The sequence below is a fragment of the Montanilutibacter psychrotolerans genome, assembly GCF_003719825.1.
GTDB classification, from domain to species: Bacteria; Pseudomonadota; Gammaproteobacteria; order Xanthomonadales; family Xanthomonadaceae; genus Montanilutibacter; species Montanilutibacter psychrotolerans.
Genome location: NZ_RIBS01000003.1, coordinates 112,297 through 227,639, shown reverse-complemented (window position 1 = coordinate 227,639; position 115,343 = coordinate 112,297). Strand labels below are relative to the sequence as shown.

Annotated in this window: 91 protein-coding genes, 1 tRNA gene and 1 pseudogene (2 of these 93 only partly in view); 52 read left to right on the top strand and 41 right to left on the bottom strand. The window is 68.3% G+C overall.

Annotated features, from left to right (window positions below; translation table 11 throughout):
* Positions 1-16, bottom strand: the 5' end (the start) of a protein-coding gene (locus EER27_RS07780; protein WP_223807224.1) for a DciA family protein. Its footprint begins 449 nt before the window's first position; only the first 16 of its 465 coding nucleotides appear in the window; its start codon is at positions 14-16; its stop codon lies off the left edge, out of view.
* On the opposite strand from EER27_RS07780, the gene EER27_RS07775 reads away from it, so the two are divergent.
* From EER27_RS07775 to EER27_RS07765, 3 genes are all read left to right on the top strand, one after another.
* Positions 6-953 carry a peptidoglycan DD-metalloendopeptidase family protein gene (locus tag EER27_RS07775; protein WP_425480822.1) on the top strand — a complete coding sequence of 316 codons (948 nt, stop codon included), beginning with the start codon at positions 6-8 and terminating at the stop codon, positions 951-953. The genes EER27_RS07780 and EER27_RS07775 overlap by 11 nt on opposite strands.
* A gap of 420 nt (positions 954-1,373) precedes the next feature.
* Positions 1,374-4,106 carry a preprotein translocase subunit SecA gene (gene secA, locus EER27_RS07770; RefSeq protein ID WP_123087464.1) on the top strand — a complete coding sequence of 911 codons (2,733 nt, stop codon included), beginning with the start codon at positions 1,374-1,376 and terminating at the stop codon, positions 4,104-4,106.
* A gap of 159 nt (positions 4,107-4,265) precedes the next feature.
* Positions 4,266-5,273: a Nudix family hydrolase gene (locus tag EER27_RS07765; protein ID WP_123087463.1), complete on the top strand. Its 1,008-nt coding sequence runs from the start codon at positions 4,266-4,268 to the stop codon at positions 5,271-5,273.
* 201 nt (positions 5,274-5,474) lie between these two features.
* Here the strand turns inward: EER27_RS07765 and coaE are convergent, their stop codons facing one another.
* From coaE to pilB, 4 genes are all read right to left on the bottom strand, one after another.
* Positions 5,475-6,086 (bottom strand): dephospho-CoA kinase, encoded by a 612-nt coding sequence (gene coaE / locus EER27_RS07760; RefSeq protein WP_123087462.1) that lies wholly within the window; start codon positions 6,084-6,086, stop codon positions 5,475-5,477.
* 3 nt (positions 6,087-6,089) lie between these two features.
* Positions 6,090-6,962 carry a prepilin peptidase gene (locus tag EER27_RS07755; protein ID WP_123087461.1) on the bottom strand — a complete coding sequence of 291 codons (873 nt, stop codon included), beginning with the start codon at positions 6,960-6,962 and terminating at the stop codon, positions 6,090-6,092.
* An 18-nt stretch (positions 6,963-6,980) separates the two neighbouring features.
* Complete coding sequence (locus EER27_RS07750) at positions 6,981-8,234, bottom strand: type II secretion system F family protein (RefSeq protein WP_123087460.1); 1,254 nt, start codon at positions 8,232-8,234, stop codon at positions 6,981-6,983.
* Between the two features lie 97 nt (positions 8,235-8,331).
* Positions 8,332-10,056 (bottom strand): type IV-A pilus assembly ATPase PilB, encoded by a 1,725-nt coding sequence (gene pilB, locus EER27_RS07745; RefSeq protein ID WP_123087459.1) that lies wholly within the window; start codon positions 10,054-10,056, stop codon positions 8,332-8,334.
* Between the two features lie 162 nt (positions 10,057-10,218).
* On the opposite strand from pilB, the gene EER27_RS07740 reads away from it, so the two are divergent.
* The 3 genes from EER27_RS07740 (at position 10,219) to EER27_RS07730 (ending at position 13,065) form a co-directional block, all read left to right on the top strand.
* Positions 10,219-11,079, top strand: a complete 861-nt coding sequence (locus EER27_RS07740; protein ID WP_123087458.1) for a glycosyltransferase family 2 protein — start codon at positions 10,219-10,221, stop codon at positions 11,077-11,079.
* Complete coding sequence (locus tag EER27_RS07735; protein ID WP_123087457.1) at positions 11,076-11,774, top strand: class I SAM-dependent methyltransferase; 699 nt, start codon at positions 11,076-11,078, stop codon at positions 11,772-11,774. Before EER27_RS07740 ends, EER27_RS07735 begins: the two co-directional genes overlap by 4 nt.
* A gap of 154 nt (positions 11,775-11,928) precedes the next feature.
* Positions 11,929-13,065, top strand: a complete 1,137-nt coding sequence (locus EER27_RS07730) for a glycosyltransferase (protein WP_343205461.1) — start codon at positions 11,929-11,931, stop codon at positions 13,063-13,065.
* Between the two features lie 60 nt (positions 13,066-13,125).
* Here the strand turns inward: EER27_RS07730 and EER27_RS07725 are convergent, their stop codons facing one another.
* Complete coding sequence (locus EER27_RS07725) at positions 13,126-14,199, bottom strand: glycosyltransferase (RefSeq protein ID WP_190285699.1); 1,074 nt, start codon at positions 14,197-14,199, stop codon at positions 13,126-13,128.
* A 110-nt stretch (positions 14,200-14,309) separates the two neighbouring features.
* On the opposite strand from EER27_RS07725, the gene EER27_RS07720 reads away from it, so the two are divergent.
* Positions 14,310-15,350, top strand: a complete 1,041-nt coding sequence (locus EER27_RS07720; protein ID WP_123087455.1) for a glycosyltransferase family 2 protein — start codon at positions 14,310-14,312, stop codon at positions 15,348-15,350.
* Between the two features lie 92 nt (positions 15,351-15,442).
* On the opposite strand, the gene EER27_RS07715 is transcribed toward EER27_RS07720, so the two are convergent.
* The 14 genes from EER27_RS07715 to EER27_RS07650 all read right to left on the bottom strand — a co-directional run bounded on the left by EER27_RS07715 (position 15,443) and on the right by EER27_RS07650 (position 29,537).
* Positions 15,443-16,951, bottom strand: a complete 1,509-nt coding sequence (locus EER27_RS07715; protein ID WP_123087454.1) for a lipopolysaccharide biosynthesis protein — start codon at positions 16,949-16,951, stop codon at positions 15,443-15,445.
* A gap of 19 nt (positions 16,952-16,970) precedes the next feature.
* Positions 16,971-17,738, bottom strand: a complete 768-nt coding sequence (locus EER27_RS07710; protein WP_123087453.1) for a class I SAM-dependent methyltransferase — start codon at positions 17,736-17,738, stop codon at positions 16,971-16,973.
* Positions 17,739-17,766: 28 nt separating this feature from the next.
* Positions 17,767-18,585: a TylF/MycF family methyltransferase gene (locus EER27_RS07705; protein ID WP_223807222.1), complete on the bottom strand. Its 819-nt coding sequence runs from the start codon at positions 18,583-18,585 to the stop codon at positions 17,767-17,769.
* A gap of 12 nt (positions 18,586-18,597) precedes the next feature.
* Positions 18,598-19,470 (bottom strand): hypothetical protein, encoded by an 873-nt coding sequence (locus tag EER27_RS07700; RefSeq protein WP_123087452.1) that lies wholly within the window; start codon positions 19,468-19,470, stop codon positions 18,598-18,600.
* A gap of 63 nt (positions 19,471-19,533) precedes the next feature.
* Positions 19,534-20,337 carry a cephalosporin hydroxylase family protein gene (locus tag EER27_RS07695; RefSeq protein ID WP_123087451.1) on the bottom strand — a complete coding sequence of 268 codons (804 nt, stop codon included), beginning with the start codon at positions 20,335-20,337 and terminating at the stop codon, positions 19,534-19,536.
* Positions 20,334-21,404: a class I SAM-dependent methyltransferase gene (locus EER27_RS07690; RefSeq protein WP_123087450.1), complete on the bottom strand. Its 1,071-nt coding sequence runs from the start codon at positions 21,402-21,404 to the stop codon at positions 20,334-20,336. The genes EER27_RS07695 and EER27_RS07690 overlap by 4 nt, the downstream gene beginning before the upstream one ends.
* A complete protein-coding gene (locus EER27_RS07685) occupies positions 21,401-22,237 on the bottom strand; it encodes an NAD-dependent epimerase/dehydratase family protein (RefSeq protein ID WP_123087449.1) in 837 nt (278 codons plus the stop codon). The genes EER27_RS07690 and EER27_RS07685 overlap by 4 nt, the downstream gene beginning before the upstream one ends.
* Positions 22,238-22,239: 2 nt before the next feature.
* Positions 22,240-23,493, bottom strand: a complete 1,254-nt coding sequence (locus EER27_RS07680; RefSeq protein ID WP_123087448.1) for a class I SAM-dependent methyltransferase — start codon at positions 23,491-23,493, stop codon at positions 22,240-22,242.
* Entirely contained in the window at positions 23,490-24,041 is a 552-nt protein-coding gene (gene rfbC / locus EER27_RS07675) for a dTDP-4-dehydrorhamnose 3,5-epimerase (RefSeq protein WP_123087788.1), read from the bottom strand. Before rfbC ends, EER27_RS07680 begins: the two co-directional genes overlap by 4 nt.
* A gap of 5 nt (positions 24,042-24,046) precedes the next feature.
* Positions 24,047-25,144, bottom strand: coding sequence for a CDP-glucose 4,6-dehydratase (gene rfbG / locus EER27_RS07670; RefSeq protein WP_190285698.1), 1,098 nt, complete (start codon positions 25,142-25,144; stop codon positions 24,047-24,049).
* On the bottom strand, positions 25,135-25,905 hold the full coding sequence (gene rfbF / locus EER27_RS07665; protein WP_123087446.1) for a glucose-1-phosphate cytidylyltransferase: 771 nt from the start codon (positions 25,903-25,905) through the stop codon (positions 25,135-25,137). Before rfbF ends, rfbG begins: the two co-directional genes overlap by 10 nt.
* 341 nt (positions 25,906-26,246) lie before the next feature.
* Positions 26,247-28,133 (bottom strand): hypothetical protein, encoded by a 1,887-nt coding sequence (locus EER27_RS07660; RefSeq protein WP_123087445.1) that lies wholly within the window; start codon positions 28,131-28,133, stop codon positions 26,247-26,249.
* A gap of 76 nt (positions 28,134-28,209) precedes the next feature.
* Positions 28,210-28,617, bottom strand: a complete 408-nt coding sequence (locus EER27_RS07655; protein ID WP_123087444.1) for a pilin — start codon at positions 28,615-28,617, stop codon at positions 28,210-28,212.
* A gap of 494 nt (positions 28,618-29,111) precedes the next feature.
* The gene (locus EER27_RS07650; RefSeq protein WP_123087443.1) at positions 29,112-29,537 is read right to left on the bottom strand and encodes a pilin; all 426 of its coding nucleotides are present in this window, start codon (positions 29,535-29,537) and stop codon (positions 29,112-29,114) included.
* Between the two features lie 433 nt (positions 29,538-29,970).
* Here EER27_RS07650 and EER27_RS07645 point away from each other — a divergent pair, with 433 nt between their 5' ends.
* Positions 29,971-33,000, top strand: coding sequence for a fused MFS/spermidine synthase (locus EER27_RS07645; RefSeq protein WP_190285697.1), 3,030 nt, complete (start codon positions 29,971-29,973; stop codon positions 32,998-33,000).
* Between the two features lie 101 nt (positions 33,001-33,101).
* On the opposite strand, the gene EER27_RS07640 is transcribed toward EER27_RS07645, so the two are convergent.
* On the bottom strand, positions 33,102-34,520 hold the full coding sequence (locus tag EER27_RS07640) for a sigma-54-dependent transcriptional regulator (RefSeq protein WP_123087441.1): 1,419 nt from the start codon (positions 34,518-34,520) through the stop codon (positions 33,102-33,104).
* Between the two features lie 55 nt (positions 34,521-34,575).
* A complete protein-coding gene (locus EER27_RS07635; RefSeq protein WP_223807220.1) occupies positions 34,576-36,216 on the bottom strand; it encodes a sensor histidine kinase in 1,641 nt (546 codons plus the stop codon).
* 223 nt (positions 36,217-36,439) lie between these two features.
* Here EER27_RS07635 and sucC point away from each other — a divergent pair, with 223 nt between their 5' ends.
* From sucC to EER27_RS07615, 4 genes are all read left to right on the top strand, one after another.
* Positions 36,440-37,606 carry an ADP-forming succinate--CoA ligase subunit beta gene (gene sucC, locus EER27_RS07630; RefSeq protein ID WP_123087440.1) on the top strand — a complete coding sequence of 389 codons (1,167 nt, stop codon included), beginning with the start codon at positions 36,440-36,442 and terminating at the stop codon, positions 37,604-37,606.
* 14 nt (positions 37,607-37,620) lie between these two features.
* Complete coding sequence (gene sucD, locus EER27_RS07625) at positions 37,621-38,496, top strand: succinate--CoA ligase subunit alpha (protein WP_123087439.1); 876 nt, start codon at positions 37,621-37,623, stop codon at positions 38,494-38,496.
* Positions 38,497-38,613: 117 nt separating this feature from the next.
* Positions 38,614-40,605, top strand: a complete 1,992-nt coding sequence (locus tag EER27_RS07620) for an acyltransferase family protein (RefSeq protein WP_123087438.1) — start codon at positions 38,614-38,616, stop codon at positions 40,603-40,605.
* A gap of 158 nt (positions 40,606-40,763) precedes the next feature.
* On the top strand, positions 40,764-42,413 hold the full coding sequence (locus tag EER27_RS07615; RefSeq protein WP_123087437.1) for an NAD+ synthase: 1,650 nt from the start codon (positions 40,764-40,766) through the stop codon (positions 42,411-42,413).
* A 522-nt stretch (positions 42,414-42,935) separates the two neighbouring features.
* Here EER27_RS07615 and EER27_RS07610 read toward each other — a convergent pair.
* The gene (locus tag EER27_RS07610) at positions 42,936-43,793 is read right to left on the bottom strand and encodes an outer membrane protein assembly factor BamD (protein WP_123087436.1); all 858 of its coding nucleotides are present in this window, start codon (positions 43,791-43,793) and stop codon (positions 42,936-42,938) included.
* An 81-nt stretch (positions 43,794-43,874) separates the two neighbouring features.
* Here EER27_RS07610 and rluD point away from each other — a divergent pair, with 81 nt between their 5' ends.
* The 5 genes from rluD to EER27_RS07585 all read left to right on the top strand — a co-directional run bounded on the left by rluD (position 43,875) and on the right by EER27_RS07585 (position 47,557).
* A complete protein-coding gene (gene rluD / locus EER27_RS07605; RefSeq protein ID WP_123087435.1) occupies positions 43,875-44,849 on the top strand; it encodes a 23S rRNA pseudouridine(1911/1915/1917) synthase RluD in 975 nt (324 codons plus the stop codon).
* A gap of 4 nt (positions 44,850-44,853) precedes the next feature.
* Entirely contained in the window at positions 44,854-45,636 is a 783-nt protein-coding gene (pgeF, locus tag EER27_RS07600; protein ID WP_123087434.1) for a peptidoglycan editing factor PgeF, read from the top strand.
* Between the two features lie 71 nt (positions 45,637-45,707).
* The gene (locus EER27_RS17065) at positions 45,708-46,544 is read left to right on the top strand and encodes a PA3715 family protein (RefSeq protein WP_190285696.1); all 837 of its coding nucleotides are present in this window, start codon (positions 45,708-45,710) and stop codon (positions 46,542-46,544) included.
* Positions 46,528-47,100: a DUF4166 domain-containing protein gene (locus EER27_RS07590; RefSeq protein WP_190285695.1), complete on the top strand. Its 573-nt coding sequence runs from the start codon at positions 46,528-46,530 to the stop codon at positions 47,098-47,100. The genes EER27_RS17065 and EER27_RS07590 overlap by 17 nt, the downstream gene beginning before the upstream one ends.
* The gene (locus EER27_RS07585; RefSeq protein ID WP_190285694.1) at positions 47,090-47,557 is read left to right on the top strand and encodes a thiol-disulfide oxidoreductase DCC family protein; all 468 of its coding nucleotides are present in this window, start codon (positions 47,090-47,092) and stop codon (positions 47,555-47,557) included. The genes EER27_RS07590 and EER27_RS07585 overlap by 11 nt, the downstream gene beginning before the upstream one ends.
* A 29-nt stretch (positions 47,558-47,586) precedes the next feature.
* On the opposite strand, the gene EER27_RS07580 is transcribed toward EER27_RS07585, so the two are convergent.
* Complete coding sequence (locus EER27_RS07580; RefSeq protein WP_123087430.1) at positions 47,587-48,717, bottom strand: saccharopine dehydrogenase family protein; 1,131 nt, start codon at positions 48,715-48,717, stop codon at positions 47,587-47,589.
* 301 nt (positions 48,718-49,018) lie between these two features.
* Between EER27_RS07580 and EER27_RS07575 the strand changes: the two genes are divergently transcribed.
* A complete protein-coding gene (locus tag EER27_RS07575) occupies positions 49,019-50,626 on the top strand; it encodes a SulP family inorganic anion transporter (protein WP_123087429.1) in 1,608 nt (535 codons plus the stop codon).
* A gap of 3 nt (positions 50,627-50,629) precedes the next feature.
* Here EER27_RS07575 and otsA read toward each other — a convergent pair whose 3' ends face one another.
* From otsA to otsB, 3 genes are read right to left on the bottom strand one after another with little or no spacing between them, the layout of a single operon-like run.
* Entirely contained in the window at positions 50,630-51,997 is a 1,368-nt protein-coding gene (otsA, locus tag EER27_RS07570) for an alpha,alpha-trehalose-phosphate synthase (UDP-forming) (RefSeq protein ID WP_123087428.1), read from the bottom strand.
* A 19-nt stretch (positions 51,998-52,016) separates the two neighbouring features.
* Positions 52,017-53,795 carry a glycoside hydrolase family 15 protein gene (locus EER27_RS07565; protein ID WP_123087427.1) on the bottom strand — a complete coding sequence of 593 codons (1,779 nt, stop codon included), beginning with the start codon at positions 53,793-53,795 and terminating at the stop codon, positions 52,017-52,019.
* Positions 53,792-54,592, bottom strand: a complete 801-nt coding sequence (gene otsB / locus EER27_RS07560; RefSeq protein WP_223807219.1) for a trehalose-phosphatase — start codon at positions 54,590-54,592, stop codon at positions 53,792-53,794. Before otsB ends, EER27_RS07565 begins: the two co-directional genes overlap by 4 nt.
* Before the next feature lie 148 nt (positions 54,593-54,740).
* Between otsB and clpB the strand changes: the two genes are divergently transcribed.
* Positions 54,741-57,326, top strand: coding sequence for an ATP-dependent chaperone ClpB (gene clpB, locus EER27_RS07555; protein ID WP_123087426.1), 2,586 nt, complete (start codon positions 54,741-54,743; stop codon positions 57,324-57,326).
* A 131-nt stretch (positions 57,327-57,457) separates the two neighbouring features.
* On the opposite strand, the gene EER27_RS07550 is transcribed toward clpB, so the two are convergent.
* The 6 genes from EER27_RS07550 to ybaL form a co-directional block, all read right to left on the bottom strand.
* Positions 57,458-59,275, bottom strand: a complete 1,818-nt coding sequence (locus EER27_RS07550) for a transthyretin-like family protein (protein ID WP_123087425.1) — start codon at positions 59,273-59,275, stop codon at positions 57,458-57,460.
* Positions 59,276-59,906: 631 nt separating this feature from the next.
* Positions 59,907-62,324 (bottom strand): TonB-dependent receptor plug domain-containing protein, encoded by a 2,418-nt coding sequence (locus tag EER27_RS07545; protein WP_123087424.1) that lies wholly within the window; start codon positions 62,322-62,324, stop codon positions 59,907-59,909.
* Between the two features lie 155 nt (positions 62,325-62,479).
* A complete protein-coding gene (locus tag EER27_RS07540; RefSeq protein ID WP_148040979.1) occupies positions 62,480-63,073 on the bottom strand; it encodes a hypothetical protein in 594 nt (197 codons plus the stop codon).
* Positions 62,985-64,778, bottom strand: coding sequence for a PASTA domain-containing protein (locus EER27_RS07535; RefSeq protein ID WP_190285693.1), 1,794 nt, complete (start codon positions 64,776-64,778; stop codon positions 62,985-62,987). The genes EER27_RS07540 and EER27_RS07535 overlap by 89 nt, the downstream gene beginning before the upstream one ends.
* Positions 64,779-65,075: 297 nt before the next feature.
* Positions 65,076-65,714: a YceH family protein gene (locus EER27_RS07530; RefSeq protein ID WP_123087421.1), complete on the bottom strand. Its 639-nt coding sequence runs from the start codon at positions 65,712-65,714 to the stop codon at positions 65,076-65,078.
* Between the two features lie 31 nt (positions 65,715-65,745).
* Entirely contained in the window at positions 65,746-67,443 is a 1,698-nt protein-coding gene (ybaL, locus tag EER27_RS07525; RefSeq protein WP_123087782.1) for a YbaL family putative K(+) efflux transporter, read from the bottom strand.
* A 464-nt stretch (positions 67,444-67,907) separates the two neighbouring features.
* Between ybaL and EER27_RS07520 the strand changes: the two genes are divergently transcribed.
* From EER27_RS07520 to EER27_RS07510, 3 genes are all read left to right on the top strand, one after another.
* Entirely contained in the window at positions 67,908-69,809 is a 1,902-nt protein-coding gene (locus tag EER27_RS07520) for an ABC-F family ATP-binding cassette domain-containing protein (protein ID WP_123087780.1), read from the top strand.
* Between the two features lie 199 nt (positions 69,810-70,008).
* A complete protein-coding gene (locus EER27_RS07515) occupies positions 70,009-70,365 on the top strand; it encodes a type II toxin-antitoxin system prevent-host-death family antitoxin (RefSeq protein ID WP_123087420.1) in 357 nt (118 codons plus the stop codon).
* Positions 70,362-70,991, top strand: a complete 630-nt coding sequence (locus EER27_RS07510) for an ATPase (RefSeq protein ID WP_123087419.1) — start codon at positions 70,362-70,364, stop codon at positions 70,989-70,991. The genes EER27_RS07515 and EER27_RS07510 overlap by 4 nt, the downstream gene beginning before the upstream one ends.
* 36 nt (positions 70,992-71,027) lie before the next feature.
* On the opposite strand, the gene EER27_RS07505 is transcribed toward EER27_RS07510, so the two are convergent.
* Entirely contained in the window at positions 71,028-71,933 is a 906-nt protein-coding gene (locus EER27_RS07505) for a PhzF family phenazine biosynthesis isomerase (protein ID WP_123087418.1), read from the bottom strand.
* A 232-nt stretch (positions 71,934-72,165) separates the two neighbouring features.
* On the opposite strand from EER27_RS07505, the gene EER27_RS07500 reads away from it, so the two are divergent.
* Positions 72,166-72,486 (top strand): FmdB family zinc ribbon protein, encoded by a 321-nt coding sequence (locus EER27_RS07500; protein ID WP_123087417.1) that lies wholly within the window; start codon positions 72,166-72,168, stop codon positions 72,484-72,486.
* A gap of 292 nt (positions 72,487-72,778) precedes the next feature.
* Here the strand turns inward: EER27_RS07500 and EER27_RS07495 are convergent, their stop codons facing one another.
* Positions 72,779-74,206: a DUF3011 domain-containing protein gene (locus tag EER27_RS07495; protein WP_123087416.1), complete on the bottom strand. Its 1,428-nt coding sequence runs from the start codon at positions 74,204-74,206 to the stop codon at positions 72,779-72,781.
* 245 nt (positions 74,207-74,451) lie between these two features.
* Between EER27_RS07495 and aspS the strand changes: the two genes are divergently transcribed.
* From aspS to EER27_RS16915, 20 genes are all read left to right on the top strand, one after another.
* A complete protein-coding gene (aspS, locus tag EER27_RS07490; protein WP_123087415.1) occupies positions 74,452-76,245 on the top strand; it encodes an aspartate--tRNA ligase in 1,794 nt (597 codons plus the stop codon).
* Between the two features lie 3 nt (positions 76,246-76,248).
* Positions 76,249-76,782 carry a GNAT family N-acetyltransferase gene (locus EER27_RS07485; RefSeq protein ID WP_123087414.1) on the top strand — a complete coding sequence of 178 codons (534 nt, stop codon included), beginning with the start codon at positions 76,249-76,251 and terminating at the stop codon, positions 76,780-76,782.
* Between the two features lie 38 nt (positions 76,783-76,820).
* Entirely contained in the window at positions 76,821-77,405 is a 585-nt protein-coding gene (locus EER27_RS07480; RefSeq protein ID WP_190285721.1) for a lipase family protein, read from the top strand.
* A gap of 138 nt (positions 77,406-77,543) precedes the next feature.
* Positions 77,544-78,275, top strand: a complete 732-nt coding sequence (locus EER27_RS07475; RefSeq protein WP_123087413.1) for a YebC/PmpR family DNA-binding transcriptional regulator — start codon at positions 77,544-77,546, stop codon at positions 78,273-78,275.
* A 21-nt stretch (positions 78,276-78,296) separates the two neighbouring features.
* Complete coding sequence (gene ruvC, locus EER27_RS07470) at positions 78,297-78,824, top strand: crossover junction endodeoxyribonuclease RuvC (RefSeq protein WP_123087412.1); 528 nt, start codon at positions 78,297-78,299, stop codon at positions 78,822-78,824.
* A gap of 139 nt (positions 78,825-78,963) precedes the next feature.
* The gene (ruvA, locus tag EER27_RS07465) at positions 78,964-79,554 is read left to right on the top strand and encodes a Holliday junction branch migration protein RuvA (RefSeq protein WP_123087411.1); all 591 of its coding nucleotides are present in this window, start codon (positions 78,964-78,966) and stop codon (positions 79,552-79,554) included.
* A 37-nt stretch (positions 79,555-79,591) separates the two neighbouring features.
* Complete coding sequence (locus tag EER27_RS07460; protein WP_123087410.1) at positions 79,592-81,523, top strand: potassium transporter Kup; 1,932 nt, start codon at positions 79,592-79,594, stop codon at positions 81,521-81,523.
* Positions 81,524-81,739: 216 nt separating this feature from the next.
* Positions 81,740-82,798: a Holliday junction branch migration DNA helicase RuvB gene (ruvB, locus tag EER27_RS07455; protein ID WP_123087409.1), complete on the top strand. Its 1,059-nt coding sequence runs from the start codon at positions 81,740-81,742 to the stop codon at positions 82,796-82,798.
* 159 nt (positions 82,799-82,957) lie between these two features.
* On the top strand, positions 82,958-83,368 hold the full coding sequence (gene ybgC, locus EER27_RS07450; protein ID WP_123087408.1) for a tol-pal system-associated acyl-CoA thioesterase: 411 nt from the start codon (positions 82,958-82,960) through the stop codon (positions 83,366-83,368).
* Positions 83,369-83,452: 84 nt separating this feature from the next.
* Entirely contained in the window at positions 83,453-84,247 is a 795-nt protein-coding gene (gene tolQ, locus EER27_RS07445) for a protein TolQ (RefSeq protein WP_123087407.1), read from the top strand.
* 110 nt (positions 84,248-84,357) lie between these two features.
* On the top strand, positions 84,358-84,798 hold the full coding sequence (gene tolR, locus EER27_RS07440; RefSeq protein ID WP_123087406.1) for a protein TolR: 441 nt from the start codon (positions 84,358-84,360) through the stop codon (positions 84,796-84,798).
* The gene (locus EER27_RS07435) at positions 84,798-85,760 is read left to right on the top strand and encodes a cell envelope integrity protein TolA (protein WP_123087405.1); all 963 of its coding nucleotides are present in this window, start codon (positions 84,798-84,800) and stop codon (positions 85,758-85,760) included. The genes tolR and EER27_RS07435 overlap by 1 nt, the downstream gene beginning before the upstream one ends.
* Before the next feature lie 374 nt (positions 85,761-86,134).
* Entirely contained in the window at positions 86,135-87,454 is a 1,320-nt protein-coding gene (tolB, locus tag EER27_RS07430) for a Tol-Pal system beta propeller repeat protein TolB (protein ID WP_123087404.1), read from the top strand.
* Positions 87,455-87,714: 260 nt separating this feature from the next.
* Entirely contained in the window at positions 87,715-88,230 is a 516-nt protein-coding gene (gene pal, locus EER27_RS07425; RefSeq protein WP_123087403.1) for a peptidoglycan-associated lipoprotein Pal, read from the top strand.
* 27 nt (positions 88,231-88,257) lie between these two features.
* Positions 88,258-89,073 carry a tol-pal system protein YbgF gene (ybgF, locus tag EER27_RS07420; protein WP_123087402.1) on the top strand — a complete coding sequence of 272 codons (816 nt, stop codon included), beginning with the start codon at positions 88,258-88,260 and terminating at the stop codon, positions 89,071-89,073.
* A gap of 8 nt (positions 89,074-89,081) precedes the next feature.
* Positions 89,082-89,759: a 7-carboxy-7-deazaguanine synthase QueE gene (queE, locus tag EER27_RS07415; protein WP_123087401.1), complete on the top strand. Its 678-nt coding sequence runs from the start codon at positions 89,082-89,084 to the stop codon at positions 89,757-89,759.
* A 119-nt stretch (positions 89,760-89,878) separates the two neighbouring features.
* Positions 89,879-90,598: a 7-cyano-7-deazaguanine synthase QueC gene (gene queC / locus EER27_RS07410; RefSeq protein WP_123087400.1), complete on the top strand. Its 720-nt coding sequence runs from the start codon at positions 89,879-89,881 to the stop codon at positions 90,596-90,598.
* 55 nt (positions 90,599-90,653) lie between these two features.
* A tRNA-Lys gene (locus tag EER27_RS07405) sits at positions 90,654-90,729 on the top strand.
* A 617-nt stretch (positions 90,730-91,346) separates the two neighbouring features.
* The gene (locus tag EER27_RS07400) at positions 91,347-91,709 is read left to right on the top strand and encodes a hypothetical protein (protein WP_123087399.1); all 363 of its coding nucleotides are present in this window, start codon (positions 91,347-91,349) and stop codon (positions 91,707-91,709) included.
* A 60-nt stretch (positions 91,710-91,769) separates the two neighbouring features.
* Positions 91,770-92,327, top strand: a complete 558-nt coding sequence (locus EER27_RS16915; protein ID WP_148040978.1) for a hypothetical protein — start codon at positions 91,770-91,772, stop codon at positions 92,325-92,327.
* A gap of 171 nt (positions 92,328-92,498) precedes the next feature.
* Here EER27_RS16915 and recQ read toward each other — a convergent pair whose 3' ends face one another.
* Both recQ and EER27_RS07385 read right to left on the bottom strand, forming a co-directional pair.
* Positions 92,499-94,307, bottom strand: coding sequence for a DNA helicase RecQ (gene recQ, locus EER27_RS07390; RefSeq protein WP_123087397.1), 1,809 nt, complete (start codon positions 94,305-94,307; stop codon positions 92,499-92,501).
* Positions 94,308-94,538: 231 nt separating this feature from the next.
* Complete coding sequence (locus EER27_RS07385; protein ID WP_123087396.1) at positions 94,539-95,108, bottom strand: Dps family protein; 570 nt, start codon at positions 95,106-95,108, stop codon at positions 94,539-94,541.
* Between the two features lie 168 nt (positions 95,109-95,276).
* Here EER27_RS07385 and hrpA point away from each other — a divergent pair, with 168 nt between their 5' ends.
* Entirely contained in the window at positions 95,277-99,536 is a 4,260-nt protein-coding gene (gene hrpA / locus EER27_RS07380) for an ATP-dependent RNA helicase HrpA (protein ID WP_123087395.1), read from the top strand.
* A gap of 107 nt (positions 99,537-99,643) precedes the next feature.
* On the opposite strand, the gene EER27_RS07375 is transcribed toward hrpA, so the two are convergent.
* Positions 99,644-100,177, bottom strand: coding sequence for a hypothetical protein (locus EER27_RS07375; RefSeq protein ID WP_123087394.1), 534 nt, complete (start codon positions 100,175-100,177; stop codon positions 99,644-99,646).
* 82 nt (positions 100,178-100,259) lie between these two features.
* On the opposite strand from EER27_RS07375, the gene EER27_RS07370 reads away from it, so the two are divergent.
* Together EER27_RS07370 and EER27_RS07360 are read left to right on the top strand one after the other, a co-directional pair.
* Positions 100,260-102,425 (top strand): RelA/SpoT family protein, encoded by a 2,166-nt coding sequence (locus EER27_RS07370; protein WP_123087393.1) that lies wholly within the window; start codon positions 100,260-100,262, stop codon positions 102,423-102,425.
* Between the two features lie 47 nt (positions 102,426-102,472).
* A complete protein-coding gene (locus EER27_RS07360) occupies positions 102,473-104,047 on the top strand; it encodes a hypothetical protein (RefSeq protein ID WP_223807217.1) in 1,575 nt (524 codons plus the stop codon).
* Positions 104,048-104,367: 320 nt separating this feature from the next.
* On the opposite strand, the gene EER27_RS07355 is transcribed toward EER27_RS07360, so the two are convergent.
* Positions 104,368-106,482, bottom strand: a complete 2,115-nt coding sequence (locus tag EER27_RS07355) for a glycosyltransferase (protein ID WP_123087392.1) — start codon at positions 106,480-106,482, stop codon at positions 104,368-104,370.
* 172 nt (positions 106,483-106,654) lie between these two features.
* Here EER27_RS07355 and mrcB point away from each other — a divergent pair, with 172 nt between their 5' ends.
* The 5 genes and pseudogenes from mrcB to tsaB all read left to right on the top strand — a co-directional run bounded on the left by mrcB (position 106,655) and on the right by tsaB (position 113,132).
* A complete protein-coding gene (mrcB, locus tag EER27_RS07350; protein WP_123087391.1) occupies positions 106,655-109,105 on the top strand; it encodes a penicillin-binding protein 1B in 2,451 nt (816 codons plus the stop codon).
* On the top strand, positions 109,105-109,683 hold the full coding sequence (locus EER27_RS07345; RefSeq protein ID WP_123087390.1) for a hypothetical protein: 579 nt from the start codon (positions 109,105-109,107) through the stop codon (positions 109,681-109,683). Before mrcB ends, EER27_RS07345 begins: the two co-directional genes overlap by 1 nt.
* Position 109,684: 1 nt before the next feature.
* Positions 109,685-111,811, top strand: a pseudogene (yoaA, locus tag EER27_RS17650) (DNA repair helicase YoaA); the annotation flags it as partial.
* 56 nt (positions 111,812-111,867) lie between these two features.
* Entirely contained in the window at positions 111,868-112,293 is a 426-nt protein-coding gene (locus EER27_RS07335) for a VOC family protein (RefSeq protein WP_123087389.1), read from the top strand.
* Positions 112,294-112,388: 95 nt separating this feature from the next.
* Positions 112,389-113,132: a tRNA (adenosine(37)-N6)-threonylcarbamoyltransferase complex dimerization subunit type 1 TsaB gene (gene tsaB / locus EER27_RS07330; protein WP_123087388.1), complete on the top strand. Its 744-nt coding sequence runs from the start codon at positions 112,389-112,391 to the stop codon at positions 113,130-113,132.
* Between the two features lie 56 nt (positions 113,133-113,188).
* Here the strand turns inward: tsaB and EER27_RS07325 are convergent, their stop codons facing one another.
* Positions 113,189-114,058, bottom strand: a complete 870-nt coding sequence (locus EER27_RS07325; protein WP_123087387.1) for an energy transducer TonB — start codon at positions 114,056-114,058, stop codon at positions 113,189-113,191.
* Positions 114,055-115,011 carry a glutathione synthase gene (gene gshB / locus EER27_RS07320; protein ID WP_123087386.1) on the bottom strand — a complete coding sequence of 319 codons (957 nt, stop codon included), beginning with the start codon at positions 115,009-115,011 and terminating at the stop codon, positions 114,055-114,057. Before gshB ends, EER27_RS07325 begins: the two co-directional genes overlap by 4 nt.
* Positions 115,012-115,200: 189 nt before the next feature.
* On the opposite strand from gshB, the gene pilG reads away from it, so the two are divergent.
* Positions 115,201-115,343 carry the start of a twitching motility response regulator PilG gene (pilG, locus tag EER27_RS07315; protein ID WP_123087772.1) on the top strand. Its footprint extends 259 nt past the window's final position, so the window shows 143 of its 402 coding nt (coding positions 1-143); the start codon lies at positions 115,201-115,203; the stop codon falls past the right edge of the window.

The following is a 115,343-nucleotide window of genomic DNA, read 5'->3' as shown; positions in this document are numbered from 1 at the left end:
GAAAAATGACCTTCAAGATCAATACGAACAATCCGCGCGTGGCCCGATTGCGTATCGGCACCCCGCAGTCACGGACTGACATCATGCGCCAGATGGTGGCGCAGTTTGGGGCCAACCGCCCCGGCCTCGCCGTCGCCCTGCTGCTGGGTGTGGGCATGGTGGTCGGCGTTGGCGGCGGCCTGGCGATGACCGCCGGCCTGCGTGCCCAGGTTTCCAACCAGCAGGCGCAGATGGAATCCACGCGCCGCGATGCGCAGCGCGAGATCAACGCGCTTGCCGCGCGCCTGGGCGAGCTGCAGGCCGAGGCCAACCGTCTCAACGCGCTGGGCGTGCGGCTGACCCGCATCGGCCAGCTGCAGGATGGCGAGTTCAATTTCGACAAGCCGGTCGGCGTCGGTGGTGCTGGCCCGGTGCAGGACATGCCCAAGGCCGAGCTTGATGCCGGTCTGAGCAAGCTGAAGCGTCAGTTCGCCGCGTCCGGCGAGCAGTTGTCCGTGCTCGAGTCGCTGTTGTTCAACCGCCAGCTCGACATGAATTCCGTGCCGTCGCGCGAGCCGATCGCCAACAGCTACATCACGTCCGGCTTCGGCGGTCGCGCCGACCCGTTCAACGGCGGCCGTGCCAACCACAAGGGCATCGACTTCGAGGCAGACGTCGGCGATCCGGTGCTGGCGGTGGCGGACGGCGTCGTCAGCTACTCGGGCGTGCGCTCGGGCTACGGCAATGTGGTCGAGGTTGATCACGGCAATGGCTACGTCACCCGCTATGCGCACAACTCGCGCCTGACCCGTACGGTCGGCCAGCTGGTGCGTGCCGGCCAGGAGATCGCCAAGGCCGGATCGACGGGCCGCTCGACGGGTGCCCACGTGCATTTCGAAGTGTGGGAGAACGGCCGCGTGGTCGACCCGCGCAATTTCCTCGCGCAGGAATCGCCGCTCAAGCTGAAGGGCTGAGTCGCGGTGCGCGGCCGGGTCCCCCGGTCGTTCCAGCAGTAGCCAGGACGGGTCGCCACGGAAGTGGCGGCCCGTTTCCATATCCGGCGGGCGTCCATCACGAACACCGCCTCCGCTTGCGCCGCAAACCCGGCGCAATCGCGGTCGGCACGCGTCCGTAGCGGCCGCGGGCGCGTGATCGCATGCCCGAAACTGCGCCACCAACGGCGCCGGGCCCTTGATACGCGCTGGAGGGCTCCCCAAGCTAGAATGGCCCGGCCACTGAACAGACCCGACCCCGATCGGGGCGCAAGGCGCCCTGGTCCCGTGTCGGCTGTTTGCTTTCGACGGACTTCCCGTGGTTTGCGGGAACTTGTCGGCGGTAACGCGTTCCCATTGCGTCCTGCCTTGGCGCCCCCTTGTCCCGCTTCGGACCCGTACATGCTCAACAGCCTGCTCACCCGCGTTTTCGGCAGCCGCAACGATCGACTGCTGCGCCAACTGCAACGCTCCGTCACCAAGATCAATGCGTTCGAGCCGGAGCTGGAGAAGCTCAGCGACGCCGAGCTGCAGGCCAAGACTCCCGAGTTCCAGAAGCGGATCGCTGCGGGCGAAACGCTGGACAAGCTGCTGCCCGAGGCATTTGCCGTCTGTCGCGAAGCCAGTCGCCGCGTGCTTGGCATGCGTCACTACGACGTCCAGATGATCGGCGGCATGGTGCTGCACCTGGGCAAGATCGCCGAGATGCGCACGGGCGAGGGCAAGACCCTGGTCGGTACGTTGCCGGTGTACCTCAACGCGCTCGAGGGCAAGGGCGTGCACGTGGTCACCGTCAACGACTACCTGGCGCGGCGCGACTCGGCGTGGATGGGCAAGCTCTACAACTGGCTGGGCCTGAGCGTCGGCGTCGTCTACCCGGGCATGCCGCATTCGGACAAGGCCGCCGCCTATGCCGCCGACATCACCTACGGCACCAACAACGAGTTCGGCTTCGACTACCTGCGCGACAACATGGCGCTGTCGAAGGACGACCGCTTCCAGCGTGCGCTCAATTACGCGATCGTCGACGAGGTCGACTCGATCCTGATCGACGAGGCACGCACGCCGCTGATCATCTCCGGCCCGGCTGACGAATCGCCGGAGCTTTACATCAAGGTCAACCGCCTCGTTCCCTCCCTGACCCGTCAGGAAAAGGAAGACGCCGACGGCGATTATTTCGTCGACGAGAAGGGCAAGCAGGTTCACCTGTCCGAGGAAGGCCAGGAACACGCCGAGGCATTGCTGCGCCAGGCCGGCATCCTGCAGGGCGACGACGACACGTTGTACGCCGGACACAACCTCAGCGTCGTGCACCATCTCAATGCCGCCCTGCGCGCGCACGCGATCTACCAGCGCGATGTCGACTACATCGTTCGCGATGGCGAGGTGGTGATCGTCGACGAGTTCACCGGCCGCACGCTGGCCGGGCGCCGCTGGTCCGATGGCCTGCACCAGGCCGTCGAAGCCAAGGAAGGCGTGCCGGTGCAGCGCGAGAACCAGACGCTGGCCAGCATCACGTTCCAGAACCTGTTCCGCATGTACGGCAAGCTTGCCGGCATGACCGGTACGGCCGACACCGAGGCCTACGAGTTCCAGAGCATCTACGCGCTGGAAGTGATCGTGATCCCGACCCACATGCCGGTGCTGCGCCGCGACCATCCGGATGCGGTGTTCCTCAACCGCGCCGGCAAGTACCGCGCCGTGATCAACGAGATCAAGGACGCCAACGCCCGCCAGCAGCCGGTGCTGGTCGGCACGACCTCGATCGAGGTCTCGGAGATGCTCAGCAAGCAGCTGCGCGAGGCCGGAATCCACCACGAGGTGCTCAACGCCAAGCAGCACGAGCGCGAAGCGACCATCGTCGCCCAGGCCGGTCGTCCGGGCGCGATCACGATCGCCACCAACATGGCCGGTCGCGGTACCGACATCGTGCTGGGCGGCTCGCTCGAGGCCGAAGTGGCCGAGTTCGAGTCGCTCAACGGCGCCCCCCTCGAGGCGGCGACGCGTGCGGACATGAAGGCCGAGTGGCAGCAGCGCCATGACGTGGTCAAGGCCGCTGGCGGCCTGCACATCGTCGGTACCGAACGCCACGAGTCGCGCCGCATCGACAACCAGCTGCGCGGCCGTGCCGGCCGCCAGGGCGATCCGGGCTCGTCGCGCTTCTACCTGTCGCTCGAAGACAACCTGATGCGCATCTTCGCCGCCGACTGGGTGCAGAAGGTCATGGCGCGCATGGGCCTGAAGGAAGACGACATCATCGAAAGCCCGCTGGTGACCAAGCAGATCGCCAACGCGCAGCGCAAGGTCGAGGCCCACAACTTCGACATCCGCAAGAACCTGCTGGACTTCGACGACGTCAACAACGACCAGCGCAAGGTCATCTACTCCCAGCGCAACGAACTGCTCGACGCAGAGGATGTGCGCGAGAACATCGAAGGCATCCGCGAGGACGTCGTGGCCGAGCTGGTGGCGCGTCACGTACCGCTGAACTCGGTCGACGAGCAGTGGGACATCCCGGGCCTCGAGGGCACGCTGCTGCAGGAGCTGGGCGTGAACGTCGCGGTCGCCGATTTCGTCGCAGGCAGCGAGGAGGTCGATGCCGAGGGCATCGCCCGGCATGTGGTCGAGGCGGTCCAGCGTCATTTCTCCGATCGCGAGACGCAGCTGGGCAGCGAGACGATGCGCATGCTCGAGAAGCACATCATGCTCAACGTGCTCGACCAGAACTGGAAGGAGCACCTGGCCCGCATGGATTACCTGCGTCAGGGCATCCACCTGCGTGGCTATGCCCAGAAGCAGCCGAAGCAGGAGTACAAGAAGGAAGCCTTCGAGCTGTTCTCGAGCATGCTCGACAAGGTGAAGTTGGAGCTGGTGACGATGCTGTCGCGCGTGCGCATCCGCAGCGAGGAAGAAATCGCACAGATGGAAGCCGCCGAGCGGGCGCACGCCCAGGAACAGGCACAGCAGATGCAGTTCCAGCATCCGGACATGGGTGGCCTGGGGGCAGACGAGGAGGCCGCGCAGGCCGCGCTTGCCACCGGTGGCGACGACGCGTTTGCCAACGTCGGTCGCAACGACGTCTGCCCTTGCGGCAGCGGCAAGAAGTTCAAGCACTGCCATGGGCAGCTGGGCTGATCTGACAGCACGGCTCCCGCGTTTCCCGGCATCGGGAAGGCGGGAGCCTCCGGTGGCGGCGGTCACCGTTGGACGCCGTGCCCGCCGCGCGGGGGTCCGGAGTCTGGGCGACACCCTTGCCACGTCACGCGCGGAGTCCCGCCGGGAGCGCGTCGCGTGATGACCAGGCCGGTTGAGCCCGTCGCCACGCCCGACCGATCACCGGCCGCGATCGGCCAGGCGGCAACGCGCGTTGTGGACGTCGTGGCCGGGGTACTGCGCGATGCGCGCGGACGCATCCTGCTGGCGCGACGTACCGAAGGCCGCGACCTGGCCGGCCTGTGGGAATTCCCCGGCGGCAAACGGGAGCCCGGCGAAACCCCCGAGGCCGCACTCGTGCGCGAGCTGCACGAGGAACTGGGCATCGAGGTGGACGTTGGCGGGCGCCTGATCGAGGTGCCACAGGCCTACCCCGACAAGCGCCTGAGGCTGGACGTGCGCGAGATCACGCGTTGGCGCGGCACGCTGCGCGGCCTCGAAGGACAGGCGCTGGTCTGGGTGCCGCCACACAAGCTCGAGAGTTATGCGATGCCGCCGGCGGACCGGCCGGTGGTCGCGGCGCTGCGCCAGGCCGATCGCTACCTGGTCACACCCGAGCCCGACGCGGGTGCGGATGCGTGGCTGGCAGGGCTGCAGCGGGCGCTGGACACGGGAATCCAGCGCGTGCTGCTGCGCGCGCCGGGTTTCGACCCGGAACGCTGGCCTGGGTTGGCCGGCCAGGCGGCCGGACTGTGCCGCGCGGCCGGTGCCGAAGTGTTGGTGCACGCCGACGCGGGACTGGCTCGGGAGCTGGGCGTCGGGTTGCAGCTCACCGCGGCCCAGTTGCGCGCGACGTCCGTGCGTCCCCTCGACGACGATGGGGTCCTGGCGGCGTCTTGCCACGATGTCGAGGAGTTGCGCATGGCGCAGGCGCTGGGTTGCCAGTTCGCGGTGCTGGGCACCGTGGCTGCCACGCCCAGCCACCCCGGACGCGTTGGCATCGGTTGGGCCGGTTTTGCCGTCCTGCGTGAAGCGGTTTCGCTGCCGCTGTATGCGATCGGCGGCCTGGGTCCGGACGACATCGCCACCGCGCGCCGCCACGGCGCCCAGGGAATCGCGGCAATCCGCGCGCTGTGGCCCTCGGGCTAGGGCCTGTTAACCCGATGGGCGGATGTCGCGTGGCTTGTCAGCGGTCCGCAGGTGGTGCTGTGCTGCGCCGCAGCCTTGCTGCCTGCAAGGTCAAGCAGCGCGACGCCGGCTTGGGGCCGCTGAGATGCCACCCGGAGGGTCGGGCCTAAGGCCGCGCTATGCGGCGTCATCCTGGTGCGTCCCAGCGCCTGGCTCCGGCGCTCAGGCGGCCGACAAGGCGCGGTAGTGCCGGTCCAGCGCGGCGACGAGCGCGTCGAGCTGGTGGAGCGGGCCGTCATTGACGATCACGTCGTCGGCAATCGCCAGGCGCTGCTCGCGACTGGCCTGGCTGGCGATCATGCGGTCGGCCAGGCCCCCGTCGATGCCATCGCGCCGCATCACCCGATCGCGCTGTAGTTCTGCCGGCACATCGACCACCAGGATGCGCTGGAGCCACGGGTACCGATCGCGCCCACCGCCCTCGGCCAGCAGCGGAACGGCGGCGATCGCATAGGGGCCATCCGCCGCGGCACATTGCGCCTGCAGCTGGGCACGAACGCGGGGGTGGACGATGGATTCCAGCTGGCGGCGCGCGTCCGGAGCCGAGAACACGCGTTTGCGCATTGCCGAGCGGTCGAGCGTGCCGTCGGCGGCGAGTACCTCGACCCCAAACGCGGCAACGACCTCGGCCAACCCCGCTGATCCGGGGGCAACCACCTCGCGAGCTGCCAGATCGGCATCGGCGACGCGGATCCCCAGGGCTTCGAAGCGGCGGGTGACCTCACTCTTGCCGGAACCGACGCCGCCGGTGACGCCGACGCAGTACGCGGCCATCGGTCAGCCCTGCAGGCCCGACAGGCGAAGGTAGCTGCCGATGAGCTGATCGCCCCAGAAGAACGAGACCCAGCCGGCGATCGCGAGGTAAGGGCCGAACGGGATCGGGGTGGCGTGGTCGCGGCCCTTGGTGGCCAGCCAGATCGAGCCGATGATCGCGCCGACCAGCGACGACAGCAGGATGGTCGGCAGGATGCCCTTGAGGCCAACCCACGCGCCGATCGCGGCCAGCAGCTTGAAGTCGCCGCCGCCCATGCCGTGCCGGCCCTTGACCTGCTTGTACACCCACGACACCGACCACAGGCTCAGGTAACCGGCGACCACGCCCAGCAAAGCCGGCTTCGCCGGCATGTACAGATTGTCGCTGCTGGCGATCAGGCCCAGCCACATCAGTGGCAAGGTCATGTTGTCGGGCAGGTACTGCGTGCGCAGGTCGATGCCGGCCAGCGGGATCAGGAAACAGGTGAACACCATCGCGCCAAAGCCCTGCCAGCCGAAGCCGAAGCGCCACGCGCAGAGCACCAGCAGCACCATGGTCAACAGTTCGACGGCCGGGTACTGGATGGAAATGGGGTTGTGGCAACTACGGCAGCGGCCACGCAGCGCAAGCCAGCTGAACACCGGGATGTTCTCGTACCAGCTCAGCTGCCGCTTGCACTGCGGGCAGTGCGAGCGCTCGATCACGATGCCCGGCGGCGGCGGGTCGTAGACCTCCGCCTCGGGCAGTTCCAGCACTTCTCGGCTGTCGCGCTTCCACTCCCACTCCAGCCGCTTGGGCAGTCGCAGGATCACCACGTTGAGGAAACTGCCGACGAGCAGCCCGAGTCCGGCAATCAGCGGATAGCCGATGCCGGGGTTCTGATCTAGGAAAGCCATCTGTCTCGGAGCCGTTCCTTAACCGACCACGGCCGCGAGTTTGAAGATCGGCAGGTACATGGCAATCACCATGCCGCCGACAACCACACCCAGGAACACCATGATCAGCGGTTCGAGCAAGCTGGCCAGTGCGTCGACGGCGTTGTTGACTTCCTGCTCGTAGAACTCGGCCACCTTGAACAGCATGGTGTCGAGCGCACCGGCTTCTTCACCGATCGCGGTCATCTGCACGACCATGTGCGGGAACAGATTGACCTGCTTCATCGCCATGTTGACCGAGTAGCCCACCGCGACGTCGTCGCGAATCTTGAGCACGGCATTCTCGTACACGGTGTTGCCGGTGGCGCCGGCGACGGTTTCGAGGGCCTCGACCAGCGGCACGCCGGCCTTGAACGTCACCGCCAGGGTGCGCGCGAAGCGGGCAATCGCCGAGTTGTGCATGATCTGACCGATCACGGGAAGCTTGAGGATCACCCTGTCGAGGAAGTGCGAGAACGCGAGCGATCGGTTTTTCAACATCACGAACGCGACGATCACGCCGACGATGATGAGCAACACCGCCCACCACCAGCTGACCATGAACCGGCTGAGTTTGACGATCAGCTGGGTGAAGGCCGGCAGGTCGGCACCGAAGCCCTTGAACACGTCTTCGAACTGCGGCACCACGAACACCAGCAGGATCGAGCTCACGATCAGCGCAACCGCGACAACCATCGCAGGGTAGAACATCGCCTTCTTGATCTTGCCCTTCAGCGCTTCAAGGTTTTCCTTGTAGGTCGCGACCGTGTCGAGCACGGTCTCGAGCACGCCCGCGCCTTCGCCGGCTTTGACCAGGTTGCGGTAGAGCTCGTCGAACTGGACCGGATGCTTGCTGAGCGCCTCGTGCATCGACGAGCCGCTTTCGATCTCGGCGCGGACGTCGTTGACCAGCTTCGACATACGCGGATTCTTGTTGCCGTTGGCGATGATTTCCATCGCGCCCACGATCGGCACGCCGGACTTCATCATCGTCGCGATCTGCCGGCTGAAGACGGCAATGTCGAGCGGCGTGACGCGCTTGCCGGCCGCGCCGAACAGCGGCTTGGCCTTGGGCTTCACGATCCTGGGTGTGATGCCCTGGCGGCGGAGTTCAGCGCGCAGCAGGTTGGCGCTCTTGGCCTGCTGTTCGCCCTTCATGACCTTGCCGCGCTTGTCCGTGCCTTCCCATACGAAGGTGCCCATCGGATCGGCGCGGCGAATGGCGGTTTTTGCGGCAGTGCGGGTCGCGGACATGAGTCAGCCCTGTTTAAGCGTTGATCGGGGAAGACGCGCGGTGACGCGCGGTCGCGGCGAGGCGGGTGGGGTAGGTTGACCGGGAACGGGGCATGGCTCAGTCCTTGGTTACCCGGTTGATCTCGGCCAAGCTGGTGACGCCGTTGCGGGCCTTGAGCAGTGCGGATTGGCGCAGGTCACGCACGCCGGACCGTTGCGCCGCATCGGCGATCTGCATGGCGTTGCCGCCGGCCAGCACGATTGCCTGGATCTCGTCGGTCATCGGCATTACCTGATAGATACCGGTACGGCCCTTGTAGCCTTCGGTGCAGTCCGGACAGCCTACGGCTTCAAAGAGTTTGAAGCTGGGTGAGGCGATTTCCTCGGCGCTGTATCCCTCGGCCAGCAATGCGTGCTCGGGCAGGTGAACCTCGCGCTTGCAGTCGTGCAGCCGGCGCGCGAGGCGCTGGGCGATCACCAGGGTGACCGATGAGGTGATGTTGAACGGTGCGACGCCCATGTTCATCAGGCGCGCGATGGTCTGCGGTGCGTCGTTGGTGTGCAGGGTCGACAGCACCATGTGACCGGTCTGCGCGGCCTTGATCGCGATCTCGGCCGTTTCCAGGTCGCGGATTTCGCCGACCATGATCACGTCCGGATCCTGTCGCAGGAAGCTGCGCAGCGCGGCGGCAAAGGTCATGCCGCGCTTGACGTTCATCTGCACCTGGTTGATGCCCGGCACGCGGATTTCGACCGGGTCTTCGACCGTGGAGATGTTGCGCTGCTCGTCGTTGAGAATGTTGAGACCGGTGTACAGCGACACCGTCTTGCCCGAACCGGTCGGGCCGGTGACCAGCACCATGCCGTAGGGGTTGGCGAGCGCCTTCTCGTACAGTGCGCGCTGGTCGTCCTCGTAGCCGAGCTTGTCGATACCGAGCTTGGCCGCACTGCCGTCCAGGATACGCAGCACCACCTTTTCGCCGAACAGCGTCGGCAGGGTGCTGACGCGGAAGTCGATCTGCTTGGACTTGGAGATGTTGAGCTTGATGCGGCCGTCCTGCGGGACGCGCTTTTCGGCGATGTCCAGCTGCGCCATGACCTTGAGTCGCGCCGCGATGCGCGCCTGCAGGTTGGGCGGGACCTTGGTGATCTGCTTGAGCAGGCCGTCGATGCGGGTGCGGACCCGGTATTCGGTCTCGTAAGGCTCGAAGTGGATGTCCGATGCGCCGCGACGGATCGCATCGACCAGCACCTTGTTGACGAACTTCACGACCGGGGTGTCGTCGGTCTTGACCTCGACGCCGGTGTCGGTGTTCAGTTCCTGATCGCCGGCGACATCGAGGTTGTCCATGCCTTCGTCGCTGCCGACGGCGCTGGAAAGCGCGTCGCTGGCCTCGAGCCACAGGTCGATCGTGCGCAGCAGGCGGTCTTCGTCGACCAGGATCGCCTCGACCGTGAGATTCGTCTGGAACTTGATCTCGTCGAGCGCTGCAGTGTCGGTCGGGTCGGCCAGGCCGATGAAGAGGCGGTTGCCCCGCTTGAACAGCGGCAGCACCTGGTGCTTGCGGATCAACGACTCGCTGACCAGCTTGATTGCCGTCTGTGCCGGGTCCATCGCGCCGATGTCGATCAGCGGGACGCCGAACTCCATCGAGTTGGCGGCGGCGAGCTGGGCCGTGCTGACCAGGCGCTTGTCGGACAGGTAGGTGGCGAGCGGCTGTTTCTGGTTGGTCGCGCCGCTCATCGCCTCGCGCGCGGACTGTTCGTCCAGGGCGCCGTCCAGCACCAAGCGCCGGGCAATGCCGGTAATCCCCACCAGGTTGGCAGTGGCAACGGTTGCCATTGAAACCCCCTCGTTTTTCCCCACCCGACTGTACCCCAATCCCGCGCCCCCGCGTGCGGAACGAGCGCACCTTTCCGGAAATCCGCAAAGGCGATTCTGTGCAGGCTGCACCTATCCGGGAAATGGCGCGATCGCCTACCCTGTGGGCCTAGAGGGGGCCCGATGAATATTTCCGTGATTCTGCCTGCGAAAAACGAAGCCGACGGGCTGGCACGGACATTGCCAGCCCTGCGCAGCCAGTGGCCGCAGGCGGAACTCATCGTGGTCGACGACGGGTCCACCGACGACACCGCGCAGGTGGCAAGCGCCTTCGGTGCGCGGGTGCTGTCGTCGCCATACTCGATGGGCAATGGCGCGGCGATCAAGCGCGGCGCCCGCGCGGCCAGCAACGACATCCTCGTGTTCATGGACGCGGACGGCCAGCACGACCCGGCCCATATCGGCCAGCTGCTGGCCAAGCTGGAAGCGGGCTACGACATGGCGGTGGGAGCGCGCGACGCCAACGGCCAGGCCAACCTCCACCGGGGCCTCGCAAACGCCTTCTACAACCGCCTGGCCAGCTGGATGACCGGGCACCGCGTCCTTGATCTTACGTCCGGCTTCCGCGCCGTACGTGCCGACAAGTTCCGCGAATTCCTACATTTGCTGCCAAACGGCTTCAGCTATCCGACGACCAGCACGATGGCGTTCTTCCGCAGCGCCTATCCGGTGGCCTACGTGCCGATCCCGGTCGCCCGGCGGGTGGGAACCTCCAGCCATATCCGTCCGCTGCGTGATGGCCTTCGCTTCCTGCTGATCATCTTCAAGATCGCCACCCTGTACTCCCCATTGAAGCTGTTTGCGCCGATCGGCGCGACGTTCTTCACGCTGGGTTTCGGCTACTACGCGTTTACCTTCCTCACCTTGCACCGGTTCACCAACATGAGCGCGCTGTTGTTGAGCGCGGGAGTGATCGTGTTCCTGATCGGGCTGGTTTCCGAGCAGATCACGTCCCTGACCTACACGCGGCCGCCGGATCGATGAGTCGCCTGCGCGCATTTGCGGCGCTGCTGAAGCGAACGCCCTTGCACCCGCAGTGGCTGTTGGGTCCTCGCCGGCCTCCTGCCGGGTTGGCGCAGTCCAGCGGGCGGGTGCTGGATATCGGTGCGGCGGATCGATGGGTCCAGCCGCACCTTCCGGCAACGGTGGAGTACGTTGCGCTCGACTACCCATCCACCGGGCGCGACTTGTATGCCGCGCGTCCCGACGTGTTCGCCGATGCCGCCGCCCTGCCTTTCGCGGATGCAAGTTTCGATGGGGTCATCTGCCTGGAGGTGCTGGAGCATGTGGCCGCGCCTGCAACGGTTGCCGCGGAGATCGCGCGCGTGCTCAAACCCGGTGGGACGGCGTGGATCTCCATGCCGTTCCTCTATCCGCTGCACGACGCGCCCTACGACTACCAGCGCTACACCGAGTTCGGTCTGAGGCGCGACCTGTCCGGTGCGGGCATGGACGTGGTGGCGCTCGACAAGCCATTGCACGCCATCCGGGCCGCAGGTGCGCTGGCATGCCTGGCGATTGCCGGCTCGCTGCTCGGGCGCTCCGATCGGGTCTGGCTGCTGCCGTTCGCGATGCCCATGGTGTTGCTGATCAATATCGCCGCCTGGTCGCTGAGCTGGTTGTGGCCGGACTGGCACCATTTCGCGCTCGGACACAACGTGCAAGCGCGCAGGCGATGAGCGCACCGGGTTCGACGTTCGCGCTGGCCCGCATGTCGCAGCTCGCGGTGGATGCGGGAGATCGATCGTGACCGGGAGGCAATCCGTGCGACCGCGCCTGCTGGTCCTGACGTCCACCTATCCGCGATGGACCGGTGATCACGAGCCCGGCTTCGTGCACGAGCTGGCACGACGCCTGACCGACCGTTTCGATGTCACGGTGCTCGGCCCGCATGCAATGGGGGCTCGCCCAACGGAAGTGCTCGATGGCGTTCAGGTGCATCGCTATCGCTACGCGCCGGCGTCCATGGAGCGGTTGGTCAATGACGGCGGCATCGTCACCAACCTGCGGCGCAGTCCCTGGCGATGGCTGTTGGTGCCGCCGTTCCTCATCGCCCAGGCCTGGGCCACCTTGCGGTTCATCCGCAAGCTCCGTCCGGACGTGGTGCATGCGCATTGGCTACTCCCGCAGGGGCTGGTGGCGGCGTGTGTGCCGGGAAGGCCGCCGGTACTGGTGACGTCGCATGGCGCGGACCTGTTTGCCATCCGTGGACGGCTGTACCGCGGTTTGCGCAGCTTCGTGCTCGCGCGTGTGGCCGCCGTGAGCGTGGTCAGCCGGGCCATGCGTTCGCGCCTGCGCGACGAGCATCCTGGCGCGGACGCGCACGTCATGCCGATGGGCGTGGATTTCGGCCTGTTCACGCCGTCGCCAGGATCCGAGCCGGCCCCGGCGCGTTCCACCGCGACGATCCTGTTCGTGGGGCGGCTGGTCGCCAAGAAGGGCGTCATCCACCTGATTGATGCCATGCCGCAGGTCCTGCAGAAAGTCCCCGAGGCGCGGCTCGATGTCATCGGCTTTGGCCCGGAACAGGCGGCGCTCGCCGCCCGGGTCGAACACCTTGGGCTGGCGGATCGGGTGACGTTCCTGGGCGCCGTTCCTCAGGCCGCGCTGCCGGCCCACTACCGGGCCGCGGCGGTGTTTGCGGCACCGTTCGTCGAGGCCGCGGACGGCGACCAGGAGGGACTGGGCCTGGTGGTTGCCGAGGCAATCGCCTGCCATTGCCCGGTGGTTGTGGGGGACGTTCCGGCCGTGCGCGACGTCGTCGACGACGACCTGTCCTGGATTGTTCCGCAGAACGACCCCGCTGCCCTGGCCGACGCGCTGGTGGACGTGTTGCGCGACGCCGATGCGAGTGCCGCCAAGGCGACGCTGGCGCGCAACCGGTTGCTGGAGCGCCTGTCCTGGCAACAGGTGGCGGCCGGGTACGCGGATCTGCTTTCGCGGCTCGCGCAAGATCGTTCGGGAAGCTGAGCGGGTTCAGCGCGGTCGACCGAAGTGTCCCGCAATCGTTGCGTCAGCCGCGCGTCGTGGTCAGCCGAAGGCGGCCGCCGCCTGATGGGCGATCCGCTGCCACGCCATCTCCTCGGGGACGGGGGCGATGCTGGGCGTGTCCAGCTGCAGCGACAGCACCCGGGCGAGGTCGTCCGCGTCACCGGGTGAGGCAAGCCGGTCCGCGAGCGCTTGGGCCTGGTGCGGAAAATTGCAGAGGAAGTTGGGCGTTCGCGTCGCGGCAAGCGGTCGACGGCAGAAGAGGTACTCGGCGATCTTGCACGACGCCCCCATGTCCATCAGCGGACTGAGCAGGTACGGCAGGGCGACGACATCGCACGCGTTGAGCAGCCCGGGGATGCTGCGGTGGTCCACCTGGCCGACATAGTGGATCCAGGCCGCGTCGAGCTGCATGTCGTCGCGTTTGCGACCGGCCAGCAGCAGCCGCACGCGCGGATCGTTGCAGTGCAGCTTGCGGACCGCCTCGATCAACACGTCGACGCCGCGATCGCGCTCCATGCTTCCGAAGTAGCCAACCAGGCGCACTTGCTCCGGGGGCGGCAGGGCATTGTCCGATCGCGACCGCGCGAGGTCGGCGGGGGCGAACTGTGCCGGGTCGACACCGTTGGGAACAATCACGGACGCGGCCGATCCGCTGTGCTCGTCGGCAAGACGCTGGCTGGCATACATGACAACGTCGGCGCGATTCACCAGCCACCCATAGGCATCCCAACCGAGGAACAGCCGTGAATTGCCGAACCGGCGATAGTCGTCGTAGGCATCGAACACGAATCGCGCGCCTTGGCGGCGGGCAATCCACCGGCCAAGCAAGCCAATGGCGCTGTCGCCGCTGCCGATCACGACGTCGGGATTGAAGCGCGCCTGCGCGCGCACGATCCGACGCAACGCCAAAGGCGACGCAGCGGGTTCGGCGTACACGTCGAATCCATCGCGTGCGGTGTGATCGCGTCGAAGCGAGTGGTAGTCGAGCAGGTGCAGTTGCACCTGGTGACCGTCGCGATGCCATTGCAGCGGAAGTTGGTAGACACGTCCGAAGCTCTCGGCGAATGCATCCTTCTTGGTGTAGTGACGCTTCGCAACGACGGTGATGCGCATGCCGGGAGTCAGGTGGGACAGTGCGGCAAGCCTATCGACGCGCCACCCCATCCGGCAAGCAACCGCAATGCCGCTGGCCGGCAACGCACAGGCTCAGTAGCATCGCCGCCATGCCCACGTCGCCACTGCTGACCACCGTCATTCCCACCTATCGCCGGCCGCAGTTGCTCCGGCGGGCGATCCTGAGCGCGATCGAGCAGGACGGTGTCGAGGTGTGCGTGCGGGTTTGCGACAACGCGTCCGGCGATGGCACCCGCGAGGTGGTAGCAGGGTTGGCGGCAGAGCACCCGCAGGTCGCGTATCACTGTCACCCGCAGAATGTCGGCGCCGTCGCCAATTTTGCGTTTGGCGTGCGCGACATCCAGACACCCTTCTTCTCGTTGCTGTCCGACGACGACTACCTGCTTCCCCAGTTCTACCAGCGTGCTCTGGCGGGGCTGGCTGCCAACCCTCGGGCGATGTTCTGGGTGGGCACCACGCTCAACGTCGACGCCGATGGCCGCATCTGGGATGCACGCATGGACCGCTGGCCGCGCGACGGCATGTACCTGCAGCCCGAGGGGGCGATGGCGATGACCGCCGGGATGGCCCCGACGTGGATCGGCATCGTGTTCCGGCGCGAAGTGCTCGAACAGCTCGATTTCCTGGATCCGGAAACCCTGGGCCCCTCGGACCTGGACTACACGCTTCGACTTGCCGCTCGTTTCCCGTTCGTCGTCGAGCGTGTTCCTGTGGCGGTGTTCACCCTCAATGCGTCTTCGATCAGCGCCACCCAACCGATGGCGGCGTTCTGGCCTGGCTGGCTGCGGATGTTCCAGAAGGTGCCCCGCTACGAAGGCCTGACCGACGCGGATCGCGACCGCCTGCTGGCCGCGCTGAAGGCCGATGCCCGCAGGATGCTGTTTCGACGCGGCGTGCATGCGCTGGCAGCGGGACGCCGCGATTTTGCGCGCGAGGCGGCCACCGCGTTGGCGCGGGATTGCTCCAGGCGCCTGCCGGCCATGGCGTTGAGGGCATTGGCGGGTGCATGCGAACACATCCCGGGAGTCCAGTCAGCGCTGTCGTGGGGTTATCGCAAGGCCGAGATGCGGATCGTGGCTTCACGCGGCGGATTGCAGCAGCGCTACGGCCACCTGTTACGGGATCCATAGCGCTGACTGACCCAGCGCCGGCCACGCGCCGGACGGCTTGCAACGGCCGGCTTGGCTCAGGCGGACCCAACACCGAACCCGATCCAGCCCCTTCAGCGTCGCGTGATTCGTTGCCAGACGTGTCGGTGCAGGAGCGCCCGTGGACCGGGGGTGGCGATTGCCGCGGCCAGCAGCGACAGCATGGCGACGGCGGCCAACCAGCTGGCACCTGCCCAGTTCCGTTCGACGGCTGGCCATAGCAGCCGGGCCAGCAGCGATACCGCCATGGCCGCCAACAGGGGGGGCATCACGCTACGCAGGTACCAGCCGGTCAGTTCGCCGCGCAGCAGGCGTCGATGCATCAGGGGCAGGCCGAGCGCCAGCCAGGCGAAGTTGATTGCCAGCGAAACACCAGCCGCGCCGACCATCCCGAAGCGGTTGATCGCCACGACGTACAGCGGCGCCCCCACCACGACCGCGATGAGGTTGCCCGTGGCTGCCAACCCGGTCCAGCCATGCGCCAGCTGCAGCGCGAACGGAATGTTCAGCAGGCCGTTCATCGCCGCGCCCGCGAACAGCAGGCTCAACGGCAGTGCGGCCACGGCTGCAAGCGCCGCATCGCCAGTCCACAGCAGCAGGACCGACTGGGCATGCACGCAGATGATGGCGGCAATGGCGGCCACCACCACGGCGACGATCTGACTGGCCAGGTGGTAGAGATCCGAGATCCCTGCCTGATCCCCCTCGGCCGCGAAGCGGCTCAGGCGCGGATAGATCGCATTGAACATCGGCTGCACGAGCCTGCCCAGTCCGGCGCTGATGGTGATGGCGACGGCGTACTGGCCAAACTCGGCGAGCGGGCGCAGGGCGGAAAGCGTGAACCGGTCCATCTGCCCAAGCAGCAATCCCAATGCAGTGACACCAAACACACCAAACGCGAAACGCCTTGCGTCCAGCAGCTCGTGCCAGTTCATGCGCACAGGACCTGCCGCTGGCGGCAGCAGGCGCCACAGCAATGCCGCGCTGCACAGGGTTTGTGCGGCCGCGACGATGGCGTGCCACCACAGGAATCCCGCCAGGCCCGTATCGGTCCAGTACAACACCGGCAGCACGCCAGCGAAGCGCAATGTGGCGAACACCGCGACCAGCACGTTGAGCCGCGGCTGTTGCTCAAGGCCGGACAGGGACGCCGCATAGAAACTGGTTGGCCACAGCAGCGCCACCACCAGCCCCATGAGCTGGATCGCGGATGTCGTCTGGGCAGGACCGAGTTGCGTGGGTTCGAGCCAGTCGCTGGCGATCGCCGTGCTGCCGGCATACAACGCCACGAAGATCGTCAGCGCCATTGGCCACATCAGCCACTCGAAGCTGCGGACCAGTTGCCGGATGCTGCCTCGGCGTTGCGGATCATGGTTGCGTTGCGCCAGTTCGCGTCCGAGGAACACGCCAGCGCCCATGTCCAGCAGCAGCGAGATCGCCTGCAGGCTGAGCATGAAGGCCACCAGCCCGAACCGTTCGGCGCCGAGTTCGCGCAGGTAGGCCGGCACGAACACGATGCCCATCAGCCCGACCCAGGCCTGCCCCGCGTAGTTCGCCAGGACACTGTTGCGCAGGCGCGCCATTGGCGGAGGCGCCGTGCCGCTAGTCGCCGGACGCCGCGCCGCGCCGGGCGACGAGCACCACCGAGTCGAACTCGCCGTTGCTGAACTTGTCGGTGATCAGCAATGCCTCGCCAAAGCCGAGCCGGTTCAACGTGCGCAGAATGGTCGGCAGGTCGTAGACGTGCAACTGCATCGGCGGCTCACCTGCCGGTCGTCCGCGCAGGATGTTTCGCACCGCATTCAGTAGCGGGAACCGGTAACGCAGTTTGACCAGCGCGCGAATCCACCGTGGGGCGGTGCAGGCATAGAGCACCTGCACGGCGATGTATCCGTGCGGGCGCACCTTGGACGCCATCGCCTCGATCAGCCGGTGGCCACGCCGAGGGTCGATGTGCGCGAACACGATGTGCGAGTGCACAAGGTCGTACTCGCCCCGCGCCTGGCTGAGCCCATCGTCGGACCCGATCAGCTCGACGTTGTCGATGCCCATCAGTTCGCAGTTGCGTCGCGCTTCGGCAAGCATCGCCGGCGAGATATCCACGCCGGTGGCGCGATCGCTCTGTCGTGCCAAGGGAATCAGCAGACGCCCGACGCCGCATCCGAAGTCCAGCGACGCTTCCGGCCGGAAGCCCGGCTGGAAGCGTTCGCCGATGGTGGCCAGCAGTCGCTCGACGTGCTCGTCGCCCATCCGGAAAAAGGCGGCCCGCGCCTGGTCGGTCATCCGCTCGGCGCGGAAGGACTCGTCGCTGATCACGCCGAAGTAAGGATCGTTGCGGCCCCAGTTCTCCCAGTCGCGGTCGGTTCCCATGCGTCTTCTCTTGTGTCCGTGGTTTCGATCAATCGCCAATGACGGCGTAGGAAATACGTGGTTCGAAATCAAACCGGCGCACGCGGAGCTTGTTGAGGTCGAGCATCTCCATCACGGCAATGGTCTCGCCGGGGAACGCTTCCTCGTTGAGTTCGTCGAACACCAGCACCGAACCCTTCGGCATGCGCGGCAGGAACTGCTCGAGTGCGATTCGGGTGGGTTGGTAGATGTCGAAGTCGAGGTAGAGGCAGCTTACGACCAGGTGCGGGTAGTCCTGCAGGTACTTCGGAGCCGTCTGGGCGAAATCTCCCGGCACGACTTCGACCTTGGGGAAGTGGTTGAGGAACCTGCTGATGTCGAACAGCTCGACCGCGCGCAGCAGGTCCTCGTAGGCGCCGTCGGCCGCGAAACCGTGCTGCTTGAGGTGCGCGGACTTTCGCTCAGGCTTGCCCTTCAGGTCGGCCGCATCGATGTCGGGGAAGCCGGTGAACGTGTCGAAGCCGATCACCCGGCGCTGGAAGTTGTACGGCTCCAGGATCGCGCTGAGCTTGGCGAAACTCATCAGGCCGCCGCCGAACAGCACGCCGCACTCGACGATCGAGCCCTGCACGTCCTTGATCAGCTTGAAGATCTCGTACCTGGCCAGGAAGCGCGCGAGGTTCTGCCGCGGCACGTACTTGGCGAAGTTCTCGAGCTTCTCGGTGGCCGATCCCGGGCTGTTGGTGAAGTACTCCTCGAGTGCCTCACGCGAGGTGAGGTCGAAGCGGGCCTGCGTCCGCGGGTCGTGCATGGTGGGCGATATGTCGCCGTTTCCGGGGGTGGTGCTGTTTTCGGTCGTGTCGGTCACGGGAGGCCTCGGTTACGGCTGCTGCCAGGCGGAAGGGATCTGGATCGGCGCGAAGTCGCGCGCACGGATGAAGTCGCCAATGGTGCTGCCGCTGGGTCGGCTGTCCACGTTGGGCGCGCCGCGGCCCTGTTCGATGTCGGAACGGTTGAGCGTGCGGAAATCGATGCTGAAGCGCGTGCGACCCGAACGGTTTGCCGCCGTGGCGTGCAGGTGCGCGGCGGAGAACATGATCACGTCGCCCTTGGTGCTGGCGATGCGCAGTTCGCTCTCGGTACTGATCGGATCGGCCGGCAGCGGGTGCTTGCGGGTGTCCTTGTCCACCTGGCTGGTGGCGAGTTGGCGGCCAACACGGCACCACTCGTCGTAGTCGAACTCGGACGAACTGTTGGGCACGGCTTTGGACCAGTACTCGGGGAAGAACGACATCGCCCGTTCGGTGGTCACCGCGAATGCCGGCAGCCACCAGTTCACCTGCGCGGTGGGACTTGCGTACCAGATGTCGCGGTGCGCCTTGTACGCATAGCTGACGCCGGAGCTTAGGTAGTCGCCGTGCGGCACCAGGCGCAGGCGCGGTACGTCGAAGTAGGTTTCGTCGAGGTCGCAGCCGAAGGCAACGAGCACGTCGCGCACCAGTTCCTTGGTGCGCAGGTCGTTGGTGAAGCGTGACTTCAGCGGCCCGGCGCGTTCGATGAACGCGGCCACCGACAGCTCTTCCTGTGCGAACTGCGGGTCCATCGGGGCGAACGCCTCGCTGGCCAGGGAGATGGCGTGGTCGGCGAGCGCGGCAGTCGCCGCGTTGCGGCTGTACAGCAGCAGGTCGCCGTTGAAAACGAGGCGCCGGCGCTCGCTGCAGTCGAGCTCGTGGTTCAGATGGATGCCGATCATGGAGCGTGCCCTTGGGTGCTTTGCGTGTCGCGTTGGGTTGGCCGGTGATGCGCGATGGCGCGGTTACGCGCGCCTGAGGTAGCCGCCGGGGGCCACGGTGACCAGGAGCTTGCTTTCGAGATCGGTGTCGACCTCGAGGTCGAGCGCGGCGCCATCGGCGGCCGTGCGCCCTTCGTCGCCCAGTCGCCGGAGGTACTCGCGAACCGCCGTCCTGGGGTTGTCGCCCGGGCCCCAGTTGCGGTCCGGGTACTGGGATGCCGGCAGGTCCTCGACGACCGTGTCGAACACCACGCAGTAACAACCGCGCGTCACCAGTGGAGCGTAGGCCTCCAGCTCGGCGAGCACGTGTTCGTGGCTGTGGTTGGAGTCGAGACAGACCATCACGCGCTCATGGCGCTGCGCTGCCTGCGCGACCTGGGCGACGATGTCCGGAGCCACCGAAGACCCCTGCAGCATGTCGATGCGACCAGCCATCGGATGGGCAAGGATCGCCTCGCGGTTGTGCGCACGGATGTCGATATCGACGCCCAGTACGCGTCGCCGTGGCGCGCGCGGGTCGAGCGTTTCGCCGCTGGCCAGCGCATCGGTGTAATCGAGCATCGCCAGCAGCGAGGCGCTCAGCACCAGCGATCCACCGTGGGCGATGCCGGTTTCGATGATCAGGTCCGGGCGCGTTGCCCAGACGAGTTCCTGCATCGCCACGATGTCCTGCGGGTACTGGATGATCGGCCGGCCCTGCCAGGTGAAGTTGTACGAGTACTTCGCCTCCACCGACGACTCGGTGAACGCCCGCGCGTCCGCGAGCAGGCGCTGGTTGCCACGCACGTCGCGCAGTCGTTGCCGGGTTTCTTCCTGGAAGTCGCTCATGTCTGGTCCACGGCAATGTAGTTGGGACCCGGGCCGCCCATCGCCCGGATCTCGGAAAGGTAGTTGGAGTTCATCACGAACACGTCGGGTGCGTCACCGAGCAACTTCAGCGCCTCGTGCGGTGCCAGGACGGGCAGGCCGCTGCCGGCGAGGTGGCGGCCCTGCTTGGCCGGATTGATGTCGATCGCCAGCGCCGGGGCCAGGCCGCGTGCCTGCATGTGATGGGTGAACATCACACCCTTGGCGGCGGCGCCCCAGACCGCGCTGCGCGCACCGGGGCGCGTGGCCTGAGCGCACCGATCCAGACTGGCGAAGAACCCCGCGGGCAACGTCACCGGCGGCGGTGCGCCCAGCCCGGGAGCGGCCGGGTCGCGCAGGGAGTCCAGCTCGGCCACCACATAGATGTATTGGCCTCCGAACAGGCTGCCCGACTCGAGCACGCTGCCGAACATGCGCGCGAAATCGGCGCGACGGAAATAGTTCACGTGCTCATAGAACACGTCGAACCAGGCACGCCGCTGCAGGATCCACTCAAGGCACGGCACTTCGATGTAGATGCGTCCGGAACCGCCGTTGGCGTCCCGCACCGATTCCAGGAACCGCATCGGCGCCGGAATGTGCTCGAGCACATGGCGCATCACGATTGCATCGCCCCGCACGCCGATCCCGGGTTCGAAGTGACGGCGGATGATGTGTTCCGAGTCGCCTTCGTACGCCGGGTCGATGCCGCGGGCGTCATGCCCGGCAGCCCGCAACAGGTCGAGGAAGGCGCCTTTGCCGCAACCGATCTCGAGGATGTCCATGGCACCGAAATGGCGGCCGATGGTGGCCAGCACTTCCGAGACATGCGCCTGGAACGCCGGCGAGTGCCCTTGCTCGTTCTGGTAGCTGCCGTCGTAGCTCAGCCGGTCCGGGTCGAACGCGGCGTTGTGCACCCGGCCACTGGCAAGGTCCTGGACCAGGGCGACGTCACCACGTGGGCAGGCCATGGCGGCGGCAGCCGATTCGAACATCTTGTTCTGGTATGCCGGCAAGCCTTGCAGCCGCAGCAGTTCGCGTTCGCTCATGTCGTTTCCAGCAGAGAGTGCAGCCGGCGCGTGCTGCCCCAGAACGCGAAGGGTTCATAGTCAGGATAGGCGTAAACGCCGCGGTTCAGCGCGATGTCGGCGTCCCACTCGCGCAGCCAGCCGCGAACGGTGTCGGTGACCGTCGCCGGGTGGCCGCTGCAGATGTTGACCGTGCCTGCATCGGCATGCCCCAGTGCGATCGCCGCGATATGCGCGGCAGCCGTTTCGATGGGCAGGAAGTCGCGCACCTGGTCGCCGTTCGACATGTCGAACGTGCGGGCGTTCGATGCGACGGCGGCGCGCAGTTGCGCGTAAAGCGAACTCGCTGCCTGGCCCGGCCCGTACAGATAGAACAGCCGCAGCCAGGCAAGTCCGAACCCGCGGTCCTGGCCGCGTTCGACCAGGTGCTGGTGCAACGCGGCCTTGGCCTGGCCGTAGGCGGTAACGGGCGAGGCGCTCATGGCCTCGTCAAGTTCGCCAGATTGCAGCCCGTATTCCAGGCACGTGCCGGCCACGACCAGCCGCTGCAGGCCGGCGTCGAGGCAGGCATCGAGGAAGGCGGCGTGGGCGGGGAACTCGGTGTCGAGATGGTGCGCGGAGTGGTAGTTCGGCAAGCCTCCCCAGGCCAGATGCAGGAGCACGTCCGGGCGCCCCAGGCGTTCGAAAGGGGCCTGGCCCGGCGCGGCGATGTCCATCGCCAGCGGTGTCACGGCGTCGCTGACCGGCGGGTCCGGGCGGCGCGACACCGCGACCACGGCGGCACCGCGCGCCACGAGTTCGCGCACCACCTGCCGGCCGATGAAGCCGCTGGCACCGGTCACCGCGACGCGCACGGTCAATCGATCTCCATCGCAGGCACCGCGGTCGCGAAACGTCCACCCCATTCGCGGATGTACGCCAGTTGCGCGGTGATCTCCTCACGAAGGTTCCACGGCAGGATGAGCACCACGTCGGGGCGATCGTCCCGCAGGTGCTGCTCGGCAACGACCGGAATGCGCGAGCCGGGCAGGAAACGTCCCTGCTTGTGCGGCGACGCGTCGACGACGTACGGCAGCAGGTCACGTCGCACGCCGGCGTAGTTGAGCAGGGTGTTGCCCTTCGCCGCTGCGCCGTAGCCGGCGACCTTGCGGCCGGCACGGCGTTGCTGCAGCAGGAATTCCAGCAGGCCGTCCTTGACCTCGTCTGCCCGGGCCTGGAAGCCCTGGTAGTAGTCGGCCTCGAGCATGCCCGCGGCCGCTTCGCCCGCCAGTACCCGTGCCACGGCATCGGTCTGGCGGTGTGCGCTGGCCTCGGGCGAGGCCCAGACACGCAGTGAGCCACCGTGAGTGGGCAGGACTTCGACATCCCACACGCGCAGCCCGTGCGCGGCGAACACCTTGCACACGGTGTGCAGCGAGAAGTACGAAAAGTGCTCGTGGTAGACGGTGTCGAACTGGTGCTGCGCGACCAGCTGCTGCAGGTGCGGAAACTCGACGGTGAGCACGCCCTGTGGCGTCAGCGCCACGGCGATGCCGGCGACGAAGTCGTTGAGGTCGGGCACGTGGGCGAGCACATTGTTGGCCACCACCAGGTCGGCGCGGCCGCGCTGGGAAACGAAACGCCCCGCGAACTCGCGGCCGAAAAATTCGACGATCGTGTCGATGCCGCGCGCGCGTGCCGCTTCGGCCGTTCCCGCCGTGGGTTCGATGCCAACGCAGGGAATGCCGCGTGCGGCCACGTACTGCAGCAGGTAGCCGTCGTTGGAGGCGATCTCGACCACGAGGCTGTCGGCACCCAGGCCCAGTCGCTCGGTCGCGCGCTCCACGTAGCGTTCGGCATGTTCAAGCCACGAGCGCGAGTAGGACGAGAAGTACACGTAGTCCGGCGAGAACAGCTGTGCGTGCGACTGCACTTCGTCGACTTGCACCAGCAGGCAGTTCGGGCAGGTGTACAACCGCAGCGGGAACCAGGATTCCGGGGCGGTCAGTGCCTCGGGGGCAAGGAACGCGTTGGAAGGTGGCGCAGTGCCCAGGTCGAGGAAAACGTGGCGACGATCGTCCGCACCGGCGATGTCTCCGCCGAGCGTGGTCGCACAGAAGCGGCACTTCATGGATGGATTCCTGGGAAGTCCTGGTCGAGCGGCGCCGCGATTCGATCGCGTTCGGAAACCTGGCTCACCGTCAGCGGCCAGTCGATCGCCAGTCGTGGGTCGTCGTAACGCAGGCCACCCTCGTGTGCGCGACTCCATGACGCCGTGTGCAGGTACAGCAGTTGCGCGTCATCGGTCAGCGCCTGGAAGCCGTGCGCAAAGCCTTCGGGAATGAAGAATTGCAGTGGCGCTTCCTCGGCCAGCTCGACACCGAACCATTGCAGGAAGGTCGACGAGCCGGCACGCAGGTCGACAGCCACGTCGAACACGCGGCCACGTACGCAACGGATCAGCTTGGCCTCCGCCGCTGGCGGGTGCTGGAAATGCATGCCGCGCACGCTGCCGCGTTGGTACGTGGTGGACAGGTTGATCTGCGGGAAGTGCAGGCCAGGGCGCAACGCCTCCAGTTCGGATTCGCAGAACACGCGGACGAAGCGTCCGCGTTCGTCCGAAATCGGCGAGGTTTCGATCAGCGTCAGCCCTGCGAGCGGTGTGGGATGCAGCACCATCGCGCTCATGGGGACGTGGCCCAGTCCAACTTGGCCGCGCGCGCATCGGCGACATAGGCCGACAGATCCGAGTGGCTCAGCACCGTATTGCCTTCATGGAAGGCGCGGTACCAGCCGATGGTGCGTTCCACGGTTTGCGTGGCGTTCCATACCGGGTGCCAGCCGAGCTCGCGCGCGGCCTTGCCACAATCCAGCCGCAGCGTCGCTGCCTCGTGCGGATGCGAATCGTTGCAGGGTTCGTCCCTCACGCCGGGCCAGAGTTCGCGCATCCGCGCCACCAGTCCGGCGACCGGCATCGTGGCATCGGTGGCAGGTCCGAAATTCCAGGGGCCCTCGGCGCGTTCACCGGCCAACAGCGCCTGGCCCAGACGCAGGTACCCCGACAACGGTTCGAGCACGTGCTGCCACGGCCTTACCGCGTGGGGATTGCGCACGCGCAAGGGCGCGCCGGCCATCGCCGATCGCACAAGATCGGGCACCAGCCGGTCTTCGGACCAGTCACCGCCGCCGATGACGTTGCCCGCGCGCGCGGTCGCGACCCTCGGCTGTGATTGTCCGACGCCGCTGAAGAAGCTCTTGCGATAGCACTCCGACACCAGCTCGGCGCAGGCCTTGGACGTGCTGTAGGGATCGTGGCCGCCAAGCGGGTGTTGCTCGTGGTAGCCGTCTTCGGTGGTCTGGTCCAGGTAGACCTTGTCGGTTGTCGCATTGACCAGGGCGCGCACCGAAGCGCAGCCGCGCACCGCCTCGAACAGGTTGACCAGTCCTGTCACGTTGGTGGCGAACGTTCCGACAGGGTCGCGATAACTGCGCCTGACCAAAGGCTGCGCCGCGAGGTGGAACACCATGTGCGGTTGCTCTGCATCGATTGCGGCGCGCAATGCGGCGCTGTCGCGCAGGTCGACTTCGAGGTTGCGCACGCCATCGAGCTGCAGCAGTCCCCAGTGCGAGGGCGTGGTGTCGGCCGGCAGTGCGAGGCCGGTGATCTGGGCGCCCATCTGCTGCAGCCACAGGCAAAGCCACGACCCCTTGAAGCCGGTGTGGCCCGTGACCAGTACGCGCAGGTCGGTGTAGCTGCCGCCAAACAGCGGTCTCAGGTCCATGTTTTCCACGGCGCCGAACCCGTTTGCCAGAGCTCTTCGAGCTTGAGCTTGTCGCGCAGCGTGTCCATCGGCTGCCAGAAGCCGTGGTGGGTGTAGGCCGCCAGTTGGCCTTGGCGTGCCAGCGCCTCCAGAGGGCCGCGCTCCCAGACGCAATCGTCGCCGTCGATGTGGTCGAGCGCGGCGCGTTCCAGCACGAAGAAGCCGCCGTTGATCCAGCTGCCGTCACCCGATGGCTTCTCCTCGAAGCGGGTGATTCGGCCCTCGTTGATATCCAGCGCGCCGAAGCGTCCCGGCGGCTGCACGGCGCAGACCGTGGCCAGGGCACCCTTCTCGCGATGGAAGGCGATCGTCGCGCCGATGTCGACATCGGACACACCATCGCCGTAGGTGAAGCAGAACGGACCGTCGTCGAGGTAGCCCGCGACACGCCGCAGGCGCCCGCCGGTCTGGGTGTCGTCGCCGGTATCCACCAAGGTGATCCGCCATGGCTCGGCGTGCTTGTGGTGCACGTCCAGGCGGTTGTTGCGCAGGTCGATGGTGACATCCGACATGTGCAGGAAGTAGTTGGCGAAGTACTCCTTGATCATGTAGCCCTTGTAGCCAAGGCAGATCACGAAGTCGTTGATGCCGTGGTGGGAGTAGATCTTGAGGATGTGCCAAAGGATGGGCTTGCCGCCGATGTCGATCATCGGTTTGGGCCTGACCGTGGTTTCTTCGCTGATGCGGGTGCCCAGGCCACCCGCAAGGATCACTGCTTTCATGGGGCTATTAGGCCGGAGTCGCTGCACGAGTACCAGACCTCAATGTGCTGGTGATCACGCGCCACGAAGCACGCCCGGAGGTCTCGGTGGTTGCTTTGGCGCACGCGGACTCCCCGCCGCAGTCGTTTGCAGCACGTCCGGCGTCAGGCCGTCCCTCGACGGGGTAGCGTGGGTGCCGGACCGGAGCCTTCCGGCATCGATTCTGGCGAAGTAGTGCCGGGCGAATCGGGGCCAGGGTCGAATTGCCACGGTCGCACAGGGGACGTCGCGGCACGCAAGGGCAGCCACACAGAGCCTTGGGGGGCAGGCGGCAATCCGCCGCGTGCCCCGCCCGCGCCCGACTACGGTGCGTCGGTGCGATTGAGCGCTGCCTTGAAGCGCGGGTCCTGCGTCAGCCCCAATTCGCTGGCGCGTTGCATCACCGCCTTCGCCTGCGCACCGTAGCCACTGCGGATGAGGTCGGCGGCAAGGCCGCCCGCCAGGCTCGGATCGGGCGAGCCGCGGTCCAGCGACCTGACGAACAGACGCGTGGCGAGTGCGTCGTCATGCAGGTAAGTCTGAGCGTAGACGCCGTAATCGACATAGCCCTGCCTGGGCATGAGGGAGCGCCGGAACAGGGTGGACAGCGCCAGCGACAACTGCTTGTCGTCCAGTTCCATTCCCTTGAAGCGATGATTCAGCAGGCCATGGACCGCGCCTTGTTCCTGCGGCCCGATCGGCCGTGTGCGTATCTTCTCGTTGAGCCGGTCCCACCACGCCGCTTCCGGTACCTGCCCACTGCTCGCCGCCATCAGGATCAGGCCCTGCTCCGGCAAAGGTGAGGCGCCGGGGAGGCGCGAGCCGCGTTCGAACTCGCGCACCGCCATCGGATAGAAGCGCGATGTCGTGTCCATGCCCGAGAGGTTCATGAGCTGCTCGGCGTAATCGTTGCTGGCCCGGGCCGATGCGGGGTTGCGCTCCGCCAGTTCGTTGGCGAGCAGAATCTGGTTGCCCCAGGTGGCGCTGCGAACGGCAGTCATCCCGCCGAATGCGACCAGCAGTGCACCCAGCGCCACGTACTTGAGCCCCGGGCCGTCGTGCATCGGGATCCGACGTGCCAGATCGGCCAACGCCATCAGCACGCCCAGCAGTGCGAAGTAATTGCGATGCTCGAATCGCAGTTCCAGGTTGAACACGTTGCTGGTCAGCAGGTGCGCGGCGAAGAACCACAGGATGCCGAGGGATGCCAGCGGCATGCGGCGCCGCGCCAGCCATGCGAATGCGAGCAACCCCAGCAGGAACAGGCCGCCGGCAAGCGTGGTCGCAGGCGACAGCAGTCCGGTCGATATCGGGTAGTTGTCGTAATAGAACGTCAGGCTGCTGGGCAGCGGCAGGAGCATCTGCCCGATATAGGCAGGCAGGATGCGCAGCTGGCTCAGCAGCCGTTCGGCCAGTGTGAAGTCGCGACCGCCCATGTTTCCTGGCGTTGCGTACTGCGGCAGGACCCAGGCCACGAACAGCACGATCGCCGCCAGCAGGCCCGCCGCGTAGGCGATCTTGAGAAACCTGCGGGTCCGCTCGGCTTTCGCGTCGAAGTCGAGCACCGTCAGCTCCAGGCACAGTGCATACACCGGGAACAGCACCGCGCTTTCCTTGCTTGCCATGCCCAGGCAGGCAAGCACCGCCGATGTTGCCAGCCACGGCCAGCCGAGATCGCCATTGCGCTGCGCCGTCCGGCCGCGCATGTAGGCGATCAGCGCAAGCAGCACGAAGGTCAGCGACAACGTCTCCATCCGCTGGACGACGTAAAGCACCGTCGAGACCTGCATCGGGTGAATGGCCCATAGCAGGGCGATCGCGAATGCCGCGACGAGGGGCCATGGTCGCTCCGCGCTGTCACGCGGCAGCGCCAGCACGCGACGCAGCAGCCAGAACACCAGCAGCGCATTGATCAGGTGAACGATCAGGCTGGTCAGCTTGAACGGATAGGCCGACGTGTCGCTGATCAGGTAGTCCAGCGCAAAGCTGATCGTCGCCAGTGGCCGGCCGTAGCCGCCGCCCTGATAGCCCTGCGATGCCGTGACGATCGCTTCCCAGCTCAGCGTCTGCGCATGGATGCGCGTGTTGCTGACGATATTGGGGTAGTCGTCGAAGATGAAACCGCCGCTGAGACCGGGCCAGTAAACCAGTGCGGCCAGTACGGACAATGCAAGCGAGTACAGCAGGGTGGATCTACGCGACAGCGTCATCAGTTCACATTCCAGCGGCCATGGACCGCAGTGTAGTTGCGCGATCCATGGGCCGTATGTGGCGGACGTTCCGGTGTCAGGCGCAACCAGCCGGCTTGTGCTTGTCGGCGATTCCGGCGCTGGTGATGCAGCTCCAGCTGCCGTTGCTGGCGCGGGTGATCTCGATCAGCTCGCCGTTGACCTTCGGATTGCCCGCCAGTTCACAGCGGATGTGGCCGGTAAGGCCGGGGGCCATCGTGAGGTTGGTGCAGCGGGGGGTCGTACTTTGCAGGCCAATGTCCTGAATGTTGAACGTCGTCAGGCTTTCGGTGATCACGAGCGATTCGAAGCTGGACTTGCCGCTGGTGATGTCCGACAGCCCCGCCGTGACCTGGCTGCGGGCCACGTAGTCTTGATAGGCGGGCAGTGCGATCGCCGCGAGGATGGCGATGATCGCAACGACGATCATCAGCTCGATCAAGGTAAAGCCCTGCTGCCGTTTCATGGTGGATCCCCTGTGTTGATAACCATAGGTCAAAGCAGAGAGCGTGCCAGACCGGCCACATGGGCCCGGATGGCCGACAAGTGGTCGGGTATGGGCGGTGAGTGGCTTGATCTGGCGTCAAATTCGCCTTCAATCTGCCCGGACGGACGTGGGCGCGTCGTGAGGCGCGGGGCGGAACCTGACGCGTCGGGTCGTGGTTGGCCCCTGCAATTGCGGGCTCAGGGGCAACTCTTTCCCCGGTGCGCGCGCGTCGGGGCTTCTGTTGTGTTGGCGAGGGGGCTCGTCACGTAGTGACCGGCACTACGGAACCCCATGCCCGAGGCGCGATGTTGCCGTAGCGGCGCGGCATGCCTGCCCGAGTGCGGCGCGCGGCCCGGCATCTTGTCCCGGTATCCAGCGCAGCGCGGCTTTATTGCCCGAACCACTGGGTGAAGAAACCAAAAAAAAGCCCCGACACAAGGCCGGGGCTTTCCCTCAAGCGAGACTACTGCAGATTAGGTGCAGTTGCCCGGCTTGTACTTGTCGGCCAGGCCGTTGCCGGTCGAGCAAGCCCACACGCCGTTGGTGGTGCGGGTCAGGATGATCGTCTTGGCGAGGACCTTCGGGTTGCCGGCCAGCACGCAGGTGATGGTCTTGTTCTGGTCCTGGCTGAACGCAGCACCTTCGGTCTTGATCGACGAGCAACGCGGGGTCGCGTTCTGCAGACCGATGGCGGCGGCGCTGGAGGCGAGCGTCGAACCACGGTTGATCAGCTCTTCGAACGCGGTCTCACCGCCGCGGATGTCGGCCAGGCCAGCCGTCGCCTGCGAACGGGCAACGTAGTCCTGGTAAGCCGGCAGCGCGATGGCGGCAAGGATCGCGATGATCGCGACAACGATCATCAGTTCGATGAGGGTGAAGCCTTGCTGATTCTTCTTCATGGTGTTTCCCCTAGGAGTGGTTGACATCATCACGTACGTCCGGCCCGGCGTTATCGGTCCTTCGGCAGCCGTGCGTCGAAGCACGTGCAGAGATGAATACGCACAAGCCATGCCAAGACCGGCCAGCGGCCTTGTAACGGGAAACTGGGAGGGGGGTCACGTTAAGAATGTGGCACAGGAATTGGCGAGGTGACAAATATGGTCACCCTGTCGGAAAAGGTGACAAATTGGGTCACATCTGGCGCAGCCCCCGGGTTCGAGGGCGCTTCGGAGCCAAGCCGCGCGCTGCGATTGTCGGCACGCGTAGCGATGGGCGCAGATGCCAGTTGCCCGATGCAATGCCGTGCCGTTGCTTCCGGCTACAACTGCCAACTCGGTTGCTCGGCATCGCCACTGGCTCAAGTATCCTGCCGTCCAAATGGGGAGGGGTGAGATGTCGAATCGCAGGATCGGCCTGGAGCGTACGCTGCTGGCCTTGTTTGTCGCTTCCGGCTTTGCCGGACTGGTGTATCAGTCGATCTGGTCGCATTACCTGGGACTCAGCCTTGGCCACGCTGCCTATGCGCAGTCGCTGGTGCTCGCGATCTTCATGGGCGGAATGGCGTTGGGGGCATGGGCCGTCAGCCGCTTCGGCAGTGGCTGGGGGCGCTTGATCCTGGCCTATGCCTGGGTGGAGATCGTGATTGGCCTGGCCGGACTGGCGTTCCATCCCCTGTTCGAGATGTACACCACCTTCTCCCAGGACACCGTCTACCCGGCGATGAGCTCGGAAGCGGCGGTGCGCGCCTGGCAGTGGGGCAGTGCGGCGATGATGATCCTGCCGCAGAGCATTCTGCTGGGCATGACGTTTCCGCTGATGAGCGGCGGCTACCTGCGGGTGGCGCCCAGGGCGGATGGCGAAATCCTTGGCGGCCTGTACTTCACCAACAGCATTGGTGCAGCCATCGGCGCGCTCGCCGCAACCTTCGTCCTGCTGCCGGCCGTTGGCATGCCCGGCTCGGTGATGGTTGCCGGCCTGGTCAATCTCGCCGTTGGCGGGTTGGCTTGGGTGGTGGCCAGGCACGCGGACCAGGCTGCCCCGGTGCCGGTCGCACCTGTCAGTTCGTCCACGGCCGATTCTTCCAAGGCCGATTCTTCCAAGGCCGATCCTGCTGGTGGCGCGGCCCGGCTGGCGCCTGTGCTGATGCTGGCGGCGGCAATCACCGGCGCGACCTCGTTCGTCTATGAGATCGGCTGGGTGCGGATGCTCAACCAGGCGTTGGGCACCACCGTGCACTCGTTCGAGTTGATGCTGGCAGCATTCATCCTCGGCCTCGCGTTCGGTGGCTGGTGGATCCGCAATCGCAGCCAGCGTCTTGGCGACGCGATCGCCTATGCCGGCTATGCCCAGATCTGGATGGGTGCGGCGGCGCTGGTTTCGCTGCCGGTGTTCGGTCAGAGCTTCCGCTGGGTTGCCGGCCTGATGGCCGCCCTGCCGCGTGATCCATCCGGCTACGCGATGTTCAGCCTCGGCAGCGGGGGAATCGCGCTGCTGGTGATGTTCCCCGCGGCGTTTTTTGCCGGCATGACCTTGCCGCTGTACACGATGGCACTTCTGCGCCGCGGCGGCGGCGAGGCAAGCATCGGTCGCATCTATGCGGCCAATACGCTGGGTGCGATCGTCGGCGTTGTGGTCGCGGTGCACGTGCTGATTCCGATGCTTGGCCTGCGCCTGGCGGTCACGATCGCGGCGCTGATCGATATCGTGTTGGGCGTGGTGCTGCTGCGCTTCTATGCCGAGCAGGTGCGCAAGCCGCGTTACCTGGCGGCGGTCGCGGTTGCCGTGGTCGCGTTCGCAGGCAGCATGCTGCTTGGTCGCGTCGAGCCGCGCGCGCTGGTTTCGGGTGTGTTCCGTCACGGGTTGGCTAGCCTGGGAGGCGACGCCACCGTGCATTACCTGCGTGACGGCAAGACCGCGACGGTCGGCTTCTTCAGTGTCGGCTCGGTGGGCACCATCGCCACCAATGGCAAGCCCGATGCGTCCATCGAGATCGGGACGGACCAGGTGCCGACCGATGACGAGATCACGATGGCGATGGCCGCGGCGCTGCCGCTGGCGACCCATCCGGATCCTCGCAAGGTCGCCATCATCGGTTGGGGCTCCGGCTTGAGCACCCACACGATGCTGGGTAGTCCGCTGCCGGAGGTCGTCGACTCGATCGAGATCGAGCGGGCGATGTACGACGGCGCCCGCATGTACGGTCGCCGTGTGGCCCGGGCGTACAACGACCCCCGTTCCAGGATCCATATCGACGACGCCCGGACGTACTTCTCCACCGGGCAGCGGCGTTACGACGTGATCATCTCCGAACCGTCCAACCCCTGGGTCAGCGGTGTCGCCAGCCTGTTCACGTCCGAGTTCTACGAGTTCATGCACCGCCACCTCGAAGACGACGGTATCGCCGTGCAGTGGCTGCAGTCGTACGAGCTCAGCGACCCGCTGGTGGCGACCATGGTGTCGGCCCTGGTGAACGAATTTGACTATGTCGATGCCTACCTCACCAATACCTCGGACATGCTGTTCGTGGCCAGTGGCAAGCCGATTCCCGCCATGGATGCCAAGCGGCTTTCGGGCGAACCCCTGAAGTCCGAGCTCGCTCGGATTGGCATCCGCAGCGGCGCCGACCTGCAGGTGCGTCAGATCGCCTCGCGTTCGACGCTACAGGCCTACGTCGCGATGGAGCAGGCGGTGCCGCATTCGGACTTCTATCCCACCGTATCGCTGCAGGCGCCGAGAACCAGATTCATGCATGAGCGTGTGGTGCTCCTGGAGGCGTTGACGGGCGTCGGGATGCCGCTGCTGGAAATGACGGGCGGACGTTCCCCGTTGTCGATTGCCGACGATGTGACCGAGAACAAGAGCAGTTTCGGCGCCACCGACCACACCAATGCCCGCAGCCTGCGCGACGCGATGAACGGCGGCACCGGCGAAGGTCTGCGGGCACGGCGCAAGGATCTGCTCGAAGCGGTCAAGGTGTTGCGTGGCCTGTCCGCGAGTCCGGTGGCGTCGAAGGACATGGAGCTGTGGATGCGCGCTGTTGCCGGTGTGGCCGACTCGTCGATCGGCTATCTGCCGGCTGATGACCACGTGGGCATCTGGCTGCAGCCGGAATGGATCGACCTGAAGGCGCAACCGCCGATGGTGGTTGCGGTGATGGACGCCTACGCGGCGGCTGCCCGGAGAAACGGTCCGGCGATGCGCGAGACTGGATTGCAGGCGCTGCAGCTGGTCGGGAATTCGGCCCCCAGCGTCCTGCGCGAGCAGATGCTGGTGATCTCCATCCTGGGTGCTATTGCGCAAGGCGATCGCAAGGGGGCCGTCGAGATCGAGAGCAAGCACGGCGCCAACGTGGCGTCCGAACGACGCTATGCGCTGGCGCGTAGCTTCCTGTTGGCCTGGAACGACGTGGCTCCCAGTCCCTGATCGGCCCAACGAAATGCGGCGCCTGGTGAACCAGGCGCCGCAACGGCAGTGATCAGCGAAGTCAGTGGCGCGATGTGGCGCCAGGCAAATGCCGCGCGGCTTCAGTCGATGCCGAGCTTCTTGAGCTTGTAGCGCAGCGCGCGGAACGTGATGCCCAGTGCCGCCGCGGTGCGGGTCTTGTTGTAGCGGTTTTCCTGCAGCGCGTGCTGGATGGCGGCGCGTTCGATCTCTTCGATGTAGGACGGCAGCGCACTGGTGGCGGTGTCGCGGGGATCGAGCGTGCGCGGGTCAACTGCCGCCGCGGGTGCCGACGGCTGCGGCGCGGCGACCGCTGCGGGCGGGGATGCCATGGGGGCGGTGCTGGCCACCACCGGCAGGTGCAGGTCGCCGGCATCGAGGTAGTCGCCCTCGGCCAGCGCCAGGGCGCGTTCGAGGATGTTTTCGAGTTCGCGCACATTGCCCGGGAACGGGTAGCGGCGCAGGGCCTCGACGGCGTCGTCGCCCAGTCGTGACACCGACCGGCCCTGGTGCCCGGCAAGGCGCTCGAGGATCTTCGCCGACAGCCCGGGCAGGTCTTCGAGGCGCTCGCGCAGCGGCGGCACGCGCAGCTCGATCACGTTGATGCGGTAGTAAAGGTCCTGGCGGAATCGGCCATCGGCGACCATCGGACCCAGGTCCTTGTGGGTCGCCGACAGGATGCGCACATCCACCGTAACTTCGGCGTTGGCGCCCACCGGACGGATCGACTTTTCCTGGATCGCGCGCAGCAGCTTGACCTGCATCGCCAGTGGCAGCTCGGCGACCTCGTCGAGGAACAGCGTGCCGCCGTCGGCAGCCTGGAACAGGCCGGGCTTGTCGACGTGCGCACCGGTGAAGCTGCCCTTCTTGTGGCCGAAGAACTCGCTCTCCATGAGCTCGGCGGGAATCGCGCCGCAGTTGACCGGCACGAACGGGCCGGTGGACCGGCCGCCTTCGGCGTGGATCGTACGGGCGACAAGCTCCTTGCCCACGCCCGATTCGCCGGCGATGTAAACCGGTGCCTGGCTGCGTGCAACCTTTGCGATGGTCTGGCGAAGCTGCGCCATGGCCTGCGACTGGCCATACAGGCGGGACGCCACCGCGTCGGCTGCCGCGGCCGGCGGCGGCGATTCGCCGAGATCAAGCGCGTGGCGGACCAGATCGCGCAGTACCGACAACTCGACCGGCTTGGCGACAAAATCAAAGGCGCCGGCCTTGAGCGCCTCGACCGCGGCTTCGACGTTGCCGAAGGCGGTGATCATGGCGACCGGGGTGTTCGGGTGGTTCTGGCTGATCTCGCTGATGAGATCGATGCCCGAGCCGTCGGGCAGGCGCATGTCGGTCAGGCAGAGGTCGTACCGGTTGCGCTGCAGGTGGTTGCGCGCCTCGGTGACGCTCGATGCGGTGTCGCAGCGCAGGCCCATGCGGCCCAGTGTCATGACCAGCAGCTCGCGGATATCGCGCTCGTCGTCAACTATCAGTGCGCTGCGGGTTTCGGCCATGTCGCTCACGATAGCGGAAGGGCGCGTTACGGCCAAGCGGTGCAACGTGCCGCGGTCACACGGTGCGGCCGCGGCGTTCCTGCGTGGGGGGCGGCTTGGTCGGCTGGGTGGGCGCGGAGAACCGGATCCGGAAGCAGCCGCCACCGCCGGGCAGGGGTACGAAATCGAGCATCGCCTGATTGGCGCGGCACAGTTCGCGTGCGATGTAGAGGCCCAGGCCCGTGCCGTGGCTGGAGGTGGTGAAGAACGGCCGGAACAACTGCTGGGCAATGCGGTCGGGAATGCCCGGACCCCGGTCGAGCACCTCGACCATCGGCATCAGCTGCTTGTCGATCTGCACGTTGACGGTGATTCGCGCCGGCTCACCGGGAATACGGCCATACAGCAGTGCGTTGTGCACCAGCACGGTCAGCACCTGGTGCAGCTGGCGTGGATCGACCAGCACCGCGATGTTCGGCTGCCCGGCGGTCACCCGCAGGCTGTCGAGCTCGATCGGGTGGCCCGCCTGGTAGTCGTCGATGAAGTGGCGCGTGAAGCTGACCAGTTCGACGTGCTCGGGCTTGGCCGGCTCGCGGCGGGCCAGGCCGAGCACGTTCTCGACGATGCCGTTCATGCGCGTGCCCTGCTGGCGGATGATCTCCAGCAGGCGGCGGTCGGCCGGGCGGATGTCGTGGGACTCCTCGAGCAGTTGCACCGAGTAGCTGATCGCCGCGAGCGGGTTTCGGATCTCGTGGGCGAGGCTGGCCGAAAAGCGGCCGAGCGTGGCCAGGGTCAGCGATTCGGCCTTGCGCGAGGCCAGCGAGGTGTCGTCCAGAAACACCAGGGTCTGGTCGCTGCCGGCAAGCAGGCGGGTGAAGCGCGGCACCACTTCGGGCTGGTCCGGGGCGATCTGCAGCGGATTCTCATCGCTGCGACCATCGCTGCGCCATTGCGCGAGGCGGCGCGACAGCTCCGGCAGCGCGATGGCCAGATCGCGACGCCCATCGCCGGCATCGCCGAGCAGCAGGGTGGCGGCTTCGTTGGCCAGACGCACGTGGTTGTCGCCATCAACCAGCAGCACGCCGGTGCGCAGGCGGCGGATGATCAGTTCGTTGACCTCGACCAGGTGCGCGGTCTCGGCGCCGCGGCGCTCGGCGAGGTTGTAGCTTTCGCGCATCTCGCGACCGAGCACGCTGGTCAGGGTGGCGATGGCCAGGTAACCGATCGCAAACATCACCGGCTCCACCAGCGAGCGCGTGTCGGGCTCGCCCGCCATGACACTCCAGCTGAACTCGCCGACGAGCCCCGCCACCGCAATGAGCACGATCCCCAGGCCGTAGCGCGTGCGCAGCAGCAAGGCCGCCGCGCCGATGTTGAACATCAGCATGAGCGAGATGCCGGTACCCGCGACTGGCAGGGCGTGGATCGCCAGGATGCCGAACAGCAGGTCGATGCTGACCCCCACCAGGGCCTGGGTGCGCAGCTCGCCGCGCCGGCCGAACACGAACAGCAACAGCGCGGCCAACAGATAGCCCGACGCCAGCACCGCGGCCAGGCCGGGATGGCGGGGGACGCTGAGGTAGTCGACCACCGGGCCGAACACCACGAACACCAGCATCGTCGCTTCGAGCAGCCGGTACAGCGTGTAGAAGTACAGTTCGCGCCGCAGTACGCGGTCGGCGTCGGCTACCTCGGGGCTGGCGAGACGTAACGGCAAGCTGGCGTCCTTGGCGGTGTTTGCCCGGGAGTATAGGCAGGTTGCGCGCGCTGGCTACCTCGCGGGCCGCTGCGTGCGGCCCCCAGAGGCCCCGCCGGCGCGGCCGCCGGACCCCGGTTTTGCCCGTACCCCCCCCGATCGGTGACAATGCCCGGCCCCCCGCACCCGCAACCGCCCGCCGGATGCCGCTGCGTGGGATGTCTTCAACTCCCCTCGGTGACGCATGAACTTTCACGAATACCAGGCAAAGCAGCTCTTTGCCGACTACGGCATCGCAGTGCCGGTCGGTGTGGTTGCCCGCACCCCCGACGAAGCCGTCGCAGCCGCCAAGACCATCCCGGGTGACCTGTGGGTCGTCAAGGCGCAGATCCACGCCGGCGGCCGCGGCAAGGCCGGCGGCGTCAAGCTGGCCCGCTCGTACGACGAAGTGAAGCAGTACGCCGCCGCGATGCTGGGCACCAGGATGGCGACCTACCAGACTGCCGGCGTCGAGCTGCCGATCGATTCGGTGCTGGTGTGCGAAGGCACCGACATCGCCAAGGAACTGTACCTGTCGGTGCTGGTGGACCGTTCGACCAAGTCGATCACCTTCATCGCCTCGGCCGAGGGCGGCATGGACATCGAGCAGGTCGCCGCCGAGAAGCCGGAAGCGATCCACTCGCTCAACGTCAACTACGTGCAGGGCCTGCAGGCGTTTGAATGCCGCAACCTGGGCTTCGCGCTGGGCCTGGACGCCAAGCAGGTCGGCCAGCTGACCAAGATCATGCTGGGCCTGTACAAGCTGTTCAACGAGAAGGACCTGGCGCTGGTCGAGCTGAACCCGCTGGCCATCCTCACCAACGGCAACCTGGCCGTGCTCGACGGCAAGATCGATTCCGACGACAACGCCTCGTTCCGCCATCCGGAACTGGTGGCGATGCGCGACATCCGCCAGGAAGACGAGACCGAGGTGCTGGCCAGCCAGCACGACCTCAACTACGTCACCATGGACGGCAACATCGGTTGCATGGTCAACGGCGCAGGCCTGGCCATGGCCACGATGGACGTCATCTCGCTCAACGGCGGTTCGCCGGCGAACTTCCTGGACGTGGGCGGCGGCGCGACCAAGGCGCGCGTGACCGAGGCGTTCAAGCTGATCCTGTCGTCGGACAAGGTCAAGGCGATCTTCGTCAACATCTTCGGCGGCATCGTCCGCTGCGACATGATCGCCGAAGGCATCATCGGCGCGGTCAAGGAAGTCGACGTCAAGGTGCCGGTGATCGTGCGTCTGGAAGGCACCAACGTGGATGCCGGCAAGGAGCTGCTGAAGAACTCCGGCCTGGCCATCATCCCGGCCGATGACATCAACGACGGCGCGAAGAAGGCCGTTGCGGCCGTCGCCGGCAAGTAATACAGGACGAACACATGAGCGTTTTGATCAACAAGAACACCAAGGTGATCGTCCAGGGCTTCACCGGCTCGCAGGGCACCTTCCACGCCGAACAGATGCTGGAATACGGCACCCAGGTCGTCGGTGGCGTGACCCCGGGCAAGGGCGGCACGCAGCACCTCGGCCTGCCGGTCTTCAACACCGTGGCCGATGCGGTCAACGAGACCGGCGCCGACGCCTCGGTCATCTACGTGCCGCCGCCGTTCGCGGCCGATGCGATCCTCGAAGCGGCCGATGCCGGCATCAAGGTCATCGTCTGCATCACCGAAGGCATCCCGGTGCTGGACATGCTGCGCGTCAAGAACGTGCTGAACGGTTTCGACGACGTGGTGCTGGTCGGCCCGAACTGCCCGGGCGTGATCACGCCGGGCGAGTGCAAGATCGGCATCATGCCGGGCCACATCCACATGCCGGGCAAGATCGGCATCGTGTCGCGCTCGGGCACGCTGACCTATGAAGCCGTCAAGCAGACCACCGACGTCGGCCTCGGCCAGTCGACCTGCATCGGCATCGGCGGCGACCCGATCAACGGCACCAACTTCATCGACGCGCTGAAGTGGTTCCAGGACGACCCGCAGACCGAAGGCATCATCATGGTCGGCGAGATCGGCGGTTCGGCCGAGGAAGAAGCGGCCGAGTTCATCCGCCAGTACGTCACCAAGCCGGTGGTCGGCTTCATCGCCGGCGCCTCGGCTCCGAAGGGCAAGCGCATGGGCCACGCCGGTGCGATCGCCTCGGGCGGCTCGGGCACCGCGGAAGGCAAGTTCGCCGCGATGGAAGCAGCCGGCGTCACCACGGTGAAGTCGCCGGGCGACCTGGGTGCAGCGATCGCCAAGCGCCTCAACGGCTGACAGCCAGTGCGCCCTGACGGCCTCCGTTGGCGGAACTGACGTTCCGTTGGCGGGGGCCGTTTTCGTTGGTAAATAGGGTGTGCTGGCTGCCACCGGGCAGCCATCGGGCAGATCGGCATGAGTGAACTGAAATACCGCCCCGAGATAGACGGCCTGCGCGCGATCGCCGTGCTGGCGGTCGTGGTGTACCACGCCAGCGCGGCCTGGTTGCCCGGCGGTTTCGTTGGCGTGGACGTGTTCTTCGTGATCTCGGGCTACCTGATCACGTCGCTGTTGCTGCGCGAATGGAAGCGCCACGGACGCATCGACCTGATGGCGTTCTATGCGCGACGCGCTCGTCGCCTGTTGCCGGCGGTGTGGGTGGTGATCGCAACGAGCGTCGCCGCCGGATCGGTGCTGTTTGCACCGGGGCGCGCACTCGACGGGGTGGCGGACTCGGCGATCGCCTCGTTGCTGTTCGTGGCCAACCTGCATTTCGTGCGCATCACCGGCGGCTATTTCGATGGCCCGTCCGGGGAGATGCCGCTGCTTCACCTGTGGTCGCTTTCGGTCGAGGAGCAGTTCTACCTCGTGCTGCCGTTGCTGCTGATCGCGGTGCTGCGCTGGCGCGGCCCGCGCGCGGTGCCGGGCACGCTGGTGCTGGCCAGCCTGGCGTCGTTGCTGCTGGCCGAGAACTGGCTGCAGATCCGCGCATCGATCGCGTTCTACCAGATGCCCGCGCGCTTTTGGGAACTGGCGGCCGGCGGCCTGGTTGCGACGCTTGGCGTGCGCGGCCTCAAGGCCTGGGCGCCGCCGACTCTGCTGGCGACCGGGTTGTTGCTGGTGTTGCTGGCGGTGGCCTGGGGGCCTGGCGAGCACTTTCCCGGTGTGGGCGCGCTGCCGGCGGTGGCAGGCACGTGGCTGGTGCTGTGGGCAATCCATGACGAAGGGGCGCTTGGCTTGCCCGGTGTCGTGCTGCGTTCGCGGGTGATGGTGTTCTTCGGGCTGATCTCGTACTCACTCTACCTGTGGCATTGGCCATTGCTGGCGTTCGAGCGGATGCTCACGATCGGTCCCGCCAATCCGTGGGTTCGACTGGGCTTGTGCGCGTTGGCCGTGGTGCTGGCCTGGCTGAGCTATCGCTTTGTCGAAACGCCGTTCCGGCGGTCCATGCCCACGCTGCCGAAGCCGCGCGTGGTGGCGATGGGCGCTGCCGGCTCGCTCGCCCTGCTGGCCTCGGTTCTGGCGCTGGGGAAACTGATGATCGGGCCGCCGCCCGATGCACTGGTGTCGGCGGCCGAGAACGACCGTCCGGCCAACATGCGGCGATGCCACTACGGGCTCGATGACAGCATCGCCGGGTTGAAGCCGGCCTCCTGCCGCTCCTTGCCCGCGCGCGAGCCGGCACTGGTGATCTGGGGAGATTCCCATGCCCTTGCCTGGCAACCGTTCGGCTGGGAAGTGGCCAGCGCCGCAAACCAATCGGCGATCGGATTCACGCTCGACTCGTGCGCGCCGATCAGCAACTTTGCGACCCGGCGACCGGACTTTCCTGGGCATCGGGAGAAATGCCAGCGGCACAACGCACTGGTTCGGGACTATCTGCGCCAGCATCGCGTCGATACCCTCGTCATTGCGGCGCACTGGCTGGCGTACTTCCAGGATCGGCCGACCCACGCCGGCGAGGTGTTCCAGTCACCGGCATCGATCGCAACTGGCCTGGAGCAGGCGGTCGCGGAGGTGGCGCCCCGGGTCCGCCGGGTCATCCTGATCGAGCCCTCGCCGGCTCTGCTGGAGCGCGCGCCAAAGTGCATTGCCGCCGGTTTGCTCGACCGGTGCGCGATGCCGCGCGACATGTTCGACCACCAGGCGGCGCCGGCACGGCGGGTCCTGGCGAACATCGCGGCCAGGCACGACAACGTCGAAGTGCTCGACCCGCGCGACTTCTTCTGCAACGAGGTCGAGTGTCCGGTGCTGAAGGACGGCTACGCGCTGTTCTGGGACGACAACCACGTGTCATCGACTGCCGCGCGGGCGTTCGCACGCGCCTACCTGCGGGAACCCGCGCGCTGGTCGTTGTCCGGTGGCGGCACCCCGGGCGCCAACGCGCGCACCCTGCCGGTCCAATGAACTCGGCACGATCGTGCCGACGGCGGCGCCGGCGCCAGCGCCGGTGCTTTCTGAAACAATGCCGGCCTGCATGACACGCCCGCTGCCACCGCGACGACATTCGCGGCGGCCCTCCGGCCCGGTGCACCAGGTGCCGGGCGCAAAATCAGGTTCGCAACATGTCGACACAACTCCGCATCGCGCTTGCCCAGTTCGATTTTCCCGTGGGCGATGTCGCTGGTAATGCCACCCGGATCGCGGAATTCATCGCGCACGCGCGCGACGAGTTCGGCGCCGACATCGTGTTGTTCCCGGAACTGGCGTTGTGCGGCTATCCACCCGAGGACCTGCTGATACGCCCGCGCTTCCTGGCCGATTGCGAACAGGCTTTGCGCGGAATCGCGTCCGGCGTGCGCGGCATCACCGCCGTGGTGGGCTGGCCGCAGAGCGCCGGCAGCGTGGTCTACAACGCCGCCAGCGTGCTGCGTGACGGCACCCTCGCGCACACCTACCGCAAGCGCGAACTTCCCAACTACGCCGTGTTCGACGAACGCCGCTACTTCGATGTCGATCCCGATCGCGAAGACTGCGTGTTCGAGGTCAAGGGCGTGCCGGTGGGCCTGGTGATCTGCGAGGACCTGTGGTTCGCCGAACCGCTGGCCAGCACGGCCCGTGCCGGCGCGGAACTGGTGCTGGTGCCCAACGCGTCGCCGTTCGAGCGCGACAAGCACGCCCAACGAGACGGTTTGCTGGCGCAGCGCGTGGCCGAGACCGGCGTGGCGCTGGCGTACCTCAATACCGTGGGCGGGCAGGATGCGCTGGTATTCGACGGCGCGTCGGTGGTTGCCGATGGCGACGGCACCGTGCACCCGGCCGCTGCGGCATTCACCGATCAGTGGCTGGTGGTCGACTACGACGCGGCGACCCGCCGATTCACCGCGCTGCAGTGGCAGGAAGAGGGTGACGAGAGCCGCGATGCGCTGGCCTGGCGCGCAATCGTGCGCGGCACCGGCGACTACTGCCGGAAGAACGGGTTCACCAAGGCATGGCTGGGGCTGTCGGGCGGCATCGACTCGTCGCTGGTGATGGCCGTCGCGGTGGATGCGCTGGGCGCGGAAAACGTCACTGCGGTGCGCATGCCATCGCGCTACACCGCCGACCTCAGCAACGACCTTGCCGCGCAGCAGTGCGCCGCGCAGGGCGTGCGCATGATCACCGTGCCGATCGAGGCGCCGTTCCAGGGGTTCCTGGACACGCTGGCGAGCCAGTTCGAAGGCCAGGCGGTCGACGTGACCGAGGAGAACCTGCAGTCGCGCACGCGCGGCGCGCTGATGATGGCGCTCAGCAACAAGTTCGGCGGCCTGCTGCTGACCACCGGTAACAAGAGCGAGTACGCGGTCGGCTACGCGACGATCTACGGCGACATGTGCGGCGGCTACGCGCCGATCAAGGATCTGTACAAGACCGAGGTGTTCGCGCTCGCGCGCTGGCGCAACACCGTGGGCGGTACCGCGACCCACGGCGGCCTGGTGATCCCGCAGGCGGTGATCGACCGCCCGCCATCGGCCGAATTGCGCGAGAACCAGAAAGATCAGGACTCGCTGCCGCCGTACGACGTGCTGGACGCGATCCTGCTGCGCCACGTCGATCAGGAGCAGTCGCGCGACGAGATCGTCGACGCCGGTTTCGACGCGGCCACCGTCGATCGTGTCCTGCGACTGGTCCGGATCAGCGAATGGAAGCGCCACCAGGCCGCGCCCGGTCCGAAGGTTTCACGCCGCGCGTTCGGCCGCGAACGGCGCTACCCGATCAGCAACGGCTACCACTAGCCGCCGGCAGGCGGGATGCCGCCGCCCGCCCGTGCGACTGCGCCTGAAACGACAACGCCGCCCCGAGGGCGGCGTTGTCGTTTGGCGCCGGGATGGACCGGCAGGGCGGCCTGCACTGCAGGCGGTCCCGGTTCAGTCGTTGTCGAGCGCCGACTTCTCGCCCGCGAACGGGTTCAGCTTGCGCCAGTTGCTCGGGTAGCCGCGTAGGATGGGTTGAGCGTAGCGATACCCATCGCACGCCATGGCAGCCGATGCGCCAGCTGCAATCCCGAGGGCGCCGTGGGTCGGCCTGACAGATTCCGCAGTCGCCAGGAGTGCTGCCTTCGCTCCCGCCTGGATCCCGGTTGATGGGTATCGCTGCGCTCAACCCATCCTACTTCGCTAGTCGGCATACCGGCAGGCGGGATGCCGCCGCCCGCCCGTGCGTCTGCGCCTGATACGACAACGCCGCCCCGAGGGCGGCGTTGTCGTTTGGCGCCGGGATGGACCGGCAGGGCGGCCTGCGCTGCAGGCGGTCCCGGTTCAGTCGTTGTCGAGCGCCGACTTCTCGCCCGCGAACGGGTTCAGCTTGCGCCAGTTGCTCGGGTAATCCGGCCAGTTGCCGCCGAAGTACGGGTGGTTCGGCGAGGTCTGCTGCAGCAGGGTCTTGGCGTCGCCGGCCAGGGTCTGGTTGCCCAGCTTGTCGTAGGCCAGCGCCATCGTGGCGATCGCATCGTCCTGGTAGGCGGACTGCGGGTAGGTGTCGAGCAGGTACTTGGCGCGGTTGGCGGCGGCCACCCACGCGGTGCGGCGCAGGTAGTACAGCGCGGTCTCGAGCTCGTGGCGGGCGAAGGTGTCGCGCAGCGCGGCCATGCGGTTGCGTGCTTCGGCGGCGTAGCGGCTGTTGGGGTAGCGCTCCACGACGATCGAGAAGTCGTTGTAGGCCTGGGTCGGGGTGGCCAGGTCGCGACGGCTCGGGTCCAGGCGCCAGACCTTCTGCAGGAACACCGTGTCGCGGTTGGAGTTGGCCAGGCCGCGCAGGTAGTACAGATAGGCGATGTTGCGGTGGGTCGGGTAGGTGCGGATGAAGCGGTCGATGCTGCTGACCGCGTCCTCGTGCTTGCCCGCCTTGTACTGGGCGTAGGCGGTTTCGATCAGCGCCTGCTCGGTGTGCGGGCCGTACGGGTACTGGGCGACAAGGCGCTTGTAGGTGGCCTCCGCGCCGGACCAGTTGCCGTTGGTCATCGAACGATGGCCCTTGGCGTACAGCTCCTCGACCGGGGCGCCTTCGTCCGCGTCCTTGTCCTTGAACATCTTGCCGAAGCGGGCGCAGCCGGAACCGGCAACGGTGACGATCAGCAGCAGGGTCAGCAAGCGCAGCGGGACGGAACGGAAGGTCATGGCAGGTTTCAACGGGCGCCGAGGGCACGAAGCGCCGATAATAGCAGCCCCGCGACGCGCCTCCTTGAATACCGCCTGCCCATGAACCAGTCCGACCTCCCCCTGCAGGCCATCGTCCCCGACAGCTCCGCCGGGCGCCGCTTCGACGCGGTGCTTGCCGAACTGTTCCCGGACTACTCGCGTTCGCGCCTGTCGGCGTGGATCAAGTCCGGGGACGCCCTCCTGGACGGCCACGAAGCCCGCCCGCGCGACCCGGTCCGCGGCGGCGAAACGGTGACCCTGGCCGTGGTGCTGGACATCCAGACCCACTCCGAGCCCGAGGACATCTCCCTGGAGGTGCTGTACGAGGACGAGCACGTGATCGTCATCGACAAGCCCGCCGGGCTGGTGGTGCATCCGGGCGCGGGCAACCCGACCGGCACCCTGGTCAACGCGCTGCTGCACCGCGACCCGTCGCTGAACGCGCTGCCGCGCGCCGGCATCGTCCATCGCCTGGACAAGGACACCTCCGGCGTCATGGTGGTCGCGCGCACCTTGCCCGCGCACACCGCCCTGGTCGAGCAACTGTCCTCGCGCGAGGTCCATCGCCAGTACCTGGCGGTCGTGGTCGGCGCGCTGGTGTCGGGCGGTACCGCCCGGTTCGCGATCGATCGCCACCCCCGCGACCGCATCCGCATGGCGGTGCGCGAGGACGGCCGCGACGCGGTCACCCACTACCGCCTGCGCGAGCGCTTCCGCGCCCACACCCTGCTGGAGTGCCGCCTGGAAACCGGTCGCACCCATCAGATCCGCGTGCACATGCAGCACCTCAAGCACCCGATCGTCGGCGACCCGCTGTACGGCGGCCCGCTCAAGCTGCCCAAGGGCGCGACCGATGCGCTGATCGAGTCGCTGCGCGGCTTCAAGCGCCAGGCGCTGCATGCCGAGACCCTGGAGTTCGCCCATCCCATCACCGGTGAGCCGGTGCGCTGCAGTGCGCCGATGCCGGCCGACATGCAGGCGCTGGTTCGGACCTTGCACGACGACACCGCCGCCGCGGCCGAAAAGGCGCGCTGAGCCCATGGCCGCGTGGCTGGACGCCGACTGGCCCGCGCCGCGCGGCGTGCGCGGGCTGACCACGCTGCGCTACGGGGCCGGTGTGTCGCAAGCGCCCTTTGACAGTTTCAACTTCGGTAACCGCAGCACGGCCGATGGCGACGATCCGGCCGCGGTCGATCGCAACCGCGCGTTGCTGTGCGAACTGGCCGGGCTGCCTGCCGCGCCGCGCTGGCTGCGTCAGGTGCACGGCACCACGGTGCGTCGCTTCGACGGACCCGACGCCGACGGCGTGGACGCCTGCGATGAACCCGAGGGCGACGCGGCGGTGACATCGACCCCGGGCGTAGTGCTTGCGATCCTCACCGCCGACTGTCTGCCGGTGCTGTTCTGCGCCGACGACGGCAGCGAGGTTGCGGCCGCGCACGCGGGTTGGCGCGGACTGGCCGACGGCGTGCTGGAGGCCACGGTGGCGGCGATGCGCACGCCCGCCGATCGCGTGATGGCCTGGCTCGGTCCGGCCGCGGGGCCGCAGGAATACGAAGTCGGCGTGGATGTGTACGACGCTTTCGTTTCGCGCGACTGGTCCGCCGGCGCGGCGTTCGTCAGCACCCGGCCGCATCACTGGAAGGTCGACCTCTACGCGCTGGCGCGTCGGCGACTGACCGCCGCCGGACTGGAGCCGGCGCGCGTCCACGGCGGCGGGCTGTCCACGATCGCCGAGCCGACGCGATTCTTCTCGCATCGCCGCGACCGCCGCAGCGGGCGGTTGGCGTCGCTGGCGTGGATCGATCCCACGCGCGGTTGATGCCGCCTTCACGACCCGCTGGCGGCCGACGGGCTTCGCCGACAGATTTCCCCCATCTCCGGAAGGATCCGATGACGCATTCCCTGCTGACGAGTCTGTTGCTCGCCACTGCCATGCTGCTGTGCCCACGCGTCGCGCTGGCCTGCGACGACGCCACGCTGGCCAGCGTCCTGGGCGCGGCCTACCCGCGTTCGAGCGTGCACGACGACGGCCTGCAACTGCGCCTGCACGACGGCTCGCGCGTGATCGACCTCGCCCAGGTGCAATGCAAGGCGTGGCCGGCGCAACCGGAACTGACGCTGCTCGCGGTGACGCTGCTCGAACCCTCGGCCGCGGTCGAGGAGGCCGAACAGGGCCAGCCCATCGGCGTGGCAGACCTGGAGGTGCTGGTGGTCGACAGCGCCACGTTGGCGGTGCGCCATCGCCATCGCGAGAACGGCGTGTTGACCTCCGATGCGATCGGCGTCACCGGTCTGAACCTCGACACGGCGTTGTACCGGCTCGGCCCGAAGGTGCTCGCCTTCGGCGTGCGCATCGCGCGCACCGGCGCATCGCGTGCCAATCCCTTCAGCATCGAGAGCCTGCGCCTGTACGTCGTGCGCGATGGCGCGCTGCAACCGGTGTTGCGCAACCTTGCGGTGGGCCGGGCCAGCGGCGAATGGGACACGCGCTGCGTTGGCCGGTGGCGCGACATCACCCGCACCGTCGCAATCGGCGAGCCGGGGCCGTCGGGCTGGGCCGACCTGCTGGTCTCCGGACAGGTGGTCGATTCCGTTACCGCCGAAAAGGGCGGAGAGTGCGACGAGTCCGAGCACCACGAATCGCAGCAGCAGGTGCGTCTGCGGCACGATGGCGCCAGCTACCCGGTACCCGAGGACTGGAGGGGGTTCGATGACCACTATCTCTGAGTTTCCGTCGGCGCATCCGGCGTCGACGCTGTACCAGCGGGTGCTGGGCAATCGCTACGACGAGCTGGCGCCGGGATTGCGCTGCCTGCACGAACGCGACGGACGCCACGTCTACCGCGGCAAGGTGGACATCGTGCGCGGCGACGGTCTGCTCTCCCGCCTGTGCGCCTGGGTGACGCGATTGCCACCGCGCGGACGGGGGCCCATCAAGGTGGAGATCATCGCCGGCGACGGGCGCGAGCAATGGACGCGCCGCGTCGGCACGCATTCGATGCGCTCGCGGCTATGGGAACACGATGGGCTGTTGTGCGAGCGGCTCGGGCTGGTCACGTTCGGATTCCGCATGGCGGTTGCCAACGATCCCGAGCACGGTCAGTTCATCGACTGGCGCGTGGCCCGCGTGCGCGCACTCGGCATCCCGTTGCCGCTGTCCTGGTTTTCCGGCGTTCATGCGCGCGAGTACCTGCGCGATGGCCGCTACCGGTTCGATGTCGGCGCGTCGCTGCCCATCGCCGGGCGGCTGGTGCACTACAAGGGCTGGCTCGATGTCGAGTGAGGCGCCCGATGGCGCCGCGGCACGTGCATCCGCCGCGCGCACGGGCGGCGCGACCATCGTGTTCGATGGCGTCTGCGTGCTGTGCAACGGCTGGGTGCGATTCCTGCTGCGTCACGACCGCCACGGCAGGTACCGGTTTGCGTCGATGCAGTCGGTCAGTGGCCGCGCCCTGCTCACCGCGCACGGGCTGGATCCGGACGATCCATCGTCGTTGCTGCTGATCGAGCACGGCCAGCCGGGTGTCCTCGCGCGCGCCAGCACCGATACCGACGCAGTGCGCCGGGTGCTGGCGGGCCTGGGCGGCGCGTGGCGCGTGGCGCACGCGATGGCGCTGATGCCGCGTTTCGCGCGCGACGCGCTGTACGTGCGCGTCGCACGCAACCGGTACCGCTGGTTTGGCCGCCGCGATGTCTGCGCTCTGCCCACGCCGGAGCAGGCCGTGCGATTCCTCGACTGAGGCGCAGCCGGGGCTACAGACAGGCACGGCTACAGCGCAGGCAAGACCCGCAGGCTGGTCTCGACCGAGAGGCCGTCGAGGGCCTGCAGGAACTCATCGAGCGTGAACAGGTCCACGCAGGCTCGCGCGCCGCCGCCCGGCAACGCGCCGCGGGCGAGCTTGCGGGCCAGAATCACCGCCGCGGTGGCCGGCACCTGGGGGCCGTCGCCATCGTGCGCCAGCAACGTCCACTGCAATCGCAACGGCCGGCCCGCCAGGTCGAGTCCGCGCAGTTCGATCGCCATCACCCCGGTGTCGCTGCCGGCATTGATCCACCGCTGGCTGATTGCGAGCAGGCGCTCGGCGAACGGCGCCAGGCTGCGCAGCAATCGCGCGCGCACCGCCCAGCTCGCCAGCCACAGGCCCCAGTGCATTCGGCGCAGCTCCAGGCCGGCGCGGAAGTCGCAATCGCGCAATTGCGGGTAGCGCGCGGAAAGTACGTCCAGGTCGGGCACTTCGCAACGCGCCAGCCAACGCGTGCCCGCGCCGCGCACGCGCAGACGACGCAGCGATTGCCAGCCGTGCACGCTGGTCCAGCGCCCGTCGCGCAGCAGCCGGTACGGCTGGCCGACGTAGCCGAGGATCGCGCGCGTGGTGGCCAGCCCGCGATCGGTGCGATTGCCCGGGCTGATCGCCGCCTCAATCGAATCCAGCCGCGAGAACTGCGGCAGCAGGTGCTCCACCACTGCCGTACTGAGTCCCGGCACGCTGCTGGCGCCGGCGATCACCCAACGCCAGGCGGCTTGCGCGGCGGCATCGAGTGCGTCGATGCCCCGCACGAATTCACGGCCGTCGGCGAGGTCGACGTAGTGCGCGCCGCAGGCCAGGCACGCGCGGGCGACGCGGTAGTCGCTGCCCTGGAACGGCCCGGCCGTATGGATCACCAGGTGCGGCGCCAGCGCCGCCAGCCGATCGGCGAAGTCGGGTGCGCCGAGGTCGATCGCGACGGCTTGCAGGCCGGCCAAGGCACCGTCGGCGAGCCGGTCGACCAGTCGCTGCGCGGCATCGACGTGCCGCCCGGAAACCAGCAACAGCAGGTCCGCATCGCGCGCGAGCGCGGCGACGATGCGTTGGCCGAACTGGCCGTAGCCGCCCAGGACGAGGATGCGGAATATGGGCATGCGTCGATGGTACGCAAGCGGTCACGTGGCGACGGCGAAGCACGCGCGGTGCGCCCCACGGTATCGAGGGCAATGGCGAGTGCAATGCCAAGCGTCCGACCGGAGGAGGCAGTCGCGCCCAGACGATCGCGCCGAGGAAATCGCGCCGCGACAATCGCGCCGTTGGCACCCGCCGCGGCAAAGCCGGACGGGGCACCGCCTCCGTACACTCCGCCAAGGCGCCCCGGCGCCCGCAAACGACCCTGCATCCCGCCCGCGCGCCGTATCGTGCGTGGAACCACCACCCGCCCCGGAACCTCCGATGCCCCCTTCCTCCTCGCCGCGCTGGTTTGTCGCCGGCGACATCAACGGATTCTTCGGCCTGGTGGTCGACAACCTGTCGATCCTCGGCTTCATCGCCGCGGCCCTGGTGGGCATCTTCGGCTTCCCGGCCGAGGTGGTGTTCGCGCGGATGTTTCCGGGCACGGCGCTTGGCGTGCTGGTCGGCAATCTGATCTACACGGTGATGGCGCGACGGCTCGCGCAACGCACGGGTCGCGACGACGTCACCGCCATGCCGCTTGGCCTGGATGCACCGACCAGCATCGGCATGGCGCTGCTGGTGCTGGGACCGGCGTTTGTCGCGTTCAAACAGCAGGGCATGGACGTGGCCGCCGCCGCGATCGCCACCTGGCAGCTGGGCATGGCGTCGCTGGTGGTGATGGGCCTGCTGAAGTTCGTGCTGTCGTTTGCCGGCGAGGCGGTGACGCGGCTGGTGCCGCGCGCCGGCCTGCTCGGGTCGATCGCCGGTATCGCGCTGGTGCTGATGGGATTCCTCCCGCTGGTGGAAGCGTTGCGCTCGCCGGTGGTCGGCTTCGTGACGCTGGGCCTGCTGCTGTACGTGCTGGTGGCGAAGGGGCGCCTGCCGGTGAAGTTGCCCGGTGTTCTCGTCGCGTTCGTGTTCGGCACCGCGCTGTACTACGCGCTCGGGGCGATGGGGTTCGGCGCAGCGGGCTTCGCGTGGCCGCAGGCGACGTCGCTCCAGGTGGTGCTGCCGTGGCCGTCGCTGGGCTTCATCGACGGTCTGCGGTACACCGTGCCCTACCTCCCGCTGCTGCTGCCGTTCGGCCTGTTGATGGTGGTCGGCGGCATCAACGTCAGCGAGAGCGCGCGAGCCGCCGGCGACGATTACCGCACGCGCGACATCCTGCTTGCCGAAGCCTTCTCGACGCTGGTTGCGGGCGTCTGCGGCGGCGTGGCGCAGACCACACCCTACATCGGCCAGCCCGCCTACAAGCACATGGGCGCACGCAGCGGCTACACGCTGCTGACCGGCCTGTTCATCGGCATCGGCGGCATGCTCGGTGTGGTGTCCGGGCTCGTGCAGTGGCTGCCCCTGGCCGTGCTGGCGCCGATCATCGTCTACGTCGCGCTGGACATCACCACGCAGGCGTTCCGCGCAACGCCGCCCCGGCACACGATGGCCATGGTGCTCGGCTTCCTGCCATCGGTGGCGTACATGCTGTCGATCAAGGTCGGCAATCCGGCCTGGATCGCGTCAGATCGGCTGGCGGCGCTGATGTCGGCCAGCGACGGCCACGGCTTGCCGGAAATGGCGGTGATCGTGGCGTTGGGCAACGGCTTCATCATCACCGCGATGATCTGGATCTCGGCCGTGGCGGCGATGATCGACGGCAGGCTGCGACGCGCGTCGATGTTCCTGATCGTCGGCGCGGTACTGGCCTTGTTCGGTGTGATCCACTCGGTGCACCCGCAGGGCGGCATCTACCTGCCGTGGATGCTGGAGGGCTTGCCGAGGCAGGTGTCGTGGCAGTTCGTGGGGGCGTACGCGGCGCTGGCGGCGCTGCTCGGGTTGCTGTCGCTGCAGGCCCGCCCGATCCTTGCCGACGACGTCGCCATCGCCGACTGACGATCATCCCTCGCGCAGTGCCCGCAGGTAGTCGCGTCGCCATGCGACGATGTCGTGCTCCTGTAGCTGCGCCATCATCGCCTGCCATCTCTCGCGTCGTTCGGCCAGCGGCATGGTGACGGCCATCTCGATCGCATCGGCGACGCCGTCGATGTCGTAGGGGTTCACTATCAGTGCCTCGTGCAACTCGCGCGCGGCGCCGGCGAACGACGACAGCACCAGCACGCCGGGGTCTTCCGGGTCCTGCGCGGCGACGAACTCCTTCGCGACCAGGTTCATGCCGTCGCGCAGAGGCGTCACCAGGCCGACCCGCGCCAGCCGATAGAAGCCGGTCAGCGAGGCATGCGGGTAGTTTCGGTTGACGTAGCGCATCGGCGTCCAGTCGGCGTCGGCGTGGCCACCGTTGATGTGACCGGCCAGTTGTTCGAGTTCGCCGCGCAGCGCGCGGTACTCGGCCACGCCGCTGCGCGAGACGGGGGCGATCTGCAGGTAGGTGAGCTTGCCGCGCTGGCCGGGATGGCGCTCGAGGTAGCGAGCGAACGCGCGGAAGCGTTCGGGCAGGCCCTTGGAGTAGTCGAGCCGGTCGACACCGATCGCCAGTGCGCGCCGCGACAGGCTGGCAGCGAGTCGCCGGACACTTGCCTTGCTGATCGCAGCCGCCGCCTGCGAAGCGATCATCGGCGTGTCGATGCTGATCGGAAACGCCCCCGCGCGAAGGCGATGGCCGCCATAGGTTTCCAGCACGCCGCTCCTGATCACACGTCCTCGCCCGAACAGGCGCACGTAATCCTGGAAGCGTTCCAGGTCGCGTGTGGTCTGGAACCCGATCAGGTCGTACGAGGACAGGTCCTCGAACAGTCTTGCGTGATCGGGCAGGGCGGCGAGCAGGTCCGATGACGGCATGGGCACGTGGAGGAAGAAGCCGAGCCGGCAGCGCACGCCGTGCACGCGGAGCTGCTGGGCCATCGGAATCAGGTGGTAGTCGTGCACCCAGATGGTGTCGTCGGTGTGCAGCAACGGCACGAGCTTCTGCGCGAACAGCGCGTTGACGCGTCGGTAGCCGGCGTGGGTTTCGCGGCTGTAGTCGACAAGGTCCATGCGGAAGTGCAGCAATGGCCACAGCGTGCGATTGGCGAAGCCGTCGTAGTAGTCGGCATGGTCGCGGTGCGACAGGTCCATCGTCGCGTAGTGGATGTTGCCGTCGTGCCGCTCGCGCAGCTGTCCCGAGGTTTCCGGGTCGATGCGTCCGCTCCATCCGAACCACAGCCCGCCGCTCTCCCGCAGGGCGCCGTGCACGGCAACGGCAAGCCCGCCGGCGCGGTTTTCGTCGGGCAACGTGACACGATTGGAAACTACGACCAGTCGACCCATGCGCGTGCTCCGTGCGTGCTCATGCGGCGTCCTGCCACGGTCTGCTCAATCGCATCGCGGCGATGATCAGCCCGACATGCGAATAGGTTTGCGGGAAGTTGCCCCAGGCTTCGCCGCCATCGAACTCGAGGTCTTCCGACATCAGCCCCAGTGGGTTGCGCCGGGCCAGGATGCGTTCGAACATCGCGCGCGCCTCGTCGATGCGGCCGATCGCAGCCAGCGCATCGATGTACCAGAACGTGCAGATCGTGAAGCTGGTCTCCGGCTCGCCGAAGTCGTCCGGGGCGATGTAGCGGAACAGCGCATCGCCACGCCGCAGCGCACGGCCGACCGCCTCGACCGTCGCCACGAACCGCGGATCGTCGGCAGCGACGAAGCCCAGGTCGGCCAGCAACAGCAGCGAAGCATCCAGGCGACTGCCGTCGAGCGACTCGACGAAGTGGCCCAGCCGCGCGTCGTAGGCATGCTCGAGGATCTTGGCCTGCATGGTGTCGGCCCGGTGGCGCCAGTGCGCGCTGCGGTCGGCCAGGCCGAGCTGTGCGGCGATCCGCGCGAGCCGGTCGCACCCGGCCCAGCACATCACGCTGGAGTAGGTATGCACCTCGGCGCGGCCGCGGAACTCCCACAGTCCGGCATCGGGCTGGTCGTACAACGCGTGCGCGCGCTCGCCGTGCGCTTCCAGTTGCTCGAACGTGGCGACGTCGCCGGGCCGGTTCAGGCGCTGGTCGAAGAACAGTTGGGTGGATGCGAGCACCACGCTGCCGTAGACATCGTGCTGGCTTTGCAGCCATGCCAGGTTGCCGCGCCGGACGGGCCCCATGCCGCGGTAGCCAGACAGGGAAGGGACGACGTCCTCGGACAACTCGCGCTCGAAGCCGATGCCGTACAGCGGCTGCATCTTGCCGTCGGCACTGGCGATGTTGAACACGTAGCCGATGTAGCCCTCCATCGTGCGCGTGGCGCCGAGCCGGTTCAGCGCACGCACCACGAATGCCGCATCGCGCAGCCAGCAGTAGCGGTAGTCCCAGTTGCGCACGGTGTGGGCCGCCTCGGGAATCGAGGTGGTCATCGCCGCGACAATCGCGCCGGTCTCCTCGTACTGGCACAGCTTGAGCGTGATCGCGCTGCGGATCACCGCGTCCTGCCATTCCAGCGGAATCGACAGGAAGCGAACCCATTCGCGCCAGTAGGCGATGGTGCGCTCCTCGGCGTGGCGGACGAATGCCGCCACCGGTCGGGTCAGCGATTCGTCCGGCCCGAGCACGAGGTGCAGCTCGCGGTCGAGCACGAACGGCGAGGCATCGCGCACCAGCCGCACCGGCACGTCGCTGGTCAGGCGTAGCGTGAAGCCGGGCACCAGGTAGCGGATGTGGTTGCTGCCCCAGGTGATTTCCGGCTGCGTCGCGCCGTAGTCGGCCAACGGCCGCAGGCGCACGCGCACGCGCGGACTTCCCGCCAACGGACGCACGCGTCGCAGCAGCATCACCGGTCGGTAGAAGCGCTCGTACTGGTGCCAACGCGGCGCGAAATCGGTGATTTCCACGGCGCCACCGTGGCGGTCACGCAACACCGTTCGCAGCACCGCGGTGTTGGCCAGGTAATGCTGCTCGGCAGTGACGAAATCTTCCAGTTCGATCGCGTAGTCGCCGCCCGGGTGCTCGTTGGGCGACAGCAGTGCGCAGAACACCGGGTCCCCGTCGAACGCGGGCACGCAGCCCCAGACGACGCGCGCGTGCTCATCGACAAGCGCGGCGATGCTGCCATTGCCGATGATTCCCAGGTCGAGGTTGGCCGTCATCCGTTCACCGGGCCTGAGGGCGCCAACCGCAACGCCACGTCGCGCAGCCAGGTGCGGGTCGCGTCCGGATCGTGGAGTGCGTGGTGCGCCGCGGTCGGCGTGCGCTGGCCGACCAGCACCGAGTGGCCACCGTGCGCGTTGATGGCGACAAAGCCCTGTTCGTCAGTGAGGTCGTCGCCGACGAACACCGGACGCCGGTCCAGGAACTGCGGATGCGACATCAGCGCGAGGATCGCGTGGCCTTTGTCCGCGCCGTCGGGGCGCAGTTCGAAAACGTACTTGCCCGCTTGCAGGTGGTAACCGGGAAGGCCGATCAGCGCCGAGGTCGCGAATTCGTGCAGCGGCTCTTCGGCGGCAGGCGAGCCGCGCCAGTGCAGGGCCAGCGTGGTGCCTTTGTCCTCAAGCAGTGCCCCGTCGAACTTGTCGACCAACGCCTGCGCCGCGTCGCGGACCAGGGCCAGTCCCGGTGGTGGCTGACCGGTGCTGGCCCACTCGCCGCCTTCGCGCAGTTCCAGGCCATGCAGGCCGGCCGCGGGCAGTTGCAGCGGTGCGAACAGGGCGTCCAGTTGGGCCAGCGGACGCCCGCTGACCAGCGCCACCGCACCGTCGAGCGCGATGTGAAGTCGCGAGAGGGTGTCCAGCAGTTCCGCCGGAACGCGCACTGCCTCGGGGCGATCGGCGAAATCGAGCAGGGTGCCGTCCACGTCGAGCAGCAGCGCCCAGTCGTGCAGGGCGGGCGGCGGAGGCGGTAAACGTGGCAGGTCGGCGGCCATGCACGGAATCTTGAACGAGCGCATGTAAGCATCCGGTGCAGACGCCGCGGCCGGTCCCGCGGCCTGGCGGCCAAGCGGGCCGTGCGCCGGGTCCGCTTGAATCGGCTGCCCCGGGTCCGCATTTCAGGAGGCATCGCGGCCTCGGGCCGCACCACATTCCGAGGGATTCCCGATGCGGATGGACAAGCTCACTTCGCGCTTCCAGCAGGCGCTCGCCGATGCGCAGTCGCTTGCGTTGGGGCGCGACCACAGTCTGATCGAACCGGCCCATCTGCTGGCCGCATTGCTGGAGCAATCCGGCGGCAGCACGCGGCCGTTGCTGTCGCAGGCCGGGGTCAATGTCCCGTTGCTGCGCGAGCGCGTGGGCGAAGCGCTGGAGAAACTGCCCAAGGTCTCCGGCCAGGCCGGCAACGTCAGTCTCGGCAACGACCTGGTCCGCCTGCTCAACGTCAGCGACACGCTGGCGCAGAAGCGTGGCGATGCGTTCATCGCCAGCGAGTGGTTCGTGCTGGCCGCGCTCGACGACGGTGGCGACGTGGGTCGCGCGCTCAAGGCGGCCGGTGCGAACAAGGCCAGGCTGGAAGCCGCGATCGAGAAGCTGCGTGGCGGCGAGACCGTGCAATCGGAAAACGCCGAGGAGCAGCGCCAGGCGCTGGACAAGTACACGATCGACCTGACCGAACGCGCCGAGAGCGGCAAGCTCGATCCGGTGGTTGGGCGTGACGAGGAGATCCGCCGCACCATCCAGGTCCTGCAACGGCGCACCAAGAACAACCCGGTGCTGATCGGCGAACCCGGCGTCGGCAAGACCGCGATCGTCGAAGGCCTCGCCCAGCGCATCATCAACAACGAAGTGCCCGAAGGCCTGCGCGGCAAGCGCGTGCTGTCGCTCGACATGGGCGCGTTGATTGCTGGCGCGAAATTCCGCGGCGAGTTCGAGGAGCGGCTCAAGGCCGTGCTCAACGATCTGGCCAAGAACGAAGGCCAGGTCATCCTGTTCATCGACGAGTTGCACACGATGGTGGGGGCCGGCAAGGCCGAAGGCTCGATGGATGCGGGCAACATGCTCAAGCCCGCCCTCGCGCGCGGCGAACTGCATTGCATCGGCGCTACCACGCTCGACGAGTACCGCAAGTACGTCGAGAAGGACGCCGCGCTGGAACGACGCTTCCAGAAGGTCTTCGTCGGCGAGCCGACGGTGGAGGACACCATCGCGATCCTGCGCGGGCTGAAGGAACGCTACGCGGTCCACCACGGTGTCGAGATCACCGATCCGGCCATCGTCGCGGCGGCCACGTTGAGCCATCGCTACATCGCCGATCGGCAATTGCCCGACAAGGCGATCGACCTGATGGACGAGGCGGCGTCGCGCATCCGCATGGAGATCGACTCCAAGCCCGAGGAGCTCGATCGCAAGGAGCGTCGCCTGATCCAGCTCAAGATCCAGCGCGAGGCGCTGAAGAAGGAGAAGGACGCCGAATCGAAGCAGCGCCTGGCCGATCTGGAATCCGAGATCGCCACGCTCGAGCGCGGTTTCAACGACCTGGTGGAAGTGTGGAAGGCCGAGAAGGCCGTTCTGCAAGGCGCGACCCGGATCAAGGAGCAGATCGAGCATGCGCGCCTGGAGCTTGAGGCGGCACAGCGCAAGCAGGACTTCGCGCGCATGAGCGAGTTGCAGTACGGCACGTTGCCCGAGCTGGAAAAGCAGCTGAAGGCCGCGCAGGAGGTGGAGACAAAGGGCTTCACGCTGCTGCAGGACAAGGTGACTGCCGAGGAAATTGCCGAGGTGGTCTCGCGCTGGACCGGTATTCCGGTCAACAAGATGCTCGAGGGCGAACGCGAGAAGCTGCTGAAGATGGAGGACGTGCTGCACGGCCGCGTGGTGGGCCAGCAGGAGGCGATCAAGGTGGTGTCCGATGCGGTGCGGCGCTCGCGAGCGGGCCTGTCCGACCCGAACCGCCCGAGTGGTTCGTTCCTCTTCCTGGGCCCGACCGGCGTGGGCAAGACGGAGCTGAGCAAGGCGTTGGCGGAGTTCCTGTTTGACAGCGGCGACGCGATGGTGCGCATCGACATGAGCGAGTTCATGGAGAAGCACGCGGTCAGTCGCCTGGTCGGCGCGCCTCCGGGCTACGTCGGCTACGAAGAGGGCGGCTACCTCACCGAGGCGGTCCGGCGGCGTCCGTACAGCGTGATCCTGCTCGATGAGGTGGAGAAGGCACACCCGGACGTGTTCAACATCCTGCTGCAGGTTCTCGACGATGGCCGCCTCACCGATGGCCAGGGGCGCACGGTCGACTTCCGCAACACGGTGATCATCATGACCAGCAACCTGGGCAGCCAGATGATCCAGGACATGGCCGGCGACGATTCACCCGAGTCCTACACGCAGATGAAGGCCTCGGTGATGGGTGTGGTGCAGTCGCACTTTCGTCCCGAATTCATCAACCGGCTCGACGACATCGTGGTGTTCCATGCCCTCGACCGCGAGCAGATCCGCGGAATCGCGCGCATCCAGCTCAAGGGCCTGGAGCGGCGGCTTGCCGATCGCGGCCTGAAGCTCGTGCTGTCGGACGACGCGTTGGGCCTGCTGGCCAACGTCGGCTTCGATCCGGTGTACGGCGCACGGCCACTCAAGCGCGCGATCCAGCAGCAGCTCGAGAACCCGCTCGCGCAGCGCATCCTCGCCGGCGAGTTTGTCAGCGGCGACACCGTGCAGGTGGACGCGGCGGGCGGGCAGCTGGTGTTCGGCAAGGCGTAAGCGACCTTCCAAAACATCCGCAATGCGCAACGGCCCGGTTTCCCGGGCCGTTGCCATGCGCGTCGCCTGGCGGCTGCGATGAGCGCCGAGCCGATCGATGCCGCGGGCGACGCTCACGGGTCCGCAGCGACCTACTTGCAGAACACCTTCTGCGTGCTGTGGCCGGAGTCGTCGTTCTCGCCATCGGTCAGCCGGCGGCGTACGCCGAGCGACACGACGTACGCACAGCTGGGCCAGGTGGAGACGTTGATTGCCTGCGAGCCGAATGCACCGCGCGGCGCAGTGCCCGACGGCAGCACCGGAAATGCCGGTGCCGGCGTGGCCGCCGTGCTGATGCCGATACTCCAGGCCGCGGTCAGCTCGTGGTCGACGGTGTACAGCAGGGTGATCGCGTTGGTGATCTTCGAACACGGTGTGCCGCCGCCGGAGAACTCCAGCAGATCCAACTGCATCACGTCGAGCCAGTTGTTGACGTGCATGCGGTCCAGGCTGTTGCTGAAAGCGGCCGGCCCGGTCGCTGGAGCGGCCTCGAACACGATGCGCAGGTCGATGCCGTGCCGCGGGCTCGACACCGCGTTTCCGGCACCGTCGCCCGGCGCCTGCGCGGCGGCCTGCACCTGGGTTGTGTCGAAACGCACCAGCGGGCCGTAGAAGCCGCCGTCGAGGCCGTTCGGGTCGACCGCGATCCAACCGTCGGTGTCCGGCACGATGACGTGCGCGGGAGGAGCTCCCCACGGCGTGCCCGGTGGCAGCGCCGGTGGCGGTGTCGGGTCCACCGTGGCGCCGGCACCCTGCAGCCGGATGGTCTGGAAGGTGTAGACCGGACCCGTGCCGAAGATGTCCCACAGGATCAGACGCGAGCCGACGTTCACCGGATGCACCAGGGCACCGGTGATCGGTTCCAGCGTGCCGGGTGCGGCGAGGTCCTCGTACCGGAAACGGTAACGCGCCGGCTGCCCGCCGATCTGCTTCGGACAGAAGCCGATCAGCTTGGTTGCCCCGAAGAACCCGTAGCCCGGGCCGCCGTGGCCAAGCACCGCACTGTTGGTGAGCCCGGTGGCGGCAACGACGTCGCCGTAGATGTGGAAGTCGCCGACGTGGGTGAACCAGGGCGTGTCGAACGGAGGCTGCTGGGTCACGTCCACGCACAGCGACACGCAGAAGCACGGCCCGACGTTTTCGCGGTCGGGCTGACGTGCACGCGAGGACGGTTCATCCAGCAGTACCGTGCCGCCGCTGCCTTCGATCCGGAAGTAGATGTCCGGCCCGCCGGCCCATTCGATGTTGATCAACGGTGAGAACGGCGTCTTGCGGAAATCGTCGACGGTGTAGTCGATGCGGAACCGGCCGGCGGCGTCGGTGATTGCATCACCCAGCGCGTCGGGCTGCCACCAGTCGGCATCGAACGCCGCCACCTTGACCCCGGCAACCGGCGACTTCTCGTCGCAGATGCGCACCGTGCCGCAGATCGTCCAGGCGCCGAACAGTGCGCGGAACGGACACCACCACCGGTACGGAATCACGTAGTCGAGGCGCTGCATCGCCGTGCGTATCGCCTGCGGTTCGGCCGGGTTGATCGTGGCCAGGTGGAACTGGCGCGGACGCGGCGGCACACCGGGTGGAACGCGCGGCGGCTTCTGGCGCGGCACGTTGCCGCAGTACACGTCGATCTCGAACGCTTCGCCGCCGTAGTTACTGGCACGGTCGAGATCGAGGATGAAATTGCCGTCGGCGTCGGTGGTGGCTTCGACGAGCAGCAACGGCGCCTTCGCCTGCACCTCGTCGTCATCGAGAATGCGAAGCGACTCTTTGATGGGGGCTGCGGCGAGTGCGGCGATGTCCGGGTCATTACGCAGGCGATAGGCGCGAACCTGCACGTTCGACAACGGCTCGGGGCAGTCGTCGCAGATCATGCCGTCGAGGCGGCCGTGGAAGGCGTACTTGCTCATGGTGGAATCTCGGGCGTGGGGGACCGACGGACGCACGATGGCAATCCGGGGTCAGGGTCGTGACGTAATCGCCGGGCGGCGTTTGCAGCACCGGTCGCGTCGCGGTGGTAGCGGCGGACGCGTTCGGGCTGCGCGGACCGGCGAAGTTGGCTGATGCGCTGCGCCCACCTCCCTGTGGCGGTGATGGACACGCTGGGCGCTTGCTGCTCCGTTCGAATCGGGACGACGACGGGGGAGCGGTGCGGTGCGTCGTCCCTGGCGCGTCGTCACCGTTGCCAGCGCGCAAGACGTTGGCGATACCGGGAGCGCATTCCAGGTGGGTGCCGGATGCTGACCGGCGGTGGGATGCGACACCACGGCATCCGACCTGCGCCGGCATGTCCGCGGCGCCGCCATTCCGTGGCCGACAGCGCATTCCCTTGTCTCAAGCCAACGCACCGCAACTGTGCATGAGGCCATCGCATCCATCGCGTCGCGCGCGCGACGCGTTGGTGTCCTGTGTCCGGCTGGGGACGCGTGCCGATGCGTCGCACGCAAAAAAACGGCCCGCGATGCGGACCGTTTTCCTGGGTACTGCCAACGCCGTGCATCGCACGGCGCGAACGGTCAGCCGATGGTCAACTGCGCGCCATCACCATCCGTAGCCGACCTTTGCGTACACGAACGCCCCGTTGAAGCCGAACGGCGACGACGCGCTGTACGGAAGCTGCCCGCCGGTGGAGTTGGCGAAGATCACCTCGTCGGGGTACTCATCCAGCACGTTGTCGGCGCCCAGCGTGAAGTCCCAGCGATCGAGCTTCCAGGTTGCAGACAGGTCCAGTGTCCACTTCGCGGCAAATGTCTGGTCCAGCGCGGGCGTGGCGCCAAGCACCGAGAACCGGCCGAAGCGCGTGGCGTTGGCACCAAACGTCCACGCACCCGCGTGCCACACGCCACCGAGGAAGAACTTGTCGCGCGGCGCGCCGACCGTGAGTCGACCCACTTCGGTGCGTCCGAAACGCACGGCCGTCGGGTCGATCGCCGCCAACGCCGCGGGGTTCGCCGCGATGCGGTCGATCTCGGTCTTGTTGTAGTTGTAACCAGTGGTCCAGTCGATGCCGCCGTTACCGAATTTCATGTTCCAGGTCGCGATCACATCGACACCATCGGTGGTGGTGTCGATGGCATTGGTGAAGTAGCGGCCGCCGCCGACATCCGGGAAGCCGTTGTTGTTGAGGTAGTTGCGCACCGCTGCCGATGTGAGGTTCTCCGACAGCGCGATCCGGTCCTCGATGCGGATGCGGTAGGCGTCGACGGTGATGTACAGGCCATCGAACGGCTGCACCACCAGGCCAAGGCTGGCGTTGCGCGACTCCTCGGCGCGAAGCGGCTCGGCGCCCAGCGCGATCGCCGCCGGGTCGTTGACGCGGAACGTGCGGATGTCGAACGGCACCGTGCCAACGCCGGGGACGCTGATGAAGTTGGTCGCCGTGGACTGGAAGAACTGCTGCTGCAGCGACGGTGCGCGAAAGCCCGTCGACAGCGTGCCGCGCAGCGCGATCTGATCGGTGATCGCCCAGCGCGCGGAAACCTTGCCCGAGCTGGTGTTGCCGAAGTCGCTGTACTGCTCGGTGCGGCCCGCCAGGCCCAGCGACACCCGCTCACCCAGGTCCGCCTCGACATCGGCGTACACCGAATAGCTGTGGCGGTCGAACGCGCGCGCGTCCGCGGGACGGAAACCGGGAAACACCTGCGACCCGGATGGCGCCGGTGCGCCGCCGGGCAGCAGCACGCCGCCGTTGAGGTAGGAGTTTGGTTCGCCGGCGTGCTGGGCGAAATCCTCGCCACGCCACTCGCCGCCAAACGCGAACGCGATGGGGTACTCCAGCCAGTCGACGTCGATCGCCCGGGTGAGATCGAGGTTGAGCACGTGCTGGGTCACTTCCAGTGCACCGGCCTTGAAGCGCGTCTGCGACGCCGCACCGAAGCTGCGGTTGAGCGAGTTCTCCACGCCGAAGCTGAGATCGCTGTGGCCATAGTTGTAGCTTAAGTCGATCCCCAGCCCGCCTGCCGTTTCACTCTTCATGCCAACTACGAACGCGCGGTCTTCGGCGATGTTGCGGATCCTTGGCAGGAAGCCATCGGGATAGATCTGCGGAACGTTGCGCGAATCACCGGCGGGTCGGTAGAAGCCGTTGGACAGCGCATCGCGCCTGCTCGCGTTGCCGAAGGAATAGAACGACACGCCTTCGGCCGGCGCGAAGCGCGTGTTGTAGGACACGGCATACTGCTCGATCTCGGGGTCGCCCTGGCGTTGCACGACGCGGCCGGGCGGTGCAGAGGTCGCAGTGGGCGTGCCGATGAACGGACGGGCGCGATCGGTCTGGTCGTTGTGCAACGCCTGCGCGGCCAGGTGCACGGCGCCACGCTCGCCCAGCGCAAAGCCGCTGTTGCCCGAAACCTGCCAACTCTCGCCGTCGCCCGCGCTGTGCTGGCCGACGCGCGTGGCGATGCTTCCGCCATGGTCGGCGCCCTTCAGCACGATGTTGATCACGCCTGCGATCGCGTCCGATCCGTACTGCGCCGATGCACCATCGCGCAGTACCTCGACCCGTTCGATAGACGCCATGGGGATGGCATTGAGATCCACCGGGGAAGAACCGCGGCCCTGCGTGCCGTTGAGGTTGATCAGCGCCGTGGCGTGTCGGCGTTTGCCGTTGACCAGCACCAGTACCTGGTCCGGCGCGAGACCGCGCAGCTGCGCAGGCCGCACCGCGTCGGTGCCGTCGGAGATCGCCGGGCGCGGAAAATTCAACGACGGCAGCGCGCGCGACAAGGCGGTCGCCAGTTCGGTGGTGCCGGTGGCTTCCAGTGTCTCGGGACTGATGATGTCGATCGGCGATGCCGATTCGGCGACGGTGCGATCGGTGACGCGCGTGCCAGTGACGATGATCCGGTCCAGCGTCCCGGTTTCATCCTCGGCGGCCTGGGCATACGCAGTGGGTGCAAACAACGTGGCGGGTGCGGCCAACGCGGCAAGGACCGCGAGGCGCAACGGGTGGTTCGACATGCCTGATCTCCTTATCGGCAGCCGCAACGGCGACCGTGGCCCGAGTAGAGCCGCAGTCACCACACCCTCCAGCCCGTCGCATCGGATAGGTTGATGGAGCGCACACAATGCGTGTGCGACTCGACACGCGAGGGGCGTGTCTCACGCGCGCGGCGTCAGCCTTCGGCCAGTCCTTGCGGCGCGGGTGCCGGGCGGTACACGCCGATCGCGAAGCCCGGAGCGTCGAAGTCGTAGCTGCCCGGCAGCGGGAGCGACGGTGACTGCGAGGGCTCGTGCAGCGCCGCTTCGCCGTACTTCAGCTGCGCGCTGACAAGGCAGCTGCCGACCGCGATCCGCGTGATGCAGCCGTTGCGGATCGTGCACGCCGCGCTGTCGAGCTGCGCCGTCAGCACGAGGGTGAAACGCAGGTTCAGCAGTTCCCGCCCGGCCACCGCCAGCGACAGCACCGGGTGCACGGTCAACGGGAACTTGCGCTTGCCCAGGCTCAGAACTTCGTCGGTGTCTGGCGGGTGCTTGCTGGCGTCGGTGTACTCGTACAACTTCAGGCCCTTGCACCAGCCTTGGGCGAGCACGCCGAAGAATTCCACGTCGAGTGCGTCGACCAGCGCCTTCGACGCGCTGCCGCGGATCAGCCCCCAGGCGTAGCTGGATTGGTGGCCGTCACCGCGTTTGCGGATCTCGTGCTCCACCTGGTCCTGGAAGCGCTCCAGCGACGCGGGCAGCAACTGCTTCAGCATCAGTCCACTCATGGCCGGTCTCCTGGTGAACCGTTGTCGGGTTGCCCTGGTTGCCCTGGTTGTCGTCGTCGTCGGCGGCGACATCGCGCAATTCGATCCAGCACCGCAGCTGCAGATCGGGCGCGCGGACCGTGCCCGGCACCGCGCCATCGCCGGACTCCACCGCCTGGAACTGCAGCGTCGCGTCGACCTTCAGGCGCATCGGCCACGGCCAAGGCTTCCAGTACCGGCGCCAGGCGAGGAGGCCAGCGGAGGCGGCCAACGCGCTTGCGGCGGCGAGGATCCAGGGCGGCCAGGGCAGGGCGGGGTTGGGATCGGGATCGGCCGGCCTGTCCGCGTTCGTGCCAGGCGAGGTCCCGCGCCCGTTCGTGTCGACCGGTGTGATGTCACTGGCCGGCCCGGGGCCGGACGCCGGCGGCGGCGTGGGCATGGGATCCGGCAATGGGTCGGGCAACGCGTCGGGCAATGGATCGGGCAGCGGCTCCGGAACGGGATCCGGGGCGGGGCCCGATGGTGGCGTCGGTGTCGTCGGCGCTGGCGTTGCGACGGCAACCGGCGGCGACTGCGCCAGCGTTACGTTGACTGCGCTGTCGAGCACCGCCTCGCTACCCGCGGCTGGCTGCTGGGAATGCACGCGGCCGGTGCCGCCGGGTCGCTCGACGGTCGCCTGTGATCCCAGCGAGAAGCCGGCACGGGCCAGTTGCGCGCGTGCCTGCTCGACGGTGAGCGCGCGCAACGCCGGCACCCGGTTGCGCCCGGAGGCGACGGCGTAGTCGACGAAGCTGCCCACGCGCACCACGGTGCCGGCGTCCGGCGCGCTGCGGATCACCCGGCCGCGCGGCAGTCGTGAGGGCTCGCTTCCGATCGCGCGCGGTCGCAGGCGTGCTCGTGCCAGCAGCTGTTGCGCGCTGGCTTCGGTTTGCCCCGTCAGCGGCGGCACCGTGGTGTCCTGCGGCGGTCGGCGGAGATCCAGATCGATCGCGTCGCCGAGTCGCACGCGCGTGCCGGGGAGTGGCCGCTGCACGATCACGATGCCGACCGTTCCCTCCTCGTGCACCTCGCCGATCGTGCCAACGGTCAGCCGGCGTTCGTGCAGTTCGGCCACCGCCTGGCCTTCGTGCATGCCCTGGACATCGGGAACCACGACGAACCGATCGCGCGGTGCCGGCGTTGGCGTTGTTGCGGTTGGGGACTGCGACGCGTCCTGAGTCGGCGGCGCCGGCGCGGCGGAGGTCCAGTAGTCGACCCCGCTCCCGACGGCGACCACTGTGCCGGAGACGGGGGCGGTGATTGCAATCGTCCCGGGCGGATGGTCGGACGCGCGTTCGCCGCGATCAACGCCGCGCAGGCCGCTTGCGACCAACAGGCGTTGCGCCATGGCGGTGGTCATGCCGACCACCCGGGGCACCGTCGTGCATCGGGTTGCCGCGCCTTGCGCATCGCGGCATCGGCGGACGTCGGTGCCGCCCTGTGGGCCCGTCGGTGCCGCCTGGTCCAGCGCGGTGGCCTGCCACCGGGTCAGCCGCGTCGGGGTTGTGTGCGTCTGCGAACAGGGGATTGGCGCGCCGTTGGCATCGCGGCACGTGGGCGGTGAGGTGGTGTCGACCGGCTGCGTGGTGACGGCCTGGCGTTGCAACGTCGTCGATGACGACGCCCGTGGGCGATCCTGCGCCATGGCGACCGGCAGCAGGGTCAGCAACCACAGGGTCGCTGCCATCAGCGCAATCGGGATGCCCCACGCGGCAGATGGTCGCTGCCGTACCACCGCCCAACGCCACCAGGCCGGTGCGACTCGAGTGCAGGTGATGGCGCGCATGCCTCCTCCCTGGCGTGGCGGGGCATGCAGGCGCAGCGGGTGCGCGCCGAGGCCGCGCCGACGTACACGGCGACCTCGCCCTCATCCCCTGTTGCAACGCGACCATCGCGGGGTATCGGACAGCGCGGACAGCGCCGCGCATCGGGGAACCGTGTGACTTCCGATACCGCTGCAATCACCGCGTGGGAAGCCGCTCCCTTAGCTGGCGTGCGCATCCCGGCGCGCTTCCAGTGCCTCGATGCGCGCTTCCAGGGCGGCGATGCGATCTTCCAGCGCACCGCGTGACGGGCCCGCCGCCGTCGCGGACGCGGCAATCGCCGACGCATCCGGTTCGCCGCAAAGCAGGTGTGCGTACCGCTCGCCCCGCTGACCGGACTGGCGTGGCAGCACGGTGACCAGCGCCGGTTCGCGCTGCGCGAGGCGTTCGAGCGCGTACTGCACGTCGTCGGCGGAGTCGAACTTCGCCATGCGGTCGCTGCGCGCCAGCAGCTCGTGCGCGGTCTGTGGCCCGCGCAGCATCAGCAGCGCCAGCAATGCCGTCTGCGCGCGCGTCACGCCGAGCACGGCGGCCATGCGGTGCTCGTAGCGTTCGGCCCGCGCGCTGTGCTGCGATTTCACCCAGCCGCGCGGTTCGAGTTGACGCAAGGCGTGTGCGGTCTCGCCGGGCTCGAGTTCCATCGTCGGCTCGCGCGCGGTCTTCTGGTTGCAGGCAACCACGATCGCGTTGAGCGTCAGCGGGTAGGTGTCGGGTGTGGTCGCTTCCTTCTCCACCAGGCAGGCGAGGATGCGCGCCTCGGTGGTGCTGAGTTGCGCGCGTTTGCTGTCGTTGTCGTCCATCGGGATGCTGGTCTGCTGGTAGGTGGAAGGGTCAGGCGATTGCCGGCGGCAGGTGGCGGTTGCCGCGATAGTGCGGTGTTGCCATCACCATCTCGGCGATGCTGTGGGCGAGTTCGCGTTCGGCCAGCACTGCTGCATCGGCACCGTGGGCGAGCAGGTGGCGGACCTCGGTCTCGCTGTGCGCGCGCGCCAGGATGGTCAACGCCGGATTGAGCTTCTTGAGCCGTTCCATCGCCTCGCCGGCTTCCAGCGGTTGCGGGATCGCGAACACCGCCATCGTGGCCTCGCCTGGCGACGCCTCCAGCAGCACGCGCTCGTGCACGGCGTTGCCGCGCACCACGGGCAAGCCGGCGGCGCGTGCCTGGTCGGCGCGGTCGCCATCGTCCTCGATCACCACCACCGGTACGCCGCGCTCGTGCAACAGCTTGGCCAGGTGGCTGCCGACCCGTCCGAAGCCGACCACGATCGCGTGGCCGGCGATGTCGATCGGCTGCGGTGGCGGGTCGTCGACGGGCATGCCCTTGCTGACGGCATGGGCATCGGCGCGTGCCTGCCACTTGTCCAGCGCGGCGAAGATCAGCGGGTTGGCGATGATCGACAGCAGTGCGCCGGCCAGCACCAGGTCACGGCCCTCGGCGGGCAGTACGTCGATGTCGACGCCGATGCCGGCCAGGATGAAGGAGAACTCGCCGATCTGCGCCAGACTGGCCGAGATCGTCAGCGCGATCGAGTTGCTGCGGCCGAACGCGCGAACGATCGCAAACGCCGCCAGCGATTTTCCGATCACGATCACCAGGAACGTGGCCAGCACCGCCAGCGGGTTGTCCAGCACCACGCTGGGGTCGAACAACATGCCGATCGACACAAAGAACAACACAGCGAATGCGTCGCGCATCGGCAGCGAGTCGGCGGCCGCCTTGTGGCTGAACTCGGACTCGTTGAGCATCATGCCGGCGAAGAACGCGCCGAGCGCGACCGACACACCGAACAGGTAGGTCGATCCGAATGCCACGCCCATCGCGATCGCCAGCACACACAGCGTGAACAGCTCGCGCGAGCCGGTCCCGGCAACGCGCTCGAGCACCCACGGGATGACGCGCCGGCCGACCACCAGCATCACCACCACGAACGCGGTGAGCTTGCCCAGGGTCAGCAGCAGCGACGCGCCCAGACTGAGGTCGCCGGCGCTGGCGGATTTGCCGCCCAGCGCGCCGGCCAGCGCCGGCAGCAGGACCAGCGCGATCACCATCGCCAGGTCTTCGACGATCAGCCAGCCCACCGCGATGCGGCCGCGCTCGGATTCCAGCAGGCGACGGTCTTCCAGCGCGCGCAGCAGCACGACGGTGCTGGCCACTGACAACGCCAGGCCGAATACCAGGCCGGCGCCGTGGCTCCAGCCCAGCGCCAGCGCCAGGCCCCAGCCCAGCGCGGTCGCCACGGCGATCTGCACCACCGCGCCGGGCACCGCGATCGTCTTGACCGACATCAGGTCGCGCAGCGAAAAGTGCAGGCCCACGCCGAACATCAGCAGGATCACGCCGATCTCGGAAATCTCGAATGCCAGGTTCTCGTCGGCGACGAAGCCCGGCGTGAATGGCCCGATCACGATGCCGGCAATCAGGTAGCCGGCCAGCGGCGACAGCTTCAGGCGATTGGCTATCGAGCCGAAGATGAAGGCCAGTACCAGGCTGGAGGCGAGCAGGGCGATCAGCGGGGTGTGGTGTTGCACCGCCGGTCCGGACTGGGCGGCGGGGTTGGATGCGAGCAGGGCGATCAGCGGGATGGGGAACTCCATCGGGTCTCCGTTCTGGGACGCTCCGGGGACGGGCGTCGGGGGCGGACGGCTGCCAGCGGGCAGCGAAGGGATAGTGCAGGCGTCGCGATGGCGGGTTGCGGTCGCGGCCCCGGGATCGGGGCCGGCGGAAAACCGCACGCAGATGGCGACATGCCCGATGGTAACCGATGCCCAGCGCGCCCCAGCGCCGATTTCGACGGCCATCGCCGCCGCCGCGCGTCGCCTATCCGCCTTGGCACGAGCCCCGGAGGAGGGCTGGTGCCGGCATCGCTGTTAGACTGCCCGGCCCGACCGCCCCCGGTCGACGTGTGCCCCGCCCTCCGGCGGCCACCGTCGCCACCGACGCGTGTCCGTTGCCGCCGCGGGTCTGCCGGCGCGGCACCACCTGGAACCTGCTGATGATTGCCTTTCGTGACTTCGCCCTCCGCCGCGGCGAGCGCCTGCTGCTGTCCAACGTCGACCTGACCATGCATGCCGGCTGGCGCGTGGGCGTGATCGGCCGCAACGGCACCGGCAAGTCGTCGCTGTTTGCGGCCATCCAGGGCGAGGTCGAGGCCGATCGCGGCGACCTGGACATCCCCAATCGCGTGCGCATCGCCAGCGTCGCCCAGGAAACGCCGTCGCTGCCCGATCCGGCGCTGGACTTCGTGCTGTCCGGCGACGCCGCCGTGCATGCGGCGATCCAGGCCGAGGCCAATGCGTTTGCCAACGAGGACTGGGAGGCGGTTGCCGAGGCCCATCACCGCCTTGAAGAACTCAACGGCTACGACGCCGCTGCCCGCGCGGGCAAGCTGCTGCACGGCCTGGGTTTCTCGGCCGACACCCACCAGCGCGCGGTCAGTGAGTTCTCCGGCGGCTGGCGCGTGCGCCTGAACCTGGCGCGCGCGCTGATGACGCCCAGCGACCTGCTGCTGCTGGACGAACCGACCAACCACCTCGACCTCGACGCGGTGCTGTGGCTGGAACAGTGGCTGCTGAAGTACCCCGGCACGCTGCTGCTGATCTCGCACGATCGCGAGTTCCTCGACGAGGTCACCACGCACACGCTGCACCTGCACGGCGGCGGCGCGAAGATCTACACCGGCGACTACACCGCGTTCGAGCGCCAGCGTGCCGAGCACCTGCGCCTGCAGCAGATCACCCACGAGAAGGTGCAGGCCGAGCGCGCCCACCTGCAGAGCTTCATCGACCGCTTCAGCGCCAGCGCGGCCAAGGCCAAGCAGGCGCAGTCGCGCGTCAAGCGCCTGGCCAAGATGGCCAACACCGAGGCCGTGCGCGTCGAGCGCGCGCTGCACATCGAATTCCCGGCACCCGGACGCCTGCCGCACGCGCTGTTGCGCGTCACCCACGCCGACTGCGGCTACCGCAACGGCGACGAAACCACCACGATCCTGCACGACGTCGGCTTCATCCTCGAAGCCGGCGACCGCGTCGCGCTGCTGGGCCCCAACGGCGCCGGCAAGTCCACGCTGGTCAAGTCGCTGGTCGGCGAACTGGCGTTGCTGTCGGGCGAGCGCGGCGGCCATCCTGACCTTCGCATCGGCTACTTTGCCCAGCACACCGTCGAATCGCTGCACGAGGGCGTCAGCGCGATCGACCACCTGGCCGAGATCGCCCCGGGCGTGGGTACCCAGCAGCTGCGCGACTTCCTGGGCAAGTGGAATTTCCCGGGCAACCGCGCCTTCGAATCGGTGGATGGCTTCTCCGGTGGCGAGCGCGCGCGCCTGGCGCTGGCGCTGATCGCGTGGACGCAGCCCAACGTGCTGCTGCTCGACGAGCCCACCAACCACCTCGACCTCGACATGCGCGAGGCGCTGGCCGAGGCGCTGGCCGAATTCCCCGGCGCGATCGTGATGGTCTCGCACGACCGCCACCTGATCGGCCTGGTCTGCGACACGTTCTGGCGCGTCGCCGACGGCACGGCCGTGCCGTTCGACGGCGATCTGGACGCCTACGCGGTGTGGCTGCGCACGCGCGACAACAGCAACGACGGCAAGGGCATCGCCAAGCCGGCCGCGACCGCCGCCGCTGCGGCCGCTGCCGCGCCTGTGGCCGCCGCCGCATCGCCGGCGCCGGCCGCCAGGAAGTCCAAGGCCAACCCGCACAAGCTGGCCAAGGCCGAGGCGCTGGTCGCCGAACTGGAAGGCAAGCTGGCCGCGCTCGAAACCGAGCTGGCGGACCCGTCGCTGTACGCGGCTGGCGGTACCCGCGCGGCGGATGTCGGTCGCGAGCGCGACCGCCTCGCCGCGCAGCTGGCCACGGCCGAGGCCGACCTGCTGGCGCTGTACGACGCGGCCTGAGTCATCCAGTGCGGTGTCGCTGACGCCCGTCTGACGGTTGCGCGGCGTGTGCCACGCGGGCCCCGGTGGATGTCGAGCCAGCGCCGCTCGCCGGCGTCGGCGAGCTGGGCGAACCGCGGGCCCGGTAGTTCGGTCATTTTTGCCAAAATGGCAAAAAAGGGTATATTTCCACCTGCGCCCCCAGGCGCAGGAGCGAACCGTGGCCCTGCCTCTCAATCTCGATTCGATCGAGGATCTTCCCCGCACGCCGGCCTCCGATGTGAAGAAGCTTGGCTGGCGCGGTGTCATGAAAGCTGTCAGCCGCGAAGGCAAGGTCGTAGTGACCAATCACAACGAGCCCGAAGCGGTGATCCTCTCGGTCGAGGAGTACGGCACCATCGTGCGCGCCCTGCATGAGGCCGAATCCAGGAACGCGTCGGCACTCGATGCGCTTCGCCACCGCTTCGACGAGCGTTTGGCGTCACTACAGGCTGCAGACGCCGGCACTCGCCTCCGTTTGCTGATGCGTGGTCCTGCCAAGCTCGGCGGTAAGGTCAAGGCCGGGGAGAGTCATTGAAGGCGCGCCCCGTTCTCTTTGTCCTCGCAGGGGTAAATGGCGCGGGCAAGAGTTCGATCGGCGGACATTTGCTGGAGCGGGATGGGCTGGCATGGTTCAACCCCGATGCGTTTGCGCGTGAGCTCATCGCCGAAACCGGCTGTGACCAGGCCCAGGCCAATGCGATCGCGTGGCAGGAAGGCATGCGGCGTCTGGATGAGGCCGTCGCCCGTGGCGCACACTTTGCCTTCGAGACCACGCTGGGTGGCCGAACTGTTCCGTCGAAGATCAAGGCAGCCGCCAAGACGCATGACGTGATGATCTGGTTCTGCGGCCTGTCATCGCCAGAGCAGCACATCGCTCGCGTCAGTGCTCGAGTGGCTGTGGGCGGGCACGGCATTCCCGAGGGCAAGATCCGCGAGCGTTACCCTGTTGCGCTGGAAAACCTGATTGCGCTCATGCCGTACCTGGCGCACCTGCAGGTGTACGACAACAGTGTCGACGTTGCGCCGGGAGAAGCGATTCCGGACCCGTTGCTGGTCGCGGAGATGGCTTCGGGCAAGCTCACCTGGCCGGACGACGTGACGTCGCTTGAGCGGACGCCGGAATGGGCGAAGCCACTACTGGAAGCGGCGCTGTCGATGTGAGTGGCCAGTTGTGTAGAACCGCCTGAGCGATGCCAGCTAGCGGATCGAGGTCAACGCCACCTGCGGGCCCATCACGGCGCGGCCTTCGATCTCGACCTCCACCGGGATGTCGCCTTCGGCGCGCACGCTGACATCGACAAAGCCGCCGCGGCCGTTCGCGGCCTGCTGGCGCGCGCGGAAACGCGTGAACCCACCGACCGTGAGCAGCAGGCCGTGGCGCACGAGGTAGGCGCCGAGCGGCCCGTTGGCGTTGCCGGTCACCGGGTCCTCTTCGATGCCGATCGCCGGTGCGAACATGCGCCCGTGGCAGAGCGCGTCGTCGTCGTCCGCGCTGTCCAGCGTGAACACGTAATAGCCATTGCTACCCACCAGCGGGCTCAATTCGGCCAGCTGCGCGAAGTCGGGCCGCAGCTCGCGCAGCCGGTCGCGTCGCTCGATGCCGAGCAGCAGCTTGCCGTGGCCGGTGCTGACGAACTGCAGCGGGCACCGGAAATCCAGGTCGGTGATGCCCACGCCCAGCGCCGCCATCACCTCGGGAACCAGCTCGGGCGCGAGCGGCTCGCGGAACTCCGGCCGGTTCTGCCGGATCCGCACGGCGATCCCTTGGTCATCGCGCACGGTCTCGATGCGTTGCACGCCGGCACCGCTGAGCTGGTGGATCACGCCGGTGTGCCCGCTGGCGCTGGCCAGCACGAAATGCGCGGCGATGGTGGCGTGGCCGCACACCGGAACTTCGACGGTCGGAGTGAAGAAGCGCAGCTGCAGGTCGTGGTCGGGCCCGGAAGCGGGCAGCACGAAGGCGGTTTCGGAGCATCCCAGCTCCGCGGCGATGGCCTGCATCTGTGCCGGATCCAGTCCGGCGGCATCGGTGACCACGCCGGCGGCATTGCCCTGTCCGGGCGTGGTGGTGAACGCGTCGACGCGGTAGGCGTGCAGTGGCATGGAGGGGCCCGTGCGGAGTCGTTGCCGAGTATAGGCATCCGGCGGCGGTTGACACCGGGTGGCGGGCATGGGGTGCGCCGGTTTCGTGGCCCGGTCGGGCGCGAGGCGAGGGTGGGGCGCCTGGGGGCATCGGGTCTGGGCGCCGGGGCCGGGCTTGGCGGTGGTTCACCTTGATTCCGGCAGCAACGCCCCCATCTGGTCAGGCTGGTCCACCGCCGAACGAATCTCCACCATGCCGATCTACGCTTTCGGGTGCGCCGCCTGCGGCCACCAGTTCGACCGCCTGCAGAAGATGTCCGACCCGGATCCGGTCGATTGCCCCGAATGCGGACAGTCGGAAGTGGGTCGGCAGCTGACCGCGCCGCAGTTCCGCCTGGCCGGCGGTGGCTGGTATGAAACCGACTTCAAGAAGGACGGCGACAAGAAGCGCAACCTCGCCGACGGCGGCAGCAGCGCCGGTGCCGCGAAGCCCGCCGACAGCGGCGCACCGGGCAAGCCCAAGGCCGACCCGGCACCCGCGCCCGCCAGCAAGCCGGTCAGTCCGTCGGCCTGACGACCGGCCGCTCTGCCGGTCACGATCTGCAAAGCACGATCTGCCAGGCACGACCTGCCAGGCACGAGCCGCCCACCGCCCATTCCATTGCGACCGGCGACGTTTGTCGAGTCATCGCTCTCGACCGGCTGAACCGCGCCCGCGCGGCCCGGCTGTCGCGTCGCCAGACCGGACGGCGCGCTGATTGTCGAGCCGTGAACGGCCGGCGCGCGGTCGGGTAAAGGCAGGCGCCGGTCCACGCGGCAGCACCGAGGTGCTGCCGCTGGCCATACCGTGTGGAAAGTCGGGTGCCTCAGCGCGCGCCGAACCGGCCGCTGCAATGGTTACTGACCCACACGGCGTTGCCGTCGTAACCCCAGGTCCGACCTTCGATGCACGGCTCGTTGGAGAGTTGACGGATCAGGTGCGGGCGGCCAAAGCGGGAGGCGTCCCAGTTGCAGCGGTTGCCGCGGTTGGAGTGGCTGCTGCAGGTGATCTGGTAGTCACCGTTGCCGCCGCCGGGGTAACCGCCGCCGGCATAGTCACCGTCGTCATATCCGCCGTCGCCGTTGCCCTGGAACTCGGCACGGCAGCCGTTGGACACCCAGATCGCGGTGGACGAAGACTGGCCCCAGCTGTGGCCCTCGATGCACGGCGAATTGGACAGCCGGCGCGACACCGTCGCCCGGCCGTAGCGGGGTGGCCACGGGCAGGTGATGCGCCGGTTGTCGTGACTTTCGCACGTCATGCGGCCCGTCTGGCCGTGGCCGTTGCCGCCGCGTCCCTCGCCGAAGATCGCGCGGCAGCCGTTGTTCACCCAGACCGAACCGTCACGCGCGCCCCAGCTGTTGCCCTCGACGCAGGCGCGGTCGGACAGCTGCCGGACCATCACGGCGCGGCGCCGGAAGCCAGTACGGCATTCGCGGTAGCGGTTGTCCACGCTCTCGCACTGGACCTGGTCGCGGTTGTTGCCACCCGACCAGCCGCCCTGCTCGGCGAACACCGCGCGGCAGCCGCGATCCACCCACACCATGCCGTCGCGCGCGCCCCAGTTCTGGCCTTCGTTGCAGGCGCTGTCGGACAGCTTGCGGACCATCACGGCGCGGCCACGGAACCCCGTGCGGCACTCGCGGTAGCGGTTGTCCACGCTTTCGCACTGGACCTGGTCGCGGTTGTTGCCGCCCGACCAGCCGCCCTGTTCGGCAAACACCGCGCGGCAGCCGCGATCCACCCACACCATGCCGTCGCGGGCGCCCCAGTTCTGGCCTTCGTTGCAGGCGCTGTCGGACAGCTTGCGGACCATCACGGCGCGGCCACGGAACCCCGTGCGGCACTCGCGGTAGCGGTTGTCCACGCTCTCGCACTGGACCTGGTTGCCGCTGCCGTAACCGTAGCCGCCCTGGTCGTAGCCCTGATCGCCGTACTGGCCGTTGCCGGCGGCGACCACGCGGGCGATCTCGGTGGTGATGCGGGCCAGATCCCAGCCCTGGCCATCGACCTGGCCGAGCAAGTAGCCCAGCTGGTTGGCGTCGATGCTGCGGCCGCCGGACTGCTGCGCGAATGCCTGGGTGATGGCCTGGGCCTGGGCCTCGCGCGTCATGCCGCGCAGGTTCTGGTTGGCGGATTGGGCGCTGGCGATGCCGCAGACGGCGACCAGGCAGGCCAGCAACCATCCGCGCAGTTGTCGTCGCGGCATGGCGTGGGTGGCGGTGGGGAACGGTTCCGATGGCAATTGCGGCATGTTGGCTTTCCCCCAAGGACGTGGCGGAGCGGTGGTTTCAGCGGTGCGCGTGACGGCGGCCACAATGGCTCGCGCAGTAACCCGCCGCAATGGTTAAGGCCGCGTGTTTCCGCCGTGGGTTGGCGGCCGTAAAGGAAAGGCGCCGCCGGCCCCGACCAACCCCCGCGGCAGACCCGCTAAACTGTGCGGCCCTGCGCGTGCGGATCGTCCCGACCGCCCGCGCCAGCATCCGTTCCGGAGTTTCCATGCGTACCCACTATTGCGGCCTCGTCGACGAGAGCCTGATCGACCAGACCGTGACCCTGTGCGGCTGGGTGAACACCACCCGCGTCCAGAGCCACGTGGTCTTCATCGACCTGCGCGACCACGAGGGCGTCGTCCAGCTGGTGGTCGATTCCGACACCGCCGAGCTGTTCAAGGCCGCCGCCGCGCTGGGGTACGAGGACTGCGTGCGCATCACCGGCGCGGTTCGGCTGCGCCAGGCCGCGAACGACAAGATCCGCAGCGGCAAGGTCGAGCTGCTGGCCAGCGCGATCGAAGTGCTCAACAAGGCCGAGCCGCTGCCGTTCCACGCCCACGAGAACCCGGGCGAGGACGTGCGCCTGAAGTACCGCTACCTCGACCTGCGCACGCCGGACATGCAGCGCAAGATGCGCACCCGCATCAAGCTGGTGCAGGCGCTGCGTCGTTACCTCGACGAACGCGGCTTCCAGGACATCGAAACCCCCATCCTCACCAAGGCCACGCCCGAGGGTGCGCGCGACTTCCTGGTGCCTGCGCGCATGCACGAGGGCGAGTTCTACGCGCTCCCGCAATCGCCGCAGCTGTTCAAGCAGATCCTGATGATGGCGGGCTTCGACCGCTACTACCAGATTGCCCGCTGCTTCCGCGACGAAGCGCTGCGCGCCGACCGCCAGCTCGAGTTCACCCAGCTCGACATGGAGTTCGCGTGGGTGTCCGAGCGCGACGTGCAGGATCTCACCGAGGAGATGATCCGCTCGGTGTTCCGCGAGGTGATGGGGGTCGAGCTTGCCGCGCAGTTCCCGCGCATGACGTACGAAGAGGCCATGCGCCGCTTCGGCTCGGACAAGCCCGACCTGCGCATCCCGCTGGAGTTCACCGACATCGCCGAGCTGGTCAAGACCTGCGAATTCAAGGTCTTCACCGACTGGGCCAACCACGAGGACGGCCGCGTGGTCGCGCTGCGTGCGCCGGGCGCCGCGTCGCTGTCGCGCAAGCAGATCGACGACATTGCCGCGCATGCCGCCAAGCACGGTGCCAAGGGCCTGGCATGGATGAAGGTGGACGACCTGGCCAAGGGCCTGGAGGGCGTCACCTCGCCGATCGCCAAGTTCCTGGACGACGCAACGCTGACCGCCATCCTGGCCGCCACCGGGGCCGCCAGCGGCGACCTGGTGCTGTTCGGGGCCGCCAGCTACAAGTCGGCCAGCGACTTCATGGGCGCAGTGCGCATCAAGCTTGGCCGTGACCTGGGCCTGGTCGCCGACGGTTGGACGCCGCTGTGGGTTACCGACTTCCCGATGTTCGAGTGGGACGAGGAAGAGGGCCGCTACGTGGCGCTGCACCACCCCTTCACCGCTCCGGCGGTCGACGATGTCGCCGACCTGCGCGCCAACGCCAGGACCGCGGTCAGCCGCGGCTACGACATGGTGCTCAACGGCAACGAGATCGGCGGCGGTTCGATCCGCATCCACAACTCGGCGATGCAGTCGGCGGTGTTCGAGCTGCTTGGCATCGGCGCGGAAGAGGCCGAGGGCAAGTTCGGCTTCCTGCTCGATGCGCTCAAGTTCGGCGCGCCGCCGCACGGTGGCATCGCGTTCGGTATCGACCGCATCGCCGCGTTGATGGCCGGCACCGAATCGATCCGCGACGTGATTGCGTTCCCCAAGACCACCACCGCGCAGTGCCTGATGACCGGCGCGCCGTCGCCGGTGCCGGACAAGCAGTTGGCCGAAGTGCACGTCTCGGTGCGCCCGAAGCTCGCCCCGACGGCCGACGGCACGGCCGGGCAGGGCTGAGCCATGGCGCTGGCGATCCGGCGCGCCACCGTGGCCGATGCGCCGACGTTGTCGCGCATCGCCACGCAGACGTTCACCGAGACCTTCGGCCACCTCTATCCCGAGGCTGACCTGCAGGCCTTCATCGCCGACAGTTACTCGGTCGAGAAGCAGGCGGTGATCCTGGGTCATCCCGATTACGCGGTGTGGTTGCTCGAAGACGATGGCGTGGCAGTCGGGCACGCCGCCGCCGGGCCCTGCGGCCTGCCACATCCGGACGTGGCCGCAGGCGACGGCGAACTGAAACGACTGTATGTGCTGCCGAGCGTGCAGAACGGCGGTTGGGGCGGGCGCCTGTTCCAGGCCGCTCTCGACTGGCTGCAGTCCGACGGTCCGCGCACGCTGTGGATCGGCGTGTGGTCGCAGAACCTCGGCGCGCAGCGGCTCTACGGCCGTCACGGCTTCGCGCACGTGGGCGACTACGAATTCATCGTCGGCAATACGCGCGACCACGAGTACATCCTGCGGCGCGGCCCGACGATGGAGCCGTCGACGTGAGCACGCGTCGTGTCGTGCTGGTGCACGGCATCTGGAACATGGGCGCGTGGCTGCAGATGCTGGCCGCGCGCCTGCGCGGCAGCGGCTTCGAGCCGGAAATCTTCACCTACGCCAGCGTGTTCGGCGGCCCCGATGCAGCCGTCGCGCGTCTGCGCGAATCGCTCGCACGCTCACCGTGCATGGTGGTGGGCCACAGCCTCGGCGGGCTGATCTCGCTGGAGGCCCTGCGCCTGCAGCCGGACCTGCCGGTGTCGCGCGTGGTATGCCTGGGCTCGCCCCTGCACGGCAGCGTCGCCGCGCGCGCGGTGGCCTCCCGCGGCTGGACCGCGCCGGCCCTCGGGCGCAGTGCGCAACTGCTCCAGAGCGGGCTGCCGGAGTGGAATTGCCGGGCGCAGGTGGGCATGGTGGCCGGACGGATTGCGCACGGACTGGGGCGGTTGTTCGCCCAGTTCGATGGCGATTCCGACGGCACCGTGACCGTCGACGAGACCCGCGTTCCCGGGCTGGCCGACCACTGTGTCGTGGCGTCCAGCCACAGTGGGCTGGTATTTTCGCCCGAAGCGGCGGCGCAGGCGGCCCATTTCCTCCACCACGGCCGCTTCGCGCACGACCGGCTGGCGTAACCCGGCGCATGCGCCCGATTCCTGAACATCCCGCGGTGCACGCCGGGCAGGGTGTGCGTGAACCGGGTCGATGCCCGGCGCGCGGTCCAAGTTCGCGTAAAATCGCCGCCTCGCCATTGCCTGGTTCTGGAAAAACGTATGGGTAGGGGACCGTCAATCGCTGGCCGCAAGAACGCCTCGGACGCGAAGCGCGCCAAGGTGTTCACCAAGATCATCCGCGAGATCACCGTTGCCGCGCGCGCCGGTGGCGGCGATCCGGGCGGAAACCCGCGCCTGCGAAGCGCCATCGACAAGGGCCTGTCGGCCAACATGACCAAGGACGTGATCGAGCGTGCGGTCAAGAAGGCCACCGGCGAGCTGGAAGGCGTCGAGTACGAGGAGATCCGCTACGAGGGCTATGCCCCGGGCGGCGTGGCGGTGATCGTCGACTGCCTCACCGACAACCGCGTGCGTACCGTGGCCGACGTGCGCCATGCGTTCGGCAAGTTCGGCGGCAACATGGGCACCGAAGGCTCGGTCGCCTTCATGTTCAAGAAGCTGGGCGTGCTGAGCTTTGCGCCCGGCGTCGACGAGGAAGCGATCACCGAGGCCGCGATCGAAGCCGGTGCCGACGACATCGTGGTCTATCCCGACGACGGCGCGATCGACGTGCTGACCTCGCCGGATGCGTTCGAGGCGGTCAAGGCGACGCTGGTGGGGGCGGGCTTCGTCCCGGACCTGGCCGAAGTCACCTACCGGGCCGACAACGACATCGCCGTCGAGGGCGACACCGCCCAGCAGGTGGTCAAGCTGCTCGACTGGCTCGAAGACATGGACGACGTGCAGAACGTCTACTCCAACGCCGACCTCGGCGCCGATGCGTACGCGTAACGCCCTTCCGACTGCCGCGCCGTGACCCGCATCCTCGGTATCGATCCCGGTTCGCAGCGCACCGGCATCGGCGTCATCGACGTGGCAGCCGACGGCCGCTGCACATTCGTGCATTGCGAGGCGATCAAGCTGCTCGATGCCGCCGACTTCCCGTCCCGGCTCGGCCTGCTGTGCGAGAACCTGGAGCGCGTGCTGGACGAGTGGCAGCCAGGACAGGTCGCCATCGAGACAGTGTTCATGGACAAGTCGGCGACATCGGCGCTCAAGCTCGGCCACGCCCGTGGCGCGGCTCTGGCGACCGTGGTGCGCCGGCACCTGCCGATCAGCGAATACGCACCGCGCGTGATCAAGCAGTCGCTGGTCGGGCGTGGCGCCGCCGACAAGGAGCAGGTGCAGCACATGGTGCGCCTGCTGCTCAATCTGCCCGGCGTGAAACTGCAGGCCGACGCTGCCGACGCACTGGCGGTGGCATTGACCCACGCCCACATGAGCGCGACCGTCGCGCGCACCGGCGTGGCCATCAACCAGTTGCGCAGGCGCGGCACGTGATGGCCCAGGTCGTCGCATGCGGCGTCGCCGTGGTGGGGTGGAGCGCCTCGCCCGCCGTTGATGGCGTGGATCGCGCCGCACCCGCAACCGCATTCCACCGCACGCAAACCGCCGGCCGCCCTGGCCTGGAGAGCACGCCATGATTGGACGTCTGCGCGGCAACTTGATCCACAAGCAGCCGCCGTGGCTGATCGTCGATGTCAACGGCGTCGGCTACGAGCTCGAAGCGCCAATGAGCACGTTCTACGACTTGCCCGAGCTCGGTCGGGAAGTCTCGCTGTTCACCCATTACGCGCAGAAGGAAGACAGCGTTTCGCTGTACGGCTTCCTGCGCGAGGGCGAGCGCCGCCTGTTCCGCGACGTGCAGAAGGTCACCGGCATCGGTGCGAAGATCGCCCTGGCGGTGCTTTCGGGGGTGTCGGTGGATGAGTTCGCGCGCATGGTCCAGGCCAGCGACGTGACCGCGCTGACGCGCATCCCCGGGATCGGCAAGAAGACCGCCGAACGCATGGTCGTGGAACTGCGCGATCGCGCCGCCGACCTCGCCGGTGCAGGCGCCACGCTCACCGCCGGCGGCACCGTGTTCGATCCGCAGGGCGAGGCCGTGATCGCGTTGCAGCAACTGGGTTACAAGCCGGCGGAAGCCGTGCGCATGGCGCGTGACGCCACCGCGGCTGGCGACGACGCCGCCACCATCATCCGCAAGGCGCTAAAGTCCGCGCTTCGCTGAGCCCACGGCGGCCACCCCGCCCAGAGCAGACGCTTCCATGACCTCGTTCAACACTTCCTCCTCCGCCCCGGTTCCAGGTGCGGGCGCACCGCATTCCGGTCACGGCAAGCAGGGCCTGCCCGGGCTCGTGGTCGGCGCGATCGGCGTCGTCTTCGGCGATATCGGCACCAGTCCGCTGTACACCCTGAAAGAGGCGTTCTCTCCGCACTTCGGGCTGGTCGGCAACCACGACACCGTGCTGGGCATCCTGTCGCTGGTGTTCTGGGCGCTGATGGTGGTGGTGACGCTGAAGTACGTCTCGATCATCACCCGCGCCGACAACGAGGGCGAGGGCGGCATCATGGCGCTGATGGCGCTGGCCCAGCGCACGCTCGCCAAGGGCGGTCGGTCGGCCTACGTGGTCGGCATCCTGGGCATCTTCGGTGCCTCGCTGTTTTTCGGCGACAGCGTGATCACGCCGGCCATCTCGGTGCTGTCGGCCGTGGAGGGCCTGGAGGTTGCCGCGCCCGCGCTGCATCGCTGGATCGTGCCGATCACGGTGGTGATCCTGCTGGGCGTGTTCGTCGCGCAGCGGTTCGGCACCGAGCGGGTGGGGCGCATCTTCGGGCCGATCACCTGCCTGTGGTTCCTGTCGCTGGCCGTGATCGGCGTCCACAACATCATCGACATGCCGGAAGTGCTGAAAGCGCTGAACCCGGTGTGGGCGATGCGCTTCTTCATCGATCATGGCGGCCATTCGCTCTTCATCCTCGGTGCGGTGGTGCTGGCCGTGACCGGTGGCGAGGCGCTGTATGCCGACATGGGCCACTTTGGTGCCCGGCCGATCCGCTACGGCTGGTACCTGGTGGTGCTGCCGGCGCTGATGCTGAATTACCTGGGCCAGGGCGCGTTTGTGCTGGGCCATCCGACCGCGGTGAAGAATCCCTTCTACGAGGCCGTGCCCGAGTGGGCGCTGATCCCGATGATCGTTCTGGCGACGATGGCCACGGTGATCGCATCCCAGGCGGTGATCACCGGCGCGTTCTCGGTTGCGCGCCAGGCCATGCAGCTGGGCTACGTGCCGCGCATGCACATCAAGCACACCTCCAGCGACACCATCGGCCAGATCTACGTCCCCTACATCAACTGGCTGTTGATGCTGATGGTGATCGCGGTGGTGCTGGTGTTCCGCACCTCCACCGCGCTGGCCACCGCGTACGGCATCTCGGTGGCGACCACGATGCTGATCGACACGCTGCTGCTGGCGCTGGTGGCACGTACGCTGTGGCCGAAGTGGCGCAAGTTGGTGCTGCCACTGTGCGTGCTGTTCTTCATCGTCGACCTGGGCTTCGTGATCGCCAACGGCGCCAAGTTCTTCGACGGCGCGTGGTTCCCGGTGGTGCTGGGCCTGGCCGTGTTCACGGTGCTGCGCACCTGGCGGCGCGGCCGCGAACTGCTGCACGCCGAAATCCGCCAGGAAGGCATCCAGCTGGGGAGCTTCCTGCCGGGTCTGATGCTGGCGCCGCCGGTACGCGTGCCGGGCACCGCGGTTTTCATGAGCAGCCAACTTGGCGTCGTGCCGCACGCACTGATGCACAACCTCAAGCACAACAAGGTGCTGCACGAGCGCAATGTGTTCCTGACGGTGGAGACGCTGACCGTGCCCTACGCGCCGCGGGACTGCCGCTTGCGCATCGAATCGATCGGCGACGACTTCTACCGCGTGCTGATCCGCTTCGGCTTCATGGAAACGCCCGACGTGCCGCTTGCGCTGATGCGCAGCTGCGATGCCGGGGGGATCCACTTCGATCCGATGGAAACCACCTATTTCGCGAGCCGCGAAACCATCATCGCCAGCCATCACCGTGGCATGCCGTTCTGGCGCGACAAGCTGTTTGCGTTCATGCACCGCAACGCGGCGCCGGCGACCGGCTTCTTCCGCATTCCGGGCAACCGGCTGGTGGAGCTGGGCGCGCAGATCGAAATCTGACGTCGGAAGGCGCCGGGACGGGCGCCGGAGTGTGTGCCTGCCGCCAGGCGGGGCCGCGCTGTCTGCTACCGAACCGCCGGGCGTGGCGCGTAGCCGCCGATCGCACGCCCCGCTGCCCGCCCACCGCACGGGCGGCCGGACGTGGCCCGGCGGGCCTGGGCGAGCGCTTCCCGCATCGCCCTGTGCCACGCGGGGCCCTCGTGCGACCATAGCGGCATGACCGATGACCGCCTGATCACCACCGCCTCGACCCGCGAAGACGAAGCGCTGGAGGCCTCGATCCGTCCCAAGCGGCTCGACGAGTACCTCGGCCAGCAGGCAGTGCGCGAGCAACTGGGCATCTACATCGAGGCCGCAAAGGGCCGCGGCGAGGCGCTCGACCACGTGCTGATCTTCGGCCCGCCCGGGCTGGGCAAGACCACGCTGAGCCACGTCATCGCCAACGAGCTGGGCGTCAACCTGCGCCAGACCTCGGGGCCGGTGATCGAGAAGGCCGGCGACCTGGCCGCGCTGCTGACCAACCTGCAGGCGCACGACGTGCTGTTCGTCGATGAGATTCACCGCCTGTCGCCGGTGGTCGAGGAAATCCTCTACCCGGCGATGGAGGACTTCCAGATCGACATCATGATCGGCGAGGGCCCGGCCGCGCGCTCGATCAAGCTCGACCTTCCGCCGTTCACCCTGATCGGTGCGACCACCCGGGCCGGCCTGCTGACGGCGCCGCTGCGCGACCGTTTCGGCATCGTCCAGCGGCTGGAGTTCTACAGCGTCGACGAGCTGACCCGCATCGTGCGCCGCTCCGCGCAGATCCTGGGCATCGCGTGTGCGCCCGAGGGGGCCGCCGAGATCGCCAAGCGTTCGCGCGGCACGCCCCGCATCGCCAACCGGCTGCTGCGCCGCGTGCGCGACTACGCCCAGGTGCGGGCCGGCGGCAACATCACCGCCGAGGTCGCCGACGCGGCGATGGCGATGCTCAAGGTGGACCAGGAAGGCTTCGACGAACTCGACCGCCGCATGCTGCGCACCATCATCGAATCCTTCGACGGGGGCCCGGTCGGCGTCGAATCGCTGGCCGCCGCGCTCAGTGAGGAACGCGGCACGCTCGAAGATGTCATCGAGCCGTATCTGATCCAGCAAGGCTATCTGGTGCGCACCGCGCGCGGCCGCATGGCATCGGCCAAGGCCTACCGGCACATGGGCCTGAAGCCACGCGGCACCGGCGCGGACATGTTCGATGAAGTACCCGCGGGAACCGGCACCGGCGAGGGGCTCTAGGTTCGCCGGGCGGCGCGTTGCGGCCGGCGCGGAGGTCCGCGCGTGGCTGCGGTGGCCGTCGAGGCGAGCACCCCGCAATGCCGCCGGCACGCCGGTCCCCACGAATTCCGAGCGGCGTCGCCGCGTCATCCGTCCCCATTCACGGGCTTACTTAAACCGATGTTCAGCCATCCAATCCGGATTTACTGGGAAGATACCGACGCGGGTGGGGTGGTCTACCACGCGCAATACCTTGCGTTCCTCGAGCGTGCACGCAGTGAATGGATGCGCGCGCAGGGACATGGACAGGACGTCCTGCGGCAGGAGCACGGCCTGGTGTTCGCGGTCCGTGCGATGGGCCTGGATTTCCTCGGGCCGGCGCGACTGGACGACGCGCTCGAGGTCACGGTGACGCTGATCGAATGCCGCCGCGCCAGCGCGGTGTTCGCGCAGCAGGTGCGTCGCGGTGACGAAGTGCTGCTGACCGCCAAGGTGCGGGTTGCCGCGCTCGATGCCGAGGCCTTCAAGCCGCGTCCGATCCCGCCGTCGCTGTACGAACAACTCAAATCACTGGAAACACCGGGCGCTTAGACTGTCGCCCCGTAGCGTCCGCCCGCCCCGCGTGGCGCGGACAAACTGCCGAACAATGCCCGTAGAGGGCACGGAGAACCACGCATGCTGTCACCGCTGATCGCCTTGCAGGCCACCACCGTCGAGGCCTTGCCGGAAGAGGCCGCCACCACCGTCGAACAGCTGGCCGTCGCGGCGGCGACGTCGCCCGCCGCGGAGAGCAGCCTCAACCTGATCGACCTGGTGAGCAAGGCGAGCTGGCCGGTGCAGGCGATCATGGCGCTGCTGGTGATCGCCTCGCTGTTGTCGTGGGTGATCATCTTCCGCAAGTTCATGGTGATGCGCCGCGCCAAGCGCGAGGCCGACCAGTTCGAGGAGCGCTTCTGGTCCGGCGCCGAACTGACCAAGCTGTTTGCCGGTTCGACCGAGCGCAACCGCGCCGTCGGTGGCATCGAGGCGATCTTCGAGTCGGGCTTCCGCGAGTTCAACCGCATCCGCCAGCGCAAGGGCGTCGACAGCCGTTCGCAACTCGAAGGCGCCCAGCGCGCGATGCGCGCCACCACCTCGCGCGAGATCGACGGGCTCGAACACAACCTCGAAATGCTCGCCAACATCGGTTCCACCTCGCCGTACATCGGCCTGGTCGGCACGGTGTTCGGCATCATGGTGACGATGCACACGCTGCACGCGGCAAGCCACCAGATCGGCATCAAGGACGTGGCGCCGGGCATCTCCGAGGCGCTGCTGGCCACCGCGATGGGCCTGTTCGTGGCCATTCCGGCGGTTTGGGCCTACAACCGCTACGCGACCGCGGTGGAGCGCATGGCCGTGCGCTATGACGCGTTTGCCGAGGAGTTCTCTTCGATCCTGCAGCGCCAGTCGCACCTGGACGAGACCTGAGGCGAGCCGCCCACCCGGGCACGCACGTCATCGCGCCGCGCGACCAGGCCGCCTTCCCGGGGCACTGGGCAGCGGCACGGCGCTGAACCGCACGAACACAGAGGTACGCCATGGCCGCCATTTCCGGACGCCGCATCCGCAAGCGCAAGCTCAAGGCCGACATCAACGTCGTGCCCTACATCGACGTGATGCTGGTGCTGCTGGTGATCTTCATGGTCACCGCGCCCTTGTTGAGCCTGGGCGTCGACGTCGACCTGCCCAAGCAGAACGCGCGCTCGATCGACGTCAAGAAAGACCCGGTGGTCGTCTCGGTCGACAAGGACGGCAACTACTTCCTGGCCGTGGAGGCCGGACGCAACGAGGCCGTGACCAGCCAGATGCTGGTCGCCCGCGTGCGCGCCATCGCCGAGCAGGACCCCGAACTGCGGGTCTATGTCGCCGGCGAAGGCCAGGCCAGCTACCAGCGCGTGCTCGACGCCATGGGCATGCTGGGCCGGGCCGGCGTGGCCAAGGTCGGCCTGATGACCCAGCCTGAGACGGGTGGCAAGTAATGAGGGAAACCCGCGCCGATACCGCGCGTGCCGTCGGTCTCACGGTGCTGTTGCACCTGGTGCCGGTGGCCGTGTGGCTGATCGGGTGGCTGATCGCCCTGCTGTGGCCCCGGCCGATGGCGACGGCTTCGGCTGGCTCGCCTGTGGAAGCGGAGATGGTCGCTGCCAGTGATCTGTCCGCGGCGATGCGGCGCACCCTGCGCGATCGTCCCGATCCGATTCCCGACCCGCTGCCGGAACCCGAGCCCGAAGACGCCGATCCGCTGCCGCAGCCCGAACCCGAGCCCAGCCCGCAGGACTCCCCGACGCCGCAGCAGAACACCGCGCAGGACTTCATCCCGGTGCCGGACCAGGAAAGCCAGGAAGCCGTGGTCGACCAGGCCACCCCACTGCCTGCCACGACCACCACGCCCCAGCCCGAGAAGAAGCGCCAGGAGCAGGTGGACCTGAGCCAGCTCGAACGCCAGCAGCAGGCCGAGGCGCGTCGCCGGCTGGCCGAGATGAATGCCAGCCTGGAGCGCGACAAGCAACTGGCCGACATCCGCCGCCGTCGCGCCGAGGCCGCGCGCCAGGCGGAGATGGCCGAGGCGCGGCTGCAGCAACTGGCCGACGCGCGCGCCACCCAGGCATCGCGCAGTACGCCCGCGCAGGCCGGCAACAACGGCACCGACACGGGCCTGGCGGCGCGCTACCGCGACGCGCTGACGCGCGCGATCCTCAGCAAGTGGGTGCGTCCGGACAACGTCGCGCTCGGCGCGCGTTGCAAGCTGATCATCCGGCAGTTGCCCGGTGGCGAGGTCGCCGACGGCGGTGTCGAGTTCTCCAGCCCCTGCGCCTACGACGAGGCCGGCAGGAAGTCGATCGAGGCCGCCGTGCTCAAGGCCCAGCCGCTGCCCTTTGCCGGCTTCGAGCCGGTCTTCCAGCGCACCTTGATCCTCAACTTCGAGGCGCAGGAGCGCTGACGTGGCCTCCCACGGGACGACCGGACGCCGCGTGGGCCCGGTCCCGTCGCGCGACGGGTGCGTCGCGTGGACCGGTCCCGCTGCCCTTGCCGGGAGGCGGTCCGGGCGCGGAATTATCGATTCGCGACAGCGTCGCGCCGGCGTGTCACGGGCAGCGGGTAAGATGAACGGGGTTGCGCCAAGGCGCCTGCGACCGGTGATGCCATCGGTCCGGATGCGCCTGGGCAGGGCCCGGGACGGATGTCGGCGCGATCGGCGTGTGTTGCGCTGGCCATGACCTCGGACGGCCAGGCGGTTCAGCCGTGAGCCAGCCTTCACTGTCTAACTGTTAAGAAAGCCCCCGATCCGCAAGGACTGTTCGAATGGATGTAGCGATGAAGCGAGTTCTGCCCTGGCTGGCCAGCGTGTTGGCCCTGATCCTTCCGTTCGCCGCCGCGGCCCAGCAGCAGGGGCTTGAGCTCGACATCGTCGGCGGCAACGCCTCGGCGACGCCGATCGCGGTGGTTCCCATGCCCTACCAGGGCAGCGGCGCCGCGCCGGCCACCAACGTGGCCGAGGTGATCACCGCCGACCTCAACCGTTCCGGCCAGTTCCGCGGCCTGCCCGAGGCCAGCATCGCCGAGCGCCCGACCCGTGGCAGCGAGGTCAACTACGCGACCTGGCGCGCGCTCAACCAGAACTACCTCGTGGTGGGTCGCGTGCTCGATGCCGGCGCCGGCAGCTACCGGCTCGAATACGAGTTGTTCGACGTGGGCACCCAGGAGCGCATGCTCGGATTCGCCCTCACCGCGCGCGCCAACGCCATGCGCGACGTCGCCCACCAGGCCGCCGATGCGATCTACGAAAAGATCACCGGCGTGCGTGGCGCGTTCTTCACCCGCATGGCCTACGTCACCGCGACGGGCCTCGGCCGCGATGCGCGCTACGCGCTGATGGTTGCCGACGCGGACGGCTACAGCCCGCAGACCGTGGTGCGTTCGACCGAGCCGCTGCTGTCCCCGTCGTGGAGCCCGGATGGGACGCGCCTGGCCTATGTGAGCTTCGAGGGCGGTAGTTCCTCGATCTACCTCCAGAGCATCAACTCCGGCGCGCGCGAACTGGTTGCCAAGTTCCGCGGCATCAACGGCGCGCCGGCGTTCTCGCCCGATGGCCGCCGCCTGGCGCTCACCCTGTCGCGCAGCGGCAACCCCGAGATCTACGTGATGGACCTGGGCAGCCGCGCGCTGACCCAGCTGACCAATCACTTCGGCATCGACACCGAGCCGACCTGGAGCGCCGACGGCAGCACGATCTATTTCACGTCCGACCGCGGCGGCAAGCCGCAGATCTACCAGGTCGGCGCGGGCGGCGGCGGCGCCAGCCGCGTCACCTTCCAGGGCAGCTACAACGCCAGTGCCAGCGTGTCGTTCGACGGCAAGAAGATCGCCACCGCCCAGGGCGCCGGAAACAACTACCGCATCGCCATCATGGACCGCAGCCTCGGCTCGGACCGCTGGGACACGCTGTCCCCCGGCTCGCTCGACGAGTCGCCCAGCTTCGCCCCGAACGGCAGCATGATCATTTATGCTGCGCGCGAAGGGCGCAGGGGGGTGCTCTATGCCGTGTCAGCCGATGGCCGGGTGCGTCAGCGCCTGGTACTGGCTGACGGCGATGTCCGCGAACCCTCGTGGGGGCCTTTCCGCCTGCCCCGGTGATCACGGACGCGCGAGCCGCTCCACCGTTCAGACCGCTGACCGACCACCCGTTTCGACCATCCGCTTCGAAGGTTCGTGACCGATCCGTCGCCACGACCAACCGGTCCGGCAATCCGCCGGAACGCCTTTCCGGACTGGCCCGCCAGCCCGGGATGCAGGTCCAGCCAGTAGATTCGATCAACCGATCCGCTCCGTTGGCACGAACAATTCGAAGCAATCCGCTGCACCCTGTCCCACGCCATTGACGACGAGGAACTACCATGACCACCACCGCGCGCATCCTGCTCATCGCTCTCATTGCCACCGGCGCCGTTGCGTGCCGGAAGGACGTGAAGCCCGTCGAGCCGGCTGATACCTCCGGAACCACCACCCCGGGCACCACCACTGGCCCGGTCGCTTCGGGCGCTTATGGCCCGGGCGATCTCGATACCGATGCCTGCCTGCGTCAGCGCGTGGTGTACTTCGATCTCGACCAGGACGCGCTGAAGCCGGAATTCCAGGCCATCGTCGGTTGCCACGCCAAGTACCTGCGTGACCGCCCGTCCTCGCGCATGACCCTGGAAGGCAATGCCGACGAGCGCGGCAGCCGCGAGTACAACCTGGGTCTGGGCGAGCGCCGTGGCAACTCGGTGTCGTCGGCCGTCCAGGCCAACGGCGGCTCGGCCAGCCAGATCACGGTGACCAGCTACGGCGAAGAGCGCCCGGTCTGCACCGAGTCGAACGAAGACTGCTGGGCGCGCAACCGTCGCGTCGAGATCATCTACACCGCCAAGTAATCCAGCGGAGCAATACCTGTCGTGACGATGCGCAAACTGCTAGTCCCGGCGACGCTCGCGGCGGCCCTCGTGGCCGCCGCACCGGCGTACGCCCAACGCGCGAGCCTGGCCGACCGCGTCGCCGTGCTCGAACAGCGCGCCGCCGCCAACCAGGCGAATGTCGACCTGCTCAACCAGGTCAGCCAGCTCAAGACCGAGGTCCAGGCGCTGCGCGCCCAGATCGAAGAACTGCAGCAGGCCAACAACCAGCTCAAGCAGACCGCCCGCAGCCAGTACATCGACCTCGACGGGCGCGTGAATCGCCTGGAGGGCGGTGACACGGGCGCCACGCGTGCGAACGTTCCAGTCGAACCGCCTCCGGCGCCGCCGTCTGCCGCGGTGGACACCGCCCCGGCCGCGCAGGACACCGCGCCGACCGTGTACGGCGATGCCGGCGCGGTGGCGATGGGTGCGGGTGAGCGCGAGGCCTACGACGCAGCGTTCAACACCCTCAAGGGTGGCGACTACAGCGGCGCCGCGCGCGAATTCCATGCCTTCCTCGACCAGCACCCGAACGGCGCCTACGCGCCCAACGCGCTGTACTGGCTCGGCGAGAGCTACTACGTCACCCAGAACTACCAGCTCGCGCTGGGCCAGTTCCAGGCACTGCTCGAGCGCTATCCCACCCACGACAAGGCGCCTGGCGCGCTGCTCAAGGTCGGGCTGTCGCAGCAGGGCCTTCGCCAGACCGATGCCGCCGAGCGCACGCTGTCGGAAGTGACCACGCGTTATCCCGGCACCGACGCTGCGCGCGTCGCGGCCGACCGGCTGAGCGCTCTGCAGCTCGGCCGCCTCCAGCGGTAGGTGCGACGATGAATGCCGTTCCGGACGAGGCGGCGCAGGCGTCGCCCGACCGCCTGCGGCTGACCGAGATCTTCCTGTCGTTGCAGGGCGAGGCCCGCGCCATCGGCTGGCCCACCGTGTTCGTGCGCCTGACCGGCTGCCCGTTGCGCTGTCAGTACTGCGACACCGCCTACGCGTTCCATGGCGGGCAGTGGCACGACATCGACGCCATCCTGGCCGAGGTCGCCAGCTACGGTGCACGCCACGTCTGCGTGACCGGCGGCGAGCCACTCGCGCAGAAGCGCTGCATCGGCCTGCTCAAGCGCCTGTGCGATGCCGGCTACGAGGTCTCGCTGGAAACCTCCGGCGCGATCGACATCAGCGAGGTCGACCTGCGCGTGTCGCGCGTGCTCGACATCAAGACCCCGGGTTCGGCCGAGGTGCACCGCAATCTGTGGAGCAACCTGGCGCTGTTGACCCCGCACGACCAGGTCAAGTTCGTCATCTGCTCGCGCGAGGACTACGACTGGGCGCGCGGCATCGTGGCCGAGCACCGCCTGACCGACATCTGCGACGTGCTGTTCTCGCCCAGCTTCACCCAGATCAAGCCCAGCGACCTGGCCGACTGGATCGTGGCCGACCGGTTGCCCGTGCGTTTCCAGCTGCAGTTGCACAAGATCCTCTGGAACGACGAGCCCGGCCGCTAGCGCCAGCTCCGTGCGGTCGCCCACCGCGGCGCGGTTGATGCGCCTGCCGGGAGATCGCGACACAGACCGCCCGGTCGCCCTTCCCGTGACACCCACCTGCATTCACCACCGAGTCGCCCATGAAACCTGCTGTCGTCCTCGTTTCCGGGGGAATGGATTCCGCCGTCGTCGTCGCCATCGCCCGCGAGATGGGCTTCGCCGTGCACGCGCTCAGCGTGCGCTACGGCCAGCGCCACACGTCCGAACTGGAGGCAGCCGATCGGGTCGCCACCGCGCTGGGCGCGGTGGCGCACAAGACCGTCAATGTCGACCTGCGCAGCATCGGCGGCTCGGCGCTGACCGACGAGTCAATCTCCGTGCCGACCGACGAGGACGGCCACGCCATCGGCAGCGACGCGGTCAAGGACGCAATCCCGGTGACCTACGTGCCGGCGCGCAACACCATCATGCTGTCGGTCGCGCTGGGCTGGGCCGAGGTACTGGGCGCGGCGGACATCTTCTGCGGCGTCAACGCCGTGGACTACTCCGGCTACCCCGACTGCCGGCCCGAGTTCGTCGCCGCGTTCGAAGCGCTGGCGAACCTGGCCACCAAGGCCGGTGTCGAAGGCGCCGGCCTGCGCGTGCACGCGCCGTTGCAGCACTTGAGCAAGGCCGACATCGTCCGCGAAGGCCTACGCCTGGGCGTCGACTTCGCGCAGACGGTCTCGTGCTACCAGGCCGACGCCGACGGCCGCGCCTGCGGCCATTGCGACGCCTGCCGCCTGCGTGCCGAGGGCTTCGCCGCGGCCGGCGTGCCCGATCCGACGCGTTACGTGAACCCGCCTGCACGACAGGGCTGACCGACCGGGCCGGCTGCGCTAGAATGCCGGCCCCGGCGCAAGGCCGGGCGACGATGGGTCGTTAGCTCAGTCGGTAGAGCAGAAGACTTTTAATCTTTTGGTCGAAGGTTCGAATCCTTCACGACCCACCATCCCGCATCAAGCACCTGGGCCGACCATCGCGTCGGCCTTTGTCGTTTCTGGGCTGGCGTAACCCGGCTTGATCACAAGGCACTGAGTTGCCTTTAGCGCGACTCGCAAGCGCCGTACTCCCGTTGATTGCGCTGTATCGGGCTGCCGCGCCTGCGGGCCTTGGCTGGTTCGCAAGTCGACACATACGACGAGTCGATACTGACCCAGGGCGGTGGCGACATCGCGCCTAGAGCAACACCGTATAAGCACCTACGCGCCCGCTTCGGCTTAAGCACGTCCGAGTGCCGCTTGCCGATCAAACACGCCTCCGTGATTGTCGTAATGTTCGGGTCGGAGATGTCTAGTGAACCCGTGGCGATTCAGTCGGCGCGTTCGGTTGCGGCAACCAATGGACGGATCCACACGTACGGCTAGAAGGGGCGATGCGTTGCCCGCAAAGGTGCTGACCATCACCGGTGAACAATCCCTCCCAACGTCCGCTTGGAAATGCCCTGGCGTTCCCGAAAGTGGCCCAGCTGCCGCCCCCGGACCTTGAATCATGAGGCACTTACCATGGCTTTTTATCGTCCTTCTAGCGACGGCAAGCTGCGCCATTGAAAACGGAGGTCGACGGCAAATGAGCATCCCGAACCCGGCACAACGTCACGCACTGCTCGCTTTAGCGAATGGCGAAGTGACCATCAACCTAAGCGAGCTGGAGCAGATCAAGTCCGCCTTGATTGCGAAACTTCGCAGTAGGCCCGAGAACGCGGATTTCGCTGCCCTCGCGGTAGAAGCCGCATCGGCAAACTGTTTCATCGCCGAGGACGGCATTGCCAACATCGGTCCTTGGACGCTTGAAGTCCGATCCGGTGAAGCCGTTCTCGTCAGAAGTTCACCGCGGCGGCCGGTGATGATGATTCCCGTGGCTTACTTGGAACTCAGCGAAAGCATATGGATTGTCCGAGACGTTGTTATTTCGAGCCTTCACATTCGCTGACTCGTGCGCACACGATTTGCGATAGCGCTTTTGGCGGCCGCCCTCGCAGGGGCGACATCCATGACCGACAATGAAAACTACCTCTTGGCCGCACAGCTTCGTGCGGGAGAGTTCCGCACAAGTCGAGATCCGGAGTTGCTGGTCCTCGCGTACCGGGCCATTTCACAAGTAGTCCCGTCCGACGAAAGTGCGCCCGATACGAAAGCCGCTATTCAAACCAAGGCTCTTCACGCTTGGCTTGGTCTGTTGGATCTGGTCGACCGGAATATCGACCCGAACTTTGATCCGAATCAGCGGGTGTTCCGTCAAGTTTCCCCGCCAGAACAAGGCGATGTGGTGCTGATGCCCGGAGCTGATCCTTCGCTCATCACGGATCCGGTTGCTCGCAAGAAGTACGAAGAAGACATCGCTGCGAACGACGAGAAGCTCGCCAATATCCGCCGACAGACCATCTTGCGACGCATTGAGAGCGACCTCGCGGAAGGGGCCGTCGGGGCAATTTGCAGTCACTACCGCGCCATGCGCAGCAAGGACGCTCTGCGCAACGCGGTCAATGAACTGATCTCCGCCCCTGAGCGCAAGACAACGCTGCTGGACGTGATTGAGAAGCTGGACTGAGATGGTGGATGGGGGATGTTCCGCCCTTGCAGCCCAACCTCAGAATGTCGACGGTACCGGGTCGCTCCACGATCCCGAACGAATCTCACGACAGGCTGGCCGCGAGGCCGGCCTTTTTGTTTGCCCGGCGCGCGGGCGTGCGGGCAGCCGGGCGAGGTGCGTCGGCCCGCCTCAGCCGGCGTCGAACAACTGCTGCAGCACGGCCTCGCCGTAGTGCTCGAGTTTGCGGCTGCCGATGCCGGCGATGTGCGCGAGCTCGTCCAGATCGTCCGGCGCGGCTTCGGCGATCGCACGCAGGGTACTGTCGTGGAAGATCGTGTAGGCGGGAACGTTCTGCTCGCGCGCCATCTGCGCCCGCCAGGTTCGTAGCGCGTTGAAGCGCTCCAGCGCGGCCGGAGCGAGGTCGGCGGCCACCAGGCTGGCGACGGTGTCGCGCTTGCTGCGTCGGGGCGTCGGCGCGGGTTCGCTGCGGAAACGCAGTTCGCGCTCGCCGCGCAGCACCGGCGCCGCGGCCGGGGTCAGGAACAGCGCGCCGTGGCGCTCGACATCGGCCTCCAGCAGGCCGTTGGCGACCAGCTGTCGGAACACGCTGCGCCACTGGCGTTCGTCCAGGTCCGTGCCGATGGCCCAAGTGCTGAGCTTGTCGTGGCCGTGCTGGCCGACCTTGTCGCTGCGCACGCCGCGCAGCACGTCGATCATGTGCGCCGCGCCGAACCGCTGACCGCTGCGGTACACGCACGACAGCGCCTTGCGCGCGGCCAGCGTGCCGTCCCAACTCTGCGGCGGATGCAGGCAGTTGTCGCAGTTGCCGCAGGCGCCCGCGTGCGGCTCGCCGAACCAGCCCAGCAGCGCCTGGCGACGGCACTGGGTGGATTCGCAATAGCCCAGCAGCGCGTCCAGCTTTGCCAGCTCCAGGCGCTTGCGTTCTTCGCCGGCCTCGCCCTGCTGGATCATCTGCCGCAGGCTGACCACATCACCCAGGCCGTAGCAGAGCCAGGCTTCTGCCGGCGCGCCATCGCGGCCGGCACGACCGGTTTCCTGGTAGTAGCCCTCGATCGACTTGGGCAGGTCGACGTGGGCGACGAAGCGCACGTCGGGCTTGTCGATGCCCATGCCGAACGCGATGGTGGCAACCATCACCACGCCGTCCTCCTGCAGGAAGCGGCGCTGGTGCGCGGCGCGCGAGGCCGCGTCCATGCCGGCGTGATAGGCCAGCGCGTCGATCCCGGCCTTGCGCAACTGCTCGGCAACGCTGTCCACGCGCTTGCGCGAGAACCCGTAGACGATGCCGCTGTCGCCACGGTGCGCGGCCAGGAAATCGAGCAACTGGCGCGTGCCGCCGTCCTTGTGCACCACCCGGTAACGAATGTTGGGGCGATCGAACGAGCTGACGAACTGGCGCGCGTCGTCCAGGCCCAGCCGCTCGGCGATTTCGCGTCGGGTCGGCGCGTCGGCGGTGGCGGTGAGGGCGACACGCGGGATGTTGGGCCAGCGCTCGTGCAGCACGGTCAGCTGGCGGTATTCGGGGCGGAAGTCGTGGCCCCATTGCGAAACGCAGTGCGCCTCGTCGATGGCGAACAAGGCGATTCGCGCCCGGTCGAGCAGCGCCAGCGTGCGCGCGCCGAGCAGGCGCTCGGGGGCGATGTAGAGCATTTCCAGCTCGCCGGCCAGCAACTGCCGTTCGACCTCGGCGGCGGTGGCCGCATCGAGCGTGGAGTTGAGGTAGGCCGCGCGCACGCCGAGCTGGCGCAGGGCCTCGACCTGGTCCTGCATCAGCGCGATCAGCGGCGAGACGACGATGCCGCAGCCGTCGCGCAACAGCGCCGGCAACTGGTAGCACAGCGATTTGCCGCCGCCGGTGGGCATCAGCACCAGTGCGTCACCGCCGCCGGCGACGTGGTCGACGATGTCCGCCTGTTCGCCACGGAACGCGGGGTGGCCAAAGGTGTGGCGGAGCAGGTCGAGGGCGCGTTGACTCATCCGCCTAGGGTACCAAGCGGGTCAAGCGCGGCGCTCCGTGCGGTGACAAACGCCGCGCCGTTCAGCTAACGCCAGGGGCAGGGCATCGGCCGGGGGCGCAACACACCCCGCTGGGCATTGCACCGACCGTGCAGGAGCGGCAAACAGCTCCTGCCGGGGTGAGCGAGGGCCGCGACGGGGTTGGGACGGGCCAATCGATGCCCAACCACGCGTCGCGCGGAACCCCGGGGGTTACTGCAGCAGCGAGCGCAGCATCCAGGCGTTCTTTTCGTGGATGTTCAGGCGCTGGGTCAGCAGGTCGACGGTCGGGTCGTCGCCGGCGTCGTCGGCGATGGACAGCACCTTGCGCGCGGTGCGGCAAACCGCTTCGTTGCCGACCACGAGCTGGCGCACCATCTCGCGCCAATCGGCGGCTTCGGTCAGGCCCGGCTCTTCCGGCAGCGAGGTCAGGCGGATGAACTCGGCGTACGAACCCGGCGCGTTGAAGCCCAGTGCGCGCGTGCGCTCGGCGATGTCGTCCAGGGCGGTCCACTCTTCGGTGTACTGGCCTTCGAACATCACGTGCAGGGCGTTGAACATTGGCCCGGTGACGTTCCAGTGGAAGTTGTGGGTCTTGAGGTAGAGCGTGAAGCTGTCGGCCAGGAAGCGGGCCAGGCCCTCGGCGATCTTCTTGCGGTCGCCCGCGCCGATGCCGATATCGATCAGCGGCGCCTTGCTGCCCGCCGCCGCAGGCGAGGCAGCCTGGTCGAGCGTGGGCGCGGCCTTGGATTTGGCGGGCTTGGTGGTCTTGGTCTTGGCCATGCAGGTGTCTCCGTGTAGGGCGAAGCGGTGGCTCGGGAAGGTTCGTGCAGTCCGGCAGCGCGGTGACGTGCGCGCGTGCGCGCATCGTGCAAGGGCTGTGGCCGAGTTTGCGCGACAATAGCGCCGCGGCCGTTGCCGTGTGAACCGGATGCTTGAGCTGCAACCCGCATGAACCCTATCGACGCCAACGCTAAGACCGCGTCACGACGCCGTCGTCGCAAGCCGCCCAATGCCAATGCACCGGACGCGCCCGCAGGCACGCCCACGGCCCCGGCTGGCCGCGAAACCGGCAATCGCCACGCCGCTGACACCGGCGCCGCGAAACCCGGCGGTGACGCGACCGGCAAGGCGCGTGGCGCCGAGCGTGGCCCTGCGCGTGATCGTGCGGCCAATCGCGCCGCCGGTCGCCCGGCAGAACGCGCCGCCAAGTCCGATGGCGAGCGTGGACAGGCGCGTGAGCGCAAGCCCGCCGCAGTGGCCATCAGCCCGGCGCGCCAGGCCGAACTGCAGCGTGCGCGTGCTGCCATCGACGGCGGACAGAGCCGCGATCGTGGTCGCCTGCACGGCCTGTGGTCGCGTTGGAGTGGCAAACCCGACGACGCCCAGGCCGAAGGCGCGTTCGCCCAGGCGCTGGCGCTGTCGGTGGCCGCACGCGCGTCGCGCGCCGCGGCGCTTCCCAACGCGCCCGTCGATCCGGTGCTGCCGATCGCGACCGAGGCCGAGCGCATCGTCGAGCTGATCCGCGCTCACCCGGTGGTGGTGATCGCCGGCGAGACCGGTTCGGGCAAGACCACCCAGTTGCCCAAGCTGTGCCTGGCCGCCGGTCGTGGCGCCGCGGGCATGATCGGCTGCACGCAACCGCGCCGGATCGCCGCGCGTGCGGTGGCCAAACGCGTGGCCGAGGAACTGGACACGACGCTCGGTGGCGCGGTGGGCTACCAGGTGCGTTTCAACGAGAACGTCGGCGAGCGCACGGCGATCAAGTTCATGACCGACGGCATTCTGCTGGCCGAGATCCAGTCCGACCGTTGGCTGAGCCAGTACGACACGATCCTGATCGACGAAGCGCACGAGCGCAGCCTCAACATCGATTTCCTGCTGGGCTACCTCAAGCAGCTGCTGCGCAAGCGCCACGACCTCAAGGTCATCGTGACCTCCGCGACGATCGACACCGAGCGTTTTGCCGCGCATTTCGACAATGCCCCGGTGGTCAACGTCGAGGGCCGCGGCTACCCGGTGAGCGTGCGTTACCGGCCGCTGGAAGGCGAGGGCGAAGACGCCGGCGAGCGCAGCGTCAATGACGGCATCGTGGCCGCCTGCGACGAGATCACCCGCGAGGACCCGCGCGGCGACGTGCTGGTGTTCCTGTCGGGCGAACGCGAGATCCGCGACGCGCACCAGGCGCTCGAACGACGCAAGTACCGCGAAACCGAGGTGCTGCCGCTGTACGCGCGCCTGTCGGTGCGCGACCAGGACCGCGTGTTCAATCCCGGCGTCAAGCGTCGCATCGTGCTGGCAACCAACGTCGCCGAGACCTCGCTGACGGTGCCGCGCATCCGCTACGTGGTCGACCCGGGCCTGGCGCGCGTGAAGCGCTACAGCCCGCGCGGCAAGCTCGATCGCCTGCACATCGAACCGATCAGCCAGGCCAGCGCCGACCAGCGCAAAGGCCGCTGCGGACGCATTTCCGAGGGCACCTGCTACCGCCTTTACGACGAGCCCGATTTCGAGTCGCGGCCGCGCTTCACCGACCCGGAGATCCGTCGCGCCGCGCTGGCCGGCGTGATCCTGCGCATGCTGTCGTTGGGCCTGGGCCGGATCGAGGACTTTCCGTTCCTCGAACCGCCCGATCCGCGCGCGATCGCCGATGGCTGGCAGCAGCTGGGCGAGATGGGCGCGGTGGACATGGCCGACGACGCGCGCGAGCGCAAGCTCACCGCGATCGGCCGACAGATGGCGAGGCTGCCGGTGGACGTGAAGCTGGCGCGCATGCTGGTGGCCGCCAACCAGCACGGCTGCCTGCGCGAGATGCTCGCGATCGCGTCGTTCCTGGGCATCCAGGAGCCTCGCGAGCGGCCAGCCGACCAGCGCGCCGCGGCCGACAACGCGCACGCCGAATTCGCCGATTCCAAATCCGAGTTCGTCGGCATCCTCAAGCTCTGGGATGCGTACCAGACCGCGCACGAAGAACTCACCCAGTCCAAGCTGCGCAGCTGGTGCGAGAAGCATTTCCTGGGCTTCCTGCGCATGCGCGAGTGGCGCGAGCTGCATCGCCAGCTCAAGCTGATGGCCGACGACCTGGGCTGGCAAGCCAACGGCATCGCCGGGGAGATCGACAGCGGCGCCTACACGATGCTGCACCGCGCACTGATCGCGGGCCTGCCCACCCAGATCGGCCACCGCGCACAGCCGGCCGACAAGAAGGGCGGTGGCGGCTACGACGGGCCGCGCGGGCGCAAGTTCCAGTTGTTCCCCGGCTCGCCGCTGGCCAAGAAGCCACCACCGTGGGTGCTGGCCGCGACCCTGCTCGACACCGAGCGCGTGTGGTCGATGACCAATGCCGCGATCGAGCCCGACTGGGCGATCCAGGAGCTCGAACACCTGCTCGCGCGACGCCACCACGAGCCGCACTGGGCGCGCTCGCAGGGGCGCGTGGTCGGCAGCGAGCAGATCAGCCTGTTCGGCCTGGTGCTGGCGCCAAAGCGGCCGGTGCACTACGGCGCGCTGTACCCCGAGGAGAGCCGCGTCATCTTCGCCCGCGATGCGCTGGTGACCGGTGAGATCAACACTCGCACCGCATTCGTGCAGCGCAACCTTGCCACGCTCGCCAAGGCGCGCGAGGAAGAGGCCAAGCAACGCCGCGCCGGCGTGGTGGTCGATGAGGAGTGGATGGCGCAGTGGTACCTCGACCGGCTGCCCGCGCACGTGCACAACGCGCATGCGCTGGACGCCTGGTACGGCAAGCTCGACGCGCCGGCGAAGGCCGCGCTGGAGTGGTCGCTGGCCGACCTGATGATCGGCGACGAGAGCGAGGCCGCGCGTTTTCCGGCGTGGATCGCGCTCGGCGATGCGCGCCTGGCCGTGCAGTACCGTTTCGACCCCGGTGCCATCGACGACGGCATGACCGTCGCCGTGCCGTTGCACCTGCTCAACGCGCTGGATCCGGTGCGTCTGTCGTGGCTGGCGCCGGGCTTCGTTGCCGACAAGGCCGCGGCGCTGATCCGCTCGCTGCCCAAGGCGCAGCGGCGCAACTTCGTGCCGGCGCCGGACTTCGCGCGCGCCTTCCACGAGGCCTACGCGCAGGGCGATGCCGACAGCTTCGCCGGCACGCTCGCGCGCTTCCTGCGCAAGGTCACCGGTGCCGAATTGAACGCCACCGAGTTCGACGAAAGTACGCTGGAGCCGCACCTGCGCATCAACCTGCGGTTGTTCGACCGCGACGGCAAGACCGTGCTGGCCGATTCGCGCGACCTCGACGATCTGCGCCAGCGCTTCGGTACGCGCGCGGCGGCGGCATTCGCGGCCAAGGCCGCCGACGGCATGGCGCGCAGCGGCCTGGTGGCGTTTCCCGAGACGCCCATCCCGGCGTCAGTGCCCGGTGCCGGCGGCGTGCCGGCCTATCCTGCGCTGCACGACGACGGCGACAGCGTGTCGTTGCGCGTGCACGCCGAGCGGGCCGTCGCGCAGCGCGAACACCCGCGCGGCGTACGCCGGCTGCTCGCAATCGCGCTGGCCGACAAGCTCAAGCAGGCGCGCAAGCAGTTGCCCGTGGCGGCCAAGACCGGCCTGCTGTACGCGGCGATCGAGTCGCAGGCGCCGCGTCGCGGCGGCGAGGCGGAAAGCCTGCGCGACGGCGACCGGCTGCGCGCGGACCTCGTCGACGGCGCGTTTGCGGCACTGGTCGATCAGGGGCTCGACACGGTCCGCGACAACGGGGCGTTTGCCGTGGTTCGCGATCAGGTCGGCCGGCAGGTGTTCGGCGAGGCCATGGAGCGCCTGCGACAGGCCGAAGCCATCCTGACGGCCGTTGGCGAAGCCCGCGCCAAGCTCGAATCGCCACTGATGGGCTGGGCCAGTGGCAACCTCGACGACATGCGCTCGCACCTGGCCACGCTGACGCCGCCGGGCTTCCTGCGCGACGTGCCGGCCAGCGTGCTGCGCGAGTACCCGCGTTACCTCAAGGCGCTGGCATTGCGTGGCGAACGCGCGCTGCGCGACCCGGTCAAGGACCAGGCACGCATGCTGGAGGTCAAACCGTTTTCCGATGCGCTGGCCGTGGCGCTTGAGCGCGGCGATCAGGCCGAGGGCTGGCAGGCGCTGCGGTGGGAGATTGAGGAACTGCGCGTGCAGTTGTTCGCGCAGGAACTGGGCACGCGCGGCGCGGTGTCGCCGAAGAAACTGGCAACCCGGCTGGCGCAGCTGCGTTGATGCGCGACACGCGGCGGCGCGGGTTGAGACAGGCCGCTGGCTGATAGGGAGGCAGCGCGGCTTCGTTCGCCGCGCTCCTACCCGTTGGCCCTGCCCGCGGGGCCGGCTTACTTCGTGCGGCGGACCTTGGCGCGGGTGTTGTAGCCCTTGACCGCCATGTACCAGGCGTTGCCGATGCCCGGGGCGATGCTGACCTGCGGCGCATCCAGGCGTACGCCGGCCAGCGACGCGTCGTCGGTCTGCTCCCACATCTGGCCGTTGTCGAGCGTCCAGGTACGACCGCGACCAAAGCCACGGAACTCGCCGTCGATGCGGCCGACGATGGGGTCGTCGGAGCCGAAGCTGAGGAAGCCACGGTTCTCGGTCTCGACCTTGTCCTTGGCCAGGCTGGCGGCCTTGGTGGTTTCGACCTCGAGCGTCTTGTTGAGCCAGGCGTTGAGGTTGGCCAACTCCTGGGTGCTGAGCTTGTCCAGGCCCGCGGCGCGGAATTGCTCCGGGCTCATCTGCTGTTCGATCGGCTGGTCGGTGGCCTGCTGCGCCATCGCCGCCGGTGCGAGCAGCAGCAACGCGGCCAGTGCCAACGGACGCAGAGCGGTGCGGCGAAATCCACGGACGGCGTGACGGTGCGCGATCGAAAGCATGGGGTGTTCCTCCGGACGGATGCTGGCTAGTGTAGTCATTCCCTCCAACCGCGCTACGCACGGCGCGACCCAGCACACCCGCATGATCACGACGCCGTCAGACGCACTCGCCACCTTGCTCGCGCACCCCGCGGCAGCCGCGCTTGCACCGTCCCTGCGCGACGCCTTGCGTGCGACAGGCGACGATCCCGGCGCAGTGGGCGGCGTCGATCCGTTGCCGGTGCGGCTGGCCACGCTGGACGCCTTGGCGAGGCTGGATGCCGATGGCGACAGCGTGGCCGCGGCCATCCTGTATGCATTGCCTTCCGTGCACGAACGCCTCGGCGCCGGCTTCGACAAGGCACACCCGGCGGTGGCTGCGCTGCTGGATGGCCAGCGCGCGGCCGGACAGGTGTGGGCGCTGCACGCCGAGCATCGTGGCAAGGCCGGCAGCGAGGGACTGCGCCGGCTGCTGCTGGCCATCGTGCGCGACATGCGCGTGGTGCCCATCCTGCTGGCGCGCCAGCTGGCGCGGATGCGCCATGCCGATCTGTTCGACGACGCCCAGCGTCGCGAGCTGGCCGAACTGACCCGCGACATCCACGCCCCGTTGGCGAACCGACTCGGCATCTGGCAGCTCAAGTGGGAGCTGGAAGACCTCGCGTTCCGCTACCTCGAGCCGGACACCTACAAGCGCATCGCCCGTCTGCTCGACGAGAAGCGGACGATGCGCGAGCGCTACATCGACCAGGTCAAGCGCACGCTGGCCGAGGCGATGGCCGCCCAGGGCGTCCGGGCCGAGGTGGCCGGTCGCCCGAAGCACATCTACAGCATCTGGAAGAAGATGCAGCGCAAGGACGTGCCGATCGGCGAGCTGTACGACCTGCGCGCGGTGCGGGTGCTGGTGGACGACGTGGCGGCCTGCTACGCAGCGCTGGGCGTGGTGCACGCCACCTGGGCGCCGGTGCCCAGCGAGTTCGACGATTACATCGCCCGCCCCAAGCGCAACGACTACCGCTCGCTGCACACCGCCGTGGTCGGGCCGGAGGGCAAGACGCTCGAAGTGCAGATCCGCACCTTCGACATGCACCGCCAGGCCGAGCTGGGCGTGGCCGCGCACTGGAAGTACAAGGAAGGTTCCGGTGGCGGCGCGGACGCCGCGTTCGAACGAAAGATCGCCTGGATGCGCAAGCTCATCGAGGCCGGTGCCGACGGTGAGGCGGCGCTGGCGGGCGAGCTGGGCACCGAACTGGTCGAGGACCGCGTCTACGTGCTGACGCCCAAGGGCGAGGTGATCGACCTGCCCTCGGGTGCCACGCCGCTGGACTTTGCGTACCACGTGCACACCGAGGTCGGGCACCGCTGCCGCGGTGCCAAGGTCGACGGTCGCATCGTGCCGCTCGACCACCGCCTGCGCAGTGGCGATCGCGTCGAGATCATGACCGCCAAGACCGGCGAGCCGCGCCGCGACTGGCTGGTCGCGGCCAACGGTTTCCTGGCCAGCGCGCGATCCCGGGAGAAGGTGCGCAACTGGTTCCACAAACTCGATCGCGCGCGCAACGAGACGGCAGGCAAAGAGCTGCTCGACAAGGAACTGCGCCGGCTGGGCGTGCTCGGCGCCGACCTTGCGCCAGCACGCGAGCGCTTCAATTTCGACAGCGACGGCGAGTTGTACGTGCACGTCGCGTTGGGCGACCTGGGCCCGCACCAGGTCGGGCGCGTGCTGCTCGAACACGAGCGTGCCGCCACCGCGCCGCCGCCTTCGGCCGGCACTGGCGGCCACGGCGCCCTGCCGACTCCCGGGTCGCGCAAGCCGCCACGCAAGGCCAGCGACTTCACCGTCGAAGGCGTCGGCAACCTGCTGGTGCAACTGGCGCGCTGCTGCCAGCCGCTACCCGGCGAGCCGATCGCCGGCTACCTCACGCGCGGTCGCGGCGTCAGCGTGCATCGGCCCGATTGCGCGGCCTACCAGCGTCTCGCCGTCTCGCAACCGCAACGCGTGCTGCCGGTGGAGTGGGGGCGTCTGGGTGGTGGCTACGAGGTGGACGTCGAGGTGCTCGCGCTGGACCGCAAGTGGCTGCTCAAGGAAGTCACCAACGCGATCGCCCAGGGCAACGCGCATGTCGCCAGCATCCACAGCGAGTTCGAGCGCAATGCCGCCCAGGTGCGCATCCGCATGCGCCTGCGGGTGGCCGACTACGGCCAGTTGTCGACCCTGCTGGGCAAGCTGTCGGCGCTGCCCGGTGTCGAACATGCGCACCGTCACTGAGTGCCCGCGATGACATCGTCGACACGTCGCGCGTCTATGCTGCTGCGGTGACGCGCGCTCCTTCGACCCAACCCCCAGGCCCCACCGCATCGCGAGCGCGCAGGGCGCTGGCGACACTGCGCCGGATTGCCGGGCCGCTGGCGCACTGGCCGCGGCGATGGACCCGCCGCGGGCTGCTGGCGGGGGCGCTGGCGCTGCTGGCGTTGGCGCTGGTGCTGGGCCTGTTGCGGCGGCCGTTGTCGGACTGGCTGTGGCCCGATACGCGCGGCCAGCAACTGCGCCACGACGCAGCGGCGGCCCTGCGCGAAGGCCGACTCAGCGCGGCCGACGGGACCGGCGCGCGTGAGTTGTACGCGGCCGCCGTGGCGCTAGATCCCGACCGCCCGGACGCGCGCGATGGCCTGGCGCGCGTGGGCCGCGCGGCGCTAGTGCAGGCAGAAACCGCGCTGGCCGATGGCCGTATCGACGATGCCCGTTCGGCGCTGATGCTGGCGCGCGAGCTGCAGGTGCCGCGCGCCAAGGCCGACACGCTGGCCATGGAGCTGCGTCGCCGTGAAGCCGCGCTGGCCGGCATCGACGGGCTGCTCGAAAGCGCCGCCGCGGCGCGCGCGGCCGGTCGCCTGGAGGGGGCAGAGGACGCGGCGTTGCCCTTGTACCAGCGTGTGCTGGCGTTGCAGCCAAACCACACCACGGCGCTGGAAGGCCGCGAGGACATCCTGGCCGACCTGCTGCAGCAGGCGCGGAAACGGCTTGCGCGCGGCGAGCTTGTCGAAGCGGCCGGGCAGATCCGCCAGGTGCAGGCGGCCGACGCCGGCCACGTCGACCTGCCCGACGCGCTGTCCGACCTCGTCGGGCGCATCGAGCAACGCCGGCGCCGTGCCGACCGTGACCTGCGCGGCCAACGGCTCGGACCCGCGCTGGCCGGTTACCGCGAACTGGTCGCGATTGCGCCCGACGACGCCGAAGCCGCGCGCGGTCTGGCCGCCGTGGCGAGCGCGCACGCGCGTCGAAGCCAGCGCCTGGCCGCGGACTTCCAGTTCGATCTCGCCCTGGCGGCGCTGCGCGAAGCAGAAGCCGCCGACGCCAGCGTGGCCGAGGTAGCCGTCGCGCGCGAGCACCTGCAACGCGCACGACGTTCGCAGGCGCAGCTTCGCGACGGCCGGCTCGACCGTGACCAGCGCGCTCGCCTTCGCCAGCTGCTTCACGAAGCCGCGGCGGCCGAGGCACGTGGCGAGCTGCTCGAGCCGCCGGGCGAGAGCGCCTTCGATCGTGTCCGCGCGGCGCGTGCGCTGGCCCCGCGTGACCCCGACGTGCAGGCGGCGTCGGCACGGCTGCTGCCCGCCGCGCGCACCTGCTTCGAAGACGCCCTGCGCGGCAACCGGCTGGTTCGCGCGCGAGCCTGTCTGGACGCCAGCGCGGTGCTGGAAGGCGAAGGTGCCAGGGTGCAGGCGGCGCGGCGACGACTGGCCCAGCGCTGGATTGCCGTCGGCGACGAGCGTCTCGGCGCCGGCGAACTGCAGGCCGCGCGCGTCGCGCTCGACGCGGCGCGCGCGCTGGATCCCGACGCCGCCGGCCTGGACGAATTCGCCAGCCGCGTGCAGGCGGCGACGCTGGGCGACTAGCACGACTCGCGAAGTAGGATGGGTTGAGCGCAGCGATACCCATCAAGCCGGGCTCCGGCCGGGAGCGAAGGCAACAAATCCTGGCGAATGCCGAAACTGCCACGCCGATCCGTCCCGCCCTCGGGATTGCAGTTGGCGCATTGGCGCGCCATGGCGTGCGATGGCGTGCGATGGGTATCGCTGCGCTCAACCCATCCTACGAGGGCTCCGCGACGGCCGGCACCACCCCGATTGAACAAGCTGCCGCGAGATCACAACCAACCCGCCTAGCGTGACCTGGGCGCGAGCGCTTCGCGGTTACGCGCTAATCACCTGCACGCTCACGGCGCGGCGTCGGCGCCACCCAGCACCACGCGCCGTACCACCTCGCGCCCGGCGTCCAGCGAGAAGTGCCGTTCGACGTTGGTGCGGCCGCGATCGGCCAACCGCTGCCATAGGGTTTCGTTGCGGTACGCGTGCAGCAGCGCATCGGCGAATTCCTGCGGATCGTCGGCCACCAGCACGTCCTCGCCGTCCACCAGGTGCATGCCCTCGACCGCGCAGCGCGTGGCGATCACCGGTTGCCCGTGCGCCATGCTGAGGTTGACCTTGCCCTTGACGCCGGCGCCGTAGCGCAGCGGCGCAACGGCCAGGCGTACGCCTTCCATGTACGGCGCGAGATCGGGGACGTGGCCGTGGACGATGACGCCGGGACGCTCGCCCAGCGCCAGGATCTCCGCCGGCGCGTCGGCGCCGATGCAATGGAAGCGCAGCGCAGGCTCGCCCTGCAGCACCCGCGGCCATGCCTCGTCGACGAACCATCGCACCGCGTCGACGTTAGGCGGATGGCGGAATCCGCCGACAAACACCACGTCGTGCCGTTGCGCGAACGGCAGGCCCGGGCCGGCCGGCTGGTGCAGGTTGGAGAGGATGTCCACGTGCGCCTGCGGCGTCTCGCGTGCGAGCAGTTCGCGCTCGATCGCGCTGACCACCAGCGTGGCATCGCTGCGCGCGATCACATCCAGTTCGAGCGCGCGGGTCCGCTCGGCGACGCGCATCTGCGTGGTGTCGCCGGAGAGTTCGGCGCCGCGGCGTTCGCGCAGGTAGTGCAGATCGACCGTGTCGAACACGACGCGTGCCTGCGGCGCATGCCGGCGCAGCAGCGGCAGCAGCTCGCGCAGCACGTAGTGACGGCAGCCGATGACGCTGTCGAATCGCGATCCGTGTTCGCGCAGCCAGGCCGGCAGCGCCGTGGCGTACGGCGCATACCAGGTCTCGACCCCCATTCGCTGCAGCGCTTCGGTATGGCCGGCGACGTGGCCGCGGTCGGCGGCGATGAACACCACGTGCGCGCCTTCCTCGCGCAGCAGGCGCATCAGATTGACCAGGCGCAGCGAACCCGAATCGCGATCCGGCTGCGGGGTCAGTGCGTCGATGACCAGCACGACGCGTCGGTGGCGGTGGTCGGCAAGCGCCACGGGGGCGGTGCCGTGCTCGGGATGCGTGGCCAACTCGGCCTGCCAGCGTTGCGCGAACGTCTGCTGGTTGCGCACTTGCCACGCCTTGACCCCGTGCCGGGTGTCGGTGCCGGTGGTCACGCCTTCGACGTGGAGCACGCGCGAGAACGGCTGCACCAGCACCTGCAGGCCCTGTGCGCGCACCTGCATGGCCAGGTCGGTGTCCTCGTAGAACGCCGGCGCGTAGCGCGTGTCGAAGCCGCCGACGCGCTCGAACAGGGAACGCGGCAGCGCGATCGCCGCGCCCGAGCAGTAGTCCACGCGGCGCACATGGCGGAAGGCAGGGTGGTCGGGCGATTGCAGACGGCCGAGTTTGTCGGCCGAGCCGTCCCGCCACACCACGCCGCCGGCTTCCTGCAAGCGGCCGTCCGGGTACAGCAATTGGGCGCCGACGAGTCCGGTGCCGGGGTGTTCGTCGAACGTCGCCAGCAAGGTGTCCAGCCAACCCGGCTGGGGGGCGGTGTCGTTGTTGAGCAGCACCAGGTAGTCGCCGCGGGCGAGCGCGGCGCCGTCGTTGCAGGCGGCGATGAATCCGCCGTTGGCGGCGCGGCGGTGATAGCGCAGGCCGGCGACCTGTTCCAGGCAGGCGCGCGTGTCGTCGCTGCTGCCGTCGTCGACCACGATCACCTCGAAGGCAACCTCGGGCGGGTGCTCGGCCAGCGCCCTCAGGCAGCCCAGCGTGTGGGCGAACTGATTGAACACCGGGATCACGATGCTGGCCCGCGGCGCGTCGCTGGTCGGCAGCGCGAACGGCGCGAACGCACGCGCCTGCGGCACGTACAGCATCGTGCGCTGCGCCGGCGGAACCCGCTCGAACTGCTTGCAAAGCCGTTGCCAGGTGGGGCCGAGCCCGCGCGTGCGCAGGCTGCCCACTCCGCGGTGCAGCAGCCCGGTGGCGCGGTCGAACAGGAAACGCAATTCGGCCGCGTTCAGGCGCATGCGTTCACCGCCATGCGGGGTGGTTCGTGGAGGAGGCGCCGCGCGGCGGTCGCTGTTGGATCATGGCCATGCTGAAGGAACCCGGTGCCGGCGCCGGAACGGCACGGGAGGGGCCGTCCGGCTGCGTTAGACTCGGCGCCACGAGGGCGCAGCCCTGTCATTGTCCCATGCCGTGGCACGAATCGATTACGACGAAGACGACAGCTCCGACGACACCCCCCGACCGCAGTGGCGGCGACGGCTGGTCACCTGGACCCTGGCTGCGGCCGGCCTGGGGCTCGGATTCCTGATCCCGTACACGCTCTACCTCAATCACGAGGTGGGCGAGCGTTTCGGGCAGCTGCGCTGGCAATTGCCCACGCGGGTCTACGCCCGTCCGCTGGAACTGGCGCCGGGTCTGGCGCTGGACGCGGCCACGCTGAAGACCGAACTCGACGCGGCCGCCTACCGGGAAGGCGATGCCACCCGTGCCGGTGGCTACAGCCGTCAGGGCAGCCGCTGGACGATCGCCAGCCGCGGCTTCAACGACGTCGACGGCGCCGTCGCGCCGCGGCGCATCGAGGTGGTGCTGTCGGGCGGCAGGGTTGCCAGCCTGCGCGACACCGCCGGCGGCAAGCGCGCACTCAAGAGCGCACGGCTCGACCCGGCGCGCATCGCCACCTTGTACGGGCAGAAGCAGGAAGAACGCCGCCTGGTGCGCATCGAGGAAGTGCCCGAACTGCTGGTCACCGGCCTGCAGGCGGTCGAGGACCGTGATTTCGGCAGCCATTTCGGCATCGACATCAGCGGCATGGCGCGCGCGGCTATCAAGAATGTGGGCGCAGGCCGCGCCAAGCAGGGCGCCAGCACGCTGACCCAGCAGCTCGCGCGCAGCGGCCTGCTCGGCATCGGCCAGGAGCAGACCTTCACCCGCAAGGGCAAGGAGATCCTGTACGCGATGCTGATCGAGGCGCGCTACGACAAGCGCACCATCCTCGAGACGTACTTCAACCAGGTCTATCTCGGCCAGCGCGGCTCGCAGGCCATCCACGGCGTGTCGGCCGGCGCGGAGTTCTGGTTTGGTCGCGACCTGCGCGACCTCAGCACCGAACAGATCGCGTTGCTGATCGGCATCGTGCGCGGGCCGTCGTACTACGATCCGCGCAAGCACGAGGCGCGCGCGCTGGAGCGCCGCAACTTCGTGCTGGGCGAGATGCTGGAGACCCAGCTGATCGACCAGGCCGAACACGACCGCGCGGCCAAGGCGCCGCTGGGGATCAGCAAGACGCCCGGCAGCACCACGGCCAACCGCTTCCCGGCCTACGTCGACCTGGTGCGCCGCCAGTTGGCGCGCGATTACCCGGCCGATGCGCTGGCCGGCGCCGGTCTCAGCGTGATGAGCGGCATGGCGCCGTCCGCGCAGGCCAACGCCGAGGGCGCGGTCGCCCGCACGCTCAAGGGACTGGAGAGCAAGCGGCGTCCGCCGCTGCAGGCCGGCCTGGTGGTCACCGACGTGCACAACGGCGAGGTGCTGGCGGTGGTCGGCAGCCGCGAATTTGCCGAGCACGGTTTCAATCGCGCCGTCGAGGCGCGCCGTCCGGTGGGTTCGCTGCTGAAGCCGTTCGTGTACCTGCTCGCGCTTGCGCAGCCGGAGAAGTACTCGCTGGCCAGCTGGGTCGACGATTCGCCGGTCACCGTCACGCTGGGCGGCGGCAAGCGCTGGAACCCCGGCAATTCCGACGGCCGCAGCCACGGCTCCGTGCGCCTGATCGACGCGCTCAGCCAGTCGTACAACCAGGCGATGGTGCGCGTGGGCATGCAAGTCGATCCCGAGCGCATCGCCGACCTGATCCGCACGCTCGCCGGCATCGACACCGAGGCGCGTCCGTCGCTGATCCTCGGCGCGCTCGACCAGAGCCCGTACGCGATGGCGCAGCTGTACCAGTTCCTCGCGTCCGGCGGCGAGATCCAGCCCCTGCACGCGGTGCGTGGTGTGCTGGACGGCAACGGTCGCGCGGTCAACCGCTACGACAAGGACCCGGCCCCGGCACAGGAAGGCGACGCGATCGCCGCGCGCCTGATCACGATCGCGCTGCAGCAGGCGGTCTCGCAGGGCACCGGCCGACAGCTGGTTGCCGATGGCCTGGGCAGGCTGTCCCCGGCCGGCAAGACCGGCACCAGCAACGACGGTCGCGACAGCTGGTTCGCCGGCTGGACCGGCGACCACCTCGCGGTGATCTGGGTCGGTAACGACGACAACAAGACCACCGGCCTGTATGGCGCCACCGGTGCGATGCGGGTGTGGTCGGCGATCTTCTCCCGACTGCCCAGCGCGCCGCTCACCGTTGGCGACAAGGGCCTGGACTGGCAATGGACGGTCGGCACCGGCACCACCGACGCCGGCTGCGTGGGCGCACGGCGCTTTGCGTTCGTGGCCGGATTCGCCCCCGCGTACACGCCATGCCCCGCGCCGCAGCCGGTCGAAATGCTTGATGGCGAAGGCGAAGGCGTGGCCGGCGACCCCGGCCGATCCGGCGGTGGCTGGCGCGAGTGGTTCGGCTTTGGCCGCGACGACGATCAGCGCGATGCCGATCCGGAGGCCGATCCGGCGCGTCGTACGCCGCCGTCGGCGGAAGACCAGTAATGTCCGCGCGGCGCCTGCTTCGGGTCGTCGCCGGTGCGGCGACCATCGCCGCGCTGGGCGCGTGTGCAATGTTTCCGGCGCAGCCCGATGTGGCCGATTTCGACGTCGCCGCGGCCGTGGTGCTGATCCGCGCCGCCGGCTCGGCCAACACCGCCGAGCTCGACGTGCAGCCGCTGCGCAATCCCGAAGTCGAGGACCTGCGCGAACAGGCCCAGCAGCGTCAGCAGCGCGGTGACCATGGCGGCGCCGCGGCACTGCTCGACCAGGCCATCGCCCTCCATCCCGATGACCCGATGCTGCTGCAGGAGCGCGCGGAAGCGGCCCTGCTGCTGCGCGACCTGGCGGGCGCGGAAACCACCGCGCGGCGCGCCTGGCAGATCGGCACGCGCGTCGGGCCGCTGTGCCGTCGTCATTGGGAAACCGTGGTGCAGATCGCCCAGGCCCGGCGCGACGCCGAACTGGCGATGGCCACGCGCCACCGGTCCGCGCAGCCCGTCGATGGCGGAGCGCGCGTCGCCCTGGACGAGGCGCGCCGACAGCGCGACGCCTGCACCGTCAACGCCCCACCGCGTTACTGACATGCCCGCGCAGACCGTGGGCAGCCGGCTCGGCGTCGCCAGCCGCGCCGCGTTGAGCGAAGGCGGCGACCTCGCGAACGCGATCCCGGCGTTCGCGCCGCGCGCCGCGCAGCAGGACCTGGCCGCTGCGATCGCCGATGCGTTCGACAGTCGCGGCGTGCTGCTCGCCGAGGCCGGCACCGGCACCGGCAAGACCTTCGCCTATCTCGTGCCCGCGCTCCTGTCGGGTCTCAAGACGATCATCTCCACCGGCACCCGCGCGCTGCAGGACCAGCTCTACCACCGCGACCTGCCGCGCGTGCGCGACGCGCTCGGCACTGGCCTGAAGACCGCGCTGCTGAAGGGCCGCGCCAACTACCTGTGCCACTACCGGCTGCAGCAGGCCAAGGGCGAGGCGCGATTCGGCAGCCGGGAGATGGCCGCGCAGTTCCAGCGCGTGGTGGCCTGGTCCGGGCGCACGCGCCTGGGCGACCTGGCCGAGCTGGAGGCGCTGGCGGACGATTCGCCGCTGCTGTCGATGGTGACCAGCACCGCGGAAAACTGCCTGGGCAGCGAATGCCCGTTCTTCGGTGACTGCTTCGTGGTCCAGGCGCGCCAGCGTGCGCAGGCGGCGGACATCGTGGTGGTCAACCACCACCTGTTGCTGGCCGATCTGGCGCTCAAGGAGGAGGGCTTCGGCGAGATCCTGCCTGGCGCGCAGGCCTTCGTGGTCGACGAAGCGCACCAGTTGCCCGAGCTTGCGGCGCAGTTCTTCGGCGATGCGATCAGCGCGCGGCCCCTGGTCGAGCTGGCGCGCGACGCGCTGGCCGAATGCAAGAACGCGTCGGGCGCGCTGGCCGTGCTGCAGGAGCCGGCGCGGCTTCTCGAACAGGCAGTGCGCGACCTGCGCGCGGCCATGGACGAGCTGCCGGTCCGCGGTACCAGGCTGCGTGCCAGCGAGGACGTCGTGGTCGAGGAGGCGCTGGACGCCCTGATCGCGGCCCTGCGCGGGTTGCACGCCGCCCTGCTGCCGCTGCGCGTGGCAGCCCCGGGTTTCGACAGCTGTACCGCGCGTGCGCGCGATTTCGAAGTCCGTCTGCAGCGCTGGCGCGGTGTGGCGGTGATTCCCGAGGACGTGGGCGAGGCGGATGACCCGGTCTTCGGTGACCCCGCGGACGGCAGCGTCGGCGGGGAGACTGCTGGCGAGGTGACAGGGGACGAAGCCGACGACGCCGACGGCGCGGACGGGCAGGGTGATGCGGCGGCGACCGAAGTCGCCGGCGCCGGCGCAGACGACGACAGCGTGCTCTGGTACGAACTCACCGCGCGCGGCTTCCGGCTCAGCCGCACCCCGCTCGATGTCGCCGGGCCACTGGCCAAGCACCGCGCGCGCTCGCAGGCGGCGTGGGTGTTCACGTCGGCGACGCTGGCGGTGGGCGGTCGCTTCGAGCACTTCGCGTTCAAGCTCGGCCTGTCGGTGGGGCGGGAGAATTCGCCGCCGACCCTGCTCGCACCGAGTCCCTTCGATTGGCAGAGCCAGGCGCTGTGCTATCTGCCACGCGGCCTGCCCGACCCGTTCGTGGGCCACTACAACCAGCGCGTGGTCGAGGCGCTGCGGCCGGTCCTGGAGGCGTCGGGCGGGCGCGCGTTCGTGCTGTTCGCCTCGCACCGGGCGCTGCGCGAGGCCGCCGAACTGCTGCGCGGCGGGCCGTGGCCGCTGTTCGTGCAGGGCGAGGCGCCGCGTCCGGTGCTGCTCGAGCGCTTCCGCGCTTCCGGCAACGGCGTGCTGCTGGGGGCCGCCAGTTTTCGCGAAGGCGTCGACGTCGCCGGCGACGCGCTCAGCGTGGTGATCATCGACAAGCTGCCCTTCGCCGCGCCCGACGACCCGGTGTTCGAGGCGCGCCTGGATGCGATCCGTCGCCACGGCGGCAACCCGTTCCGCGACGAGCAGTTGCCGCAGGCCGTCATCGCGCTCAAGCAGGGCGCCGGGCGACTGATCCGCAGCGAGACCGATCGCGGCGTGCTGATGCTGTGCGACCCGCGGCTGCTCAGCAAAAGCTACGGAAGCGTGTTCCTGAACTCGCTGCCGCCGTTGCCGCGCACGCGCCAGATCGAGGACGTGCAGGCCTTCTTCGCGTCCGCCACTGGCGAGCCGATACCATTGCCGCCGGCGCTGCCTGGCGCCGTGGCCGATGAGGAATTCCGATGAGCGACAGCAAACCCCGTGTGCACGGACTGGGCGGCGTCTTCTTCAAGGCAGACGACCCGGCCGCGCTGTCGCAGTGGTATGCCGATCACCTGGGCATCCCGATGGAAGGCTGGGGCGGTGCGGTGCTTCCGTGGAACCGGGTGGACACCGGCGAACGCGCCTGCACGGTGTGGTCACCATTCAGCGCCGACACGCGCTACTTCGAGCCCAGCACCAAGCCTTTCATGCTGAACTTTCGCGTGGATGATCTCGATGCCACCCTGGCCGCGCTGCGCGCGGAAGGCTGCAACGTGCTCGACCGCGGCGAAGACAGCGAGCAGGGACGGTTCGGCTACGTGGTGGACCCGGAGGGCCATCTGATCGAGCTGTGGCAGCCCCGGTCCGAAGCGTCGGCGTTCTCGTCGTCGTCCACGGAGGCCTGACCGCCGCACGCGCGGCGCTGCGATCTCCACCGCCGCGAGCGTTCCGGGGCGGGCCGTTTCACCGCATTTTCTTTCCTCTTTCCGACTGATCGCCCATGAAGCTGCTTGCATTCGAAACCGCCACCGAGGCCTGCTCCGTGGCCGTCTGGGTCGACGGTGAGGTGCGCGAGCGCTTCGAGCTCGCCCCGCGCCGGCACGCGGAACTGTCGCTGCCCTGGGCCGGGGAACTGCTTGCGCAGGCCGGCATCGCACGATCGCAGCTCGATGCGATCGCGCTGGGCCGCGGGCCGGGTGCGTTCACCGGCGTGCGTCTGGCAATCGCCATCGCGCAGGGCATCGCGCTGGCCCTCGACCGCCCGCTGTTGCCGGTGTCGACCCTGGCGGCGTTGGCGATGCGCGCGGCCCAGCCGGCGATGCCCCAGGCCCACGGCACCGCTCCGGGTACCGGCCAGCGCGTGTTCGCCGCAATCGATGCGCGCATGGGCGAGCTCTACACCGCCGCCTACGAACTGCGCGATGGCGATGCGATCGCGCTGGATCGCGAGGCCCTGTTGGCGCCCGATGCCGCGGCCTTGCCGGACGCGCACAACGGCTGGCTTGGCGTCGGCAGCGGTTTTGCCGCTGCCGATGGCGCCCTGGCGACGCGGCTGGCGGACCGCTTCAGCGCGATCGACGCCGGCGCCCTGCCGCACGCGGCCGACGTGGCCCGCCTGGCCGCACTGGCCTGGCAACGCGGCGAAGCCATCGCGCCCGAGCGCGTCGAGCCCGCCTACCTGCGCGACAACGTCGCGCTGACGATCGTCGAGCAGCAGGCGCTGCGCGATTCGCGCGGGAGATAGCGCGGCGTTGCGACGACGGGCGCGTCGTGCGTCGTCGATACCGCCGCGAGTCGAGACTACTCGTCGATCAGCTCGCCGCCCGGCAGGAAGCGCCAGGTGCGCACCACGTTGAGGATGTCCGGGTTCTCGTCGGTCCGGGGCAGCGGCGGATAGGGTTCGGCCAGCCGGGCGATCCGCAGTGCCGAGGAATCCAGCAGCGGGATGCCGCTCGAACGCACGATGTCGGCGCGCTCGATGGTGCCGTTTCGGTTGATGCCGATGTTGATCACCACCACGCCGGCCAGCCGGCGGCGCCGCGCCTCGTCGGGGTAGTTGAGGTTGCCCACGCGCTCGACGCGCTTGACCCATTCGGCCAGGTAGCCCGCCCAGGCGTACTCGGTGGTGCTGGCGGAGACGAACTTGCGGCTCGGACGCTTGGCGTAGCGCTCGGAGCGCAGGTGGATCTCGGCGGCCATGCGCGCCATCGCCATGTCGTGCTGGACCCGTTCGCGTCCGCGCGGCAGGGGCACGTCGCTGGGCGGCGGGGTGGCCTGGGCGGCGCTGGTGACGGTCCGGCCACTGGCGCTGCTGACCACGCGGGCCTGCGGCGGCGGTTGCCGGTCCGGCGATTGCGCGCGCAGTTCGCGCGGCGCGATGCCGTCGGTGGCCTGCGCGGCCGGACCGGACTGGGGTTCGCGCGGACGGGTGCTCTTGTCGTGCTCGCCGCCGCCCTGGTTGCTGGCCTGGGCCAGGAACTCGGCCTGCTTGGGGCTCAGCGCGGACTTGGTCTGGGTGAGGATGACGTCGAGCGTGGGCACCACCGGCGCGGCCGACTCCAGGGCAAAACCGACGCCCAGGATCAGCAGCCCGTGCACCAGCAGCGACAGCACCATCGTCGCGCTCAGGCGCTGGCTCTCGCCGATGCCGGGTGTCACGGTGGCGTTCATGCCGCGACGGCGGCCCGCGCTTCGATCGCGTCGAACAGTCGCGCGGCGATGTTGAGGCCGAACTGGGCGTCGAGCTCGCGCACGCAGGTCGGGCTGGTCACGTTGACCTCGGTGAGGTAGTCGCCGATCACGTCCAGGCCGACGAACAGCATGCCGCGGCGCTTCATCTCGGGACCGACCTGGGCGGCGATCCACCGGTCGCGTTCACTGAGCGGGCGGCCTTCGCCGCGGCCACCCGCGGCCAGGTTGCCGCGGAACTCGTCACCCTGCGGGATGCGCGCGAGGCAGTAGTCAATCGGCTCTCCGTCCACCAGCAGGATGCGCTTGTCGCCGGAGGTGATCTCGGGGATGTAGCGCTGCGCCATGGCCAAGCCGTGACCGCCGTTGGTCAGCGTCTCCAGGATCACGTTCAGATTGGGCTCTCCAGCGCGGGCGCGGAAGATCGAGCGCCCGCCCATGCCGTCCAGCGGCTTCAGCACCGCCTCGCCATGGAGGTTCACGAAGGCCTTGAGCGCGGCGTTGTCGCGACTGACCAGGGTCGGCGGGCAGCATTGCGGAAACAGCAGTGCCGCCAGCTTCTCGTTGTAGTCGCGCAGGCCCTGTGGGTCGTTGACGACCAGCGCGCCGGCCTGCTGGGCGAACCCAAGGATCTGGGTGTCGTGGATGAACTCCGAGTCGACCGGCGGGTCCTTGCGCATCAGCAACACCTGGCCGGGGCCAAGTCGCAACTGTGACGCATCGCCCAGATCGAACCAGTGACCTGGGTTCTCCTGAACGGTCAACGGGTGCACCCGCGCCTCGGCGTGGCCGTCGCGCAGGCCGAGCCCGCCGGGCGCCACGTAGTGCAGGCGGTGACCACGACGCTGAGCCTCCAGCAGCATGGCGAAGGTAGTGTCCTTGGCGATCTTGATCGACCCGATCGGGTCCATCACGACGATGATGTCGAGCGGCATGGCCACGCAGGTGGTTGAGGGACGCGCGATGTTAACAGGCAAGCGGTGCCGCGCTTGGCGCACAGTGCACGTATTCAGCACATAAGTGACGAAAAATGCTGCTTGACAGCATGCGCGCCGCTTGGAATAAAGGCATCCTCGCGATGTGCCGACAATCCGGCTCGACGCTCGCTCCTGGGGACAATGGAAATGGTTGACGAGGGTCGCAACGGCAGCCTCGATGGTTTGCGGGTCATGGTGATCGACGATTCCAAGACGATCCGCCGTACCGCTGAGACGCTGCTCAAGCGCGAAGGTTGCGAAGTGGTCACGGCCACGGATGGTTTCGAGGC

What these genes read in the sequence shown, in the direction of transcription:
- EER27_RS07775 (WP_425480822.1), top strand. Translation starts at nt 6, where the DNA reads ATGACCTTCAAGATCAATACGAACAATCCGCGCGTGGCCCGATTGCGT.
- secA (WP_123087464.1), top strand. Translation starts at nt 1,374, where the DNA reads ATGCTCAACAGCCTGCTCACCCGCGTTTTCGGCAGCCGCAACGATCGA.
- EER27_RS07765 (WP_123087463.1), top strand. Translation starts at nt 4,266, where the DNA reads ATGACCAGGCCGGTTGAGCCCGTCGCCACGCCCGACCGATCACCGGCC.
- coaE (WP_123087462.1), bottom strand. Translation starts at nt 6,086, where the DNA reads ATGGCCGCGTACTGCGTCGGCGTCACCGGCGGCGTCGGTTCCGGCAAG.
- EER27_RS07755 (WP_123087461.1), bottom strand. Translation starts at nt 6,962, where the DNA reads ATGGCTTTCCTAGATCAGAACCCCGGCATCGGCTATCCGCTGATTGCC.
- EER27_RS07750 (WP_123087460.1), bottom strand. Translation starts at nt 8,234, where the DNA reads ATGTCCGCGACCCGCACTGCCGCAAAAACCGCCATTCGCCGCGCCGAT.
- pilB (WP_123087459.1), bottom strand. Translation starts at nt 10,056, where the DNA reads ATGGCAACCGTTGCCACTGCCAACCTGGTGGGGATTACCGGCATTGCC.
- EER27_RS07740 (WP_123087458.1), top strand. Translation starts at nt 10,219, where the DNA reads ATGAATATTTCCGTGATTCTGCCTGCGAAAAACGAAGCCGACGGGCTG.
- EER27_RS07735 (WP_123087457.1), top strand. Translation starts at nt 11,076, where the DNA reads ATGAGTCGCCTGCGCGCATTTGCGGCGCTGCTGAAGCGAACGCCCTTG.
- EER27_RS07725 (WP_190285699.1), bottom strand. Translation starts at nt 14,199, where the DNA reads ATGCGCATCACCGTCGTTGCGAAGCGTCACTACACCAAGAAGGATGCA.
- EER27_RS07720 (WP_123087455.1), top strand. Translation starts at nt 14,310, where the DNA reads ATGCCCACGTCGCCACTGCTGACCACCGTCATTCCCACCTATCGCCGG.
- EER27_RS07715 (WP_123087454.1), bottom strand. Translation starts at nt 16,951, where the DNA reads ATGGCGCGCCTGCGCAACAGTGTCCTGGCGAACTACGCGGGGCAGGCC.
- EER27_RS07710 (WP_123087453.1), bottom strand. Translation starts at nt 17,738, where the DNA reads ATGGGAACCGACCGCGACTGGGAGAACTGGGGCCGCAACGATCCTTAC.
- EER27_RS07700 (WP_123087452.1), bottom strand. Translation starts at nt 19,470, where the DNA reads ATGATCGGCATCCATCTGAACCACGAGCTCGACTGCAGCGAGCGCCGG.
- EER27_RS07695 (WP_123087451.1), bottom strand. Translation starts at nt 20,337, where the DNA reads ATGAGCGACTTCCAGGAAGAAACCCGGCAACGACTGCGCGACGTGCGT.
- EER27_RS07690 (WP_123087450.1), bottom strand. Translation starts at nt 21,404, where the DNA reads ATGAGCGAACGCGAACTGCTGCGGCTGCAAGGCTTGCCGGCATACCAG.
- EER27_RS07680 (WP_123087448.1), bottom strand. Translation starts at nt 23,493, where the DNA reads ATGAAGTGCCGCTTCTGTGCGACCACGCTCGGCGGAGACATCGCCGGT.
- rfbC (WP_123087788.1), bottom strand. Translation starts at nt 24,041, where the DNA reads ATGGTGCTGCATCCCACACCGCTCGCAGGGCTGACGCTGATCGAAACC.
- rfbG (WP_190285698.1), bottom strand. Translation starts at nt 25,144, where the DNA reads ATGGACCTGAGACCGCTGTTTGGCGGCAGCTACACCGACCTGCGCGTA.
- rfbF (WP_123087446.1), bottom strand. Translation starts at nt 25,905, where the DNA reads ATGAAAGCAGTGATCCTTGCGGGTGGCCTGGGCACCCGCATCAGCGAA.
- EER27_RS07660 (WP_123087445.1), bottom strand. Translation starts at nt 28,133, where the DNA reads ATGACGCTGTCGCGTAGATCCACCCTGCTGTACTCGCTTGCATTGTCC.
- EER27_RS07655 (WP_123087444.1), bottom strand. Translation starts at nt 28,617, where the DNA reads ATGAAACGGCAGCAGGGCTTTACCTTGATCGAGCTGATGATCGTCGTT.
- EER27_RS07650 (WP_123087443.1), bottom strand. Translation starts at nt 29,537, where the DNA reads ATGAAGAAGAATCAGCAAGGCTTCACCCTCATCGAACTGATGATCGTT.
- EER27_RS07645 (WP_190285697.1), top strand. Translation starts at nt 29,971, where the DNA reads ATGTCGAATCGCAGGATCGGCCTGGAGCGTACGCTGCTGGCCTTGTTT.
- EER27_RS07640 (WP_123087441.1), bottom strand. Translation starts at nt 34,520, where the DNA reads ATGGCCGAAACCCGCAGCGCACTGATAGTTGACGACGAGCGCGATATC.
- sucC (WP_123087440.1), top strand. Translation starts at nt 36,440, where the DNA reads ATGAACTTTCACGAATACCAGGCAAAGCAGCTCTTTGCCGACTACGGC.
- sucD (WP_123087439.1), top strand. Translation starts at nt 37,621, where the DNA reads ATGAGCGTTTTGATCAACAAGAACACCAAGGTGATCGTCCAGGGCTTC.
- EER27_RS07620 (WP_123087438.1), top strand. Translation starts at nt 38,614, where the DNA reads ATGAGTGAACTGAAATACCGCCCCGAGATAGACGGCCTGCGCGCGATC.
- EER27_RS07615 (WP_123087437.1), top strand. Translation starts at nt 40,764, where the DNA reads ATGTCGACACAACTCCGCATCGCGCTTGCCCAGTTCGATTTTCCCGTG.
- EER27_RS07610 (WP_123087436.1), bottom strand. Translation starts at nt 43,793, where the DNA reads ATGACCTTCCGTTCCGTCCCGCTGCGCTTGCTGACCCTGCTGCTGATC.
- rluD (WP_123087435.1), top strand. Translation starts at nt 43,875, where the DNA reads ATGAACCAGTCCGACCTCCCCCTGCAGGCCATCGTCCCCGACAGCTCC.
- pgeF (WP_123087434.1), top strand. Translation starts at nt 44,854, where the DNA reads ATGGCCGCGTGGCTGGACGCCGACTGGCCCGCGCCGCGCGGCGTGCGC.
- EER27_RS17065 (WP_190285696.1), top strand. Translation starts at nt 45,708, where the DNA reads ATGACGCATTCCCTGCTGACGAGTCTGTTGCTCGCCACTGCCATGCTG.
- EER27_RS07590 (WP_190285695.1), top strand. Translation starts at nt 46,528, where the DNA reads ATGACCACTATCTCTGAGTTTCCGTCGGCGCATCCGGCGTCGACGCTG.
- EER27_RS07585 (WP_190285694.1), top strand. Translation starts at nt 47,090, where the DNA reads ATGTCGAGTGAGGCGCCCGATGGCGCCGCGGCACGTGCATCCGCCGCG.
- EER27_RS07580 (WP_123087430.1), bottom strand. Translation starts at nt 48,717, where the DNA reads ATGCCCATATTCCGCATCCTCGTCCTGGGCGGCTACGGCCAGTTCGGC.
- EER27_RS07575 (WP_123087429.1), top strand. Translation starts at nt 49,019, where the DNA reads ATGCCCCCTTCCTCCTCGCCGCGCTGGTTTGTCGCCGGCGACATCAAC.
- otsA (WP_123087428.1), bottom strand. Translation starts at nt 51,997, where the DNA reads ATGGGTCGACTGGTCGTAGTTTCCAATCGTGTCACGTTGCCCGACGAA.
- EER27_RS07565 (WP_123087427.1), bottom strand. Translation starts at nt 53,795, where the DNA reads ATGACGGCCAACCTCGACCTGGGAATCATCGGCAATGGCAGCATCGCC.
- otsB (WP_223807219.1), bottom strand. Translation starts at nt 54,592, where the DNA reads ATGCGCTCGTTCAAGATTCCGTGCATGGCCGCCGACCTGCCACGTTTA.
- clpB (WP_123087426.1), top strand. Translation starts at nt 54,741, where the DNA reads ATGCGGATGGACAAGCTCACTTCGCGCTTCCAGCAGGCGCTCGCCGAT.
- EER27_RS07550 (WP_123087425.1), bottom strand. Translation starts at nt 59,275, where the DNA reads ATGAGCAAGTACGCCTTCCACGGCCGCCTCGACGGCATGATCTGCGAC.
- EER27_RS07545 (WP_123087424.1), bottom strand. Translation starts at nt 62,324, where the DNA reads ATGTCGAACCACCCGTTGCGCCTCGCGGTCCTTGCCGCGTTGGCCGCA.
- EER27_RS07540 (WP_148040979.1), bottom strand. Translation starts at nt 63,073, where the DNA reads ATGAGTGGACTGATGCTGAAGCAGTTGCTGCCCGCGTCGCTGGAGCGC.
- EER27_RS07535 (WP_190285693.1), bottom strand. Translation starts at nt 64,778, where the DNA reads ATGGCAGCGACCCTGTGGTTGCTGACCCTGCTGCCGGTCGCCATGGCG.
- EER27_RS07530 (WP_123087421.1), bottom strand. Translation starts at nt 65,714, where the DNA reads ATGGACGACAACGACAGCAAACGCGCGCAACTCAGCACCACCGAGGCG.
- EER27_RS07520 (WP_123087780.1), top strand. Translation starts at nt 67,908, where the DNA reads ATGATTGCCTTTCGTGACTTCGCCCTCCGCCGCGGCGAGCGCCTGCTG.
- EER27_RS07505 (WP_123087418.1), bottom strand. Translation starts at nt 71,933, where the DNA reads ATGCCACTGCACGCCTACCGCGTCGACGCGTTCACCACCACGCCCGGA.
- EER27_RS07500 (WP_123087417.1), top strand. Translation starts at nt 72,166, where the DNA reads ATGCCGATCTACGCTTTCGGGTGCGCCGCCTGCGGCCACCAGTTCGAC.
- EER27_RS07495 (WP_123087416.1), bottom strand. Translation starts at nt 74,206, where the DNA reads ATGCCGCAATTGCCATCGGAACCGTTCCCCACCGCCACCCACGCCATG.
- aspS (WP_123087415.1), top strand. Translation starts at nt 74,452, where the DNA reads ATGCGTACCCACTATTGCGGCCTCGTCGACGAGAGCCTGATCGACCAG.
- EER27_RS07485 (WP_123087414.1), top strand. Translation starts at nt 76,249, where the DNA reads ATGGCGCTGGCGATCCGGCGCGCCACCGTGGCCGATGCGCCGACGTTG.
- EER27_RS07480 (WP_190285721.1), top strand. Translation starts at nt 76,821, where the DNA reads ATGGGCGCGTGGCTGCAGATGCTGGCCGCGCGCCTGCGCGGCAGCGGC.
- EER27_RS07475 (WP_123087413.1), top strand. Translation starts at nt 77,544, where the DNA reads ATGGGTAGGGGACCGTCAATCGCTGGCCGCAAGAACGCCTCGGACGCG.
- ruvA (WP_123087411.1), top strand. Translation starts at nt 78,964, where the DNA reads ATGATTGGACGTCTGCGCGGCAACTTGATCCACAAGCAGCCGCCGTGG.
- EER27_RS07460 (WP_123087410.1), top strand. Translation starts at nt 79,592, where the DNA reads ATGACCTCGTTCAACACTTCCTCCTCCGCCCCGGTTCCAGGTGCGGGC.
- ruvB (WP_123087409.1), top strand. Translation starts at nt 81,740, where the DNA reads ATGACCGATGACCGCCTGATCACCACCGCCTCGACCCGCGAAGACGAA.
- ybgC (WP_123087408.1), top strand. Translation starts at nt 82,958, where the DNA reads ATGTTCAGCCATCCAATCCGGATTTACTGGGAAGATACCGACGCGGGT.
- tolQ (WP_123087407.1), top strand. Translation starts at nt 83,453, where the DNA reads ATGCTGTCACCGCTGATCGCCTTGCAGGCCACCACCGTCGAGGCCTTG.
- tolR (WP_123087406.1), top strand. Translation starts at nt 84,358, where the DNA reads ATGGCCGCCATTTCCGGACGCCGCATCCGCAAGCGCAAGCTCAAGGCC.
- EER27_RS07435 (WP_123087405.1), top strand. Translation starts at nt 84,798, where the DNA reads ATGAGGGAAACCCGCGCCGATACCGCGCGTGCCGTCGGTCTCACGGTG.
- tolB (WP_123087404.1), top strand. Translation starts at nt 86,135, where the DNA reads ATGAAGCGAGTTCTGCCCTGGCTGGCCAGCGTGTTGGCCCTGATCCTT.
- pal (WP_123087403.1), top strand. Translation starts at nt 87,715, where the DNA reads ATGACCACCACCGCGCGCATCCTGCTCATCGCTCTCATTGCCACCGGC.
- ybgF (WP_123087402.1), top strand. Translation starts at nt 88,258, where the DNA reads ATGCGCAAACTGCTAGTCCCGGCGACGCTCGCGGCGGCCCTCGTGGCC.
- queE (WP_123087401.1), top strand. Translation starts at nt 89,082, where the DNA reads ATGAATGCCGTTCCGGACGAGGCGGCGCAGGCGTCGCCCGACCGCCTG.
- queC (WP_123087400.1), top strand. Translation starts at nt 89,879, where the DNA reads ATGAAACCTGCTGTCGTCCTCGTTTCCGGGGGAATGGATTCCGCCGTC.
- EER27_RS07400 (WP_123087399.1), top strand. Translation starts at nt 91,347, where the DNA reads ATGAGCATCCCGAACCCGGCACAACGTCACGCACTGCTCGCTTTAGCG.
- EER27_RS16915 (WP_148040978.1), top strand. Translation starts at nt 91,770, where the DNA reads ATGACCGACAATGAAAACTACCTCTTGGCCGCACAGCTTCGTGCGGGA.
- recQ (WP_123087397.1), bottom strand. Translation starts at nt 94,307, where the DNA reads ATGAGTCAACGCGCCCTCGACCTGCTCCGCCACACCTTTGGCCACCCC.
- EER27_RS07385 (WP_123087396.1), bottom strand. Translation starts at nt 95,108, where the DNA reads ATGGCCAAGACCAAGACCACCAAGCCCGCCAAATCCAAGGCCGCGCCC.
- hrpA (WP_123087395.1), top strand. Translation starts at nt 95,277, where the DNA reads ATGAACCCTATCGACGCCAACGCTAAGACCGCGTCACGACGCCGTCGT.
- EER27_RS07375 (WP_123087394.1), bottom strand. Translation starts at nt 100,177, where the DNA reads ATGCTTTCGATCGCGCACCGTCACGCCGTCCGTGGATTTCGCCGCACC.
- EER27_RS07370 (WP_123087393.1), top strand. Translation starts at nt 100,260, where the DNA reads ATGATCACGACGCCGTCAGACGCACTCGCCACCTTGCTCGCGCACCCC.
- EER27_RS07355 (WP_123087392.1), bottom strand. Translation starts at nt 106,482, where the DNA reads ATGCGCCTGAACGCGGCCGAATTGCGTTTCCTGTTCGACCGCGCCACC.
- EER27_RS07345 (WP_123087390.1), top strand. Translation starts at nt 109,105, where the DNA reads ATGTCCGCGCGGCGCCTGCTTCGGGTCGTCGCCGGTGCGGCGACCATC.
- EER27_RS07335 (WP_123087389.1), top strand. Translation starts at nt 111,868, where the DNA reads ATGAGCGACAGCAAACCCCGTGTGCACGGACTGGGCGGCGTCTTCTTC.
- tsaB (WP_123087388.1), top strand. Translation starts at nt 112,389, where the DNA reads ATGAAGCTGCTTGCATTCGAAACCGCCACCGAGGCCTGCTCCGTGGCC.
- EER27_RS07325 (WP_123087387.1), bottom strand. Translation starts at nt 114,058, where the DNA reads ATGAACGCCACCGTGACACCCGGCATCGGCGAGAGCCAGCGCCTGAGC.
- gshB (WP_123087386.1), bottom strand. Translation starts at nt 115,011, where the DNA reads ATGCCGCTCGACATCATCGTCGTGATGGACCCGATCGGGTCGATCAAG.